Below are 112,259 nucleotides of genomic sequence, written 5' to 3'. Positions count from 1 at the left end.
GTCCGATTCTGGCTTCCTACAACGCCTCAAAACATGCTGTGAAGGGATTTACCGACTCGTTTCGGATCGAACTTCAGATGCATGATGAGCCGGTTTCCGTTACATTGATCCAGCCCAGCGCCATCGGCACACCGTTTCCCCAGCATGCCCGCAACACCACCGGCTACCAGGCCCGATTGCCGAAGCCTATCTACGCCCCTGAAACGGTGGCGCGGGCCATACTCGACGCGGCCCAGCATTCGCGCCGCAACGTGGTCGTGGGGGGTGCCGGCAAGTTGCAGATATTCGGCTCGGTCGCTCTTCCTCATTTGTTCGACAGGATTGCCGCCACAATGGCCGACAAACTGATCGACAAAGATAAGGCGATCGCCGAACAAGAGGGTAATCTTTATGCACCGCAAGGCAATGATGGCAATGTAGAGGGTCGCCAGCAGGGCAGGCAATTTAGCATCGCTACCGCTGCCGGTCGCCACGGCTGGGCAACTGTGGGGACGCTAGCGGCAATAGGTGTAGCAGGAATTTGGGCCCTAAGAGGGAGCAGTTCGAGAGCCTGAGTCTGTGAAGCAAGCCAGTGTAAAAACAAAGTAGTCGCCCGGATCTGCCAATCCAACGCGATCGCCGGAGGGTTCGCTTGGCAGATTCGCCGCCGCAGGGGTTGATCTGGGGAAAGCCTGCGTTTCTGGCAGCCCTGGCACGAGCTGCGGACCGAGTTCGTCGCGTTCGTTGACTACGCTCCAGAGCTGTTCGGTCCAGGGGTTGATAGCCAGTGCAGTGGGGTTGCGAATGCCCGAGGCATAGATGCGGCTGGCCCCGCTTTCGCGATCGACTTCGCAGATAACTGCCCGGTTTTCTTCGACGTCCATGCCGCGCTCGCCGACATTGCTGTTGGAACCGACACCCACATAGAGCTTGGATCCGTCGGCGCTGGCCGTCATCGCCTTGGTCCAGTGATGGTTGATTCTGGCCGGCAGCCTGGTCAGTTCGGTCCCGCTACCAGCTATGCTGGTAGCGCCTTGTGTGTATTCGAAACTGACCAGATAATCCTGGTTGGCCACGTATAACGTGCATCTACCAGCGCGAGCCCGTAAGGCGCATCTAGTCCATCAATGAAAGTGGTTTGCAAGTCTGTCTGACCGTCCCCGTCGCTGTCGCGCAGCAGGGTGATGCGATCACCGCCTTCGACCGGACTTTTGCCCTGCTTCTTGATCAATCCAGCAATAATGTCCTTCGGACGCAGCGCTGGTGCGTTACCGCCCGATCCTTCCGCCACCAGTATGTCACCATTGGGCAAGACCACAATTTGTCTCGGAATCTTCAGGTCGCTGGCTATTGCGGTAACCGTGAGCCTTCCGGCACGGTCGGCAGTTCATCGCCCCAATTTTCGGACGTTGGAATGTCCATCGCGGGGACCAGCGCATCGTTTTGCGCCGGCAGTTCGGGCCTCGCGCCCGTCTGTTCGAGTGAGGGATCGCTGCTGTCCTGGCAGGCAGACACCAGTATCGCGAGCGGAAGGGCGACAGCGGCAAAGCGGATCATGCGTGTCTCTCCACGGAATGCGCGTTACCATGTGCGAGAAAGGCGGCGACAAGAGCCAGCAATGTGCAAACCGCGGAAAGTACGAGGCCGAGTGTGCCAACCGAATGCCAGCCGTCCCGCGCGTGTGCTGGAAGGAGTTCACCAAACCGGCCGCGAACATCGCCGCGACTACCCCAAGGTACTATAAACGACGCACTTTCGATTGAGCGTGACCGAAAAACAGGCGAAATAGCGCCCATACCAGCACCAGGCCCGCGAAGAAATTGGCCCCGACCAGAACCCAGGATGAAAAGTTCGACCACTGGATTTCAGCGGTATTGTAATAGGCGATGTCGCTCAAAAGGGCCGAAGGATAAAGCGCTAGCGGAAATGCCAGCAGGATCGCGTGGAGAGGGTTCGCAAGTGGCCGCGAATAGGTGATGGTTCGATCCAACGATAAGTCTCCTGTTGCCTTCCGCGGCTCAATCAAGAAAATTAACCCACGAAGGCTGGGAAAGTGCCGAAGACAACTCCCGACATTGCCAGACCGAGCGCTCCCAACGCGAATGGGGATCGCGGCTTGCCGAGCCGCAGACCCCATCCGACCAAGGCTCCTGCGGCAGCGATCATGGCGACAATCGCGATCCAGCGCGCAATCTGTTGTTCGGGAAACACCAGCACCGCACCATAGCAAGTCGTGAAATGTACTGCCCAGATCGCGAAGGCAGCGATCAGCGTACGGTACTCGCCTCGCCGCTCGATCGGGTCGCCTGGCTCAACCACCGGGGAAGAACCTGGTGACTGCCGTAAAGACCAGGCCTTGCAGCGCGCAAAAGCCGATAAATCGTGCCACCACATCCATGGTTACATTGGTCGGCGTGGTCATGATTCCGCGCGCTTCACGGAAGGCGAGGTAGGCGGCCATAATGATTGCCACCGTCACCACCTGCGCCTGAAGCACCATGAGCATGAAGACGGTGGCACCCATACCGTTCATGGTAGGCGCGAGGCCCGTTTCCAGCCATCCAGTGATATCGAAGTAGAGAGCGCCAGCCAGCAATCCGACGGCCAGCGCCTCCATCATCCATGGTAAATCCTCGGCGAGACGGCCTTCCTTCGTGGCAAGCAACCGCCTGCCGCCCCATGCCGCCACAAATGCCAGGCCCTCCATGGTCAAAATCAGCACGGTTTGCCCTAGTGGCGGCGGGGCGCTCCACACTTCGGGATTGATACCGTAGAGATAAAGATACGCGAACACGCCCATGAAACCAATCATGCCGATGACCACCATCAGTGTGTTCAAGGCCCACCAGCCATGACTGCTGGATCCCGTGATCGCGATAGGCACTTCGATACCTCCGCCGATTTCAGCTGTTTCCTGCTTGATCGGGCGATCGGTCTCCCACAGCCAGCGCAAGGTGCTCAACACGGCAACGATCCCGCAGAAGATTGCAAAGGGATATGCCTGCACAGTGAGCGAGAGGAAGAACCCCGCCGTAAAAACCGCTGCCGACACTGGCCAGGCAGAAGGGCCGGGCATCAGCTGGACATACTGTGGTTCTGCCATCACCGGCGAGGTAATCAGCGTTTCACGTTGGCCTGTGGCCGAGTTGGGCAGGAAATACCGACCGTCCGCGACTTCCTGCGACAGTCCCGGCTGATCCCATAACGGGTCACGCGATCGCACAAGCGGGATCGAACGCGTTGAATAAAGCCCGGTCGGCAGCCATTCCAGTGTGCCGCCATTGTAAAGGTTGCCTGCATCATCATGCACGGTGAAACGAAACCTTCGCGCACAGTCGATCACGAATAGCAGGACGCCAGCGGCCATCACGAACGCACCGATGGTCGAAATCATGTTAAGCAGGTCGAGATCTCGGCCGGGCAGATAGGTATAGACCCGGCGCGGCATTCCCATGAGCCCGGTCAGGTGCATCGGCAGGAAAGTGATGTGCAACCCCGTGAACATCAGACCGAACACCCATTTGCCTACCCGTTCGGAAAGGGCCTTGCTGCTTGTCATGCCATGCCAGTGGTAGAAGGCGGCAAACATGGGAAAGACCATTCCGCCGATGAGGACGTAATGCAGGTGGGCGACGATGAAATAGGTATCGTGCGCCTGCCAGTCGAAGGGCACCATGCCCACCATCACACCGGTCAGCCCGCCCATGGTAAAAACCACTACGCTGCCGACAACAAACAACGCCGGTGTTGTCCATTTGATTGTTCCACTGGCGAGGGTCGCTATCCAGCAGAACACCTGAATGCCGGCGGGTAAACTCACCGCCATGCTGGCCGCCGAGAAATAGCCTGCGGAGACCCTGGGCATGTCTGTCGTGAACATGTGGTGCGCCCATACACCGAAACTGATGAAGCCGGTTGCCACCAGGGCCAGCACGTTCAGCCGGTAGCCGATCAACTTGGTTCGCGCGACAGTGGACACCATCATCGACATCAGGCCCGCCGCGGGGATGAAGATGATGTAAACCTCCGGATGGCCGAAAAACCAGAAAAGGTGCTGCCACAGCATGGGATCGCCACCACGCGTCGCGTCGAAAAACGGCCAATTGAACGCACGTTCGATCTCCAGCAGCATGGTGCACAGGATCACGCTGGGGAATGCCACCACGATCATGACCGCGAACACCAGCATGGCCCAGGCAAACATCGGCATCTTGTCCAACGTCATGCCCGGCGCGCGGGTGCGCAGCACGCCCACGATGATTTCTATCGCCCCGGCAATGGCGGAAATCTCGATGAACCCGATACCCAGAAGCCAGAAATCTGTATTGATGTCCGGACTGAAGGCAATGGATGTCAGCGGCGGATACATGAACCAGCCGCCATCGGGCGCAAGGCCGACGAACAGCGACATGAAGAACATCGTTCCGCCGACGAAATATGCCCAGAACGCGAAGGCGGAAAGTCGCGGAAAAGGCAGGTCTCTTGCCGCAAGCATCTGCGGCAAAAGCATGATGCCGATAGCTTCCACCATGGGCACGGCGAACAGGAACATCATCACGGTGCCATGCATCGTGAAGAACTGGTTATAGGTATCGACGCCAAGAAAATCCTGCATCGGCGCGGCGAGTTGCACCCGCATACCCAGCGCGAGGATGCCTGCTGCAAGGAAGAAACCGAATGCCGTGACGACGTACCAGAAGCCGACGTAGTTGTTGTTGACTGCGGTCAGCCGTCTCCAGCCCGTAGGAGCTTTCCAGATCTCGTTCAGTGCGTCGACTTCGCTATCGGGGCGCTTGTCGGTCGGGAAACGCTCGTAAAGCGCGTGATCGAATCCCGTCTCCGACTTCATTTCTGCAGTTCCAGGAATGCGGCGATATGGCCAAGGTCTTCGGCGGACAGTCTGTCGTAGCTTGGCATGCGATTGCCCGGCTTGATCGACTGGCTGTCACCTATCCAGCCGATCAGCGTGCCGCGATGGTTCGGAAGTATGCCCGCCCCCAGCGAACGGCGCGACGCAATATGGGTAAGGTCCGGGCCTGCCAGTCCGTTGGCTTCGGACCCGGCAATGCGGTGACAGGCTGCGCACCCTGTTTCCATGAACAGGTCGTAACCGCGGCGCGCGTCGTAGCGTTCCAGGTACTCGGCCTCTGTTGGATAGAGATCTGCGTCACCGGGATAGCGCTGCGATTCCTGCGCAACGGGCTCTGCGGCATTGGCCAGCGTATCCATCCGGTCCGCGAGCCATGACTGCCAGGCAGCAGGCTCGTGCACCACGGCGATGAAGCCCATCAACGCATGCTGCCCACCGCAGTATTCTGCACATACCCCGCCAAATTCGCCTGCGCGATCAGCCTCAATCCGCAGCAAGGTCCGGCGGCCGGGGATCATGTCCTTCTTGCCCGACAGGTGCGGAACCCAGAAGCTGTGGATCACATCGGCGGATTCCAGTTCGAGCACCACGGGCGTATCGACGGGGATGTGTATCTCGTTCGCATCTACCATCATCACCGCCCCGTCAGGATCGAGATATTCGACGCGAAACCACCACATTTCGCCCGTTACGCGGATCCGCATCTCGTCTCCTCGGATCGGTTCGGTTAGGCTGGCCGTCAGGGTCAGGCCCCAGATCAACAGCGCAGTCAGCACCACGCCTGGAAAGGCCACCCCGCCTATCCAAATAGCGCGTTCTCCGCCCAGGTTTGCCTTCCAATTGGGCGGCCCCTTGATCGCCACCCATAATGCTACGACCACCACGCCGGTTACGAACACGCCGAGAGCGAACAACGCCCAAGACAAGGTCGTCACCTGCGCCGAATACGGGCCTGCCGGATCGAGGACCGGCGGCGGCCATCCCCAGACCGCCTCAATCACTGTCTAAGCCATACAGGTAGGAGGCGACGTCCTGCGCTTCTGCATCGGTCACCGGCATCGGTGGCATGGTCGAACCGGGTTTTATCGCAGGGGCATTGCGTATGAAGGCGGCAAGCAATCCTGGCCGGTTCGGAAGTTTGCCTGCAATCAAGCCTACATCGTCGAAACCGGCCAATGACGGTCCCAGTCGTCCCCTGGGCCATTCCACGCCGGGGATTTCATGGCAGGAACCACAGCCGGTCTTTTCGATTGCGACAAGCCCGCGTGATTTCGCGGCATCGCTGGGTTCGTACCGTGTCTGCACCGGATCCTTGCAACCTGAAACGACGCTCGACGCGCCCAACGCCAATACCGTGGCAACAATGGCTTTGCCGCGATCCGATGAAACCATTCTCCCCATCCTGACGGGAACCTGACAAGCGCCTACTTCGTTCCCGTAATTCATGTCGCCCCGATCCTCCACTCACAGTTCGTCGGCATGGACGCCCCTTCTGGCGGCCTTGTTGCTTGCATCATGCAACTTGTCACCTGTGGATGACCGGTTCGACGATAGCGGAGAGCTGATCGCGCTATCCGGAAGCGATGCAGGACCACAAGCTGCGTGTCACACCTGCCATGGCCTGGATGGAGGCGGGAATGGTGACCTCGTCCCTCGCATCGCTGGAATGGATCCCGGGTATATCGTTCGCCAGCTTGGATTTTATGCAGACGGGCAACGCCAGCATCCGCAGATGAGCTGGCTGGCTGACAGGCTGTCCAGCGAGGAACGGCTGGCCGTCGCGCACTATTATGCTGACATGGACATACCCGTGGCAGATAGCGTGACCGCCGATGTTTCAGGCGACCCCGATGCAGGAGGGACCTGCCCTTCAGTGGAGGCGGGTCGGATCTATCAGCAAGGCGATCCATCGCGTGACCTTGCATCATGCGCATCCTGCCATGGGACAGACGGGACCGGAGTGGGCCAGGGCAATCCGTCTCTTGTCGGGCAGAGCGCCGCCTATCACGCTGAGCAATTGAGCCGCTGGCGTTCGGGCGAACGGTATGGCGATCCGCAAGGCGTGATGCACGATGCCGCCGCAGCCTTGCATGAGGACGAGATCACCCCGCTTTCGGAGTATATTGCGTATGGTCTGGGGCCGACTGGTCGTCCTGGATCTCGGGCAGAATGCCTCTAACCACGTCGTCCCTGTCCCAGAAGTGATGCTTCAGCGCAGCGCCCACGTGCAAGGGCACCAGCAACGCCAGGCCGATCACGCCCCACAGATGAAGGCTTTCTGCCCATGTAAGAACCTGAAATTGCCACACGGGCGCCAGGGTGTGGAATGGCATGGGAGGAACTGCAATCAAGCCCGCGATAGTAAGCGGTTCGACCGGTTGTATAGCTGACCACATCGCCCACCCGCTCAACGGCAGTAGCGCGAAAAGGGCATAGAACAGGTATGTCGTCAGATGTGCTGCGGTGCTTTGCCAGCCCGGACTATCGGCATCGTTAATCGGGTCGGGTATGAACAGGCGCCACGCGAACCGCAAAATCGCAAGCAGCAGGATCGTCAGTCCCAGTTCACTGTGCAGTTCGTAAATCGCCAGCTTGTTTCCGCCAACCTGGTAGCGGGACATGATCCAGCCCAGCCCCAATTGAAACAGCACCAGTCCCGCCATGATCCAGTGGAACCAGATACCGACAGGCGAATATTTGCCGCCCTCGGTATAACTTACTGCCCATTCGCGAACGTGGCGATGCAGCCTCATGCCGGCTGCCTTTGATCGAGGGATCGGTAAAGGATCGCCATCGCAGCAAGAAGATAGATCAGGCTTGCTGGGGCCCACATGATAATGCCGGCGATCTGCTGGTCTTCCAGTGGCGTCATGCCCCAGATCTGCGTTGTCATCCAGTGCGGGGCGTACAGCGCAGTCCCGGAAAAGGTCAGCAAGGCACCTAGAGCGCCCACGGCCACCATCGTGGCGAGCAAAGCAGTGGTGGCCCCGGGCGCTGGCGCACGAATGATCCTGGCCCACCAAATTGCGGCCGTTGCCGTGATCGAGACCTGCATGGCCCAGAATGCAAGATCGCTGCTCATGGCCAGCGCGTAGAGTGCAGGCGCATGCCACAGCCAGAATGTTATGGCGTGGACGATGGTCCAGATCGTCAGTGAGCCGGGAATGTTCATCTGATCGAGCCGCAAGGCGGCGACCAGTAGTGGCGCAAGCAGGACGGCCAGCAATATGTCGTGGACGATCCGCACTGTGAACAGGGCAGAGCCAAGAGCGCAAAAAGGACTGACGAAAATGAACGCTATGAGGGCAATTGCGCTTGTTGCCGGAATGATACGCAATCGCTGGCGGTATAGATAGGTCGCGACGGACAGGAGCAGCAAACCGATCAGCAGTTCGGGAGCGAAATTCCAGTGCGTCGCCCACTCGCCCGGCAGGGGTGCTTCACCGCAATATGGCGTCCAGTGGTGCAAGGATTGCCTCCCTTTCGCTTATACAAACCTGACGGACCCGACCGCGTTCCGGATACTTTTCCAATCAGGTTCCGCAGGCGGAAGCCTCTATTGGCAAATAATGGATCCCGATGAGTAAGTCAGGCGTTGGATCAGACTATGAAACAGACACGAACAGAAAGCGATAGCCTGGGCCAGATCGCGGTGCCCGCCGATGCCTACTGGGGCGCGCAGACACAGCGCAGCATCGCCAACTTTCCCTTCGCCGAGAAGGAACGGATGCCGTTGTTGATCGTGCGCGGTCTGGCCATCGTCAAGCTGGCGGCTGCGCGGGTCAATCGGCGGCATGGACTTGAACCTGCGACAGCCGACGCGATTGAAAGCGCGGCGCAGGAAGTCATCGACGGGAAGCATGACGACCAATTTCCCCTGGTCATCTGGCAAACCGGGAGCGGTACGCAATCGAACATGAACGCCAACGAGGTGATCGCGGGTAGAGCCAACGAAATCCTGACTGGCGAACGCGGTGGCACCCAGCCTGTTCACCCCAACGATCACGTCAACAAGAGCCAGTCCAGCAACGATACCTTCCCAACGGCGCTGCATATTGCTGCGACGGTGATGCTGGAATCGGATTTCTTCCCGGCACTCGACCGGCTGACCGGAGCACTTGACGCCAAGGCGCGAGCCTGGTGCGATATCGTGAAGATCGGGCGCACGCATTTGCAGGATGCAACACCGGTGACCCTGGGGCAGGAATTCTCTGCCTATGTCGCCCAGTTACGCGACAATGCCGAGGCTATTCGCTTCGCCAGCAAAGGTGTTCGCCCACTGGCGCAGGGGGCTACCGCAGTCGGCACCGGCCTTAACGCTCCCGATGGTTTCGGATCGGCCATGGCTGACGAGATTTCGGCGATATCGGGTCATGAATTCACCACGGCACCGAACAAGTTCGAGGCGCTGGCATCCAACGATCCACTGGTGCGGCTTTCATCCGGTCTCAGCAATCTGTCGGTCTCCCTCACCAAGATCGGCAACGATATTCGCTGGCTCGGTTCCGGACCGCGATCGGGTTTGGGTGAGCTGACGCTACCTGCGAATGAGCCGGGCAGTTCCATCATGCCCGGCAAGGTCAACCCGACCCAATGCGAAATGCTGACGATGGTGGCCGCGCAAGTCCTCGGCAATCACCACGCTGTGTCGATCGGGGGAATGCAGGGCGCGTTCGAGCTTAACGTGTTCAAGCCCATGATCGGCGCGAACGTCATCCGCTCGATCGAACTCCTTTCGACCGGAGTGGACAGCTTCGCCGAACGCTGTGTCGAAGGCATGGAGCCAAACCGCGAACGGATTGCCGAACTGGTGGACCAGTCGCTGATGCTGGTAACGGCTCTGGCACCGGAAATCGGTTACGACAATGCCGCGAAAATCGCGAAGCACGCGCATGACCTCAACACGACCCTGCGCGAGGCAGCGCTGGACCTCGAGCTGGTCGATGCAGAGACATTCGACCGCGTCGTGAAGCCGGAGGATATGACCTGAGGTCAGACGCCGAACGGGAAGGTTTCAGCAACGCCCTGGTGTGGCTCACCTTTGCCCAGCGGCTCCAGCGCGCGAGTTTCATCGAACCAGCAATAGGCGTCGAACTGGCGCGGCAGAGCCGCGTCGCTGTAGTGGCTCCAGCGTTCGGTTTGCGGTCGGTAGATCACACCTATGAAGCGCTCCAGTTGAGGGGCCAGCAATCGTCTGGAAAGCTCTCCTTCGCCTGTCAGGTCGAGTAAAAATCGCTCGACACCACTGTCGTGACACAGCCGTTCATAGCTGTCCCGGCGCGAGGGGTTGACGCGCATGGTCTCACGCTCTCCATCCCAGTCGTTGGCAGCACTGACCGTGCCACCATGCGTTCCGAAGCCAATCAGGGCGACATCGTCGCCCCAGCGTTCGCGCGCCAACTGGCCTATATTATGCTCTCCGCGGACCGCACCCATATCGGTGGCGCGGGCATCGCCGATATGGCTGTTGTGGGCCCATACAACGGCCTTCGCATTTTCTCCCCGATTTTCGAGCAGATGCCCGAGCGTGTCCGCCATGTGGCTATCGCGCAGGTTCCAGCTTTCGCTGCCACCGTAATACATGACGCGGTAGTATTTCTCGGCTGACGCGACCAGTCGCGCATTCATCGCCGCGGAGAATGCACCTGAATTGTCCGCCAGCGAACGGCGCAGCATCTCGTTGCACTGTTTCACCACGTCCTCTTCACATTCGGCATAACCTTTACTGAGCGAAACGCGGCCATAGGTAGCAGGATCCGCCTGCCAGGGTGTGAGGCAGCCATAACGTTCGCGAGCGACGACAGCGGAGTCAGGATCATGCTCGTCGAGATAAGCGAGAACCGCCTCTATCGAGCTTGCCATATTGTAGATGTCGAGCCCGTAGAAACCGACCATCGCGTCCTCGTCGCGACCTGCATTGATTTCCCGCAATGCCCTCAGGATTCCGGGCATAACGGTGTTGCGCCACATCCAGCCGGGAAATCGCTGGAAGGGACTTTCCTGATCTTGCCGCAGTTCTTCGCCACGAATGAACTTGTTATAGGCAGCGGCATCGGGCCAGTCGCCTTCAACCGCGACAATGTTGAAACCGTGATTGTCTACCAGATGCCGGGTTATGGCCGCACGCGCCGCATAGAAATCATGCGTGCCATGGCTGCATTCGCCCAGCATGACGATGCGCTTGTCGGCGAATTTATCGAACGCGGCGGCAAACTGCGGATCGTCGATATCCGGCAAGGGTGTGCAATTCGCCGCGATCAGTTCGGGGGTGGACATGTCACGCGCCGGGCGGTGATCCGACGATGCGCGCGCCCCGTCCTCCGGCACCACGCCTTCCAGCAAGGGGACGAAACGAACAGGCGTGATATCGTGACTTTCCCAACCGTCTTGCGCAATGCGGGTAATGCAACGCAATTGCTGGATATCATCGCCGCCAACGGGAACGATCAGCCTGCCGCCCACCTTCAACTGATGTTTCAGCGCGTCGGGTACTTGCCCGATGCGGGCAGCGACCAGGATCGCATCGAAGGGCGCTTCAGCCGGCAGCCCCGCCATCCCGTCGCCTGCGATGATCGTGCAGTTGTCGTAACCAAGGCGCCCAATACGAGACGCGGCCTCTCGCGCCAGTTTCTCGTGCCTTTCCACCGCGTGCACTTCGCCCGCGATGCATGACATGACCGCAGCGGCGTAGCCGGAGCCTGCCCCGACCTCCAGGACGCGGTGGCCCGAAGCAATCTCGGCAGCGTCGATCATGCAGGCAACGATGAAGGGCTGGCTGATCGTTTGCCCCTCTCCGATCGGCAGGGGGGCATCGTCGTAGGCGAATTCCCGCAGGTCTTCCGGGACGAATTCCTCTCTCGGCACCTTGCGGAAAGCGGATAGGATCGCATCATCATCGACACCGCGAGCGGCCAGTTGCCGCTCGACCATCGCGATAGCCGGGCTTTCGGAGAGGTTGTTCACGGGCTTGCTCCTTCAATTCCTGCAAAGAGAAAGCGAACGAGCCCCGCGTGGTGTTCCCGCGAACCTGCAACGTTCGACCACGCAATCAGCTTTGCGAGTTATCTCCGCCCTCGCCCCCGAAGAGTCCGCCTGCGGTAAGCAGATCAGCGTCAAGCGCGAGCGACAGGATGCTGAAGCCAAGCGCGACGAGCATCAGCAACCCGTCGCGCACCAGCAAGGCCAATCCGAAGGCGGCGATCGCCAGCATCGGGGCTGTGCTGGCGAAGGGCAGGAATTCGAGTGGTGGCACCGTGCAGCACAAGATTATGATCGCGATGGCAGCGATACGCGGCCATGGTTGTTTGACGAAGCGCGGCAGCCGGCCGTGAAACCATTTGTCGAGCTTGTGCGCTATGCCGTCCAGCTTATCCACAGACTTGTGTAGTTTCGCTCCGGACACCGATCGCTTCTGAATGAAACCGGGTAACCAGAGATGATCCCTGTCAAACAGCAACTGCGCGGCAGTCAGCGCGATGATCAGGGCAAGGAAGGTCGGTACGCCGGGAATTCCGCCAACAGGAGTTACTTCAATAAGCGCAGGGATAAGCAGGGCGGGGCCGTAAGACCGATCACCGATTGCATCGAGCACATGGCCAACGGTTACCCTGTCATGCTCGTCTGCGGTCTCGCGCAAGCGATTGAGGATATCGCAGACCGAATGCACTTCCTCGGAAGCACTCCCGAGTGCAGCATCGACTTTCTCCTCGTTCACATTATCCTCCTAGATAGGCCGACATCAGCAGTAGCAGGGCAAATCCCGCTGCGAAGGATGGGCTGGAAATACGCCGCGGAGCCCCCCGCTCGTCGGCTTCGGGCACGATGTCCTCGACAGTCGCTGTAAGCAGCAGACCGCCGAAAACCGCCAGGGTGACGCCTATCAGCATGTCACCTGCATCTTTCAACAGTAAGAACCCGATAAGGGCGCCAATAACGGGCAAGAAAGGGTACAGAGCCATGGCCCGCAACCGCTCGCCGCGATCAACGTTGGCTGAGCGAAAACCGGCTGCCACCGCGAAACCGCCCGGCAGGTTCCCCAGCACCTGCGACAGGGCCAGCAGCAGCCCCAGATTGGCCGATACGGCTCCGCCGCTACCTGTCATCAGACCATCACTCAGCAGATCGATGCCCACTGCGGCAAAAGCGCCCCACGTCGTCGCGCGCACGGGTTTGTTGGCGAGTTTGGCTTTCGCGTAGCGCGTCAGTCGGGCGAGGCCGATGGCGACGATCCCACCGGCGAGTATCGCTGCGGCAAGCATCCATATCTCGATCCGTTCCTGCCCACGCGGGATCAGTTCAACGGTTGCAACCGCGGTGCCTATCCCGGCGGCTGCATGCAATGCGCCGCCCGTTAACCAGTCTGGGGGCTTCTTCCATTCGGCAAGTGCTACGCCAATCAGATTTCCCGCCACCGGAAGCAGCGACAGTAGCAGGATGGTCCCAAGGCCGATCTCGCCGCCATTCATGGTAAGCGAAGAGCGCAGTCGATCGAGCCACTCCGCAGTTCAGTCTCGCGATAATGCGCTATGCGATAACTGAAATCTCTCATGGGTAATGCGAAGACGCGAGATAGGAAGGAGCTGTCGATGCCCTGCTTCATACCGGAAAGAATGCTCGCACCGACGCTATTCAGATCGCCCACGCCGTCAGCACCACCTTTAGGAGATGATCCTAGATAGTTCGTCTGATCGCGCCGCCAGACACCTTCGCGCTCAAGCACACTCATGGTGATTGAATTGCGCTTGACCGCCGGAGTTCCGCCAACATTGATCATTTCGGAGCTGACTCCGAGGCTGGAGCGAATTCGGATGTCTGCAAAGTGCCCTTTGGGACTTGGCTTGAATGGACCCAATTGACCAGCATTCGGGGGCGCCCGCGGCCTTCGATGCCTCGCTGAGTTAATGGCATTTTTCAAGGGCAGAACAACCGAAGGTCCGGAATTGGCGCGCCTAGCTACCATCAGCGCCGATCTCAACGAACGGCAGCTTTTGTCGAAACGTCGTAACTGTCCGAATGGCCAAAATGGGGCGCAAAGCCGACATCGTTCTTGTTTGATGGCCGCCCGAAAAGCGGCGACGAAATCACCTTGCCGAGCGTTAACGGTCGCCCGACTCATGTGATGAGAACCGCTTTGCGAGGCGCGCGCTGGCTCCGCTTTGCGCGGCGAGCCTAGCCCCATAGCGCATTACCGTTGCTGGATCGCGCCAGCGATAGGCTTGCATGATCGCGGGCAGCCCCTCCCCCGCCGCAAAATTGTCTTGAGCCACCCCGACCCTGATCGAATGGCTCGAGATGTCGCTCACCCAACGCTCTAGCCGTTGTTCGCTCATTTCGCCCAGCAGTCCTTTCGCATGCGCCGCGCGCACCATCCTACGGTATATCAGCGTGATGCTGTTGGGATGCAGCGGACGATTGCCGACCCGGCTGACCGACCCGTCGAAATGCAACTCCACCCTTCGCAGCAGCGGTCCCGAGCGGATATCTGTCGCCTTTTTCCAGGCGCGGATCGCTTGCATCGTCGCCAGGGACAGATAGGCATAAGCCCCCTCCCCTTCGGCATCGGTCTTGCTCGAGGGGATGAACAGCACCCCTGCCCCGCCCTCGCCCGCCTCGATATGATCGATCTCGATCGCCACCAGCTCGGAACGTCGACAGGCGGTGTCGTAAGCGACCCGCAGCAGCGCCGCATCGCGCAGGCCCAGCCAGTCGCGCCGACAGGATTTGAGAAGATGTGCCAAGCACACGCCCAATGCCGGACCGTCGAGATCGGCGATATCGCCCTTGTAGCGGATTCCCTTCGCCTGGCGCTGGCGGGTGCCACGCGCACGGCGCATGGCCTTCAATTCGAGCTTTACCAGCGGTGCTGCGGTCGGATCGGTCAGCCCCGCCATCCTATAGGCCATCCCGACATGGACGAGATAGCGCGCGATCGTCGCGGGCGCGCGTTTCTTGATCGGGGCGCGCAGCCGGCGCTCGGTTTCCAAGCCACCAAGCGCCCTCACCCAATCCGTAACCAGTCGCGCGTCCGCTTCCGGCGCCCGAACTCCATTTACCCGGCACCATGCGTTCCAGAACGCACGATCCGACAGGAACGCGCGTTTTGTATTGGCCGACCAAGCGCGCGCCGCCGCGTCGATCATGGCCGGATCGATTGCCGTACCAGCGTCGGCGAGCGCGGCGACCGTCGCGATCACGGGCTCGCTCTCGCGATCGGCAAGTCCGTTCGACACTAGCGCTGGAACCCTGTTCGGAGCGATTTCGGAAGCCATCTCTGGCGATTTGCGTGGATTAAGCTCCCTTGTCTAGTGTTGATAAGCAGGCCTTATCAACACTAGTCATTCTGCATTGTGGACTCGCGTGTGCGTTTCAGTCTACTTTCGTGCCATGAGCCGGCCGGCACTTCCCCTCTCCTCGATCGCCTGGACGGCCGGAGTGGCGGGCCTGTTCGGCGAAGCTATGGCAGCTATCGGCAGGCTGGATGCGCGGATTTCCGCCAGTCCTGTCGCTCAGCCATGGCGAAATCGGACGGTCTGGAAGGGCTATAGCACGGCGCTGCAACTGCAGCGATACGAGATCGATGAAATCGACGTATTTTCTCAAGCAACGGGAGTTCCGATAGCCGGGCGCCCCTCCGTTGCCACGGCGGGCCGACCGTTCGATGCATTTGGTGAGTGGAAGCATTCTTTTGATCGGGCGACTGTGCGTCACTGGCGCGAGGGCCTGCCCTTCAGCTTCGACCCGCCGGACACCTGGAGCAAGGCCCCTCCCCTCATCCGTGCGCTGACCTTGCTCGACATCTGGACGCGCCAGGACCCCTCGCCTCGTCCGTGGCTCTGCTTTCCCCAGCTGCTGGCCAGCATGAATGTGGTCGCAAGCGCTCTACCTTGCCTCGTCATAGGCGACCTCTCGCTACGGACCCTGCACGGCCCGCGAGAGCGCCAGCTCAAGCGGCTGCTGAAGGCGTTGCGCAGCACTGCCGCCGACGGCCTGAAGCGTCTCGATCGGCTTGAGGGCTGGCGCCTGAACTTTGCTGCTGTACTTGCAGAGGAAAGCCGCCCGGGACTCTTGCGTGATCTGGGCAAACTTGTCCTTTCGCAGCCGCTGGTGACGGCGCGGCTGATTGCGGACACATTCGAGATTACGCTCTCGGGTGCGGGAAAGCTGCTTGCGCGTGCTGCCGCACACCGCCTTCTCGTTGAGGTTTCGGGCCGGAACAGCTGGCGTCTTTACGTCACGCCAGATATGGGGATCGCTCTGGGTATGGTCTCCCCCCCGCGCGGCCGACCGCCCTCCCCTCCCCGACGAACCGAGGAGCTCGATACGGTGCTGGCGGACTTCGACAAGGAAATGGAAGAGATCGATACGCTTCTGCAGAACGTCCAGAGTTCCCGGCCTAGCTAAAGAACCTTCCCGATCGCCAAGATCAACTCGTCCTTGCCTGCTCCGGAACCTGGTAGCACTTTTATCGTCACACCCTCCCCCTTTGCAGGCCGGTTCACCGTTAGCATTGGCCGACCTTCTTTGGATTTGATCGTCTCCGCCTTCTCTTTCCTCGCAGGTTTGGCGGGAGCCACCGTGGCCTTGAGGAGGCGCTTGGCGATTTCGGGGCCGCTCAGTGGTTCCGCCCCCCCTTCCCTATCCGCGACTAAGGCGACCGCCTCGGCCTCCATTGCTTTTCGCGCGCGCTGATCATTTGCCAGTGGCTTGAGATCGCGCGCTATCCGGACAGTGATGTCGTGCCGGTCGGAGAAGGCCGAAACGATTTCGCTGGGGAGACGCGCGACATTGAGCATCCGGCTTAGCCAAGATTTTGAGATATTGAGGTGCTCGGCCATCTGGGTGAGCGAGCCCTCGTAGAACTCCTCCAGCGCAGCTTCATATTCGTGCGCCCGCTCCCAATCGGTGATGTCCTTGCGCGAGCGGTTCTCGACATCGGAGACCCGGAAAGCCTCTTCGTCAGTGAGCTGCTGGACCGTGACCAAATAGTCAAACTCAGGGTGGTTGTGCTCGCGCAACCATTGCACGGTCCACCAGCGGCGCACCCCGGCGATGATCTCGTAGTCGTGGTCCGGATCATCACGCAACCGGCGCACAATAGCTGGGATGCGCTGCTTCTTGGCAGAAAGAAAGGCGCCGATGAGGTCACGGCAGCTTTCTTCGGTAAGATGATCGAGATCGCGGTTGTGCAGCCGCCAGGGCCTGCAGCGGCCGGGATCGACGAATTCCGTTCGATCGGTCACAACCTTGCCCGAGGCCAGTCGGTTGAGCGCCTCACTCCGGCTCGCCATAATGCTCCGCGCAGGGGCCGCCTCCCCCTCTTCGATCTCTTCGTCGAGCGAGTCGGTTAGCAATGAGCTGAACCCTTTGTTGCCCTTTGCCATGGCTTAATCTCCTTACTTTATCGCCGCGCGGGGAGCTTGTTGCCACGTGGCAACGCTGGCCCGCAATTGATCGATTTCCGCGCGCAAGAGCACCGAAGACAATCCGTTTCGATTTGTGGGAGGGTAACAACAACCCCTTGTTATACAATCTATTCCTCGCAATTTGCCACGTGGCAACATCAGATCGCGCCCTCCCCGGACCGACTCGCCCAAGACGCGACAACATCATGCTCAATGTCGTCGCAAACCGCGGTGAGATATTTGAGGCAGCGCATGTGCACGTCACGCGAAGTCACCGGTCGATCGAGCTCGAAAACTGTTTTCAGACGAGAGCTCGCATTGTCGATTTCCGCGCTGGTCGGCATGATCGATGTGAGCATCGAGCCGCCAAAAACATCACGCATCATAGCCAGCAATTCGCGATGCATCGACTTGTTCTCGTCGACGCGGCTCGCAACGACGCGGATAAAATTATAGGCGGGGCGCGCCCTACCCCCAAGCTGCTCAAGTTGCTCCATCGTGGTTCGGGCCATGTCGACGAAGGAGACCGTCGACGAGAAGTCGATCACGCTCGGCGGCATTGGAATCACCATCGCGTTTGCGGCCTGCAAGACTGCCATGGAAACCATGCCCAAGGCTGGCGGTGGGTCCATGATCACAACGTCATAGTCGTGCACCACTTCACCGATAGCTTGCGAGATAAGATCGATTACGTCGAAGCTTCGGGTCTGCGCGAGATGCGCCGCGATTTCATATTCCAGATTGTACAGCTTCAAGTTTGACGGAAGCAGATCGAGGCCATGAAAATGCGTCTTGCGGATGATCGAACGCACACCGAGCAATTCCGGGTCATGGAAGTGTCCGTAAAGAGTATCATTCTCGCCGAGATCAATATCGGGCCGGTAACCGAACATCATGGTCGAACTTGCCTGGCTGTCACAATCCACCAGCAGCGTTCGATAACCCTTTATTGAAAAATGCTGGGCCAGATGCACGGCAATCGTGGATTTGCCGACACCGCCCTTGAAGTTCGATACCGAAATGATGGCCGGCATATCCTCAGGCTCTCGCCAAGGCCGGGTGTCGAAGACCTCCCGCATGTGATCGAGCTCGGCAAGATTATAGGGCAGGCGATGACCCGAAGGTGTTCGCTCGCGTTCAGGCAGCCGGCCATCGCGTTCGGCCTCGCGTATCGCCGAGGCGGTCCGATCGACCAGTTCGGCAGCCTTAGAGATGGAATAGGTGGGGCCAGCTTTTTCACCGGTCTCGGGATCCATAGCGTGCGTCTGCAGCCGTTTAAGGATCGCCAACGACTTACGGTGAAGGGAACGGAGATCATCGGTCGCCGTGTTCTCCGAGCTCGCTGTGTCAGAAATTTGGGTCGCCATCTGCTGTCCTCGTTGGAAGTCTCGGAAAGAAATAGACCCAGTTGAAGATTTCGGCAACGACTTGGCCAAAATACCTACAACCTTACCGATGATCTCCGAGCCATTTGGGCCGGAACTAGCATCGGGTTTGCGAATGACCGATGATCTGCGAGCTCTTTCGGCGGCACAAACCCGCGGGTAGGGCAGGGTGGGGTACTTGTGGACAAGTACCGATGATCTGCGAGCGCAACCGATGACCTAGGTGCCAAAATACAATGATCTCGGTGCTTTCGAACCGATGATCTCGGAGCACATACCTACTTAATAAGAATCTCCTTCTCCGAATCCGATTCGCAAATCGTTTTCATTTTGTGATTTCGTTTCGGAAAGATCGCTGCGAACGCCGAACGGACCCGAGATCATCGGTGGATTTGCAGGTTTGACCGCCAGAATTGCGCAAAAATCGCCAAAAGGGTTGATTTGCCGATCCAACCCTGTTGTTGATCGCAGCACCACAACCCGGCGAATCGGGGAAGGGGACGATGACGCAGGATGACAGGACACCGCTCGGGCACCAATACGCACTCGCCATGCTTTCCGGCGGGGCCGACGAGGTGCGTGAGCTCGCAGAGTATGCCGGTACGCAGCTGACGCTTGACGCATTTCTGCGAGTACAGGACGAGGAACCGGTTCCCGCGTTCTTGCATTCCGCGCTGTGCGCGATGTCTCTTCCGACCAAGCGCCCGAAAAACGAATTCGAGCCGATCATTCGTGAAGACGGACGCTATGCATTGGCGATCAATCCCCGGCCGGTTCTCCAGGACGTCGATGGCAAGCGTGTGATGAAGAGCCTTGGCGTACCCTTTGGCTCTTACCCGCGCGTCGCACTTATCTATATTCTTTCTCAGGCAGTGCAGCAGCGTTCGCGCGACGTGTTCCTTGGTCGAAATTTCACCGACTGGATGCGGCGGCTCGGCTATCAGACAATTTCGTATGGTCCCCGCGGTACGGCCAATCTCATGAAACAACAGGTCGATCGCCTACTCGCCTGCGAATGGCAAATTCGCTGGGACGGAGGAGAAACTGACCAGAACGCCTTCGCTGTGCGTGACGTAAAGATCTCCAACGAATATGCGGGCTCGCTCGACAAAGACGGTGCCTTCGCGCGCGAAATTCGTATGTCCGAAGTCTTCTACCAACATCTGGTAGAGCACGCGGTCCCGCTTAATGAGGTCGCAATCCGCGAGTTGAAGGGCACGCCTACGGCGCTCGACCTCTACACTTATCTTGCCTACCGCTTGCCGCGGGTTACCGCCGGTCGCGGACAGGCGATATCCTGGGATCAACTTGCGAAGCATCTGGGCAACGCAGCGGACAGCAAGCGATTCAGGCAGACCGTCCGCGAGACGATGCAACTGGTCTCTTCGGTCTACCCCAATGCCAACATCGATGTGTCTGGTCGCAAGGTTGTGCTTCATCCATCACCCGCCCCGCTCGAGAAAAAACTTGTCGGCACGCACTTGCGCCTTGTTGGCGTGGAGCCTCGCAAGAAGCGGGGAGGGGAGGGGGCCAAGACAAAAGGCCCGAATACGGCAAAGCAGACGGTCGAAGACTTGCTAGCTTTTCCGAGCGGCTCACTTCAGTATGGCAAACGCGAAGAGGCGTTCCTGAGAATCGGCCGGGACAAAGGGGCGCCTTGGGATGTCGACTTGATGGCCGGGGAGTTTCGACGCGGCTTCCCCGACGTCTCGCGCAAGCGCACAGAAAAGGAATGGTTGAGAGTTTGGGAAAGCTTCGTGACCTCCTACGCCAAGCGCCGAAAGCCCTGCTGACTCCCGTCTTCGTGGCCACACATATTGACAAAGCGTGGCCACGGCGCTATTTCCTCTCCCAAGGAGATAGCCGTGACAAATATAGATCTGATTGCCGCTATTCGCGATCTGCCTGTACGAGACAGCGCACGTCTCAAAGACGCATTGATGGGGACCTTAAGTCGACTTTCGGGTGGCGAGCCTCTTGCGGTCCGGGCATTCAGGGATCGGTTCAGCGCCATCAACCGCGAGGTTAGCGAGGGGGGCGTTCAACTGGTCGCAACCGCCGGATCACAAAACGTCTTGGTTTCACTCGATAGTCTCGCCGCTCTCATTGAATCGGTTCACCAGAGTATGAGCTTTGCCGACCAGCTTGAAATGTCGGGTTTCGAAGCGCTCGAGGTGGCAATGGTGGAAGATCAGGATCCCCTCGACGATGAGGGCCTTGTCTTTGGAACTGCAGTGATGGCTGAAGAGGCTTAGCGGCCAGCGTGCTGTATCTGCTCTCGACGCAAGTCCTGTTGGACATCCTCGGCAAACAATCTCCCGGCACGCAATGGATGACTACCGCACCGGCAGGATCGGTGGAAATTAGCGTCGTTTCGATCGGGCAGGCTCAGCGCTATATCGGAAAGCTCTCGTCGGCATCCGAGAGAGAGAAACTGATGCGCGCTTTGCGGCGCATTGAGGCCACCGTCACTGGCAAGAACCGCGAGCATGAGGGCGTGGTGCCGTTCGATGGCGAGGCCGCGCGCATCTGGGCCGAGCTAGCGGACGCCGACTTGCCATACATCGTTCGCAATTCAGGTCACCCCGAGCGCGAAGTGCCGCTAGGGGCGACCGGTCGCATGGTCGTGGCGACCGCGCTGGCGCGAAGCGGTACTCTTGTAGAGGCTCCGCAGCCCTATCACGAGAAGATCGCCCGGCTATTGGTCGAACATCCGTGACCAAAGGACAGGATCCAGAAGATCAATTGGTCATGCCCGAGGGCGGGCCATTCGAAGCTGGCGGGCGATATCAGGCGCTATGCCTGTCCGGAGGAGGATATCGCGGGCTATACACCGCAATCCTGCTCGAAGAGCTTGAACGACGGGCCGGAAAACAACTTCGCGAATGCTTTGATCTGATCGCCGGAACCTCGATCGGCGGTATCCTTGCAATCGGTTTGGCCGCGGGGATCCCAGCCCATTCATTGCGGCTGTCTTTCGAAAAACACGGCAGCGCAATCTTTCCCAAGACCAATCGGATATTGGGTCTAAAGATTCCGCGCCTGTCGCTACCGGCTTTTCGCCACCGATATTCGAATGACGGCCTGAGAGAGACAATCAAGACGATTCTCAATGACCCCGGCGAGAAACTCACAATGACCGACGCAGGCCCATCGCTCCTCATTCCCAGCGTTAATGCGACTACCGATGACGCGGCGGTGTTCCGCACATCGTCCAGCGATCAAAACCTGACGCTTGTTGATGCCGCTCTCGCCACTTCGGCCGCACCGACCTATTTCCCCGGACACGCTATCGGCGATGAGAATTTTGTAGATGGCGGGCTCATTGCCAATGCGCCCGATCTCCTGGCCATTTCGGATGGCCTTCAAGCGGGCTTTCGCAGAGAGGATATCCATGTCCTCAGTCTTGGCACGGTCGAAACCATTGCAGGCCGGCGCATCCGCCCGCCATCCGGAACGGGCTACGTGACAGGTGCCAAGCGGCTTTTCGAACTAACTCTCGATGCGCAACAACGGTTGGCTCTCAATGAAAGCCGCGCGCTGCTCGGTTCGAATTATCTGCGCATTGATGCGATTGCTTCTCCGGATCAAATGCGAGACCTAGGCCTCGACCGGATCGATAAGCAGAGCCGAAAGACACTCAGTGCCCTCGCGACAGCAAGCATCCGAGATCAACTCGGCTCCGATATCGGTCGCCTGAGAGGCATGCTCGGCCGCAGGGCGGAATGGGTCATGTAATCCAACATTATCCTGACTGGCCGGCCTGCCATATCGAACCCCTCAGTGCCGCCTAGACCGAGGAGGGGGAGGGGGGAGAGCGGATGGATTTAAGGTTGATGTCACATGCTTACCGCTCTCAAGCCTACCAAGGAAACCATTGATCTCGTCGCCGGCTTGAAGGGGCGGTGGCACGGTTCGTATGCCATGTGCCGCTGTCCCGCCCATGCCGACGAAAAGGCGTCGCTTTCCATCCGGCAGGGTAATCGCGGACTACTGGTCCATTGCTTCGCCGGGTGTCGCAGTGAAGACGTTCTTCGCGAACTCTCACGAACCAGACCGGTCTTCAATTCGCCAACGCCCGAGTACCGAACGGGTGCATCGACGCAGAATGCGCGGCGCATCTGGGACCAGGCTACCGAAATCAAAGGAACGCTTGCAGAAGCCTATCTGCGATCACGCAACCTTCCTCAGTCCCTCAGAGACTTGCGTTATCACGCACGATGTCCGTTCGGCCGCAAGCCAAATGCCGTCTTCAGGCCGGCCCTGCTTGTGGCCGCGCGGGAAGGGGTGAAGATCAAGGCTATCCAGCGTATCGCGCTCGGTCCGGGAGGACTGTCACATAAGGGTAAATACATGCTCGGACGACCGGGCATGGCGGCCTGGTCGCCAATCATGAAGGGCACCACACTCGCTCTGGCGGAAAGCATGGAGGATGCCGCTGCATATACAAAGCTGAAAGGCACGCCGTGCTGGAGCACGCTGGGGGCCGAGCGATTGCCTCTGGTCCGCATCCCGGACGGGGTGGCAACTCTCGTAATAGCCGAGGACAACAACCGGGCAGGAAGGCTGGCGGCCCTTGCAGCCGTCGCGGCGCACGAGACTCCGGAGCGCCGCGTTCTTCGCGATCCGCCCCCACGAGCCGCGGCCGACTGGGCGGAGGTCAACGAAAACACCGGCGCATAGGGGCTTCGAAGAACAGAGAAGGGGAGGGGGAGGATTGGTTGCGGATCAGCATCAGGAGCAGACCGTGACCGACCTCTTCGACATTTCCGAACAGCGCCTCAAAGGCGCTATCGAAACCGTGGCTGCTGATATCGGCAATGCCCGTCTTTCGAAAAAGAAGCTCTTCGAGACGATGGAAGGGCTGCACGGCTGCACATCGGCGAACGGGACATGGACCCAGCGCGATGCCTACGACCTACTGGAAGCAGGGCTTGCACTTCACCTGACCGAACTCGGGCCCGTTGAGCGCACCGACATTTCCTCGATCTCCGACCTGGTCGACTCCCTGCCGACCCAAACTGTCAGAAGCGAGGATCAGATCCGCTTCCAGCAGTTTTCGACCCCGGCAGACCTTGCAGGCCTCGCGATGATCGCCGCGCAGCCTCGCAGCGGGGATATCGTCCTCGAACCGAGTGCCGGCCACGGGTCTCTCGTCAGCATGTTGCCGAGCGTCGAGGAACTGCACCTCAACGAGCTCGATCCGCGCCGGCGCGAGAAGCTGAAACTCCTTTTCGCTGGTGCGACCATCACCGGCTTCGACGGCGCCATGCTGACCTCGCTGGCCGCGCCCGAACTTCGGCCGACGCTGATCCTCATGAACCCCCCGTTCTCCCGCTCGCAGGGCAGGGGCGTCGATGAATACGCCGCTGTCCGCCATCTGCGGGCCGCGCTCTCGAAGCTCAGTCCCGGCGGCCGGGTCGTGGCGATCATGCCCGACTGGTTCACCACCAGCGCCAAGATGATCCGGATCTACGAGGAGACCTTTACGAACTGCACCGTACAGACCTCCGCTAGGCTCGCGAAATGCTATCACAAGCAGGGCACCAGCGTGGCCGTGCGCTTGATGGTGATCGACAAGACACCAGGGAACTCGAAACCATCGATCATCGCGCGCGATACCGTCCGCGAACTTGCAGACTGTCTTCCCATCGTGAAACGAGCGACGGTTCTCCCCGAGCGCACGTCAGTGCCCCCGCAGCCCAAGCCGAAGGCGACCAGCCTCTTCAAGTCGATGCGCGCCAAGCCGCGGACGACGCCGCGGGTCGAACGCAAGATCTCGGTCCGCGAGATCGTCCCCGTCGAATATGCCAAGCTCGAGGCGCCGCGCGCGCTCGGTACGCAATCAGGGGTCTACGTTCCCTATCGGCCCAGTCGCATCGATATCGAAGGCTCGCGCGAACACCCGACGCCTCTGGTCGAGAGCGTCGCGATGGGTTCGATTCCGGCCCCGGTACCGGACTATGTCCCGCGTCTGCACGACCGCATCCTGACAGACGCACAGCTCTCCGAGGCACAGCTCGAGACGATCATCTATGCCGGCAATGCCTGGACGCAATTCCTCCCCGGCAAGTTCACCCCGTCCGATGAAGGCGTAGGGCTTTCGCTGTCCGAAGACGGCAGAGCCTATCGCAAGGGCTATTTCCTAGGCGATGGCACCGGGGCGGGGAAGGGGCGGCAGGTTGCCGCTTGCATCCTCGACAACTGGCTCGCGGGCCGTCGTCAGGCAATCTGGGTCTCCAAGAACGAAAGCCTTCTCGAAGACGCCCGACGCGACTGGTCCGCGATCGGCGGGCTTCCGGCGGACATCCAACCGCTTTCGAGCTGGAAGATCGATGACGAACTTCCTTTTCGCGACGGCATCGTTTTCGTGACCTACCCGACGCTGCGCAGCCAGCGCCAGGACGCAACCCGCCTGAAGCAACTCCTCGACTGGGCAGGCACCGACTTCGAAGGCGTCATCGCATTCGACGAGAGCCATGAAATGGGCGGCGTCGCCGGCGGGGAGGGCGCCCGCGGTGCCAAGGCAGGGTCGCTGCAGGGTATCGCAGGCGTTCTCCTTCAGAACCACCTCCCGGATGCCCGCGTCCTTTACGCCTCTGCCACCGGAGCATCGGACGTGAACAATCTGGCCTATGCCGTTCGTCTCGGCCTGTGGGGTCCCGGCACTGCCTTCTCCAACCGCGAGGACTTCATCAGCCAGATCCGTTCGGGCGGAATAGCCGCAATGGAACTCGTCTCGCGCGATCTGAAGGCTTTGGGTCTTTATCAGGCTCGCGCACTCAGCTTCGCCGGTGTCGAATACGAAGTGCTGAAACACGATCTGACAGACCAGCAAATCGGCATCTACGACACCTACGCTGACGCCTGCCCTAGCGATCTGGAAGACCAGATTCGAGCCCATATGGCGACCATTCAGGAGCGCAGGGGCGAGCCTTACCAGATCTCGACCTCCGGGCAGACGATCACGCTGGGTCATGCACTCGAAGGCGCAAGATAGACTTACCCGCTTCGACAGGAATTGATCCTGAAGAGACGACGCACGGCCCCTGCCGGGGCTTCGTGCGGATTGCGCGCGTTCGCGCGCTGCCGGGCTGCGCCCGGGTGAGGGGAGGGATGAAGGGAAGTGGTCCGGACAAGGGGTTCGGACAGAGCATCAGGAGACTTCCCATGAACATCGGTACCCTCAAGGCCAATGCCGACGGCGTTCACATCGGCCGCATCGTCACCATGGCATTCGCCGCCACCATCGCCCTGCGCGAGTTCGTCTCGACCAACGAGCGCGCCCCCGCCTTCGACGTGATGGCGCTCTCGGCCGACCGCCGCAGCTGGGTGAAGGTCGGCGCGCTGTGGGAATACTCGTCGAACGACACCGGCGAGGTGTTCCTCTCGGGCCGGATCGACGATCCCAGCCTCGACAAGCCGATCGACGTCGCCATGTTCCGCCAGGAAGACGGCTCCTACAACGTCGCCTGGCGCCGTCCGCAGCGCAAGCGCACGCTCCCCGGCATGGCCAGCGAAGGCGAAGACACCCTGCCGCCGCTGACCGCGACCGGCGGCGAGCCCGAGCAGGCCGGTTCGACCACCGGCGGCGACGGCCTGGGCGAGAGCACGGCTCCCTCGCCGAAGACCAAGGCCAAGGCGAAGGAGACCGCCGACGCCTGACGACAGCGTCCCCCCGGGCCGGTGCGACCCCTCCCGCATCGGCCCCTCACGAGGCCCGTCCGCGCGATCCCCCGCGGGCGGGCCTTTTTACTGCCGCCACCTCCTGCGCCGCCGACAAAGGAAAGAGGGTGGGTATGCGACAGGCAATCGAAGGAACCAGACCGTGCCCCAGCAGCCCAGGACACAGCGCCTGCCGAATTTCATCATTATCGGGCGCGTTCGCGAAGGCGAGCTCGATTGCGTCTCAGCGATCAACGGAAGTTCGATCGCCGAAGCGGAGATCTGGAATGCGCTCCTCGTCGAGACGCATCGCTGTCTTTCACTCGCCGTCGGGGAAGAACTCACCGTGTGGAGCGTTCACGATATCAACGCGGTACTGTTGCCGGACCCGAACGCCATCGGCTTTGCCGCGCGCATCGATCTCCCCGATCTCTCTTGATAATCCGGACTATCCGGATTATACGGATCGTTATCCGCATGACGGTAATGACGACGACGACGGGCCTGGCCCACTGGTAACTTGGCGATGATGAAGGCGGAGACGAACATGAAACAAGCCTACGGAGAAACCGTCACCACGACCGCTTTCTCGAAGAAGGTCGGCTACTATTACGACGAGGCGATCCGCAGACCCATCGGTCTCGAGCGCCACGGAGAGGTCCGCGTCGTCATGGTGCCGGTCGACGAGTACACCTCGCTTCGAAAGCTGTTCGCGCGTGCCCTGAAATCGGAGCAGCTGAAGGATGTCATCGGAGAAATCACCACCGCGCCGCCGGCGTTCCACCCTGAAGCCCCGGACAGCTACGAAGACGACGGCGACGCGGGCGCCGATCGTCCCAAGCAAAACCGCAAGCGGGCAGAACGCGAGACCGCGACCGCCTGAACCTGGCGCCATCATCGATTACGGGTACCTCTGGGCCCGCGAGGACGCCAAGGGCCAGGAAAACGCCACCAAGACGCGGCCTTGCTACATCTACGGCGTGAAACCGATCGACGGGCTCTACATCGTCTCGGTCATGGCGATCTCCAGCTCCTCGACCGGAGCGCGCGTTCCCGTTCATCCGCGCGAGCGCGCAGCGCTAGGACTTCCCGACGACTGCGACGTCGTGATCGAGGAGGTCAACGTCTTCCAATGGTCCGGGCCCGACATCGTCCCGCAGTCCGATGGGTCCCTCATGCGGGCCAACCCGGCATCCAAGAAGCTTACCGCGGCGATCGGCACCGCAATGGTCGGGAGGACCCCAACGATCGTCTTCCGCGCACCCTGAAAAAGCGGTCTTCAAGACACCAGCGGCGAAGTTCATCCGGTTCCGCAGGCACCCTCCTGTCCCAACGATATAGCCTTGGCGATGGTCGTGGACAGCGAAGCATCGTGGCGGCGCTGATCCCGGCGCTTCACAATCCTTGAGACGGGGCCGGGGCCAAGCAGCTAGCCGGGTCTGACTTCCGCAGGCTTTCGGAGCTGCGTCACCAACGAGAACTGTGTTCAAGGCTTCCCAGCACCTCCAAGCCGAGTGCGTGTCCGCCGTCCAGTGCCCCTGCCCCTCCGGTCGGGCTTAGGGCCAACCTGCGAAAATACGAGCCGTGTTGCTCGCTTCGCGAGCTGCCCGCACCACCTCGATTTTCGAGGTTTCCCGCGCACGAGTGCGCGGTGTCCCATCCCTCCTTCCGGGGCTCGATAAGGGCACCGGCGGACAAGCCGTCGGCTCAGAAGGAGGCTTTTGAAATGAACACCGTCAACCTCGTCGGCCGACTGGCCAAGGATCCGATCGCCCGCGACGGCAGCAAGACCAAGGTCACCGAGCTGCTCCTGGTCACCGAGCGCCCCGTCATCCGCGACGGCCGCGTCCAGAAGGATCCGGAGACCGGCTACACGAAGACCGACGCCGAATTCCACAAGATCACCGTCTTCAACGGCATGGGTCTCCCGCTCCGTGAGCACAAGGCGAAGGGCGACCAGCTCGCGATCACCGGCCGGCTCCACTACTCGCACTGGCAGGATGCCGACGGCAACGACCGCTACGGCTGCGAGATCATCGCCGAAAACGTCGAGTTCATCTGACCGACACCGATGGGGCGGCGCGCAAGCGCCGCCCTTTGCACCATCTCACCCAGGAGAAATGCCATGAAGGACTTCGGCCTTTTCGCCGAGCGCGACGCCGCGCGCGCGGAACGCAAACTCGGCGAGCTCACCCGCTTCGCCGCCCGGCGCGAGATCATGCTCGAGACCATCGATCTCGACGCACTCGACCGGAACACCGCTTTCGACATCCTCGAGACAGACGAGGATCTAGCCGAAACGATCGCCTTCGGGCCGATCTACGTCCATCACCTCGCGACGCTCGAGGCGCAACGAGCCGAAATCGCCGCTTCGCTTGCTCGTGCTGCCTAGATACAACATGCATGTTCCGCCTGTTTGATAAAACGGTAGTAAAAGAAATGCGCCGAGTTGAGCCTGACATCACGATCATCGCAAATGGCGAACATCGCTACATCGACACAACCTACAGGCGCGGCAGCGGTCCGAGCTTCGATGAGTATGCATACAGGTTCGACGGTCTTGGCGATTGCGAGAACGAGAATGCCCTATTGAGCCTATTTTCGCCGTGGCTCCTCGACATCGAACAGCTTCGCGCACGACGGCAATCACCATATCATCAGCCGCTACCAAGAATCACGTTATCTGCGAGCCTCACGAACAAGGGTAATTTCCGCCTTGAGTGGGAGCCGACCTATTACGAGAATGGAAAATGCGACTTCGTCCATCATCCGACATATGGAGGACCATCATTCTCCGACAGACCTGAAAACGAACTGCTTTTTCTCCGAGGTGTAGGTGAAGCGATGATGCACCTGCGCATAGACCGTCGAGAAAAGCCCAAGGGCCCCATACGCGGGAATATCGACGGGGCATTCCTCTACGCCCTCTATGAGCATGTCGCGGACCTCGTAAGACGTCTCTCCGTGCTCTTCGATATCACCTGGCTCCAACGCTTCAACATCACGGAAGAACTCGGCGAAGATGGAAAACGCCATCTCCTTATGGCCTATTTGGAATCGAGACAGGAACAGGAAGTCCGCGAGGCGCAACTTCGCATAGAAGCCATATCAAACGAACTCGACAGCATTTTCACCTCTCTCGGCCTAACTCCGGACGATTACGACATGCTCCATGCTTCGGTGTCGACCGACACAAAAGGAGGCGACGAAATCTCAAACATGGGGTTCAACAGGCGCTTGACGCAGGTACTGAAGACTAGGAGCCGGAAAGCAAATAGTCGGACGGTCATGACAATTGAAAGACTACTCAAAGAAAGCGAGGACCTTCGCGATCGCTACAATGTGGATATGTGAACTCCCACCCGGCAACAAAATTCCGCTTCAATTGCAGCTTCAAGAGAGATGTAACCATGGCCATCCTCAGTCTAAAGCCTCATACCCATCTAGTGGACTTTCGCCTCACGGAAGATAACGGGACAGACATTCTCGAGGAAGTTGTTATTCGCCACTCTTCCGTGAAAACTCTGGTTGCAAGACTGCGGGCCGGAAAGAGAGCGCAGAGCGAAACAAGCATCGAAATCGATGAGCTATCTCTCATTACAAAGGTCTACCTGAATGAGGGGAACAAGCCGGTCGATCGAACCATCATTCATCACATCGGCCGATCGGCAATAGATCTAGAGCTCGATGAGGCGGACGCACTTGCCGATATCCTCGATAACTCAGCGAACAAGAGCGGAAGCTCGTTCCGGATCCAAGTCGATCTGATTGAACTGGACGACTAATCACACACATAAGGTGAAAGGGATTCTAGCTACTAAGAAACGATCACCGCCTCCCTGCCTTCGGCCGGGATCGCGCTCTACTTCGCTAAGCTCCTGCCAGCTCCTCGCCTTCGCTCGATCGCTGTCAGCGTCGCCAAGCTACGCCGAGCCCTGCCATGCAGGTCTCGGCCCGTCCGGGTGACGATCACCTGGCGGGGTTTCCAGTCAAACCGCCAAGGCGGGATCGGGATACCTCTCAGGCCACAATTGCTCCGGGCGCATGTTGGTAGCTTGAGCAATAGCTTCTTCTACCCTTTTCGAGCGAGACTGCCCTTTGGAAACAATTGTCACGGCCGACGCGCAAATATCCAATTCTCTAGCTATGTCAGCCAGGGAGCTGCCGTTGATACGCAACAGCCACTTAATATGATCGTGCTGAGTGAGCTGCTTCAAAACGCAAATCCTCGTCCGCGGTGACCTCTCGATTGGTAGCCAAGCTAACCACTTCACGGAGAGCCGACCAGAATCGAGATCAATTCATCACCAGCTTAGTCACGATCGATAAATTTTAGCCGCGCACCGCGCTATCGCGCTGCGGCATCATGAGCGGGGCAGAATGCCTCGGCTCGCCCTCCGGCCGGAAAACACGCGCGTCACACCGGCGCCCCGCCGTCCTTCGCGAATAACAAATCAACTGCCTGCCTGCGGTCGGGCCTACGGATTGCTTTTGAAGCCCCGCGGGCTCTCGGTCCCGCCGCCGGCGACCGGCCGGCCGCGCGAGGGCGACGACCCCTGGCGTCGCCTCACCCGCGAGACGCTCCGGCCTGTCCGACGCGGCTCCTGCGGGAGCCCGATATTCTCGAAGGAAGGGGGAGGGGGAGGGTGTGTTTGATTGCATCCTCGTGTGATGGGGTCCGAAGGATACTTGCGGCAAGGATCCGGTCAAGGATCCGCGGTTCCCCCAATTTTTTCCCGGCATTTGTCTGCTTTCAGCAGACGGGAAAAAATCGGCTCCCCCACGGCCCGTAGGCGTTAACCGGGGTCCGGCCCTGACGTGCCGGCTTCCCGGTTAACGTCCCTGACCTCGCTTGTCCGCTGCGCACCATTGGACCCCGTCATCACGCGATGACGCGATCAAAACCAATGGAGGCTACCAATGCAGAAGTTCAACTCTTTCGCCGATCTCGCGAACGCCCGCATGGAACTGGCAGACACCCGTTCCGACGTCACCGCCGCCTACGACGGCGCTTTCCTTGAACGGAGCGACATGGCGAAGCTCAGCGTCGTCGACGAACCGATGGCGGCCGAAATGCCCGATCCCGACATGGCGCGGCGCGCTGTCGAGATGGCGATCGGAACGATCTTCGACGTCCTGAAGGACACCCGGATGGAAGAATTCGCCCAGCAGCTCGCCTGGGGGATGGTCAACTCCTTCCACATGACCGCTCGCATTGCCGAAGGACGCGAGGACGATGCGGCGAAGAAGCTCGGCGAACTCGCGCGTCACTTCGATCCTTCCGAGATCTACGCCGTCGAGCTCGAAGAAACGCAGATGCTCGTCCAGACGCTGCAGGGATGCCGCGAAGCCCTGGAGGCGATGCGCGACCATGCCGCCGACGTCTACCGGGTCGAGACCGGACGTCCGTTCACGGCAACCCGCGGTTCGCAGGTGAGCAAGAACGGCGTGACCGCCTCGCAGATCCAGGCTCGCGACTTCCTGGCAGCACGCGCGAAGGATCGCAGGGCACAGTTCCAGCCCGAAGGTCCGCTGGTCGTCACCTCGGGCGGCATGAAGGAATGGTACGACTTCGAAATGATCTGGGACATCCTCGACGACATCAAGTCCCGCATCCCGAACATGGTTCTCGGAACGACGGGTATGCGCAAGGGCGTCGATGCGATGGCGAACGCATGGGCCCAGAAGAACGGCGTGCAGACAATCCTCTTCATGCCCGACGGACGTCACGGCAACCGCGCTCCGTTCCTGCGCAACGAGAACATGGTCAAGCTCGGCCCGGTGGAAGCGATCGTCGGCGAAGGCTCCGGCATCCAGGCGAACCTCGCACAGCGGCTCCGTCAGGCTGGGGTGCCCGTTCACATCCGCCGTATCGCCGATCAGCGGCCGCAAACGCAGCGGGTCGGCGCTTCCACCTTCGGGTGAGCGCCTCTCGGGAGGCTCCGGCAGTCGCCGGAGCCTCCCTTCCTTTTCCGTCTCGGCAGAACGGGCTCGGGGGGCATCGAGCCCCCGTCGCCCGTGTGGGCGCGTCACCGGACCGGGGAGGGCTCGTCTCGTCGATGTCCCAGTCTGTCACGGGCGCACTGGCGCGCCTCAAGGATCCGCGGTTCCCCCAATTTTGCTGCGCAAAATCGGCTCCCCCACGGCCCGCTCCGCGGTCGCCTGCGGCGATCCTTGACCCGCTGGACGCCCGTGACCGGCGGGAACCACCATCAACACATGGAGGTTAAGATGGGCGTCCAAATCACATTGTTCAAAGCGCTGAAAGAGGCTAAAGTCTCGGGCGAGAACGCAGAGAAGGTCGTCTCCGAACTGGAGGAGTACATTGCGATGAAAATCACTGAAGCCAATGCCGAGCTGATTGCCGAAGTAAAGTCGCTTCGGACCGATGTCGCCACCAATCGCTGGGTCCTCGGGCTCATCGGCGTCATCATCGCGATAGGCTCGGCCACCGGCGGCTATATCGCAGCGGTCTGACCGCGGGGGGCTTCGGCCCCCTTTTTTACTTCGCCTTGCCCGAGTTCGAGCGCCCCCTTCTCGTATATCTCTTTGTCGGGTTCGTTGCCGGGATTGTGCTACGCTACGTCCCGCCGTGTCCTTTCCTCGATCGCATCCCGTTCGCATGGCTGACGATCCTCGCAGTCACCGCGGGCATCACCGCAGCCTACGGCCTGATGGCCTTGATGCACCGCAGGCTCGATTGACGGTAGCCGCAGTCCAAACATCCCAGCTCGCGATCGCGTAGCACCAAGACGAACCGCAGTGCCACGGCCGCGGCGGTCCCTTGCTCGCTGGCGACCTTTCGGTCGCGTGCGCCACGCTCGGTCCGCCTTGGCCCCGCCGGCATGGCTGGCTCGCCCGGACGCCTTCGCGTCCGTAGGCATCGCGGCCATGCCTGTCCTGCGCTGACGGATAGCTGGCGGCGGGCGACGACGCCCGCTTCCACATGGCCGACGTTTCGCCAGGCGCGGGCACTCCCTCGCGTGCTGGCGGCCATGCGTCCGCTCTCGCAACGCTCGGTGTGCCGCGCGCACTTGCAACCATCCCTCCGGCTCGCTGACGAACATCCGTTCGTCCGCGCATCGCCTACGCTTCCTGCTCGGAATACGGCCCCATGCCGGCGCAGGCTTTGCGCCGCGCCAATCCTCGACGGGATGCGCCAATGGACACCGTCGGCCTTCACCGAACAGACCGCGCATCAAAGGGGAGGGGGAAGGGGAGAGACGAGTTCATCACAGGAGGCAGAGATGCTCGTCACCTTCCGCATCAAGGACACGCAGACCCAGCTTCATTCACGGCCCGCCGAAATCTCCGCGCTGGAGCTCGCCGCGCTGACGCGGCGGCTTCACTCTGGGAACGCCGCGCTCGACGTCGATCCCGGAGAATTCGGGGCAGCGCCCCTCAATTTCGAGATCAACGCCAATGCCCTTTCGATGGCCGCATTCACCGCCTGCTTCGATCATCGGGCCGAGATCATCTCGATCGTCGAAGAGGCGCAGTTCCTCGGACGGACGCTGCGCGTCCGGCACCTCGGGCGCCTCGCTCCGATAACGATCGAGGTGTCCGAACACATCGCCCTGGCGCGCGATCTCATGATGGGCCCGGACCTTGCATCGAAGGTGCTCTTCGCGCTTGGGCGCGACGACGCGGGTGAAGGCGAACTGACCCTCGAAAGCCTGCGATTGCTCCTCCAAGATCATCGCACCTACGACGCGTTCTGCGGCGCCAAGATCACCCCGATTTACGACAGTCTGGCGTACCTCGCCTTCACCGACTGCGGCGAACAGACCCCCGTACTGGAGTGGGCCCAGTGATCGACAACGTGAACGCGATCGCGACGCCCCGCACGCGCCTGAAGATGCGATGCCCCAACTGCGGTTCCGAAGCGATCTGCAAGGATGCCTGGACCGCTTGGGACGAGACCAACCAGCGCTGGGAGCTCGGCGGGGTCTACGACCATGAAACCTGCATCGAATGCGAGCACGAAGGCGACGATCATTTCGACCGAATCGATCTCGACACAGGCGCGATCGTCGGTTCCGAAATAGACGAAGGATTGCCCGGCAACTGCGTCTCGGGCGATGGCCATGACATGCAGCCGCACCCGGTCACCGGGGTACCGCATTGCAGGTCGTGCTGCCCGCCTGAAGAACCATTCGCGAACCCCGCAATCTCATCGACCGGCGACTAGCCTCCCGCTGGATCGATGCATCGGAAAAGGGTGTCCGGCCATGCGCCGCGGCACCCTTTTCTCATGCCCGATACTCGAAGCACTGGCGCATCACGGCAACGCCTCGAACGAGCAGTGCAGCAAATGACTTCCGCCTCCCGCCGATGGCCCGTCCGCCACCATCGCCTGAGCACTCCGGCCATACGCGGATCAACCGAAAATGGACCGACCGTGAAGCCGCTACGCGGCTTCCGCACCACTCGATCAATTTTCGGTTCCCCTCCGCTTCGCTCCGGTGACCCGCGCACCGCCGGAGCGCTGATTCACGGCATGGCGGACGAGCCGCCAACGACAGGAGGCTACCATGTGCTACACCACCGAAACATTCGAGGCTGACACCGCCACGATCCGCCAGATCGACACCGACACGATCGCGCTCGACGAGAAGACACTCGAAGCGGAACGACGCTCCTACCACTCCTTCTTCGACGTCCATGTGGTCCGCACCGAAGACGGCTACATCCTCATCGAGGAAGGCGATTACGGCGAGCTTCCGATGCACCTCATCGACGACATCGTCTACACCGCCACCGGCAAAATGGACGACGAATACTGACCCGAACGGGCGGCGCCAAGGCGCCGCCCTCAGGACGACTGCTTCTGGCCCGCAGGCTCCATCTTTTCGAGCGCCTCGATCGCGCTCTTCGGCTTGACGCTGACGGCCAGTTCCAGCAGTCTCACCGCACACGCATGACCGACCTTGCGCACGAGCCTAGCCAGCTCCTTTTCGGCCTCTTCCTTTTCCATCTGGGCAAGCTTTCTCCGGCGCTCCGCAACGTCCTGTTCCGCAGCTTCGAGAGCCGCCCTTTCACGCTCCACTTTTGATACCATTTGCATGTCCTTTCGCGACGGATTTCGTGCCTCGCTTGATGCAGCAACCGCCATGAATTTTCGAGCCGTTTTTTTGCTCGATGCTTTTGCGTTTTGCCGTGATGGAAGGAGGTCTGTTATTTGGGCCATCCTTCGCGGCCTCGGCCGCTACGGACCGCGCTCTATTGCGCTAGGTTCCTCGCTGCCCTGGCTTCGCTAGGGCAGCTTCGTCACCAAGCTCCACCGAGCCTGGCTATGCCAGTCTCGGCCCTACGGGTGACGATCGACGTGGACCTGAAGGTCCACTCTTGTCCGCCCAGGAAGAAGCATTGCCACCGTCGCGTTGTACACGCTCGGAGCTCTTGGCGGCACGATGGCCGGCACTACCAGCTGGATAACCAGCTCCTCTCACGACTCCTCGAGACAAGCGAACGAGAAGAAGAACCGCCAAGTCCCTATTTTAGCACACCGAACACGGCTGCGCCGTTGGGGCCTGCACAGGATTACGGTTGTTTTATCAAGCACTTAGGTCGGGATTTCGGCCACTGAACCGAACTGCAGCCGCCTGCACCACCGGTCTGGCGTCATCTTTCGCGTGCGTTTTCAGCGGCTTGGCGGTGCAGCGGACTGCAGCGCAGGTTTCTCTTCCAATCGCGCTGCACCTCTATATAATGGCAACCGCGATAGAGAAACCATGCACAACTCGGAAAGAGTTTGCATGGAACGGAAATTTCAAAGCGTCGGCGTGACGCTTAGCCCCCAGATGGTCGGCAAACTCGACCATCTTGCGAACGTCAGGGGCGTCTCTCGCTCAGAAGCCATCCGCGTCTCGCTCGAATTGGGCGTACCACTGCTCAATCTTGGTATTGCCCTAAACGGGCAGCGCGCGCTTACGATCCTCGAGCACACTCAGCTCGCGCTCTCTCTCCTGGTCGAACGCCAGTACCCGGAAGACAGCGACGAGCTCATTCGTGCGGCCATGCGAAACGTGCGAGAGCACCATGCGTAGCGACATCCGGACCAACAAGCAGGCGATCACTCTGACGCACGCTTCGGCGCGCGGAAAGGTGAAGCGAAACGCGGGTAATTTCACGCGCGGATCGCAGCTGTTCCATCACGAGATTTTGATGACCTGGGCGGGCATCCGAATCCCCCTCTACACGTGGATCGGAACGACCGTTCTTCTGCTCTTCGTGCTGGGCTATTTCACCTTCAAGAATCACGAAGTCCATCTCGTCTTGATGAAGCTTCTATCGTCGGTTTGGGGTTGGATGTCGCTCGACCCCATGAAAGCGATAAACCTGACGCTTCCATCGGGCCAAATGGTGCAGGGAACGATGGCTATGGTGCCCTATCATCCCGCCGTCGAGGCGGCGTGGTCTCGCGCCATCCAGGTCACAGTTTCTTCGATGCTCGGCGCGGCCTTCATCTGCGTTCCGCTGACCATCTGGTTTGTCGACTTTTCGCGCAAACGCGGCTCGGAAATTCTTACCGAACGACACGAGCGCGGTGCGGTACTCGTCGAGCGACCGATGCTCAAGGATTCCATCATCTCGCACAACTGGCGCGAGCACGAGAAAGAATGCCTTTCGCGGACCCCACCGGAGGATCCGAACGCAGTCCTGAAAGAGCCGCTCAAGCAACGTATCAGGCGGGGTCTTCATCAGCCCTACAAGATCGCCGGGCTACCCTATCCCTGGCGGCTCGAGCAGAGCCACGCGATGTTCATCGGAACGACCGGCGCCGGTAAGACCACCGAGCTCAAAAAACTGGTCACGCAGGCACGCGAACGCGGGCATCGATGCGTGATCTTCGACCTCACCGGGACCTTCGTCGAAAGCTTCTACAATGAAGCCACCGATGTGATCCTCAACCCGATGGACAAGCGGTGCCAGGCATGGTCCATTTTCAACGACTGCCATAACTACGCGGAGTTCATGAGCGCCGCGACAGCGCTCGTTCCGAGCGGCCAATCTGTCGAGGACGATTTCTGGCAAAAATCAGCTCGCACGCTCATGGTCGAAATGTGCGTCAAGATGCTCAAGATGGGCGTGCGCTCGAACGGAGGTCTCGCCTACTTCCTGATGATGTCGGATCTCAAGACGATCCACGCACAACTGGAAGGAACGGTCGCCGGACCGATGATGTCACCATCTGCAGCGAAGATGGCGGAATCGATCCGCACGACCTTCATCGCCAATGCGAACGCCTTTCGTTTCCTGCCAGAACCTCCGCCGGGCGAAGAAGGCTTCTCGATCAAGAAATGGATGACCGAGGACGTGCAGGAGGGCTCGATCCTGTTCATCACTTCCACGCACCCCGATCTCGTCCTCAACCGGCCCTTGCTGACGCTCTGGATGGACCTTGCGGTAAACGCGCTCTTCCAGATGGGCCGAAGCCGCAATCTGCGCACATGGTTCCTGATCGACGAAGTCCATGCTTTGCACCGCCTTCCAGCGATCGATCACGGCCTCCAGACGGCGCGAGCGTTCGGCGGCGCCTTCGTGCTCGGAATGCACTCATTCGACAAACTAGAGGAAACATACGGAGAGCATGGAGCCACGAATCTGGCCTCGCTTGCCGGCACCAAGCTTATCCTGAAAACCGCCGACCCGGAAACGTCGCGCCGCTGCTCCGAATTCATCGGCAGCCGCGAAGTTCGCCAGATGGATGAAGCATATTCCTACGGCTACAATAACAGCCGCGACGCCTCGACGATCACGCCGCGAACCGATGTCAAAGAGCTCGTCATGCCGGACGATATCGGCAACCTGCCGAGCCTCAGCGGCTTCATCAAATTCCCCGATGGCTTTCCCGCCGCGCGCATCAAGCTGACGTGGAAGGATTACCCCGAGCGCGCCGAGGGCTTCATGCGCGTCACCGACATGCGCGCCGCCGAATACGTGCCGACCGACGAGGAAGCCGCGGAAATGGGTGTGGGCGGTCGTGAGGGGGAGGGACCGGACAACGTACCCAAGGACCGGCGCGATGGGGTGGATGTCGTGCTTAGCCAGGCGGAGCTCGAAGCCGAGAAGCTGCGCGAGGAGGTGGAGGGTTCGCTCGATCGGTCAGTGGAGCAGACGGCCGCGGAGTTGCAGCACAGAACCGATGCGAAGGATGTGGTCGACGGAACCAGCGACCAGCGCGACCAGGACGATCTGTCGAAGTTCAAGCACACCGGTAAGCGTGACGAGCGCGAGCGCCAGAAACTCGCCCTGCGTGACGTCGAGGAGCGCAATGCTTCCAATCGGAACGTCCTTGCTCAGACACGCCAGCTCCGGGGCCGAGACGACGGTCAGGAAAGCGTTCTCGAGCGCGAGAACCGACAGGGATTCGGCCGCGAGAAGGAGGATCGCCACGAGGTGGCGATCGACGAGGAGCAGGAGATGGGCCGGTGAACCTCTCCCCTTCCGTCATCGCGTATTCGGACCGTTTCCGACCGGCGATCGGAAAGCGCCTGCGCTGCGCCCGCGTCGCTCTCGACCGATCGCAGGATGGCATGGCGCGCGAGCTCGGAATCGCACGGCAAACGCTCGCGGGGTACGAGAACGGCCATAGCGAGCCGCTCAGCAGCCTCCTCGCGCGGCTGTGCGAGGACTTCGGTCTGGATCCGGCATGGCTTCTCGCAGGTGCCAGCAATGGCCCCATGTTCGCCACGGATACGATACACGACCGTGCGCCTTCCCGCAGGCGAACGCCCCACGCAGACGAGTGTCGAGAGGCACATCGAAGCCGCGCTCGGACCGGCTTTCCCGCATCCGGCGCAATCACCCTGGCAAGCCACCCAGACCTGAAGGAGGACCACGATGGCATTCGATTACGAAGACGTAGGCACATTCGGCAGCAAGCGCGCGGCCGAAGACTGGGCTCACCGAAACAGGGTGGACCTGCGGGACCTGCACATCCGCAACGCCGGAGGCGACCGCGTCGAAGTCGGCATCCGCAAGAGCGGTTACGACGACAAGGAAAAATACGACAACCGCCACGGAGAACGGCGGGACGGATTCTGGCGCTGACGCCGGACGGGCGCCCGCGCGCCCGAACCTTTCCGTAAGGAACAGCCCTTCGGAAAAACCACCCCGCGAGGGGCCTAACGCGCCGCCGGCGCACCAACCAGTCCGGGCAACCGGAAGAAGAAAAGGGAAGTGACAGATGTTGAAGAAGATGATGATCGCCGCCGCATTCGCAGGCGCATTCATGGCCGTACCCGCGGCCGCGCAGGACGCTGGCAATGATGCCCATGCGGAGCACCAGGCAGCCGTCGCGTCGGCCGTGGCCGACGGCACCAACAAGGCAGCGGGCAACGTCGCCCGGCAGATGCTCGACATGGTCGCAAAGGAAGCGAAGGTGCGGGCCGCGATCGACCAGAGCGGGGCGGCCAAGAAGCGTCTCATCTCGCTCAACGACGCGGTCCGCTGCGCCGACTGCGAGGAGGAAAAGCACCATAAGTGCGACGACGCCAAGTGCGACGACGCGGCGAAGTGCAAGAAAGCGAAATGCCAAGGCAAGGCATGAGGCTGAACGGAGGGGCCGTGATCGTCGACGAGCCGCAGGTGCAATGCCCCTTTTGCCGGGGTTTCATGCCGGGATGGCTATCGCGCTATCCCGGCAAAGCCTGCACGCTGTGTGAGCGGCCCCTCCTTCTCGTTCCTTCCGCATCCTCCGTTCGCCACCGCTCCATCCTAAGCGCCCTCGACGTCGCCAAAGTCATCATGTTGCCGGTCATGGCCGGTGCGACCATTTCATTCGGGTTCGGTCGCCTCGGCATCGACGGGTTCGCGCAAATCGTCGCCGCCAGCCTCCTCGCCTGGGGGATGATCGATGTCTGGGACGGAACCGCAGGGCTGAAGACGGGCATCGACAAAGTGAAGAAGCAGATTCGCCGCGGCGCAGTCGCGCGGAGGATGTCGGTCGCCAAGACGATATTTGGCTTATTCTCAATAAATGTTGGCGGACTTGGCTTGCTGGTTGCCTAGACAGCCGAAGCGGAATCCGATTTCGCGAAGTTAACGCTGCTCTTAGAATCTTCCGTTACTTTCCTGACCTTGCAATGTACGTCGCGAATTATTGCGGAGGTAATTTCCTGACTAGGGTCCGGACTCATTAGAGCCACCACGTGACGAAGGCTGCGATGGCGATGGTTGCCATGAAGGTCTTGATATTGCGGTCGAAGCGGGTGGCGACGCGGCGCCAGTCCTTGAAGCGGCAGAACATGCGTTCGACGACATTGCGCTGGCGGTATATCTGCCGGTCATGCTCGATCTGCACCTTGCGGTTGGACTTCGACGGGATGACCGGGGTGGTGCCGCGTTCGATCAGCCAGGAACGCAAAGCGTTGCTGTCGTAGCCTTTGTCGGCGACCAGATAGTCGGATGGCGGCACGGCATTGATCGCCAGCATCGCGACCTTGGCATCATGTGTATTGCCCGGTGTCAGCAGGAGGACGTGCGGGCGGCCCTTCTCGTCGCAGACGGCATGGAGCTTGGTGTTACGCCCGCCTTTGGTGATGCCGATACCATGAGCCAAGGCCCCCCTTTTGCGCCTCCGGCAGTGCGGTGGACCTTGATACAACTGCTGTCGATGAAGAGCCTTTCAGGGACGCCATCGACCCCGGCGAGCTGGGCGAAGATGCGCTCCCACACGCCGCGCTCGGCCCAGCGCCGGAACCGGTTGTAAAGCGTCTTCTTCGGCCCGTAGACGTGCTCGGGACAATCGCCCCAGCGACCGCCGCTCTTCAGAGCATGGACAATCCCGGAGAGCACCCGACGGTCATCGACCCTCGGCATACCACGCGTATCCTGCGGCAGAAGCGGTTCAATCCGCGCCCACTGCTCATCCGAAAACCAGAAGAAATCCGCCATCCACCACACCTCCTCGCTGGAGGCTGGTGAATCACATCTCGATGCTGCTGTGAATCCCGTTTATGGGTCCGGACCCTAGCCCGTTCGGCGAGGGACGCGCCGCATCCCATGCCTTCCATGCCATCGGCCATCGAGGACATGTCATGGCCCGCTTGGTCAGTCAGGGACGAAAACCACATCAGCGAGACGATGGGAAACTATTTCCGCGGCTCGAGCATTGTAAGATTCAGCGCAAGTCACTTTAACGGATACAGAAAGAGGAGGCCTCACTATGCCGAATGAAAATGTTCGAAGCAGCGCTCTGATCGGCAGCGATCGTGTCGAAGGAACGGCGGTCTACGGGGCGAATGGCGATAAAATTGGCACTGTCGAACGTGTGCTTATCGAAAAGCGTAGCGGTCAGGCGCGCGATGTTGAGATTTCGGTCGGCAGCTTTCTCGGCATGGGCGGTGAACTGCATAGCCTGCCTTGGGAAAAGTTTGAATACGATTCCGAACTAGGTGGCTATCATCTCGACGTTACTGAAGATCGATTGAAGGAAGCGCCGAGCTACAAGGACAGCGAACGCGACACCGTCTACGACCGCGATTACCAAACCCGCGCTTACGAATATTGGGCCGTCACCCCTTACTGGTGATAAAATTACATGCCCTGAATCTCGAAGTATATGACCCAGTTGCAAAATCATGAGTACAGATGCCGGGTAAATTGAAGGCTTAACAAAAGCCTCGACGTGCCTTTATCGGCCGGGCGCACTTGAGCCATCAAGGAGTTCGCCCTAGGCAAGCGGAAGATGCAATCCATGCCTGCTTATAAGGTTGGTTGACGCGACTTCCAGGGCCATAGGAGTTCACTGGTCGAGTGATCGGCGCGCCTACCTGTCCGGCACGAAAAACCGGCGTCGGTCGTATGATCCTTCCTATTGGCAAGCCAGAACCTGAAAGGTCTCGCGTATGTCTCGCGCAGGTTCCGATGGAACGTTCGAGATTTCACAACGCATGATCGTGGAGGCGATCCGGTGCTGGGAAGCTGCTAAGAAGAGTGGCTTGGCGCGCCAGCCTCGTCTATACCAAACTCTAGCCGATTACCGTCTTGAGATTCTTGCCCCGGCTTTCGATAGCCTCATGACCATCTTCGAGGCGGCCATGAAGCGGCCCATCATTGTCGGCACAGACTGCTATCCAAGCGCTGATGAGTCTGTCCTGATCGGCATGCTCGCCGAACCCGGGAACGCGGAGAATCATGTTTGTCGCTCCGAGGAGGAACTCGCTTTGCTGGTATGTGCCTTGCGCTCGATACGGCTGATGATAGACTGCACCGTCACTGTGGCACCGGATGACCACCGATACGAAAATTAGAGGCCGGCTGTCTCCGCCAGGCCTGCATCATTTCGAATTCAAGTCCATAAGCCTCACTTACGCGCGCACCGAATGCTTACCTCGCGCGCCCCGCAATTCTTCTTCGGCTTGGCCGATGTATCCGCGCGTCCATGGTAGAGTTCTCCGGTCGCGACAATATTGAATTTGAAAATTGCACATGCCGCCATGTTCGAAGGCCGCCGTGGCTCCTGCGAGATAGAAGGTCCACATGCGGTAGAATCGTGCGTCGAACATCGCCTCGATGTGATCGCGATTGGCTTCACAATTGGCATACCAGGCCCGCAGGGTCCTGGCATAATGTAACCGCAACATCTCGACGTCACTGGCGATAAGGCGGTATTTTTCGCTCGCCGCGACCGTTTCGGATAGTGCGGGGATGTATCCGCCGGGAAAAATGTATTTGCGGGTGAAGGCATCGGTTGTACCCGGCGTCCCGATCCGACCTATCGTGTGCAGCAGCATTACCCCGTCGTCCGCGAGCATATTGGCGCAGCAGCGGAAGAACGTTTCGAATTGCGGACGTCCGACATGCTCGAACATACCAACCGAGACAATCCGATCGTAGCGCTCGCCCCGGGCGGCGAGGTCGCGGTAATCGACCAGTTCGAACTTCACCCGGCCGGAGACGCCCGCGCTCTCGGCGCGGGTTCGAGCGAGATCGAGTTGCTCCTCGCTGAGCGTGATGCCCGTGACGCGCAAATCCATTCTTTGCGCCAGATAGATCGCCATCCCGCCCCAGCCGCAGCCAATGTCGAGAACCTCTTGCCCCGGCGCCAACACAAGCTTCGCCGCGATATGAGCAAGTTTGGCCTCCTGCGCGCCGGTCAATGTTTCGACGCCATCGTCCCAATAGGCGCAGCTATACTGCATGTGCTCGGCATCGAGCATCAATTGATAGAACCTGTTCCCGATACCGTAATGATGCGCCACGTTGCGCCGCGACCCGATCCGCGAATTCACCGACTCGAGCGCGAAGGCAGCTCGGTTGCGCCAACGCCGCAGGAGGCTTGGCGTACCGATCGATCCTCCGCGATCCCAGGGAGTATTGGCCCGCAACAGTTCTACTAGTTCCATGATCCCTCTGCGCTCGACAACCAGACGCCCCTCCATGAACGCCTCCGCTGCACCCAACCGCGGATCGAGCAGTATGTCCCGCGAAACCTTGCGGTCGAGAAAGCGGATGGTCACATCGGGGTAGGCTTCGCAAGGCGTACCGAATTCTTCGCTCGAACCGTCGGCGAAACGCACAGTGAGCGTGCCTCGTTTGACGATGCCGGCGAGGTAACGGATGATCAGTCGCTTGCTCATTCAGCCATTCCACTCCGCGCCGCGTCCGCTGCCCTACAGGCACCATTTTATCCCGTTTCGATAGTTCAGGAACGAGTACCCTTATCAAGGGATTGGAACAGGTGATGATAGTTCCCCGTTCCCGACCACAGTTGAGCGATGTCTCGGGTCACTACGACGAACTCGATCGCGTCTATCGCGAAATCTGGGGCGAACACGTGCATCACGGCTATTGGCGCTCTGGCGATGAAGCGACGCGCGAAGCATCGAACGCCCTGGTCGACCTGGTCGCAGAGCGATTGGCTCCGGAAGCCGGGCACCGTTTGTGCGACATCGGATGCGGCTACGGCGCGACAGCCCAGCGTCTCGCCTCGTCTTTTGGCGTGGACGTAACGGGCCTGACAATCTCGCGCCGACAATATGCCCGCGCGGCGCAGCGGACAGGAAGTGTCCGGTTCATCCTACGCGACTGGCTACGGAACAATCTCACCGAACGCTCTTTCGATGGCGCCTATGCTATCGAGAGCACAGAGCATATGCCGGACAAGCAGCGATGCTTCGACGAAGCCTTCCGCGTGATCAGACCCGGCGGCAGGCTGGTGGTCTGCGCCTGGTTGGCATCGGGCAGCGCCCACAAATGGGAAGTCCGGCACTTGCTCGAACCGATCTGTCGCGAAGGACACCTTCCCGGTATGGGGACGCAAGAGGAGTATGAACAATTCGGCCGGCGCGCCGGTTTCGGCTTAATTTCCTTTGAGGACCTAAGCGATCAGGTCCGCCGAACCTGGGACATCTGCCTGATGAGGCTCCTGAAGCGGCTCGCAACCGATCGTTCCTACCGGCACCTGGTCGCCAGTAGCGAGACCCGCAACAGAAGCTTCGCGCTCAGTCTACCCAGGTTGATGCTTGCCTATCGAACCGGTGCCATGCGCTACGGATTGTTCACTTTTGCGCGTCCGGGTTACGAACACGCCGTGCGCGGCCCATCCGAAGCCGTTGCCCATAAGGAACTTCCATGCGACTGACTGCTCTTGCAACTTTCCTCGGATCGATTGCTCTTGCGGGCTGCGGTCACGTGGCCGACTTACCAGTTGAGGCAGCAAGCGGTTCCACCCCGCAGATCGCCGAACCTGCGGAGAACCTCCTGCCGACTTTCGATGTCGCGCCTGCGACCGGTTGGCCACGCGGCCTTGCACCCGTTCCGGCGCAGGGGCTTTCGGTCACTGCGTTTGCCCGCGGTCTGGAGCACCCCCGCTGGCTCCACGTCCTGCCCAATGGCGATGTGCTCGTGGCGGAATCCGCCGCCCCGCCGCAACCGGAACTGGGACAGGGGATCAAAGGCTTCTTCATGAAACTGTTCATGAAAAAAGCGGGCTCGGCCGTACCAAGCGCAAACCGCATCACATTGCTGCGCGAGACGGACGCTGACGGAGTGGCCGACATGCAGGTGCCTTTCATCACCGGTCTCAACTCGCCATTCGGGATGGCGCTCGTCGGGTCCAATCTCTATGTCGCAAATACCGATGCAGTTTTGCGTTTCGACTATGAGACGGGGGCCGAAAGCATCAGCAAGCAGGGCGAACAAATCGCGGCGCTTCCCGCCGGGCGATACAACCAGCATTGGACACGCAGCCTCGCCGTGAGTCCCGACGACACGAAACTGTATGTCGCCATTGGTTCGGCGAGCAACATCGCTGAATACGGGCAAGAACACGAGATGGGGCGCGCCGAAATACGCGAGATCGATCTGCGGACCAAGGCCGAGCGGCTTTTCGCCAGTGGATTGCGCAATCCTGTCGGTATGGCGTTCGAACCAGTCGGCGGAAGGCTATGGGTTACCGTCAACGAGCGCGACGAGCTTGGTTCCGACGTCCCTCCCGACTACATGACTGCGGTCCAAGATGGCGGCTTTTATGGCTGGCCCTATTCCTATTGGGGCGATCATGTCGATGAACGGGTCGAACCACAGCGTCCCGATCTTGTCGCTCGGGCCTTGATTCCCGATTACGCGCTCGGCCCCCACACCGCTTCGTTGGGTCTGGCTTTCACAGAACCCTCCAGCGCGGCACCGCTCGACCTTAAAGGCGCTTTCGTTGGTCAGCACGGATCGTGGAACCGCAAGCCGCCGAGCGGTTACAAAGTCGTGTTCGTCCCCTTTTCCGAAGGACGTCCCAGCGGGCCAGTCTACGATATCCTTACCGGGTTTCTCAGTGCCGATGGCGAGGCTTACGGTCGACCTGTCGGGGTTGCGCTCGATGGACGCGGCGGGCTGCTGGTTGCAGACGATGTCGGCAATACCGTCTGGCGCGTTTCCGACAACGAGACGCAAAGTTCCGGGGTTCAATAGGACAGGTACTTGGGAGATCGACCTGAACGATCCGAAGAAAGCAGAGGGGTCCTTTGCCCAAGTCGGGTCGTCTCCCCGGCGGACCCATTATACCGGCAGGAAATTGGCGCGGGTCCGGTCGGTCGCGGATCTTCGCGCACGAACGCACAAACTCATGCCCCGGTTCGTCCTTGAATATCTCGAAGGCGGTGCGGGACAAGAAGCCACGCTGGCAAGGGAGCGCCAAGCTTTTGCCCAATGGCGGGCCATGCCATTCACGCTTGCCGACGAGACGTGCCGCGACGTCTCCGCGAACATTCTGGGCCGTACCGCACCGCTTCCTCTCGCAATTGCGCCAACCGGCCTGAACGGAATTTTCAAGCGCAATGCTGACATCGCGCTCGCACAAGCGGCTGCCGATGCCGGCATTCCTTTCATCCAGAGCACCATGTCGAACAGCAGGATGGAAAATGTCGCGGCAGTGCCGGGGCTGAGACACTGGTGGCAGCTCTATGTCTTCGGCGGCGACGAGATCTGGCAGGAACTGGTGGATCGCGCGGAACGGGCGGGTTGCGAAGCTCTGGTGCTCACCAGCAACGCGCAAATCTTCGGGCAGCGAGAATGGGACGAGCGAAACCGCACAGCCGGCGGGTTTCCCAATCTTTCGGCACTTGTCGACGCTGCATGCCATCCGCGCTGGCTGGCGACGACATTCTCCCGCGGGTTCCCGGTGTTCCAAAATGTGATCGACTTCGTGCCGAAGGACCAGCGCTCCTTCTTCGATAGCGCGAACTGGATACGCGATCGGATGCGGAAATCACTCAGCTGGGAGGATTTTGCCAAGATCCGCGAGCGCTGGCGAAAGCCTCTTTTTCTGAAAGGGGTGCTCAACCTTGAAGATGTAACGCGCGCGATCGATCATGGCGTGGACGGGGTGATCCTTGGCGGGCATGGCGGCAGGCAGGCCGATTGGGCCATTTCGCCGCTCGATCTCTTGCCGCGCGCGAAAGAGATCGCCAAAGATCGGATCGCGCTCTATATCTCCGGCGGCGTTCGCCGGGGAAGCGACATCCTCAAGGCGCGGGCGCTCGGAGCGGACGCGGTGCTGTCCGGACGCGCCATGCTTTACGGTCTTTGCGCCCACGGAGCAGCGGGCGTCAGCCGGGCAATCGAGCTGCTCCGCTCCGAGATGGTGAACGAACTCGGCCAGTACGGTGTGCCGAACCTCGAAGCGCTTTCACCCGACCTGTTCGTGCATGAAGATCGTCTCCCGATCAGGACCAGCGTCTAATCGACGGGGAAGGCCATTGTCGATAGAAGCGCGATTTCGGCCGCTCGACTGTCAAGTCGGGTATGCTGGACCACGATCGGCACGTCGCTTTCGATGACGCTGGCATAGCTCGTATCGCGCGGCACCGGTTCCGGGTCGGTCAGGTCATTGAAGCGCATGTGCCGTGTCCGGCGGGCGCCGACCTCGATCGGATATGGCCCTGCCGGATCGCGATCGGTGAAGAACAGGGTGATCTGTATCTTAGCGGCGGTGCCGCCCGTATTGAGAATGCAGGCGGTCTCGTGGCTGACAAGCGCCTGATCGGCACCCACCATGCTGGTTCCAGGAATATAACCCTCGGCGATGACCCAGCGTCTCCGACCGATCGCGTTCATAATGCTGCTCCTGTGTTATTGAAAACCTTCGGTATCTCGGAACTCTAATTGGACACGTTTCGTTTCCGAAAGGCGGCGGATGGCACTTGGCTCAGGAGAAACTATGGCACAGTCGGTATCGCATTTTGTCTGGGAACGCCTTCACGAGTGGGGCGTGCGCCGCATCTTCGGCTACCCGGGCGATGGAATCAACGGCCTTGTCGGCGCGCTCGACGAGATGAAGGACAAGTTCGAGTTCGTCCAGGTACGGCACGAGGAAATGGCGGCTTTCATGGCTTCGGCTCATGCGAAATTTACGGGCGAGCTCGGTGTTTGTCTCGCGACCTCGGGGCCTGGCGCCTCGCATCTTCTGACAGGCCTGTACGATGCGCGGCTCGACCATATGCCGGTGCTGGCCATCGTCGGGCAGCAGGCGCGCACGGCGGTGGGGGCGCATTATCAGCAGGAACTCGACATGACGTCGATGTTCAAGGACGTGGCGGGCGCGTTCACCGGCTATGCCATGGTTCCGGCGCAGGTGCGCCACCTGGTCGATCGCGCGGTTCGGATCGCCAAGGGAAACAACCGCGTCACCTCGCTCGTCTTTCCCAATGATCTGCAGGAAGAGGAGATGGTAGATCCGCCACGCAAGCATGGGGCGCTGTTCTCGGGTGTGGGTTACTCAAGGCCGAGGGTCGTGCCCGCGCAGGACGATTTGCATCGGGCAGCCGAAGTTCTCAATTCGGGCAAGAAAGTTGCCATGCTCGTGGGTGCCGGCTGCAAGGGCGCGACCGACGAGGTCATTTCCATCGCGGATCGTCTTGGCGCCGGCGCGGCGAAGGCGCTGCTCGGCAAGGATGTGCTGCCCGACGACCTGCCATGGGTGACCGGATCGATCGGATTGCTCGGCACGAAGCCGAGCTACGACCTGATGATGGGATGCGATACCCTGCTGACACTGGGTTCGGGTTTTCCCTATTCCGAGTTCTTGCCGAAGGAGGGTCAGGCCCGCGGCGTTCAGGTGGATATCGAGCCCGAGATGCTCTCGATCCGTTTCCCGCATGACGTGAACCTCCAGGGCGATGTTGCGCTCACGATCGAGGCGATGCTGCCGTTGCTCGAGCAAAAAACCGACACCGCATGGCGCGACGATATCGCCAGTTGGAAAAAGGACTGGGAAGAAACCCTGCACGATCGTGCGATGGTTGATGCCAACCCGGTCAACCCGCAACGCGTCTTCACCGAGTTGTCGCCGCGGCTTCCCGATCGCGCCATACTTACAAGCGATTCCGGCTCCTGCGCGAATTGGTATGCGCGCGATGTCTATATGCGTCGCGGCATGATGGGCTCGCTCTCGGGCGGTCTTGCCTCCATGGGCGCGGGCGTACCGTACGCGATCGCTGCCAAATTCGCCCATCCCGACCGGCCGGTGGTCGCCATGGTGGGCGACGGCGCGATGCAGATGAACAACATGGCCGAACTGATCACCGTCGCCAAATATCACCAGAGATGGGCCAACCAGACCTTCGTTGTCTGCGTGCTCAACAACGAGGATCTCAATCAGGTCACCTGGGAGCAGCGGGTGATGGAAGGCAATCCCAAGGCCGAGATGACGCAGCGCGTTCCGGACGTTCCCTATCACAAGTTTGCCGAACTGATCGGACTGAATGGAATTTTCGTCGACAAGCCCGAGCACCTCGGTGCCGCGTGGGACGAGACGCTGTCGAGTGGGTACCCGTGCGTGCTCGAGGTTAAAACCGATCCGGAGGTTCCGCCGCTTCCTCCGCACATCAAGTTTGAGCAGGCCAAAGCTTTCATGACCAGCGCGATGAAAGGCGATCCGAACGAGACCGGCATGCTCGCAGGCGCGGCCAAACAGGTGATGAGCAAGGTCTTCGCGGACGATTGATGTCCGGCGATATCACCCATCGCGCCGCGCAATGGATCGCCGGAGGCGCGACCCTGGTCGCAGGCTCGGTGTTGTCCGATTCCGCGATCGAACATTATCGTGGTTCCTTCGCCAACAAAGCGATGTTCTTGCCGCTCGGGGCTTCGGCGCTCTCCATCGTTCACGATGGCAATCTAGCAGCGCGCGGTGCCAGAACTGGCGCAGTCGGATCATGGACGAGCGGCACTCACGCGGCCAGCGTGGGTGTCGGGGCGGCCGGTCTCGGCTTTCACGTGTACAATATCGCCAAACAACCGGGCGGCTTCAGCCTCGGCAATTTCTTCTACCAGGCACCCATCGGAGCGCCAGCAGCTTTGGTTTTTGCAGGCGCACTGGGTGCGGCCGCGCACGCGCTGAGTTCCGGAGCGTCGGCCCTCGGCCCCGTGCCTTTGCAGTCGGGGCGTGCACTCGCCGGTTTCACGGCTCTGGGCCTTGCCGGAACCGCCGGAGAGGCCGCGCTGCTGCACTTTCGCGGTGCCTACCACAATCCCGCGATGTGGCTGCCGGTGACGATCCCTCCAATGGCCGCACTCGCTCTGGCCCGAACAGCGCTCACCGGACGCGTGCACTGGGTAACCACCGCTTCGCTCGCAGCAACGGCGGCGCTAGGTCTGCTGGGCACGGCGTTTCACGCCTATGGCGTGTCCAGAAATATGGGCGGCTGGAAGAACTGGAGGCAGAATCTCCTGGCCGGCCCCCCGGTTGCTGCGCCACCCGCCTTCGCCGGCGTCGCGATCGCCGGGTTGGGAGCCCTGTTGCTGATCCGCAGGTTCTCCCGTGGCTGATCCGTTTTCTGCCTACGACGTGCTTGCCAAGCGCGATACGCCGAGCTGGAACGAGCGAACCAGAGACGTCATCGACAAGCGGCTCGCGCTTGCAATTGCCGAGAATGTCCTCGGCGATACCCAGTTGGCGACGCTTCGCGTGATCGTGGCGCGCGTTTGTCCGGATCCTCCAGATCGACCTGCGACCAACACTTTGGCGATGATAGTGCGCAAGATCGCCGAAGACGAAGGCGATGGCTACCGCCCGCATACATTGCCTCGCACGGCGGAATGCTGGCGTCGCGGTCTCGACGCGATCGAGGACGAAGCAAGGCTGCGCTTCAATTGCGGTTTTGCGAGTATTGAGCCCGACCAGGCGGACGAGATTTTGTACGCCGTTGAAAGCGGCAAGATGTGTTCGGAGCTCTGGGGAAACCTTTCGCCCGAGCTGTTCTGGAAGTGGCGTCTGCTCCCTGATCTGGTCTCCTCCCACTGGGCCCAGCCTTCGCTGTGGAGCGCGATGGGATTTGGCGGACCGGCATCGCCGCGCGGGTACGTCCGGCTCACCGAAAACAGACACGATCCGTGGGAAGCCTCCGAGGATGCCGCGACAAATTCGTCTCACGCTCTTTCCCAAGACCATGAGGAATAATCCGCAAGAGCACCCCCGCGCGCTAAACGGTAGAGCACCCGACGTGTTCACGCACGACGGCTGGGTGCCCATGCGCGACTATGGCGAGGACGCGGTCGATTTCGTCATTGTCGGTACAGGCGCCGGCGGCGGGACGCTCGCTTGCAAGCTGGCGGAAGCAGGGTTCTCGGTCATAGCAATGGATGCCGGAGCCTATTGGCGACCGCTGGAGGATTTTGCTTCTGACGAACAGGAGCAGACCAAGCTCTACTGGACCGACGATCGGATCGTCGATGGTGACGATCCCATCCACCTTGGCGCGAACAATTCGGGAAAGGCCGTTGGCGGATCGACCGTTCATTACATGATGGTTTCGCTGCGCTTTCGTCCCGAATGGTTCAACAGCCGAACGAAACTGGGCTACGGTGCCGACTGGCCGCTCGAGTGGCGCGAGATGTGGCGCTACTATCGCGAGGCGGAAGAGGCGCTGTGCATCTCAGGTCCGGTTCGTTACCCATGGGGGCCGCAACGGCCCCGCTATCCTTATCGCGCACATCCGCTCAACGCGCCGGCCAGATACCTTGCGCGCGGGGCGGAGAAACTGGGTATCGCGTGGTCGGAGACGCCCATTGCGACTTTGTCGGCGCCGCGGGGAAAAGCACATCCGTGTGTCTATCGCGGCTTCTGCGCTTCGGGCTGCACGACGAATGCGAAGCAATCGGTGCTCAATACCTGGCTTCCAAGGGCACTCGCTGCAGGCGCTGAAATCCGCGATCTGGCAATGGCCGGACGGGTAGAAACCAAGAACGGTCGGGCGACCGGTGTTCATTACTTCCGCAACGGCCAGTGGCGTTTCCAGTGTGCCCGGAACGTGGTGGTTGCCGGTTATGCGATCGAGACGCCCCGTCTGCTGCTCAATTCCTCCAGTTCGGAATTTCCCGACGGCCTCGCCAACTCTTCCGGCATGGTCGGCAAGAACCTGATGGTGCACCTCAATCAATCGGTTTTCGGATACTCTGGGGATGAAATCCGCTCCTACAAGGCGCCCCCGAGCCTGGCCCTTACCGAGCACTGGAACTATGAGGATCGCGGGAAGGACTATCACGGCGGCTGGTGTTACATGGCGCCCGGACCCTTGCCTGCCGACTGGGCCCGAACCGTCTCGGCGAAAGGCAAGTGGGGGGCCGGCCTCCTTGAGGAAATGTCCCGATACAATCACGCGGTCGGTCTCAAGATGGTGGGCGAAGTGTTGCCCTATGAGCGGAACCGCGTGTCCCTGTCCGAGCAGACCGATCGCTATGGCCTGCCGATCGCGCGCGTCACCTTCGGCTTCGGGGACAACGAACGGGCGATGCGTACTCACGCCCTCGATTTCATGGACCGGGCGCTCGACGCCGTAGGCGTGACCGAGCGCTGGCGAAACGAAGAGGAGACGGCGCACCTCATGGGCACGGCGAGAATGGGTGAGGATCCCGCCACAAGCGTGGTCAACGCGGACTGTCGCAGTTGGGATATTCCCAACCTTTGGGTGTGCGACGGATCGGTTTTTCCCACTTCCGGCGGAGTAAACCCGTCCCTGACAATTCAGGCCCTTGCCTGCCGCACGGGTGACCGGATCGCGGAACTTGCCGCAAGGGGAGAGCTTTAGTCGAACATGAAGAAAATACCGAACAAACGAAAAGTTGTTGTCGTAACGGGCGCCTCGGCAGGCGTGGGGCGGGCCACCGTCCGACGGTTCGCGCAGGAAGGGACGAGCGTCGGCCTCATCGCACGAGGCATTGATGGACTTGAGGGTGCCCGGAAGGATGTCGAAGCCGCTGGCGGGCACGCGCTGGTATGCCCATGCGATGTTGCTGATGCACAGGCCCTGGAGCAAGCGGCGGAAAGGATCGAGCAAAGCCTGGGTCCGATCGACATCTGGATCAACGCCGCGTTCGCCGGCGTCTTGTCGCCTTTTGCCGAAATGTCCCTCGAAGACTTCGAAAGGGTTACACGGGTCACCTATCTCGGCCAAGTCCATGGAACCTTCGCCGCCCTTCGCCGCATGATGCCGCGCAACCGCGGTTCGATCGTACTGGTCGGAAGCGCGCTCGCCTATCGCGGGATTCCTCTCCAATCAGCCTATTGCGGCGCAAAGCACGCGATCCAGGGTTTTCACGACTCGGTCCGGTCCGAGCTTATTCATGCCGGGTCGAAGGTCCGGATGAGCATGGTACAGTTGCCGGGAATTAATACGCCGCAATTCGACTGGATCAGGACAAGCATGCCCATGCGGCCGAAACCGGCGAGCCCTCCTTACCAACCCGAGATAGCCGCAGAAGCGATACATTTCGCTTCGACGTCGGGTCGAAAGGAAGTCAGGCTGGGATGGCCGACACTTCAGGCAATCTGGGGCGACCGGCTAGCGTCGCCACTGATGGACCGGTATCTCGCCAGAACCGCAATCGACGGACAGCAAACCGATCAACCCGTCTCACCGGACCGCAAGGACAATCTTTACGAGCCCGTGAAGGGAGATCACGGTGCGCACGGCTCTTTCGGCGAGAAGGCCAGGAAGAGCAGCAGCCAGCTTTGGATCACCAAGAACCGCCTTCCTCTTGCCATCGGCGGTGGTATCATGGCGCTGGCGGCAGCCGTCGCGGGCTTATGGCGACCCAGATGAAGGGTTTGGACGAACCTTCGTTTTTCCCGCCCATAGGTGAGTATGCCCTTATCGGAGACATGCAGGCATGCGCTCTGGTTTCCAGATTGGGATGCGTTGACTGGCTTTGTCTGCCCAATATCGCCGACCCTCCCTTGTTTTCCGGCGTTCTCGGTCGCTGGGGCGGGCGGTTCCGGATTGGGGCAGAAGGAGATTGGACCGTCGAGCGAGAATACCTCGACGACACCCCCATTCTTCGGACTTGCTTTATTCAGGAAGCCGCCTCCTTTTCCGTGACAGACTTCCTAGCCCTGCGCACGGAAGGCTTAGGAGGTCCGATCGAACCCGAGCGCGAATTGCTGCGCATAGTGGAAGTGGAATCGGGTTGCCCCAAGGTTGCCTTCAGTTTCGAACCCAGACCGGGCTTTGGACGTGACCCCCGGCTCCAACGACGGGGCAGAAACGCCTGGGCATGCCAGCACAGGGCCGATCTGATCCTCTTCCGTAACGATTTTTCCGTCTCTGAGGCCGACGATCGTCAGGTATGCGGAAGCGAACAGCTCAATGCTGGTGAAAAGCGTTATTTCTCGCTCTCCTTTTGCAGACGCGATGTCGGCGCAATTCCAGGTCTCGGCCCAGAATGCGAAACCAAGAAGAACGCCGCGCACGATTGGTGGAGCGCCTGGCTTTCGCAAGCCGAGTTGGGCGGTCGGTTCAACGAGGAAGTCAAGCGTAGTCTCGTGGCGCTGAGGTTGCTGACGAGCCGCGAGACCGGGGCTGTCGCGGCCGCGCCGACGACGTCCCTGCCCGAATGGATAGGCGCAAAGCGAAATTGGGATTACCGCTATTGCTGGATGCGCGATGCCTATTTCGTGCTGTCGGCGTTCATTCAATATGGCTTCAAGAACGAAGCATCGGGCTATTTCAACTGGCTCATGCACGCGACCGAGCAGGACAAGCCCGATCTGCGCCCCGTCTACGATATTTTTGGTCGCAGCGACCTCAAAGAGCAGGAAGTATCCCAATTGGAAGGGTACCGGAACTCGGGCCCGGTGCGGATCGGAAATGGGGCCAGTGGGCAGGTTCAGCTCGATAGCTATGGCTCGGTAATTCTGGCCGCGCGCTCGCTGGTCGAACACGGCGGTACGTTCGGGGTCTCGGAAGCGCGACGGTTGCGTGGCTTCGTGGAAACAGTCTGTCGTCGTTGGAAAGAGCCTGACAACGGCATCTGGGAAATGCGGCAGGGTCGGCTGCATCACCTGTATTCGAAAGCGATGTGCTGGGCGGCCTTGGACAGCGCCCTGTGGCTTTCGGACCGCAGCCCCCTAGAGATCAATCGGGACGCTGTGCATGCTGAACGCGCCGTCCTCGAGAAAGTGGTTTGTGTCTCCGGTTGGAATGAGAAGGGGCAGGCTTTTACAGGTGCCTTGGGACGCGAGCATCTCGATGCCAGCGTTTTGCTCCTTCCGAAGATCGGAATTATTAAAGCGGATCATCCTCACATGGTGGCTACATTCGAGAGGATCGATGCCGAACTGGCAAAGGGTCCCTTCGTCTGGCGTTACGATCCGGCGATCGACGGTCACGGGTCCCCTGAAGGAGCCTTCGTGGCATGTTGCTTCTGGGCCGTCGAATATCTTGCCATGGCCGGCAGGATGGAAGAGGCAGTAACAAGGTTGCAAACGCTCATCGATGCCGCCGGGGATTTGGGCTTGTGGTCCGAGGAATACGATCCGGAAACCGGACACATGCTGGGCAATATGCCGCAGGGCTTGTCCCACGCAGCTCTTCTCCATGCTGTTAGGGCAATCCATGGTGCAGGGAAAAGCAACAGTTGAATGGAATTCTTCAAGAGGTAGCCGCCAATTGGGTGGTAGTAGCCGCGTGGGGCCTCGTCGCTACCGCAGTCACGACCAGTGTGCTTGAAGGGGCCCAGCTCTTCGGTTTTTCCCGGCTGAGCCTTCCTTTCCTGTTCGGAACCTTTGTCGTGAGCAATCGGCGGCGCGCCATGATCTTCGGATATCTCCTTTATCTTGTCGGTGGATGGCTGTTCGCCTTCTTCTATGCGCTGCTTTTTTCCGCCCTCGCGACATCCGAATGGTGGGTTGGCGCTTTGCTCGGCATAGCCCACGGACTGTTTCTGGTCGCCGTGTTTTTACCGACATTGCCGATGATCCATCCGCGAATGGCTACGGAATACGATGCTCCGGGACCCGGACAGCGGCTCGAGCCTCCCGGAGCTTTTGGTTTGCATTACGGGAAGCTGACCCCAATCGCGACCGTCGCTTCCCAGACAGTATATGGGTGCATCATGGCTCTGGCCTACCCTGCCTAGGCAATAGGCGCTTGCGGAACCATTGGACCAAATCGGAGCATCGCACATCGCTCGCGGTTCTTCTACTAGCTCCTATACAGACTTTCGAAGTGAACGATTGCGCTACGCCGCATGGTCGTCACCGTTGCTCTTCAAATCGCGACCTTTTATCCAGCGATAGAACCGACGCGATGGCCGCTTCGCCTCTTCAGACGATGCAGTTCCCTGATTCGCGGCAGCAACCCCTGCCCCGTGCGAGTAGACGATCTCGCCGCCAAGCCAGGCCTGAACAACCAAGCCAGCCACAATCGCCCAAGCAAAGAGGAGATAGAAAATCGATGGTGAGCTTAGCGACCAGCGCCACACCGCGGCGACGATAAGTGCTATCATCAGAATCAGGCCGGATTTGAGGTGGAGATGGACAAGTTCATGCGTCTCGCGCGCAAGTTCGTTGCGGTTCATGTCCCAATAGCCGGTCCCCGCCGCCAGGATCGCGCCCACGGCGGCAATTGCTATCGTCCAGTAGGCTAGGGGGGCGAGGGAAGGTACGCCAAACACCAATGCAGCCGTTTCGGCAAGCACCGAAACCACTCCTAGCGCGATGGGATAGTGAACGATCGCGGGATGAATGGGTGGCATCGAGATAGCCCTAGGTTGAAGAAGAAAGGGAAGGATCGCATGCGCAGTCCATTCCGGCGCGCCCCTTGGTCTCGCTAATGACCGCCGGCCGATCCGAGGGTGGCATACTGTTCTTCGCTCATTTGCGGCATGTTCTTGACGAAAGCTGTGATATTCCAGAGAGCGCGATCCTCGTGCGTGCCTCCAAAGGCAGGCATGCCCGACGCCTTCACGCCGTGTTTTACCAGCCAGAACACTTCTTCGTCCGACCAACTCTTCGCGGCGTTTGCCAGCGCGGGAGGATGGGGAAGCATACCGGAACTCCATTGCGCTCGTCCTTCGCCGACGCCCCCGTGACAGTGCGCGCACATGGCCTTGTAATCGCCCGCGCCGGCCTCGACCATCGCTTGCGTGAATTCTGGAGCGTTCAGGTTGCTCGCACGGCTTTCGACAGAATTCGTCATCGAGGTGTCAAGCGCCCACTCCGTAATCGGGGTATGACCATCATCGGCAGCGACATTATACGCGCCCGTAAGCACGACGATCAGCGCGACAGTGCCGATGAGCAACAAAGTGCCTAGGGTTCCGAGCCCAAGACCTTTTTGGAAGCTCTTCATCATCAATCTCCAACGTCTGGCTACCTCCGGCGGCTGACCGGCGCGGCTCCCCGGGAACGGGATCATTTACCCCCGGGGATGCCGCGACCTATCCGTCGATGTCATTCTTCCCCTCGGGGCGAGATCAGTCTTCCGGAGCACTCTGTACTACCACTCGGCGCCTTCGAAACGGTCGGGCGAACGCAAATGCTCAAGGTGCGGTCAGCAAGAAACTCAAACCCATCAATGGCGGTCGAACTTATTCAACACTGGTTGACGATGAGGGTTCCGAAAGTTGCCTGCCGGACCGAGTACGGGTGCCCGAAAGCGAATGCGGAGCGGCTTCGTTCTCCCAACGCATTAGAAAGCCAGGGCGAGACTTGACTATTATTCTTCGCGAAACCGTCGGGCGCGCTCGACAAAGTGCTCCATCTGGGTGGCGGCATGCAAGGTAAGCGGATGCGGCTTCGCATCGGCACGCGGGGATATGAATTCCGCGATTTCTTCGATTGCTGCAAGCTGATCGGCGCTGGCCTTCGACAGAAGGCCGAGCACCATGTTCTCGAGCGCGATCACCCTGATGCGCAATTGGATGATCTCGGCATCGGAAAGCGGCGGAGTATCCCATTTTTCGCAATCGGCAGCGAGCGCTTCCTGCGGCCCGCAGCGCAATGCCCCACCTTCGTCTTCCCAGCGCGACAGCGCACCGGCTTTTCCCGTTTCCGACATATGCGGTTCCTTTCATAACCATCGGGGCGATCGTCTGCGCGATGCTCATATAGCACGAAGCCATGCCGGGAAGCGCCTGGCAAGCGACAGCGAAGCCGGGCAAACGGAACCCCGCGCGGGTTGGTCTTCACGCGGGGTTCCTGAACGGCCCCTTGGGGGCACCTGCGACCCGCAGGGCTTCGGGGGGAGGCGGGGCCGTCCTTTCCTGATCTTGCGTTGTTCGTTGGGATTTCTTGCCGAGGGTTTCTTCTGAATAGCCCAGTCACCGGGAAACGCGCCCGATCACATGCCTTCCATGTCGTGATCGGCCATCGAGGACATGTCATGGCCCGCATGGGGATCGGCGGGCAGGGTCGCCTCCTCGCTCTCGGGCTGCGCGGCCGTTGCCGGCGCAGCGGAGGTGGCCGTTGCGCGCGGTACCGGAGGAGCGGCTCCCTGTGACGCGGGTGTGGCGGCATTCCTTGTCGAAAGGGCGTCCTGCCGCGCGACCCCTGTTTCACCCTCAGAGGGAGACGCTGCCCGACCGCCAAGATTTTCTTCGGGTGCCGTGCCAGGCATCGCCGCAGCTTCGCCCATCGGCGAAACCTCCGAGGTCGGCGTGCTCTCCGGCGCCTGATCGCAAGCCGCTAGAGCAGGTATCAATGACGCGAGCGCAAAAGAGGCGATCGCTGACGTTTCCTTTGGAATTCGCATCTCATTCAACTCCTTCAAAACAGGGAAATGCCCAAATGGTGCGGGCCATGCGCGAGCTCGCCGCCAAGGAAGCCCTGTATGAGAACGAGTGCCGCCATGGAGAAGATAGATGCGCGCAACCACGTACGGCTTTGGCTTGGCCTGTTTGCGAGATAGGCCATTGCAATACCGAGAACCGCGATCAGCATCCCGTTCCATCGATGCACCTGCATGACGGTATCGCCGCCAAACCACAGCCCGGTGTGGATCCATCCGAACAGAGCCGCAACGACCGCGCCGATGGCCCCGCCGTAGACAAGCACGCGCACCGCACTTTCCAGGCCCGCTCCTTTCCGGCGCATCACGAACAATTCGGTGGCCGCAGCCATTAGAAACAAGGCGATCGGGAAATGGATCGTTGCCGGATGCAGCTTCTTCAGTACGGCCATAATGCCGGTTTCGCCCTCATCCGCATGGCCACCGGCCTCGTCATGGCCTCCGCCCGCTTCGTCGTGCGCGCCGGAGGACTCGCCCGCGCCTGCGGGCTCGCCCATCTGCGCCATGGCCGCCTGGTCATGCGCATCGCCATTGGTGGCCGCAGGCGCGGCGCTCGCCTCTTCGCCGTGTTTTTCGTCGCCATGAGCCTGAACGGGTCCGACGAAGAGCAGGCTTGCGGCGAGCAGCGCCAAAAATGAGGGGGCTTTCATGTGTCGTATGTCTCCCGGCCCGGCAGTTGTAGTGCGACCTATGTGCCTGATACGCACGGCAGCCGCGTGCCCCTCACATTAATTTGATCGTATTGGCGCGACAGAAGTGCGCCAGTGGCATCACGTCTGCTGGCGCCACCATCGCGATCGTCGAACGCATTCGGCTCTTGGCACCGGACAGCTTGCAGAATGGGCTTAGGAAGCCCGCCCACGCGAGCAAGCCTTTGGGCTCAAGCGAGCGTTCTCTTTCTTGCGCGGCGGCCCGGCCTCGGCATCCTGTTCGCCAGCAGGATAAAGCCCGACAGGGCTATGATCGTGCCGCCAATGCCGAACAGGAGCAGCCACCAACTGTTGATGCGATCGCGCTGGGTCCAGTCCATGATATGAAGGCCCCAGATGAAATCGAACAGTCGCCAGGTGTCGTTACGCGCCGCTCCGAGCGTGCCGCTGGTGGCATCGATGTAGATGCGCGTCGAAGCCTCGTCAGCATAGGTGACCTGCCAGGCCGGGAAAGGCCCGCGAAACTCGGTCCCGACCGGTTCGTGAACAATCCGTGCGCCTTCGATCGTCATTCTGGGTCCGGTCCATGCGCGCAAGGCGATGGATCTTGCCGTTTCAGCCGAGATGGGGGAGAGTTTGCGCCCCGTCACCGGATCATGCAGGCTCACGCTACCGTCAACCTTGCGGACCTCGGTCACGGCATCGCCGTTGAGCGAGCGCACCGTTACCGCTGCAAGAGTACCGTCGTTTACGACCCAGGCCGGGAGCGGGGCATCGGCGGGCAGCGTCTCTTGTTCACGCGAAACAACATGTTCGGAGCGAACTTCTTCCAGGTCGAGAAATGACATGAGGGCACCGGTTCCCATCCACAAGAGGACCTGGACACCGACGAAAATCGCCAGCCATTTGTGGATCTTGCTGCCGAGCACATGCAGGCGCAGCTTCAGCGACGGCGTTGCCAACCGGTGCTACCTCTTCGAAAGCCGTAATCAGTTGCGCGGCGCGCGCGACGAGGAATGGTACTGGACGATTCTCCACTCTTCCGCGTCATGAGCAAGCACCGATGTCGCCACGCCGTCGCGCTCGATCATCCGGCCATCGCTAAGTTCGATGCGATAGCCATACGTCTCGTAACCATAGGCCATATGTCCCATCCGGGTGACGGTCAGCGTGGGGTCGGAGAAGGTAAAGCTCACGATCGCGTCGAGCTCGGGGCCCAGATGGTGCTCCATGTAGTTGGCGAAGCTTCCTTCGGCCTTGCCATTCTCGAAAATCGCCGAATTCTCGGCGAAGAGAGCCCGCATCGCCTGCGCGTCGCGTGCTTCAAGAGCGGTGCGATAGGCCTTGAGGGCCTTCTCCGCGCCCGCGACATCGTCCGCCGAAGCGTCCATAGCCTGCATCTCGTGGCCGGCATGGGATGAATGAACCATCTGCTGCGCGACTGCAGCCGTAGGTATCAGCGCAAGAGCGAGCGCGGTCGATGCGATCCGTGTTAGAGTATTGGTCATTTCATCAAAATCCTAAGATCGTGTTTCAGAACCAGAAACGTAAGCCGACGACATAGTTGGTGACGCTCGGATCTTCGCCCGCGGCGCGGGCAAAATCGGCGCTGTCGCCTATTTTCCATTCCTGTTCGACGCCGATATACGGAGCGAACTCACGGGCGAATTCATAGCGGAGACGTACTCCCGCCTCGATCGTGTCGATCCCTGCGCCGATGCCAAGTTCGGGCACATCCTGCGCCGCCAGCGATATCTCTCCGCGCGGTTGCAGGATTAGGCGCTGGGTGATGCGCTGATCGAGTTCGACCTCCGCCGTGGCGGTGACGTCGCCCTTATCCGACAGGAAGACATCCGCCTCGACCTCGAACAGATAGGGGGCGAGCCCCTGAATTCCGAGATCGAGATAGGTACGCGTCGGACCGGTCAGATCCTGCCGAACACCGGCCTGTAGATCGAACCAGGGACCGATCGCCCTGCCATAGAGCAGCGATATGTCGGCATCCTCGACACCCTCGCCGAATGCACCCTCGCCTTCGGATTCAACCCAGACGCGGTTGAGATCCCCGCCATACCAAGCCTTGAAATCCCACAGATATCCGTCCTCTCCTTCGCGCGCGCGGTATTCCAAGCGATCTCCGAAAATTCCGAGAAAGGTCTGACCGCCCTGTTCGCGGCGAAGCTGCTCTCGCGCCTCGCGCATCGCTTCGGCTCCCCAGATCGCGTCCGCCGCACGTGGGGGGCCGGAACCTGCAGCAGCAGGCGGCGGCGCTTCGGGTATCGGCATCGCCATAGATCCGTGATCCATGGCACCCATATCCATTTGCCCGTGGTCCATTCCGCCATGGTCCATGCCTTCCATCGACCCCTGATCCATCGGGGAACTGCCACCCTGACCATGGTCCATCTGGCTATGGTCCATGCCGTCCATTGAACCTTGGTCCATCGCCGAATTGCCGCTCTGACCATGATCCATCTGACCATGATCCATACCCTGCTGGTCCATGGAGCTGTGATCGACGGAAGTTGCGGGCTTGCCCGGTGGCTCGCACTGTCCTTCCGGCACCGCATGGCCCATGGCGCGGTGACGCTCGGCCTCTTTCTCGCATTCGGTTGCCGCGGATTCGCGATGCGAGGCATGATCGGAATGATCCTGTGCGAAGGCAGGGGTGCCGACGCCAGCGAGAACGCTTGTAGCGGTCAGGAGAACATGCATCTTCATGCGTTTTCTCCCGGCTTCGCGACTGTGACAACCTGAAACATGCCCATATGCATGTGATAGAGCAGGTGGCAATGAAATGCCCAGTCACCAACCTCGTCGGCGGTCAGATCGAAAGTGGCGCTTCCGCCTGGCTGGACGATTACAACGTGCTTTTGAGGCTGGAAGCCTTCCGGCGCCCCGTTCACCAGCTCGAAGAAGTGGCCATGCAGGTGAATGGGATGCGCCATCATCGTGTTGTTGACGAGCTTGACCCGCACGCGCTCGTTGTAAGCGAACCGGATGGGCTCATCGCTGACCGAACTGAACTTGGACCCATCGAAAGACCACATGTAGCGTTCCATGTTGCCTGTCAGGTGGATTTGCATCTGACGGGAGGGCGTACGCGGATCATCGTTGCGTTCGAGGGCAACCAGATCCTTGTAGGTCAGCACCTTGTGAGGAACCTTATCGAGGCCGATGCCCGGATCGCCCATGCGATCGACCGGGTTCATCGAGACCATGTCGACACCCGGACCCACCTTCACGTCGGGTGGCAGTAGGGAGGTATCGCGCATGCTCATGCCTTCCATGCTCATGCCACCCATCGGTTCGGGCGCCGTCGTCTTGGCGGGGTTTGTCCCGCCGCCCATTGTGCCATGTCCCATGGCAGAATGGTCCATACCCTCCATCGCCCCCTGGTTCATGCCGCCGGAAGGGGCATTGTTACCGTGATCCATCCCGCCATGATCCATGCCGCTCATGCCCATGTCCGCCATGGTGAGCAGCGGCGCCGTGCGCAGCGGCGGAACCTCGGCCCGAGCGCCCGGGCGGGTCGCCAGTGTCGCCACCGCCATGCCCGAGCGGTCCATGCTTTCCGCAACTATGGTCATCGCCTCGCCGCTAGGCTCGACCACGAAATCGTAGGTCTCGGCGGTGCCGATCTGAAACTCCTCGACCTCGACCGGGCGGACATTCTGTCCATCGGCACCGACGATAAACAGCTTCGCGCCGGGAATGCGGACGTTGAAAAAGCTCATCGCGCTCCCGTTGATGACACGGAAGCGGACCCGCTCACCAGGACTGAATAGAAATTCGAGGCCTTCCTCGGGGCCATGTCCATTGGCAAGGTAGGTGTAGGTCGCGCCGGTGACATCCAGGATGTCGGTCGGCATCATGCGCATCTCGGCCCACATGCGCCGCTGCTCGCCGGTCAGCGGATAGTCATCGGTCCAGGTTCGCTGTTGATAATTGAAGTATCCCTCCCCTTTCTTCAGCTTTTCCATGATCGTGTGCGGATGCATGGGGGTGAACTCGCTGAGCAGGATCACATAATCGCGATCCGCTTGCACCGGATCGGATCCCGCCGGGTCGACCACGATCGGTCCGTAATGGCCCGCCTGCTCCTGGAGATCCGAATGCGAATGCCACCAATACGTGCCAGACTGTCGGAGAGGGGGTAGATCGTAGGTGAAGGTCTCGCCGGGCTTGATGCCGGGAAAACTCACGCCGGGCACACCGTCGAACTGGAAGGGTACGAGCAACCCGTGCCAGTGGATAGAACTGTCTTCATCTAGGGTGTTCGTGACATTGAGGTGAACGGGCTGCCCTTCCTTCAGTCGCACGAGTGGTCCTGGAACGCTGCCGTTCACGGCGACGCCGTGGCCCCGGCGACCCTGAACGACCCGCGGACCCTGGCCGATGGTCAGATCGATGCTCGATCCGGACACTTCATCAAACCCCTGACGGATCACCCCGGAAGACAGGCTGCCGCCGCGTGCCCAAGCGGGCATCGCGAGGAGGCCGGCACCAGCGGCGCCCGCGCCAAGCAATTTTCGTCGACTGACAGCAATCATGAAGAAGCTCCTGAATTGACATTTACCGTTATTTACGCGCGCACGCGTCCAACCCCTCAAAGATTTTCGAAGCGTTCCCTCAACCTGTTGCGCGCACGGTACACGCGGGTTTCGATCGCCTTTTCGCTCGTGTCCAGAAGCTCGGCCGCCTCGGCCTGGCTGTACCCCTCGACAGTAACGAGCACGAGCGCTTCGCGCAGCCTTACGGGCATTCGTGCGATCTCGGCCTGAACGAGATTGAGCTCTTCCCTGGAAACGGCCAGCGTTTCAGGACCTGGGAAATCGTCGGCGATGGAATGGAGTTCGTCATCGCCCGACAGTCCGAAAAAGCCCGCGACCTTGCGCCTGCGCAAACGGTCCCGGCAGCGGTTGAGGACGACGGTTGTCAGATAGGGTCCGATCGGCTTGTCCGGATCGAGCCGATGACGCGTCAGCCACACCGACGCGAGGCTGTCCTGAACAACGTCCTCGGCCTGAGAAGGAGAGGAAAGCATGCGTGTCGCGAGTGCGAGAAGCCGACCGGTTTCACGCTCGACGAGCTTGCTGAAAGCCCGCTTGTTTCCGGCCTTCGCCTGCGAGACAAGGGCCTCATCCGGATTGTCGCCCGCCCCCGACATGGCGCTTCAGTCGCGCGGGTCGCGGGTCAGGGCGTCGGAGACCTTGCGGTCGAACTGGCGTTGCTGCTCGGGTTCGAGAATTTCGCGCATGTCGAAGACGTGGCGCACCGTTGCCTTCTGCAGATCGCCCATGCGCGCATGCACCTCGTCGATCGCGGCCGAGACCTCGGGACCGTACTCATGCTCGTTTTCCATCGCCTGGGCGAGCCGGGCATTGGCTGCGCGCGCCGATCCTTCGAGCCGTGCCCTTTCGACCGCGAAACGGGCCTCGAGCGCATCGAGACGCTGCTCCTGGTCGGCCGTCAACGTGAGCTCGTCGTGCACGAAATCGTGGAGGCCGGAGCCGGCCTCGTGATTGGCCCAGCGGTCCGCGGCAATCGCGCCGAGGCATCCTGCGAGCGCTGCGAGAAGCACCGCGATAACGATATGCGTCGTCTTCAAACCCTATTGCTCCACATGGAGGAGCGCCGATGGGGACAGCTGTTCGCCGAGGATAAGACTCTCGCCAAATGACGCGGAAGACGTGCCATAGCCGCCGGGCCAACCGCTCGTTCCGGCGCCAGCTCCAAGCCCGACGACGAACAGACCGACGAACAGAGCCGTCCGGCGGCGTCGGTCGGCGATTTCGCCCAGCTGTCCGGCGCGCTGCCAAACGCCATCCATGAAGTCGGCGGGGACCTCGTTGGGGGCGGTGGCGGAAAGGGTTCCGAGCACCGCATCAAGAGAGTGATTGTCACGCATCCGAAAAACTCCTGTGGGTTGCACGTGTCCTATACGCGCTCGCCTGCACAATCCCTTAAACTTCTTTTTTTGAGGGAATGCCCACCGCCATACGTAACCGAGACGGGTCTGTCAGAATCGGGTCGAACCCGGGATGAATGGGAGCCAACTCGTGAGCAATATTATCGCACCTGAAGATCACGGCGAATTTACACCTCTTCTTGGCAAGAGCTTTCTGACGCCGCTTTACGACCGGGCGATCGGTCTGTTCACCCGCGAACATCTCTGGCGCCAAAAGATTGTCGAAGAGCTGCACCTTGTCCCCGGCGACCGGGTGATCGATGTCGGCAGCGGAACCGGCACTCTTCTCAAGGCCTTGATGACGGATTGCCCGGAAGCGGGTCTGATCGGTGTCGAACCCGACCCGGAGGCGCTCGCGCTTGCGCGGCGCAAGTTTGGAGCGGGAGCCGATCTCGTGAAATGGCACAATGGCTTTCTCGAAAGCCTCGAACTGCCCGCAGGGTGGCGGCCGAACAAGATCGTCAGCAGCCTCGTCCTTCACCAGGTTCCGTTGCGCAAGAAGCAGGCAATCCTGGAAACCATCGAAAGCTTGCTCGTGCCAGGCGGAACCGTCTTGATCGCCGATTATATGAAGCAGGATAGCCCACTCATGCGGAGCCTCTTCCGGGCGACCGTCCAGTCGCTTGACGGCGTAAGCGACACGCAGCCCAGCGCCGATGGCGAGGTCGAAAAACTGTTCGCCGAAATCTTCACGGAGCCATGTCTGCTCCACCGGTTCCCGACGGTGACCGGGACGATCTCGCTATGGCGCGGATACAAGAAAGGAATTGCACAATGATCTGGAAAAAGCCTGCCCTGTTCCGGCGATCGATTAGCGGCGCGGCCTTGCTCGTGTTGGCAGCCTGTTCCAACGTGGCTCAGGCAGCGACCTATACGATGTTCAGGGATCCCGGATGTGGATGCTGCCTCAGCTGGGCAGGCCATGTCGAAGACGGGATGAATACGAAGGTGGCATCGGTCGACAGCAAGGACATGGCCGCGATCAAGACCGCGCGCGGCGTACCAGAAGAATTGTGGTCATGCCACACGATGGAGGTCGATGGTTACATCATCGAAGGTCACGTGCCCGCCGAAGCCGTCGACAAGCTTTTGCGCGAACGGCCTGCTGGCGTTGCCGGCCTCGCGGTTCCGGGAATGCCTCTGGGATCGCCGGGCATGGAGGCCGGAAACCGGATCCAGCCTTACGAGGTCATCGCCTTTGGCCCAACCGGACAGAGCGTCTTCGCGTCTTTTCCGTGAGGGTGTGGAACTACCCCATGCGTCAGCGTGAAAGGGATGCAGGCGATGAGGACTAAATGCGGGAAGCGACACAGAACCCGGTAAACCGGGACAGGCGGCAAGAAGCCTGTCGAACTTCTCGCAGGTTCCGGTGCTGGCTGCCCCCACAGTCCCGGACCCGGGGTTTGGCATGTATCACGTGCGGCTGGCGCGGGCTCAGTCCAACTTATTTTTTCTCGAACGCGAACTCGACGAGGAGTTGCCGCTTCTTATCGCAAGCGGCGAGGGCGAGCGATTGGAGTTCAAATCGTCCTTGCGATGGGACAGGCGTGAGAACCGGGTCAACCGGTCGCTCCAGCAGGTCGTACTCAAAACGGTTGCCGGCTTTCTCGACCATGAGGGCGGAACGCTGCTTACCGGAGTCGGAGACGATGGGAGCATAATTGGCATTGAAGCCGATATGCAGTCACTCAAGCACGCCAATCGGGATGGCTTCGAACGCCTCCTGATGGACCTGGTGAAGGATGGGTTCGGCGGTCACGAATGCGCTTTGGTCCATTGCCGCTTTTACGAAGTGACAGAGAAGACGGTATGCCGGGTAATTGCCGAAAGGAAAGCTGATCCCGTCCATTTCGTAGAAGGAGGTACCGCGCGCCTGATGTTACGTATCGGGAACGGCACGCGTGAGCTCGACGTGCGCGACGCGCAGGCACATCTGCGGAATCGAACCCCCGGTCGAGCTTAATCCGGCTGCTGGGCATGTCAGATTGATCGAACAGCGCCAGTTACCTCTCGTGAGACCCGCTAAAGGAAATTGCTCGTGAAATAGGCGTCGCTTCCTACCGACGCACTTGTGGCCGGAAAAACCTGCCGAAAACCGGGCTCCTTGTCTTGTCAAACAGCCCTTGGTGCGAGCGCGCAGCGTGTCGAAACTTTTTTGAGGGGTGAGCCGCTGCGCAACGTACTGTCTGGCGTGATGTTTCTCGGACGGGAGGACATCGACAGGGGAAAGACTTGCAGACAGGTGACGACGATCAACATAGCGAGAAGGCGGCTTCGATAACATTGCTGGGCGGTGTCGCGATGGGAACCGGCGTCATCATCGGCGCAGGTACCTTCGCACTGACCGGCCAGATTGCCGAACTCGCTGGACCGCTATTTCCGCTTTTCCTCACAGTCGGCGCACTGGTTACTTCGCTCGCCGCTTACAGCTACATCAAGATATCGACCCACGAGCCAATCTCCGGTGGCGTCGCAATGGTCCTGCACCGGGTCTACGGCTCGCTGGAGAGCAATGGTAAATCGCGGAAGGGAAAACCCGGTTGGGACAAGGTTCACGGAACTCTCCCCGCTGCGAATAATTATACCCCCGGACCGTATGGGTAGGGCGTGCAACCGATTGCCGCAAAGAGGCGAATTCAATGCAGCATGATGTCGGGAAAATCTTGAACCGATTGCGCCGCCTCGAAGGGCAGCTGCGCGGCGTTGCCCAGATGGTCGAGAATGATCGTTACTGTGTGGACATCCTGACCCAGATTCAGGCGGTCAAAGCCGCGCTGGGGCGAGCCGAAAGTGAGATTTTGAAGCGTCATGCCAACCTCTGCGTAGCCGAGGCGATCGCCAGCGGGGACGAGAACGAGCAACAGCGGAAGTTCAGCGAACTGATCGACCTGTTCGAGAAAGCGAAGAGATGAAGAGGCGAACACCAAAACCGAAGACCGCAACCGTCTATCGCATGGTCATGCCCGATCATGTTTGTCCCTACGGGCTCAAGACCGTCGATCTGCTGAAGCGCGAAGGCTTCGAAATCGACGACCATCATCTCGAGACACGCGAGGAAACCGACGCTTTCAAGGAGGAGCACGGGGTCGAGACCACGCCGCAGACCTTTATCGGCGGCGAGCGGATCGGCGGCTACGACGATCTTCGCGAGCATTTCGGCAAGTCGGTGCAGAAGGAAGGCGAGACCAGCTATCAGCCGGTAATCGCGATCTTCGGAGTCGCTTTCCTGCTCGGGCTGGCGATCAGCTGGTATGTGTTCGAGAGCGCCTTCACCATTCAAGCGATCGAATGGTTCGTCAGCCTGTCGATGGCGCTGCTCGCTATCCAGAAGCTGCAGGATGTGCGTAGCTTCTCGACCATGTTCTTGAATTACGATCTGCTTGTTAGGCGTTGGGTTCGCTACGGATTTGTCTATCCATTCGGGGAAGCCTTGGCTGGCATCCTGATGGTCGCACATGCTTTGCCCATCATCTCCGTCCCGGTCTCGCTCTTCATCGGCACGGTGGGTGCGGTGAGCGTGTTCAAGGCGGTCTATATCGACAAGCGTGAGCTCAAATGCGCCTGCGTCGGTGGAAACAGCAATGTGCCGCTTGGCTTCGTTTCGTTGACCGAGAACCTGTTCATGATCGGCATGGGCCTCTGGATGGGCGGCAAGGCGCTGGGCTGGATAGTCCTGTGATCGCGGCGCTCCTCCTCGGTTTCGCGCTGTTCGCGATCTCGCTCTACTTTCACATGTGGATGCTTCGAGGCGCGAAGGCGGTGTCTCCGCCGGGGCGGGATCCGCGGCACTTGCGCCTGCTTGCGGGCTCCAGCCTTGTTCTTCTTAGCCATTTGGTGATCGCCGGTATTTTCGCGGGCGGCATGTATCTCGCATCCGTCTGGGGCCTCGGCGGTCTGGAGAAGGACGTCATCGATAGCTGGATGGATTATTACTATTTCGCGCTGATCACGATCTCAACCGTGGGGCTCGGAGACATTCTTCCGGCCGGCCACATGCGGGCCATTTCCGGGATTGCCGCCCTCACCGGATTCCTCATGATCAGTTGTACCGCCCAATATGTCTATAAAACCATGAGCAAGCAGGAGGATTGAAGATGCAACAAGACAAACATTCCGATCATGCGAAAGGAGGGGGCGGCAACTACTGGCGGTTTATGGCCATGGTCTCGACCTCCACCGTTCTCATGTTCTTTCTCATGTATGCGAACGCATACGATGCCGATCATTTCTTCTGGAGCGAGACGCGCTTCTGGATGATGTTCGTCATGGGCGCTATGATGATGGTGGTCATGCTGCTCTTCATGTGGGGCATGTACAAGGACCGCGTGAAAAACTTCATAATTTTAGGTGTGGCCGCGGTAGTATTTGCGCTCGCCCTGTGGCTGGTACGCAGTCAGACGACGATCGACGACGAAGAATATATGGCCGCGATGATCCCGCACCACTCGATCGCGATCATGACCAGCGAACGGGCGCATATTCGTGATCCACGCGTTCGCAAGCTCGCGCATGACATCATCCTCGCCCAGCGCCGCGAGATCGCCCAGATGAAATATCTGATCGAGGACATTGAAGAAAACGGCGTGAGGACAACCGAACGGCTTCCTGATGGTCTGACGGCTCCTACTGCCGCGACGTCTCAGTCGTCGGACGTGGCCGAACAGCCAGCAAGCGAAGGAGAAGCGCAGTGAAAAATTGGTCCCTTTTGGTAGCCGGAGTGGCGATCGCGCTTTCCGGCTGCAATCAGAACACCGCAATTGGAAATGACCGTGAGGCGCAGCTCGATCCCGCTCCGACGCCGGTCCCAATCGAACCGGCATCGCAGGCCTTACAAAATGTAGCGACTGCTATTGTGAAACCGGAAACTATGTCCGATGCTGACATCCAGGCCATAGGCGGAACCGCCGGTCGTTGCGTGTATCGGCTTACCGAAGTGGGGTTTCCAACGTTCGTTTATCAGCCTGACAGTGAAGCTTTCATCAAACTGAATGGCAAAATAATTCCTCTAAGCGCTGATGGACCCGACCGCTTTACGAGCGGGGAACTTCTGGTCACGACGAGGCTGATCGATGAAGAGGGTAATGCCGGCCTTCAAGCACAGGAAATCATCGTGGTGCCGCCCGGAGCCAAGGATGAACTTGGCTATCGCGGTTATGTCCGCTGCGACGATGCTTGAAAACCTTAAGGGGACGGCGGCTTCGATCGCCGTCCCCCGATGACAGCGGACATCCCCGATTCAACAGAGAGTGAAGAGAGTTCCGGCAGCACAGTTTGCTGTTGGAGATGAAAGACTTCAGAATGAACGATACAGCACCCATTGCGGTCTTCGGTGCCGGAGGAAAGACCGGCACGGAAATACTGCGCCATGCGGTCCGCGAGGGCATCGCGGTGCGAGCGTTCGAAAATTCCTTGCCCGAACCATCAGACCGCGTCGACAATGTCGAGTACTTTCAGTGCGACGTATTCAATGACGACTTCAGCGGCGAGCTTGAAGATTGTCGTGCGGTCATTTCCGCACTTGGCATAAGGTTTAGTCCATCGACGGCGATCGATCCGCCTCCGCTTTACACGGAGGAAACCCGCAGGCTGGTGGAAGCGATGTCGGCGACCGGCATTTCCCGGATCGTCGTGATATCGGCGGCATTTGTAGAGCCGCAGCCCAGCGTTCCTGCATGGTTCGAGCTCACAGCAAGACCAGCCTTGCACAATTTTCTCGAGCAGATGCGCGCAATGGAAAATCTTCTGGAGCGCGCGAAAGGCCTGGAATGGACGGCGGCGCGACCGGGCTGGCTCCTGGACGAACCTTATACCGGTGAAGCCGTCATTACCGATGAGCGCCTTGCCCAAGATTGCTTTCGCTGCAGGCACGCCGACCTCGCGGCAGCGATGCTCGAATTCGTCTGCGAGAACACCTGGGTCAACGCCAAGCCCGCCATCGCGCGGCCAGAAGCAGACCGCTTCGAGAAGGTCTCGGCGCTCAAGGCCGAACTCGGGATCGACTAGATCGATGCGGACTTACGGAAACATTCCAACAACGAGGTAAGATATGCTGCTCGAGAAGATAAAGACCCCCGGCCTTTCGCACCTTTCCTATCTGATCGGTTCGCAGGGCAAGGCAGCGGTCATCGATCCGCGCCGCGACTGCGAGATATATGTCGAGCGAGCCCGCGCCGAAGGGCTGGAGATCACGCATATTTTCGAAACGCACAGGAATGAGGATCTCATCACGGGATCGCCGGTACTGGCCAAAATGACCGGCGCCCGGGTTCTGCACGGTCCAAACCCTGCGGATGAGGTTGTGTTCGCCGACACCGCGCGAGAGGGCGATGTTTTCGAGATCGGTAAGATCAGGGTCGAAGTGCTCGAAACCCCCGGTCACACCGACGATCATCTCGCCTTCGTCCTTCACGACGACGATCATCCCGAAGGACCGGTCGGCGTCTTCACCGGCGATGCGCTCTTCGTGGGCGACGTCGGCCGCACCGATTTCTATCCCGAGCGCGCGCGGGAGGTCGCGGGACTCCTGTACGATTCATTGCAAAAGATTTGCGCTCTGGGTGACCAGACGATCATCTACCCGGCGCACGGTGCCGGATCGGTTTGCGGATCCGGAATGGCAGACCGGGAATTCTCGACAATCGGCCATGAGCGGCGCAACAACCCGTGGCTGCGCATCGCCGACCGCGACGAGTTCATCGAGGCGAAAGTAGAAGAGCATCATTACCAGCCACCCTATTTTCGGCTAATGGAGCGGCTCAATCTCGAAGGGGCCAATGCCGCGCCGCGAGTCATGCGGCCAAGGCATTTGGGGCTGGAAGACCTTGGCGAGAGCGGCGCCGATCACCTGGTCGATGTACGCGAGCCGCTCGCCTATGCCGCCGGTCATATGCAGGGCGCCGTGTGCCTTCCAGTGGAAATGATACCCGCCTTTGCCGGATGGTTCATCAGCGAAGGCGACACGATAGCCCTAATTGCTTCCGAAGAAGACGAGCTCGCTCAAGCTATGGCGCATTTGGTGCGCATTGGTCTCGATAATATTGTCGGCGGCTATGTCGGCGTGGTCCCAGCCGCCGCACAGGGCAAAGCAATGCAAAGTATTGCCATGATCAACACCGAGGAAGTCGCACGCAGGCTCGCTGAGGACAGCAAAGATTGGACCTTGCTCGACGTGCGCGCCCTTGACGAACGCCAGCGAGGCAGCATCGATGGATCCGAACATGTCTATGTCGGCGAGCTCAACACCCGTTGGAGAGAGTTCGACCGCGACCGTCATTACACCTTGATGTGCGCCAGCGGCATGAGGGCGAGCGTAGCAGCGGGCTGGCTCGCAAGCCAAGGCTTCAAACACCTCGACGTCTATCTGGGCTCCATGGGCGCATGGGAAAACGCGCAGGGTTAAAAAGCCGGAAAACCTCGAAAATGGCCAATCCGCGATCCCTTCCAGTCTCGTCCGCGATAGCTGTTTGGCCTAACGGAAGACATGCGGGCCTATCCTGCACATGATCATGCAGGGCGGCGCGTCTCGACGATCATACAGGCAGGCACACGCAACCCTCGCTTGAATGACGATGTCTTACCTTTTCGAATTCCAGCAGATCAGGGCCGAGCTTGGCCTGCCCTACCTTGAGAAAATCGACGTGGCCGTGGCTACCAATCTGAAATGCGCAAATTGGGCTGAAGCGACTGCACGAGCTCGGCGGGAAATCGCCGCAGGAATGGTTGGCTTGCCTTGGCCACCGCGGAGCCACGTGCGGGCTATTACGCGCTATCCGCATTCCCAATCATTTGATCGAATCGGGAGGCTATCATCAGAACCATATCGGGATGACAATCGAATTGGAGTCCTTCGGGATTGATGAGCTTCTTTGAACCTGTCGCAATTAAGATCGCTTTGTTTTCGCTCGATTCCGAAAATGCTTCCCCTCGAACATTGCCAAGGCGCATTTGTCTGTAGGACGTTGCGCGCAGAAGATCGTCTGAACCCTCATTGTCCGGTGGCGCTTTATAGGCCCCCGCAAAGTTCCGCTATCGCAGTAAAAGGAGCCAATCCGAGTGTCGTTCTCTCAGAACCTCGGATTACATAAATGCTTTCATGAGAGTTGGCTCGAAATAGCCCCAGGCGGCCGCGATGAAGCTCAACACGGTTGCAACCAGGAGCATAATTATCTGACGGTTCTTGAACCATTTAACTGCGGCCTGGGAGTGGCAATGACTCTTGTGCCGATACTTGCGTAGAACAATGAGCCAACTAGCCGCCACCGCAATCATCGAAAATGCGGTCATTGACCAATGGAGCGAACCCAGAGGCGCCAAAACACTGCTCAGGCTCGCACTCAGCCCGGCGGCAACCAGCACCATCGGTAGAATGCAGCAAGAGCAAGCTGCCAAAACAGCACCCGAGCTGCTTATGATGCTCACAACGGTCGTCTTGCCATCGTGCAAAGGCAGTGGTTCGACAGCATGAGTCGATTTGGCCATCAAGCGACTAGCAACCACGGACGGCCCTTACCCATATGAAGTCTTCAAATAGGTCTGCCATAGTACTCTTTCGAACAGAGGCTTCCCACGCAAGGGTTCATTGTATTTCGCGGATGTGGCATAGCCCTCCACCAACTGAAGGTCGAGGTCAATTGCGTCACACTTTTCTGACAGCTCCTCAAACCCGTCACGCAGCTGAGGTGTCCAAGGTTGGCGGACGCCGCAGTCCTTTGGCCAACATAGCCGCGCTCAACAGCTATTGTACCAGAAAGACGGAACCCCGCGCCAGGGTTGGGTCAAGCGCGGGGTTCCTGAACGGCCCCGGGACACCTGCGGTCCGCAGGGTTCAGGGGGAGGTGGGGCCGCCATTCGATTAACGAAGAGAAAACCGATCGGGACCGGATTTGGTTTTACCGTACACCTAGTCGCTTACGCTTCTTGCCAATCTATATATCGAACAGATAGATCCACTCGCAGGTGTGGCGACGCGTTCAAATCCTAGCATGAGCATGCTACATTCACGCCGACATGCAATTGCTGGCAACCTGCTCGCGCAATTAGTCGATCGGTTCTTGGATCACACGCAAATACGGTTTCTTTTCGTCCCAGCCATCGGGATATTTGGCTTTCGCATCTTCGTCCGACAAGGAAGGCGGAATGATCACATCATCACCCTTCTGCCAATTAACCGGTGTCGCTACACCCTTGCGTTCGGTGAGTTGCACCGAATCCAGCAGCCGGAGCACTTCATCGAAATTCCGCCCGCTGCTCATCGGATAAAGCAGCATGGCGCGAATTTTCTTGTCTGGCCCGATGATATAGACAGCGCGGACGGTGGCGTTATCGGCTGCGGTTCGCCTCTCCGCATTACCCGCTTCGTCGGCCGGCAGCATATTATAAAGCTTGGCGACCTGAAGGTCGCTGTCGCCGACCACGGGATAGTCGACCTTATTTCCACTCACCTCCTCGATATCGGGAAGCCAATCGCGATTATCCTGGCTGCTGTCGACCGAAAGGCCAATAATCTTGGTGTCGCGTTTGGCAAATTCCTCGCCAAGCCCGGCCATATAACCAAGCTCGGTCGTGCAAACCGGTGTAAATGCCTTGGGATGGGAAAAGAGGATTGCCCAGCTGTCACCCATCCAATCATGGAAGTGAATGTTTCCTTGTGTGGTCTGGGCTGTGAAATCGGGGGCTGTCGAGCCAATTGAAAGGGTCATGTAAAATACTCCTGCTTATTTTGTGGGTACTCAGGGCACATTTCTAGCGATGCTCTGAGAAGAATGCGGGTCCGACCTCGTCTTCATCCTGTTCCTAAAGGAAGAGCGCCAGATCCGCTTTGCTCGGGTCAACCGGTCATACGACAAACCGATCCCAGCCAGCATAATGCTCACCGCTACGCTTGCCTTGAGGCAGGCTCAGTCCGATCAAAAGCAGACCGACCGCAACCGACGCCACCGTTCCGGCAGACGACGCTCCCGCTAGGAGGAATGGCGCTGCGACAAGCCAAGCTCCGAATGCAGCGTTTATGAAGCGCAGGGTGCGCGCGACTTCCGCAGTCGCGATGATTGCCACCGTAATCACCAAAGCACCCACCACGTGATCGCTGTTGGCCATCGCCCCCTCGCTGCCAAGCGTTATCCTTGTCAGCATCAACCAGGCTCCCAGAGCCGTGCTGGCCATCAGGGTCCACGGGAAGGTCACGCCGCGCACCGTGTTGTTCCAGATCGAGCGCGCATCGGTCATATAGTCGGTATCGTCGATTTCGCCGTGTGCCACCGCGCCGCCCTTGAAGAAGGTTCGGACGAGCGGTTTTCCTTCCTTTTTCGACCAGTAGAGATACTGCCCCATGGCGATGACTTCATCGAGAGAGAACGGGATCATGATAAGCATCGCAAGGGCAGCAATCAGCGCCGGCGTACTCCACGTTCCGATCACGATCGGCTGAATGATCACGAAATAGATACTGACCACACCCAGCGGAATGACCAGAATGCCGAAGAAGGTGACCATCCACGGCATGGTGCGCCAGCGTGCGCGGGTTCCCATGACCGCCATCAGGATTTCAAGCACATAGCTGACCGCTCCAAGCCCGGCATCCGGGATCGGCCAGGCCTTGGATACATCTGAAGTGATGATTTCCTCGGTCCCGTTCTTGGGATCTGCGAGCGATCCGGAGAAAAAAGGCTCCCATGCCACATCGATATGGCCAAGCTGGTAGGAGGTAAGCATGCGCGATATCAGAAGGCCGATGATGCCCATCGCCACGATCGGAAATCGCTGGGCATCGGTCGAGGGACTGTAGGTCCACCCGGGCGGGATGGACTTCTTGTCCATCATCCCTTCCATGCTCATTCCGGGCATCATCGGCACCAGCACGGAAAATGCGATTGCCAATGTACCGACAAGCATATTGGTCAGATATTGGGCCGCGCTCGGACTCCAGAAGAACAAGGGCGCGAAAAGCAGCCAGATACCGATAAAGGCTGTCGCCCACTGCCCTAGCCATGCGGTACGCTTCGAAAGCGACATCGCGCCGAAAATCATCAATGCGATCCCGCTCAGCATATCGCTCAGAGCAAGAGCGTTGGCCCGCCATTCGATCGACGGCAAACCCCGCTCGAGAGTGACCGCTACGACCGACGCACGGGCAGTATCGGCGGATACGACGTCATAAACACCCGGACTTGCAGCAAGCCAGAGGCCGAGTCCGATGACAGCAAACTGCGTCCAGCGGGTACCGCGCTGGGGTCCGTCCATATGCTGCATATCGCCGTCCATATTGTTCATGTCGCCGTCCATCTGGTGCCCATCATGCGCTATATCGGTGTCTTGCGATTGAGGTCGCGCCGGTTCGGTCTTCTCTGCGTCCGAACGCTTTGGATGCCAGGCCACGCGGGACGTGTTCAGCTTGTTCGTTTCGTACCAGTCCTGCGGGTCGGCTTTCAACGCGTCGATGATGATCGGAAGTGTGTCGCGGAGCGAGTGCTCTGGCTCCCACCCCAGCAGGTTCCGGGCACGTGAAATATCAAGAATGTAATGGGCGTTGGCGTCATCGACCATCCACTGCTTGACGAAGCCTTCATGGCCAAGGACTTCTTCCTCGACCCACGTGCCCAGTTTCGCCACGCTTTTTGGAATGCGCACTGTCGTCCATTCCTCGCCGTGGATCTGGCAATGAACGATGTCTTGAATCTCGGCGTATCCAAGCGTTTCGGGCTCTCCGACAAGTATCGGCATCTCGCCCTCGAGGTCAGTGCGATGAGCGATAGTCTGCTCGACCGCCTTGGTCAGATCGTCAAGATGCAGTGCCGACTGCGCAGCGCAAAGCATCCCCGGATACAGATGCGCCGACACGCGATGCTCATAGACACCGGCAATCTGTTCGGCGAGAAAGGCGGAGTGCCCCTCGTCGTCGTAAACCCCCGCAAATCGCAGGAATACAACCGGAATGTCGCCACGGTTCTCGCGCAGTACCTGTTCCGCATCGGCCTTCGATTGAGGGTAAGGCCAGGTCGGTCCAAGTGGACTGGATTCGTCGATACGCTCGTCGGGCAGCTGTTTGGGCTCGTGAACAAGCATGGAGCTTGCATAGATGAACTGTTCGATGTCGAAGGCCTGCAGCGCCGTGATCAGGCGGCGTGAACCCTCGACGTTGACCTTCTCGTAGAGAGGATTGGACTCACCAGTAATGTCGAAATACGCGGCGAGGTGAATGCAAGCGGCAATTTCAGATCCAAAGTCGCTCCTGACCTGTTCGAGAGCAGTCGCAACAGACGCATCATCGCCGAGATCCATGCGATAGGACGCGGCGAGATCGGGATCGTCCTTCGCCGGAGAGCGGTCGAGACCGATCACGCGATAGGTGCGGCCGAGCCGCTTCGTGAGCGCGCGACCGATAAATCCGCTCGCGCCCGTGATCAGAATGATTTGCTTGTCCATTCAGAAAGCCTCGATGCCGTTTTTGAGTTATCTCCACTTGGTTACGCAGCGGATGGCAGCCACCCCTCAAGGGACGGCTGCCAATTCCTGTCGCTTAGCAGCAACCCGAAGACTTTTCGTCCGCGCGCGCTCGTGAGATTTGCTGCACGAGGTCGGCAGTCTTCGCATCGCTTCCGGTTCGGGCTATGTCTGCCTGTGACACCATCCCGCAGCATTTCCCGTCATCGTCGATGACCGGTACGCGGCGGACCTGGCTGTTTTCCATGGACGCCAGGCAATCCTCCAGGGAAGTGTCGGGCGTGACACTCACGACCGACCGGGTCATCACGTCTCCCACTTGGGTCTCCGCCGGCATGCCTTCGGCCACCGCGCGGCAGCACACGTCGCGATCGGTAATGACGCCGACAAGACCGCCATCATCGTCGATAACCGGGATTTCACCACAGTCATTGTCGACCATAAGTTTGGCAGCTTCCTGCAGGCTTTGGTCTTCCTTGCAGCATGCCGGATCGCTGGTCATGATTTCGCTGATTTTCATCTTTCTCTCCAAAGGTTCCAGGTTACGTTCGATGGAAAGCCATTTCTGCGAAACAAACGCTGCAGAATGACTTCGGCCCGTCGATTCGGCGAGTTCTGCGAGTTCTGCGAACCTGGTGCCTGCCATCGTTGGAAGGTCAAGACCCGGCTGCAAGAACCTTATCTTGCAACACCTGACCGCGAGCTTGGTTTCCTGCCCGAGAAGCTGAAAAATGAGGCTAGCGCTTGTTGCTTTCGAGCCGATCGAGCCATTCACTCGGACCGATCCCCGATCACGCTTGACCTTCCAACGATGGCAAACGGCACCTTCGTGCCGAAACAAATCGAGCCCGGCTTCTCACATTGCTCGTTTGGGCGCAGGGGAGTTGGAGGCAGTTAAACGAAGGGAGAGATCGATGGCCTGGGGTATCGCCGCAGTGATGATCGTGATCGTGTCGTGGATCTTTTACCGGTATTTCGCGCCGAGCGGCTGGCGGGAATGGACCGGCGCAGGGCTCGTCCAAGCCTTCATAATCGCTCTTTATGCCGAGATGTTCGGTTTCCCCTTGACCGTGTACCTTCTCATACGGTCGTTCGGAATCGATCGGGAATATGTCAGCGCAAATCTGTGGTCGACGCTCGTCGGGCTGGGGGAAACAGGCATGCTGCTATCGATGCTGGTCGGCTACTCGCTGGCGATCATCGGGGTGGGTATGTTCATTCACGGGTGGCGAGCCGTCTACAAGGCACACCGCGAGAGCCGGCTTGTCACCGATGGGCTTTATCGGTTCGTCCGCCACCCGCAGTACACCGGACTGTTTCTCGCTCTTTTCGGGGAGGGCGTTGTCCATTGGCCCACGATCTTCTCCGTTGGCCTGTTCCCGGTGATCGTGCTTGCCTACTACTTTCTGGCGCGGAAGGAAGAAGGCGAAATGATCCGCAAGTTCGGTGAAGAGTACCGCAGGTATATGAGGAGGGTTCCAATGCTGGTCCCGCACCCCAGTCGTTGGAAGGAACTGGCCCAAAATTCGCAGCGGCCGAAGAACTGAGGGGACTCACGCCAACCAATCGACACCGGACGTGTGGACCGGAATGCCATCGCAGGGGTCTCCGAGCGAGTAAGTCGAGACCGCGCCCCGCTCCGTGATCGGACTGAGCCAGCATCGCCGTCCTCCAGCGGCCAACGCTAACGTGTCTTCCGTCTAGCATGCAGCGGAAATAAAGAGGCGACCTTGACCTTCCCATGATGGGAAGGACTATATTGTCGGTCGAACCTTAATCTGGCGCTGCGGAGATGCTCTCTATGCAATCAATAGAATCACGGGTGACGCGCCGCGCGGTCCTCGCCGGTTCCGGTGCTCTGGCCATTGGCGGCGGATTGGCCGCCGTTCTGGGAGCCGGAGGTAGAACGCCGGTGGGTGCCAGCACAACCGCCGGTCGCCGCGTCCTCAAGGCCGGAACGACCAGCGCGCCACTTATCGACGAAGCCTCTCAAATACCGGTGTGGGGTTACAATGGCTCGGTACCGGGTCCTGCTCTCAGGCTTGGGCAGGGAGAGGCCTTCGAGGTCCTGCTGGAAAACGCTCTGGAGGAAGAAACAACCATCCATTGGCACGGCGTTCGTGTTCCCAACACGATGGATGGCGTTCCCCACCTCACCCAACCCCCCGTGGAGCCCGGCGGAAGGTTCAGATATGCCTTTACGCCGGAGGATGCGGGCACTTTCTGGTACCATCCCCATCAGCGCAGCTTCGAGCAGGTCGGTCGCGGCCTCTACGGACCGCTCATTATCGAAGAGGCAGAGCCGCCGCAGGTCGATCGCGACCTCGTCTGGATGCTCGACGACTGGAGGCTCAATGACCAGGGGCAAATAAGTGGAGGGTTCGGCAGTCGGCACGACGCAATGATGGCAGGCCGGATCGGCAACACGATCACTATCAACGGAAAGCCGGCGGCACCACTGATCGCGAGGCCGAATGAGCGGATCAGGCTGCGGCTCGTGAACGCTGCCAATGCCCGCATCTTTGGGCTCGATTTCGGTGAACTCGATCCAATGGTCGTCGCGCTCGACGGCCAGCCCGTCGAGCCTCACCGCCTAAGCGCGCCCCTGCTTCTCGGGCCGGCAATGCGGGCGGATCTGATCGTCGATTTCGATTATCCCGCCGGGACCCGGCATTCACTGCGCGATGTGTTCTATGATGGACTGGAATACGAACTCACCACATTCGAGTGTCAGGGCAAAGAGGTCAGGGAAAGACGCCTGCCCGACCCCGCGCCGCTACCGCCCAACCCTGTCGCCGAACCCGAACTGGCAACGGCCGAGCGTCACCGGATCATATTCGGTGGCGGGATGATGGGCATGATGGGGCGAACAGCCAGCGGCTCTGACGCGAGGAACGAACAACGAACCGGCTCCGGCATGATGATGGAGCGGATGGGAGGTTCGGGAATGATGTCCGGAGGAATGATGGGCTGGACCGTCAACGGTGTTTCGGCGAGCGGCCATGTTCACGATCCGATTATTTCCGCCGCGCGAGGAACCACGCTTCTCCTCGACATGACCAATGAGACTGCGTGGTGGCACCCGATCCATCTGCATGGCCACAGTTTCCGCGTCTTGTCGCGCGATGGACAGCCGACACGATATCAAGAGTGGCAGGACACCGTCCTCATGGCGCCCGAAGAGCGCGTCGAGATCGCATTCGTAGCGGACAACCCGGGCGACTGGATGTTCCATTGCCATATTCTCGAACACCAGGCCGCAGGAATGATGGCCACCATTCGAGTTAACTGAAAGAAAGGAAAACTGATGCGTTTGTTACCCAAGGTCTTGATGTCGTTTTCGGCCCTCGCGCTGCTGCCCTCGGCAGCGGCGGCACAGGAAGCAAGACCATTTGCCACGATCTTCAAGAACCCTCAGTGTAGTTGCTGTGAAAGCTACGGCGACTATCTCGAAGCCAGCGGATATGAGGTGAAGATGGTCGCGACCCACGACCTCGCCCTAATCAAGGAACGCCAGGGTGTGCCCGCCGGGCTCGAGGGATGCCATACGATGCTCATCGGCGGCTACTTCGTCGATGGACATGTGCCGGCCGACAGCGTTGACCGCCTGCTGGAGGAACGTCCGCGGATTTCAGGCATCACGCTTCCCGGCATGCCTGCAGGTTCGCCGGGCATGGGCGGTGCCAAGACAGGCACGTGGACGATTACGGACGTAAGAGCGGATGGTGCCACGAGCGTCTTTGCGCGATACTGAGCACCGTCCGAAGCCTAGCAAACGCGCTCGAAGCCAAACTTGTGACCAACGTCCTTGGGACGAGCCGGATTGGCATCGTCAGCGAGGTCCTTGAGGATGGGACAGTCGGGACGTTCGTCATTCGTGCAATTCTCGAAAAGATGTTCGAGCGCGTCTATCATAGAATGGATTTCGGCAGCCTTCGACCGCAGGGCCGAAAGATGGCCATCCGCCACTCGCCGAACGTCCTTGCTCGCTCGGGTGTCGTTTTTCCATAAATCGAGCAGTTCGGAAATATCGTCGACCGAAAAACCCAGATTGCGAGCGCGCCGCACAAACCGGAGCGTATGGATATCTGCCGGAGTGTAGAGGCGGTAACCGGCATCGGTCCGGTCCGCCGCCTCGATCAAACCGATCTTTTCATAATGTCGGATCATCTTGGCAGAAACCCCGCTCGTTGCAGCCGCCTCGCCAATCGTGTGTGAATGTTTCATGCGGGCGCTTTAACCTTCCAATGATTGGAATGCAAGGTGGCTGGCTGAAAGCCGGGAAAATCCCCACAAAGTGTCTTGACCTTCCAATGATGGGAAGCCCTACTTAATGTGCATTGGTTGATTCGATGAAGGATAAGACATGACTATTCCGTCGTCCCGAGCCCTGGTGCCGGTCACCGCCACTTCCGCGCGCTTCAATACCGATGCGGAAGGCCTCTGTTCTGCCGGTAAAGGCCGACAGCGCAAGTGGATGCTCGCCCTTGGTGTCGTTCTGGCATTGGCCGCGCTGGCGCTTGGCTCGATGTGGTTGGGCTTCGCAGCGATTCTTCCGTTTCTTTATGTACTGCCCTGCCTGGCAATGGTCGCCGTGTGCATGCGCAAGAGCGGAACGTCGACCGGATCCTGAAAACCCGTGCCGAATTCGCTCGTGCGCCGAAGAATAAAGGACGGAGCGAAGCCCAAGGCATCAATAATTTGAAAGGAAAGATGAAATGAACACTCTTAAAATGACCGCGATCGGCGTACTCGCGACGGTTGGCCTCGCAACGACGGCCGTCGCGCAGCCCAAGGTCGATGCCCGTCCCGACAGAACCCAAACGGCGCAGGAACAGCAACGCGGTGAAATGCGGGGCGGAATGCAAGGCGATATGAGCGGGATGGAGATGTCCGGCATGATGGCCATGATGAACGATCCGGAGATGCGCGCCGAAATGATGGAAATGATGCGCAACTGCAATGAAATGATGAAGAAGAAGCGCGAGCAGATGGCTCAAAGCGAAGCAGGCTGAGACCCTAGCCTCTGGTATGTCCGGCGCTTTAACCAGTCCCCCCCACCTGCCCCGCATTAATCTGCGGGGCAGGTTTTGCGCCTGTCCGATCGCCTGACCCGAACGGCAAGTGAAAATGCTCATGGACAATGTACTCCTGGCTTTCGAGACCGGTGCCGGAATGCTTTGGAAGGCTCTCTGGGCGCTGGTGTTCGGGTATATCATTTCCGCCGGGATACAGGTGCTCGTCCGGCGCGAGCAGATGGCGAGGGCTCTCGGAGAGCGCACGCCGGCGAAGGCAGCACTCGCGGGTTTTTTCGGTTTTATTTCATCGTCGTGCTCATTTGCAGCGCTCGCGGCATCACGATCGGTCTTCGCAAAAGGAGCGCATCCGGCCAATGCCGTTGCCTTTCTCATCGCGTCTACCAACCTCGTCATAGAACTCGGGATCGTGCTCTGGGTGCTCGTCGGCTGGCGCTTTACGCTCGGCAACTTTCTTCTTGGCCTCTTCATGATGATCTACGCCTACTTGCTAACCTCGCTTTTGCTGCCGAGAAAGCTTGCCGAAGGGGCCCGCGATCATGCCGAAACACAGATGAGCGCGGAGAATGCTGACGAAGAAGAGGAGGGTGGTGAGAATCGCTCGTGGAAGGAACAGCTCCGGTCGAGCGCGGGTTGGAACGCGATTGCCAGCGCTTTCGTCAAAGAGTGGAAGATGGTCTGGAAGGAACTGCTTTTCGGGTTTACCATGGCCGGCTTCATCACGGTATTCGTGCCGCAGAGCTTCTGGAACGCGATCTTTTTAATCGGCGGAGCAACCGATAGCGCCGATCCCGGATTCCTGATCGTGCTCGAGAACGCTCTCGTCGCTCCGGTGGTCGCCTTTTTCACCTTCATCGGTTCGATGGGCAATATCCCGCTAGCGGCGATGCTGTGGTCCAAGAATGCGAGCTTCGGCGGCGTCATGTCCTTCCTGGGTGCGGACCTCGTCGCGGCGACCGTTATCTGGGTTCACGCCAAATATTATGGCTGGCGGTACGCGCTGACACTCTCGGCGCTGCTTTACATTTCGATGGTCGCCGCGGGTATCTCGGTGCACTATTTCTTCAAGTTCGCCGGGCTCATTCCGGACGCGCGTCCTCCGGTGGAAGAGATGGTGGCTTTTGCGATCGACTACACTTTCTTCCTCAATCTGGCGTTCCTTGTCGTAGCCGCCATGCTGTTCTTGCTCCATCGGCGAACAAACAAAGCCGCACTGCGCGAACGTTCGAGCAAAAATCATGGGGGCTTGCCCAGTTCCGCAGAGGATCGTAGGAAAAAATGATGGGGATATTGCGATCTCTCAGCGTTCTTTTGATTGCTTGCGGACTGTTCGTCCAAACGGCGGCTTACGCCTCAGTTCGCCCCGAAGTCCCGATCGCGATTGACAGCCCTTGCGATGAAATGCGCATGATGCCCGGATCGATAATGCCTGACGATACTGATCCGGCACCGTGCGAGAATATGCGCCTCGATTGTCTGGTTGCACTGGGATGTATTTCCCCGCTGATCATGCCTGCCAGGGATGTCGCACCGCTCGCGAGAATCTTGGCCGAGCCGCTGTTCCCTGAGTTCGCGGCGTTCTCGCTGGCCATAGCCGGGCGCGGACCCGAACCGCCACCTCCGCAAGCGCGCTCCTAACATTCGCATTGGGGTGTGGATCCCCATGCGACTGATGCATGCCAGCCAGCCCTTGCCGGGACCGATCCGCCAGATGTGCAGATCGCCGATCGCCGCGTCCCGGTCCTCGAGCGCCTTGCGCACCTCTATGTACCGATCAGAGGCCGCTTCGGCGTCGACAAGCACGGCAGCGGTATCGCGCAGCAGTGACCATGACCAGCGCCCGATCACGAACGCACCCACCAGACCCATTGCCGCGTCCATCCATGCCCAGCCGATATACATACCGGCGAGAAGGGCCACGATAGCCAGGACCGAAGTCAGGGCATCGGCAAGCACGTGGAAATAGGCGGAGCGCAGATTGTTGTCGGCATGCGCATGGTCGTGGTGATGATGATGGTCGTGATCATGCCCATGGTGATGATCGGCACCAAGCAGCCAGGCACTCGCGAGGTTCACCACGAGGCCGAGCACGGCGATCCAGATCGCCTCGGAATAGGCAATCGTGAGTGGACTGACGAACCTTTGGGCCGATTCAACCGCGATCCCGATTGCGAATATGGCGAGGACAAGCGCGCTCGCGAAGCCGGCGAGGTCGCCCACCTTGCCGGTACCGAATGTAAAACGCGGATTGTTCGCATGGCGCCTAGCAAACCAGTAGGCAAAGGCCGCGACGCCCAAGGCACCTGCGTGGGTCGCCATATGGATACCATCGGCGAGAAGCGCCATCGATCCGGTCCACAGGCCGGCGACGATCTCGACCACCATCATCGCGGCGGTCAAGGCAACGACATAACGCGTGCGCCGCTCATGCGCGTCGTGCGAGGCGCTCAGGAAGTTGTGATCATGGGCGAGCGGATTGGAGTCGGCGTGGTGCATGCGGGGCTGATAATCGGTATTGCGGGAGGGCGAAACCTGAATGGAGCAATCGGCTCAGAGACCGAGGTGAACTTCGGGCCTGATAAGTTCCTTCCCTTCGGTCAGATATGAGAACCTTGTATCGCGAAAAGGTGAATTTCGCTTTTACAATGTCCGCCGCGTTTACTCTCTACCCTACCTGTGCGATGCGCGTCAGCATTTGAAGATCAACAAGATACGACAGGTACCCTATCGGTCCAATTCTGTTCATCCCGAGAAAGTCACAAGCTGGCTATGAATGCAAAAGTCATTACGAATTTCCAGCTTGGCCGCCGCGAATCCTCATCGGCGCCGGATGTCTTGCCCTTGGCTACAGAGCACGCGCTGCAATCCGCCGGAGCTGCATTCCATGCGCTCGCCGACACCATGCCGCAGATGGTATGGTCGACCCTTCCCGACGGCTCCCACGATTATTACAATGCACGCTGGTATGAATTCACGGGTGTCCCTGTCGGATCAACCGACGGCGAAGGATGGGCCGGGATGTTCCATGAGGATGACCAGGCCGACGCATGGAAGAAATGGAACCACAGCCTCGCTACCGGCGAGCCGTACGAGGTTGAATATCGACTGCGGCATCACAGCGGTGATTATCGCTGGATGATCGGTCGTGCGCTGCCGATCCTCAACGAGCAGGGTGAGATCCAGCGCTGGATCGGTACTTGCACGGATATCGACGAGCAGAAGCGCACCGCCCTCCAAAACGAAATCCTGAGCCAGGAGCTCAGCCATCGCATCAAGAACATCTTCGCGATTGTTTCCGGTTTGATCAGCCTGACAGCGCGCGCAAATGAGGCGTTCGGCGAAGCGTCGCGCGACTTGCTAGGCCGGATTTCCGCGCTGGGGCGCGCGCACGAATTCGTCCGACCGCACAGTGAGAAGTCCCAACCCGAGGGCAAGGAAGTGACCCTCGCCACGCTGCTTGCGACGATCTTCGAGACCTATCCTGCCTTTTCCGAAGGAAGGATTGCGATTTACGGCCCCGATATCGCGGTCGAAAGCCGCGCCGCCACGCCGGTCGCATTGGTGTTCCACGAGCTGGCCACCAACGCGATGAAGTACGGAGCTCTGTCCAATCCCGAGGGAAAAATTTCGCTGGACCTGTCGACCGAGGACGAGATGGTCCGCTTCCGCTGGAGGGAACACGGAGCGCACATCGACAAAGCGAGTAAGCCTCAAACGGGTTTCGGAAGTCGCCTCATCGAGTTGGCGGTGAAGCAGCAGCTAGGAGGCGATTACGAAAGAACTTGGCATGACGATGGCGTTGAACTCGTCATGGATGTCCGAAAAAGCAGGTTGCAGGAGCCTAGTTGAAGAAGAGCTTAAGACGGGCTGGCGGATCGATTTTTTCGCCCTTCCGGACTGCGATGACATAGTCGAGAACCTGCTTGAGAATGCCAAGATCGACCGGTTTTTCGAGTGCACCCAGCGTTCCGTTCACCCTTCGCCGAGCTGCGCCGGATTGGCGGTCACGAAGATAACCTCGATCCCGAAATTCGCGGCAAGCTTCTCGCCGATCCTGGGACCCGTGGCTCCATCGGCGAGATTGACATCGACAAGCGCCACATCGATCGCGTCTGAAGCCTTTGCCAATGCCGATTCCATGTCGTCAGCTATGCCTGCGGACTCATAACCGAGATCGTGAACCACCGCCTCTATTTCGACAGCTATAAGGAATTCGTCTTCGACAATCAAAATGGTGGTCGGCATGGAAGCCTATCAAAAGTCAAATGACAAAGCTCGGTTCTGAGGGGACGGACAGGCCGCATGTTCGTTCCCTCGCCTCGTCGCATCCGGCTTCCATTAAAAGAGCTTCAGACCGCGGCAGCGCTTCCCGTTCGAGGTCCTTGGCGGTAAGGCGCGCGCGCCTGTCCCGCCCAGAAGCTCCATGACGCGAACAGACCGAGCATCGCCAAAGACAAGCCTGCAAAACTCATGACTAAACGCCAAGCGATGCCGCCGACCTTCGCGGCATGTACGGGATAGTATTTTTCCGTTAGAGATGAAGCCATGTCGCTGGTGGCCGGATCCTGCTCGGCAACGACATGAGCGGACCGGGTATCGATCCAGACATAGGTCCGGCCATTAGGCGTCCATTCGAAATCCTGCCTCAAGCGCAGCGCAAGCGGCGCGCCTTCTGCTGCGGGCATCATCAGGCGCCTGGGAACTGCTGTTGGAAAAGCGGCCTGTGCTCGTGCCATAACGAGCGGCCAATTCGTCTGCTCGTCCGGGCGTCCGAGGTTTTCGGGGAGCGGAGGCGCAATCTGTTCCTCCGTCATGGGATACAATAGCCACGCCGAAATCGTAGGGAACACCATCATCGCACCGGTGAAGGCGACCAGAATGAGCAAGGGGGAGGCAACCGCGCCCAAGTCGCGGTGATGGCGAACGATGGCTGATCGCGTGAAGCGGGCAGGCCATATGCGGAAGCGATAGGTCTTGCGGGTACGCCACCAAAGAAGGAGGCCGGTGATGCAGAAACCAAGGAGCAAGAAGCCGAGAATCCCGGTGATGCTTTTACCCGCTTCTCCCATGAGCAGATAGTGATGCAGGTCGAACAGCCAAAGTTCGGGGCGATCCCACCTACTCGCCCACCGTTCGACAAGCACTCCATCCTGGTTCAGATAAGCGCCGCTACCATCGGCATAGATCGCCTGGTGCAGTCCGATTTCCTCGCTGGCGAAGGTAATTCGCGACAATTCCGGTCCGGCCTTGCGGGCTGCGGCAACTGCCTCGCCGAGTGCGACAGGATCGGCGACCACCGGTTGATCGGCACCGGGCAGCATGATCCAGCTCTCCTCCCACAGCAGCACGGTGCCCGACAGGCCGATGACCGCGAGGAGGATGCCCACGATGCCGCCAGTCCAGCGATGCAGCCATGAGAGAAGCTGCATCAGAAGGCGCCGCGCCAGCTTAGCGTGAAGGTCCGCCCGCGGCCCGAATAGAAGCGGCTGTTGTCAGTGACCCGAACGGTATCGCTGTCGTAGGTTACGTAGAATTCGTCGGTCAGGTTCGATGCGGCGAGCGCGAACTCGCCGATATCGGTACGATAGGCGATGAAGGCGTCGAGCAACGTGTAGCCCTCAAAGTCCGTAGCGCTGGTGAGGTCATTGAACTGTCGCGAAAGATAGAAGCGAGCCTGTGCGCGCAGGCTCAGCGGACCCGAGGAATAATCGGCAGCAAGATTGACCCGGTCCGGAGAGATGTTCGCCCCATCGAGATCCTCGTCCACAATGCCATCGCTATCACCATCGGTGCGGCCCGAAAGATTGGCATAGCCACCGCTGAAAGAGAGACCCGGAAGCGGTGCGCGCCAAGCGAGGCTGGCTTCGAACCCTTCGATCTCGATGGGCTGGCGTTCGACCTCGAAGACGTCGTTGCGAAGCACGAGTAGCGACCCGAAGTCACTCGACGACCAGAAATAGCTCGCTGAAGCCTGCAGCGCTCCTCGATCCCATTCGAGTCCCAGCTCGCGATTATTCGAGACAACGGGTTCGAGCGACAGAAAGTCGTCGACATCGATGCCGGGCTGCGTGATGCCGCGCAGGATGCGTCCGACATCGGCGATGGTGAACCCTTCGGCATAGCTGGCATAGGCGCGCAAGCCGTCAATTGGTTCGACAATCACGCCCGCGTTCCAGAGGAGATCCTGGAACGATGGGGAGCCCCCGTCGACCTGCACCGATCCGTAGCTCGCCAACGTCTGGAAATCGCCAACCGATAGCTCAACATTTTCGTACCGGAGCCCTCCCGCCAAGCGAACGACGCCATCGGCCAGCGCCAGGTTCCCCTGCAGGAACGGCGCCAGGCTACGGAAGTCGCTGGGTGGAACCCAGACCCGGTCGGTCTGGACGAGCGATTGTTCGGTCCGGTCGAACAGCGCATCGAATCCTGCCGTAAGCGTGAGATCCTCGAAGCCCGGAACGGCGCGCTCGTAGCTGACCTTGCCGCCGAGCTTGCGCGAGCGGTTCGCCGACTGGTCGAACAGCATGCCGGACGGATCGATCGCCGGATCCTGGAATGTCCCAAAGACGCCGCCCCCGAAAACGTCGCTCGTCTTGCTGTAAAAGCCCTGTAGCACTAGGGTGCCGCCGCCAAGGTCGGTATCGGTCAGCGAGGCGGACAGCAGTTCCGCCGTGTTGGACGGTGGATCGCCGGGCGTCGTGCCGCGCACGCTGGTCGAGGGTATACCGGTCGACCGATCCCCCGGGACGAGCACGTAATTCGCATTGCCTTCGAGTTCGAAGCGGTTCGCGACCAGTTCGAGCCGCGCGCCGGTCGGCAGATCGTATCCCAGGCGGGCGAAGAGCGACCAGCTGTCGCTGTCCTGGATCTCGCCCTGCGTGCCGTCGACGCCGATGCGATTGCCTGCTCCGTCGAAGAAGGCCCCGCGCCGCTCGACCGTAGCACCGAAGCTCGCATCGAACGCACCGGTACGGTAGCCGACAAGCGCGCCCGATTTGGCGCCGATCCCTTCGCCGTCGAAGCCGTCGGGCAGGGTGATCTGGGCAAGCGCGTCGATCGCGACCCCGTCCTCGCGCGGCGCTCCGACCGTAACCTGGTTCACGACGCCGCCGGTCGCGCCGATACCCTGAAGTGCGTTGGAGCCGTAGATGACCTCCACCCGGTCGATGAAGAACGGGTCGATCGTGTAGCCGTCGCGCGACCCGTCGCGTACCGGTGTCGATTGGGGGATGCCGTTGATTGCATAGAGGGGCGATCGACCGCGCAGGCTCTCGCCGGCCCCGCTCAGTTTCTCGCGCGTCGGCGAGAACGAGGGTAGGAGTGCGGAGACGGCATCGACGGTAGAGCCAGACACCAGGATCTGCCGTTCGAGGGCCTCGCTGTCGATCACGTCAATCGTAAGAGGCAGAGCGCTCGCGGGAAGCTGCGAGCGCGCGGCGGTGACGACGATTGCAGGGGATGAGTCGTCCCGCTCGGTATCGGGGGAATCTGCAGACTGAACACTCTGGGCGTAACCCGGCGAGGCGAGGACGAGCGCGAACGCGCCAGTGAGGTAGCGATGCATGAAGACTCCTTCGAATGTCGAACGCGCCCCTAGGATGTTTGCGAATAGTTCGCAATAGCAGTTTGCGGAGGTGGAAGACCTTTTGGGTCTCGATGTGGTTCAGGGCTCGCGCTTGGCGCTGGCCAACAGCGTCGAAAATGGTCTTCCGGTCAGTGCCCTTGACCGGTTGGCGGCGGAAGTATCGCCGGGAGATGCGGGTTTCAAATTTCGCCTTATCCCCAAGGCCACCCTCGAGCGCCGCCGCAAGGCAGCTAAGAAATTGCTCAGCCGCGAGGAAAGCGACCGTTTGGCGCGTGTCGCCAAGGTGTTTGCAATGGCCGAGAATGTTTTCGGCAGCGCCGAGAATGCGCGTGATTTTCTTACGCGGCCGCATATGATGCTCGACAATAAACTGCCCTTGGACGTTGCGCTTGCTACCGGGCCAGGAGCCGACGCTGTTTCCAATATCCTTGGCCGCGCTGCGTATGGCGGCGCGGTCTAATGGGACAAAAGCTCGATCGGGTTCTGAGTTGTTTTCGAATTGGAGATCCGGTCGGCGAGCATGAGATTTTCAGTGCCGAGGGGTCGAGCTTGTACCCAGGCCGCTGGAACACTCGAAAAAGTCCGATGATCTACACGTCCGAGCATTATTCCACGGCGATGCTCGAAAAGTTGGTGCACGGGAGCGGTCTTCTCCCGCCCAATCAGCATTACATACGAATTACGATTCCCCCGACTGTGAGCTACGAAGTTTTCCAACCAGAGGCACATTCCGGTTGGGACGGACCCCGAGAGAACATTTGCAAGAAGTTCGGGGAAGCTTGGCATCAAGAGGGTCGCAGCGCGATCTTGCTGGTGCCCTCGATACAAGCAAGACTTGAAAATAATAATTTGCTCAACCCCAGTCACCCGAAGTTTGGTCAGATCACATGGGAACTTGCTCAACCGGTTTGGTGGGACAGTCGTCTCTACAAGTAAGTTCAGGGCTATCGAAAACCGTATTCCTTATTGATCTGAATTCTTGTTGATTTCGTCCTCAGCAACCGTGACCGCATTCAGAGCATTCTTCGCGCGCCTAAAACGCTCTTTGCTTCTTCCGCGCCATACCTGCCGAGAAGATCGCGTGCATTTGCGAGCCAACATCTGCCAGTCTAGTTATTGCGGGAATATTTGCGCGCTCAAAACGCAACGGCAGTCCAATCCGGTCAATAATTGCTCGCGATACACATATAGCGAACAGAAGGGCATGTCACTATCGATAGTGTCCGATTATCGATAGTGAATAAGATTGACCGTACGAGTGGCTGTCAAGCGAAGTCGAGTTCGCTATACATGCTGAAGGTCCAAACTCTCTCTACCGGCTTCCAATGCTCGATCTCGACCTCCCAAACACCGCCACCACCGCCGAACTGCGCGGCGCGCGCCACGCCGCCTTCGCCGCGCTCGGACGGCTTGAGGGTGCCATGAACGGGCTCGCGCCGGAGGCGCGTGGCATCTTCGCCGCGCGGCTTGTGACCGAATGTGTCATCGACGCGTTGCGGGTCGAGCGACACGCGTTCACGGACAACAGGTTTGCCGCTTGGCGCGCAGGGGTCGTCACGCTTTCGGACGAGGCGACCAACCGGCAGCGCTCTCCGGTCCGGATCGCGAACGCCGTCGTCGGCGAACTCGTCGCGCACGAATGGCAACCTCTCGCCGAAGCCGCGGAAGCGTTCGGGTTGCTCGCGAGGCCGCTGCGCCGCGGGCCGGGTTTCGCCGACGAAACCGATCCGGTTGAGGATCTGTGGCAGGCATCCCAACTCGCAAGCGAGGTTACGGCATCCGCCGACGGATCGGATCTCGCGCTCGGCTATGCCGATCTGGCACGTAGGCATACGGTATTCGCGCCTCGCGAAACCCAAATACGAACCTTTGACGATGGCGTGTTCCGCCGAGCCTACGAGATGGCCCCGACGGTGCCGCCGACTTGGTCGCTCGGCTTCTATGCCGGCACGGTTCTAAAAGCCGAGGGCCTTCTGCGACACGCAATCCCGCTACCCGGAGCGATCGTCGCTCACGCTCTTCGGCCCGATGTCGATGAGGCCGAACGACATTTTGCGCATTACGAGGCGGTCGAGCGCGCGGCCCGGCGGCTAGCGAATAGCGCGGAGGAAGTGAGGGTGGCAGACGCGGTCATCCGGGAGCGGAGCTCGTCGCTGCGCAGTAATTCGCGCGCGCCGTTACTGGCACGGCATCTCGCGGGTTTCGGCGCGCTGCGGTCGGATCAGATCGATCGGGTCCTAGGGGTATCGCGCGTCGGCGTTCACGGCATGATCGTGAGTTTGCGACAATTGGGTCTGGTCGCCACTACAACGGTAAGCGGGATTAAGCTGCATTCCTTTCGGACGAACAAGTCAGCAGGTGAACACGTTCGATCAGCCCAAGCGACGCCGTGGGCAGGCTTGTCGAAAGCCGCTCTGGACGAGTTCGACGATGCGATGTTGGCGCTTGAGAAGTTGATGCCAAAGGACGGCAGCTGATTGGGTTAGGGCGCTACGACCCGGTGATGCTTGATATTCACTAAAAACACGCTATTCGCCGCGCGATGAACGCGCACGATTTAGTGAACGAAGACCAAGCAGAGCAGACGCTTCGAAAGTTGCTCCGCCGCATGGAAAGCGTGTCCGACATCGATGTGGCACGTCAGGTCATGTCTTCCGACACTGTCATCGATCTCATCGTGTCGTTTCGGCGGGGCAAGGCCACCCACACGCTTTTGGTAGAAGTAAAAGCCAACGCCGAACCTGCCCGTGTGCGAACCGCAATCTGGCAGCTACGGTCGGCAGCCCAGGCTTACGGTGACGATGCATATACCGTCCTAGCCGCGCCTTATGTCTCCCCGGCGTCGCGGGAAATTTGTCATGAAAACGGTGTTGGGTTCGTCGATTTTTCCGGCAATGCCTACCTGTCGGTCGGAGGGCTCGAGATCGACCACAAAACCGACGCCAAGCCCAAGGTTGAGCAGCGCGTTCTGCGTTCGCTTTTCAAGCCCAAGGCTGCGGCGGTTCTGCATACATTGCTGAAAGATCCCAAGTATTCATGGCGCATAGGCGATCTGGCGGAACAGGCAGGTGTGAGTGCCGGCCATGCCAGCCAGGTCGGCAAGCAACTCCGCCAACGCGAATGGGCCGAGCAGTCCGAGGAAGGAATGTGGGTGTCGGACCCAAACGGTTTGCTCGACGTATGGCGCCAGGAATACGAGCCCCCCCCGGGGGAACGCGTCCAACTTTACTCCCATCTTCACGGGTCGGAACTCCAGGACGCCGTTCGCGCCGTCATGACCGACGGGATCGACGCGGTGTTGCTGTACGCGTCCTTTTCGGCAGCGGATTGGATAGCCCCATTTGCACGGACCGGTCGCACGTATTTCTACGCCGATGAGCGCGGGCTAGCCCGCTTGCAGTCTGGACTGAATCTCCAGAGCGCTGCGAAAGGGGCAAATATCGACATTCTGGTTCCGAACGATCCAGATGTCTTTCGCACCGCACTGCGTCTTCAGAATGGACTGGTCGTAACAGGTCCAGTGCAGACGTACCTCGATCTCTCCATAGCGGGCGAGCGGGGAAGGGAAGCGGCCGAGCATCTGCGTGCCGAGGCGCTCCAATGGTGAAGCCGCGCGAACCCAGATCCGCTGCCGACTACGACAGCCGCTCCACTGCGGCAGTGCGATCGGCGATAGTCGAGATTGGTCAGGTCCTCGGCAGCTATCGCGGCAAATACACCATCGTGGGAGGCTCGGTGCCCTGGCTCCTGCTCGATCAAGAGTCGATGGCACATGTCGGCACGCAGGATCTCGATCTGGATCTCGATCCCGAGGCTTTGAGCGACGGTGAATACAGCCTGCTCGTCGATGCCCTGCTCGAGAACGGCTATCAGCAATCGGAAGCGCTGGCGCGCTTTCAGCTGCAACGCGAGATTGATCTCCAGGATGGTGAAAAACCTGTAAGGGTAATCATCGACTTCCTGATGCCTCGTGATGCCATGGTCTCAAACAAGGGACCTAAGCTCATTGAGGGCTTCGCGGTCCAAAAAGCAGATGGCGCGGATCTTGGAGTGGCCTACCAAGAAATCATCGAGGTCGCCGGGCCCATGCCCACCGGCGGGACGAACCGCGTGCGGATCGCAGTTTGCACCATCCCTGCCTTCCTGGCGATGAAGGGCCATGCCCTCGATGGTCGAAAAAAGGAGAAAGACGCCTACGACGTATACTACGCGATCAGGAACTACTCTGGCGGCACTATGGCCATCGCGGAAGCCTGTCGTCCCCTGCTGGACGAGGCGAGCGGCATCGCTGGTTTTAAATTGATCGATGCGAAATTCGACACGCTGGAAAGCTATGGTCCGACATCAGTTCGTAATTTCGTTGCCGAAACGGACGTGCTCGATGGTCGCAGCGCGGATGAATGGCAGCAGGATGCCTTTGGTCAGGTCGATGCCTGGTTGCGCGCCTTGGGACTGCGCGACTGATGACGACGCAAAGCGTTATTTCGATACCGGCAGACGATGCGACGTTCGAGCAGAACATCGCCATTCTCTTTCGCGGTATCCTCGGCGATCCCAATACGAAGAGGGTAGCCAAGAGCGGCAAAAACCAGAAGGGCATCGACGTCTTTGGCAGGCGCGATCGCGATGCAAGGCAGCCAGTCGGCATCCAATGCAAACTGCGCACCACCAATCGTAAGCTGACCGAAACCGAAGCTCGGGCGGAACTTACGAAGGCTCTCGCTTTCACTCCTGCGCTCACTGAATTTTTCATCGTCACAACGGCGGACGATGACGTCACTTACGACGAAATCGCCGCGAAGCTTTCGCAAGAGCAGGCGGCAGCCGGGCGCATAATCGATATCCAAATCTGGGGCTGGAACACGCTCCAGGATCGTATTGCCGAAGACCAGAAAGCACTCGATGCATTCGATCCGGGCCATAGTCCGATGGCACAGAAACTTGCCGATATCGGCGAAGAGCAACTTGCACGGTCAGCGCGGACCCACGCCAAGCTCGATCAAAGCCTGTCTGTCCAGCATCAGAGCCACGTCCTTCTGCAAGGTATCGCTACCGATGGAGCGAAGGGGCAGCAACTGCTGACGCATTGGGATGCACAGATCGACATCTATCGCGACATGCTGAACGAAGGCCGGGTCGAGATAGCCTTCGAACTCCTGACGAAATTGGAGAACTCGCTGACGTCGGCTGATGAGCCGCGGGTTCGTGCGCGCATACGCGCGAATATCGGACTGGCCCATCACAGATTGGGTGACGAGAAGCGCGCCGGTGACTGCCTGCTCGAAGCGTATGCGATTTATCCTGACGACGATCGCATCGCAACAAACCGGATATTGGGGTTGCAGCTGATCGAACGTTTCGATGAATCGCTCGAGGTTGCAAGTACGCGGCTCGAGAAGGATCTGGAAGACGAGCATGCAGCAGGGTTCGTCTTCCAGGCTGCCATGTTTCTCGGCGATGAGGTCGATCCGTACGCGATCGTACCGGCTTCCTTGCTCAAGCGTACGCTGGTGCGAACCTATGAATGTCACTTTCTGCGGCATCGAGACCGCCGGGACGAATTCATCGAACGCGCGCTGCAAACCTGGCAGGATGATCCGGAGGACGCTGACGCGCGGCGTCTCGCTGCGGACGCGTTGCTTGAGAAGCGGATTGGTAACGGACAGTTTCGCCAATCGCCCTTGCGCGACCCCGACAGCCGAGAAGATCTGGAGACAGCCGAGCGCCTGCTTGCCGAATACTGGGAAAAAGTCCGGCTGTACGACAACGCCCAGCAGGACCCCTATCTGACGAGCGGATGCAATCTTGTGACGCTGCACCGGGCGCTGCACCGTCCTGATGACGCTCGGAAGATCGCGATCCAGCTTCTGCAGATCGCTCCGAACGATCGTCGCGTCCTGACCGTGGCGGCCCATGCCGCGCTCGACGAGGAGAACTTGCAGGAGGCCGAGGCCCACGCGCTGGGACTGCAGGACAGTGCGGAGAAGACCTCTCTTCTGCTCCACATCTGGTCGGCCGAAAGCGAGTGGCAAAAGATCCTGGATTATGGAACCGGCCGGCGTCGCGAAGATCTCGAAGGCGAATTGCTCGAGCAGTTCGACACGATGGTATTTCGGGCAAAGTTCCTGTCCGAACATCCGGTGGCGACACGTGAAGACGCCGAGGAGCTCCTCACCGCTTGGCCGAGATCGCTTCCCGTACATATCATGGTGGCAGACTTCCTGAGCGCGCATTCACCGGAGCGTTTCGAAGAGGTTTTCGAAACCGCTCATTCGCTCGCGCAGAAAGATATTCTCTACGCTCACCGTCTCATGTTCGCCAATCTATGCCTTCTTAACGACAAGTGGGCAGAGCTTATCGATGCACTGGCGGGTTATGTGGCGAATGAAGTCCATACACCTGCTCTCACATGGTTGGCGATGGCATACGCCAATGCCGATCGCGCGCAGGGTGCCGGCGCGTTCTTCCGCTCGCTCCCCGATAGCATCATCGAAAAGAACGGGTACGCGCGTCTCGCGGCTGCCGCTCAATATAATCGCGGAGACCTTCGCGAAGCCGAGCGATATGCCCGCAAGGCAATAGCAGCACGCCCTTCCGATCTGCGAGCGCACCTTCTGCTTCACGGAGCACTGCATCGACGAAACGACATGCGCGCCGCGCGTAATCATATCAAGAAACTCGATCCGTCGCAGCTGGAAGGTCACGTTCTTGAGCGTCTGCGCCTCGCTCAGATTTTGCGGCAGGATATCGACGCAGAACAGGGCCTCGAATTCGGCTTTCAATTGGCTGCTCACAATCGCGATGTGCGCGAAGTCGCGGTTAGCTGGCCCGGGTTCATCTTCTTCGATCGGAACCTGCCGGACACTATCGCGAAGATTCCGGTCGCCCGGGAAAATCTCTGGTTCCATTTGCGCGGCATCGATGGCGACGACGATGTCGAGGGCATCCTGACTGACGAAGACATACCTGAGGTCCGCTGCTTCTCCCTAGATCATCCGCTGGCCAAGCTGGTCATCGGCAAGAAGGTCGGTGAACGGTTCAGCTATCCGCAGGCGGTCGGACCGGATCGGGAATATGAACTGGTCGAACTCAAGCATCAGGCCATCTGGCTTTTGCACGACATCATGGCGACCCACGCCGATCGGTTTCCGGAAGAGACCTCGATGTTCACAATCAAGATGAAGGGCGACGACGTCTCGCCGGTTCTGGAGATCGCGAAAAGCTCTTCGGATCATGCACAAGGCATGCTCGACATCTACGAGCAACACCCCATCCCGGTTTGCGTACTTGCCCCAATGTATCGACGCAGCGTTGTCGGAATGGCCGAACACATCGCTGGAAGCGGCAAGGAAATCAGAACCTGCCACGGCCTTGGCGCAGAGCGTGTTCACGCCGAGAGAATCGTTCGGACAAGTAAGAAAAAAGGCGCGGTCCTCGATACGCTCTCGGCATGGCGAGCGATGCAATTCGGCATGCTCCCGGCGTTACAGGAGTGGTTCGGCACGCTCCATCTCGCGCAGTCGAGCTTCGATGAGTTCCTTCAGATGCGTAGTGAGAGCGAGCTTTCCTCAAAGCACGATCATGGCACAATCGGATACATCGACGGCCAGTATGTCCGAACCGAGCAAAGCGCGGAAGAGGCCAGGAAGATCGCTGATAAGATCGATGTGGGCATTTCGCTGATCCAGGAACATTGCGAAGTCTGTCCCGTCGACGATGACGAATTCTCCGGCGCGAGCCTTGGCGTCATCGCGCGCGACGCCGACCTAATGATCGACCCCATCCTGCTGGCCCGCGCCAAGGTTTGCACGCTGTTGTCTGACGAACTCAACCTTCGTCAGATGGCGCAGGAGATGGGAGTGGCCCGCAGCGTCTGGCTGCAACCGACGGTCACCATATTGGCCGAGAACGAACTACTCGACGATATCGAGCAGTGTTCGATCGTTGCCAACCTGGCCGTCTGGCGACACGGCCATGTGTCGTTAAGCGGCAAGAACCTGGCCGCGATCGCGGAGAAAGGCCCGCAGCCGACGTTCGGCTATTTTCAGGCTGCCGCCGCCTACCTCGGGGGAGTGGACGCGGATATGCGCTCACATATTCTAGCGGCTTTGAGTGCCATGGAATTGCTGTGGAACTCGTCCCTGTCATTTCACGAGCAAGATCGTTGTGCAGGTCACATGTTCGGACGTCTGATCTCTGGGAGGGTAGATTGGCAGGCAATCCTGTCAGCGATCGAGCAGCGGCTGATCATCGACGCAAGACAGGGCGGCTCGAGCAAGCGATCTCTCGATTATTTTAGGGCGTGGTGCCGCGGGCATTTTTATATGGTAGCGTAGTTGTACCATGAGCAAGTTGGTTCAATCTCCGGATCGAGCGAGTTTGGTCCGGTCATTAAGGGAAAATCGGGCTGGTGAAAACGCGGAGCCAGTCCAGTCCGGTCATTAAGCAAACGCGACAAGGACCCCCCCTCAGCTCGAAAGAGCTATTTTCTATAATTGCGGTTTATAGCAAGTGCGCCCTTGCGGAGTGGAGCGTGTTTTTGCGATAGCGGTCCGGCAATCACGAGAAATTCGCACCGATGCCCAAGCGTCCCGCTTCCGAAATCATCGTCCACGACCAGTCGCGCAAGGTGCCGCAGCCGCGTCGCAAGGACCAGAAGATCGACCGCGAGCTGCAGGCGGAGCTGCGGATCGCGCAGGCGCTGGCGGCCGGCGCCGACGGAGCGTTGGAGAATATCAGTCAGGATCGCTTCGAAGCCGAGTTCAAGGCGATGGCATTGAACAGCAAGATCGCGGCCGCGGCCGACCTCGACTGCTACGTCGACTGGTGCCTAATTGAGCGCCGCGCGGCATTCCCGGCCGACCCGGTGACGCTGGTCCGTTACATCGAGGCGAAGGTAAAGGCCAAGGCGAAGCCGGCGACGATCGTGCGACGCATCTCCAGCATCGCCAAGGCGCATCATATGCTCGGCCTCGCACCGGAAGGCCCGCGCGACCGCATGGTCCGCCAGACGCTCGTGGCGATCGGCAAGAAGAAGAAACAGCGGCAGGCAGCTGCAATCCGCGTCGGAGAAAGCCGCACCGGCACCAGCTCACCGATCACCATCGAGGCGCTGCTCCAGTGCTGCGACAGCACGCTTCCGGGCCTCCGCGATGCAGCCCTTCTCTCGGTCGGGTATTACGGCGGCCTGCGCGTCAGCGAGCTGACAGCGGCCGAAGTCGCGGACCTTGAGGTCGACGTTGATGGAACCGGCACGCTGACCGTGCCCTTCTCCAAGACCGATCAGGAAGCGGAAGGCGCGGAAGTGTGGATGCCGGCCGATGCGGTTCGGCGTCTGCGGGCTTGGTTGGAGGCGGCAGAGATCGAGGAAGGGGCGATGTTCAGGCGGATCCATGTCACGCGCAAGAAGGCCAAGGACGCGATCGCCCCTCAGGCATGGGACAGCATCCCCGGACACACGCGGCACTATCAAGAGCGACTTGTCGGCCAAGCCGCGACGCCGGCGATAACCGTCTACACGGTCGGCCCCAATCCGCTGACGACGCAGGGGGTCAATGCGATCTACAAGCGCCTGGTCGAGCGCGCATGGGCCGACGGCCTGATCGAGGTGGATAAAGACGACATCGTAAAGGCGCTGAAGACCATATCCTCACACTCGCTCAGGGTCGGCCTGACCCACGATCTCATTGCGCTCGGCGCCGACGGGGTGGCGATCACCAATGCCATGCGCTGGACATCTCCAGGAACCATCTTACGCTACGGGAAGAAGCTGCGCGCGAAATCGAGCGCGACGGCCCGCTTTCTGAGCGGCGAGCCAAAATAGAACAGGGCTAGGAATCGAACAAGAAGTCTCGACACTGACATCTTTTTAAGCAAGGTTCTTCGATAGAAAGTTCCAAGGGGGCGCATTCCGTGGAGCATTATGCCGATCTGCAGAGGCTGCTCCATGCGGTCCACAAGTATCGCCAGGAAGGCAAACTTCCTGACGATCCTGCAGAGCTGGACGAGGTCTGCGCCCGCGTTCTGAACTACGATCGTTTCGATGAAACCGCGATTGAGTGGAAGCGGATCGCGGACTACGAAAAGGAATTGGCTGGCGGCGAATGGCCCGATCGAGATTGATGGATCGCAAGATCCTGATAGAGTCCGGCAATGGAACAGGGAGTCGACCAGCTTTACAGGTCCGCTGTCGAGAAGATGGCGAAAAGCGCGGATTCCGACATTGAGAAACTCCGCGGATCGGTGATTAAGGACCCGGGTTCGCTTGGCGCACCTAATCCAGACGGTATTGCCGAAGCAAGCGGCCGGGATGCCTCTTGGGGAAGCTATGCCTTCGACAGCCTGCGGTCGCACGGCTTCATTCAAAGCGACCTGATGCGGTTCAAATGGTTCCAGCCTACGTCACCGTATATCGACGATGAAATGGCCGCCCTTGCTGGCATCGAAGCCACGGCGATCATCCGCCTCGCGTCGCTGGATTGCGCAGCCGCGCGTGCAGAGCTCCGTAAGAGAGAGAAGACCTTCGAACAGACTGCTCGCGCCGGTAAACCCCTTGCATCGTCATTGGCGCATCAAAAGCTGATGCTGTCCGTGGTCGCTGCAACGGGCGAGGTGCATCTCCTCGAAGAATACGCAAAACGAGCGACCGTTGCCCTCGCCTATGCTCAAGCGCGTCGCCTTGATGGCGACGCCTTGAAAGGTATGGTAAGATCGGCCGGAAGCATGATCCGCACGATTTGCTCCATGCCTCCTCGCGATTGCGCAGCTGCTGCGACGGCAATGCGCCTCCATCCCAGGACGCCGGTCGAAGCCTGAGCTAACGAGACTCATAGGGTGAACGCCAGTTTCCCTGCATCGGAGATCGGCCGAAGGATCGGCGTCGAAGAGCGACTGCTTCCGGCATAGGTTGGCACGCCGCTGATTTGCAGCTCGATCGTCTGGAAACCGTCGGTTTTCTCGTTCGCCGGAAACGAACCCCCCGCCATATTGTCGATCAATGTGTAGAGCGACGGCGCGGTCCCATCGAAGAAAAATCGGACCGACTGTCTGATCCCCTCCAGATCGCCTGACCTTGCGGCGCTGAGAAACCGATCTCCGGCCTCGACCAGGAATCCGGTTCTGTCGGCATAGGAGTCAGCAATCCAAAGGAGTCGGAAGAACGCCTGCGGAATGAACTGTTCGACGAGCTGAGAGAGGGTGCTGCGCGGGCCGCCGAGTACGAAGGTAGTCAACGCCATCGCACCTATGAAGAAGCGCTCGTTCCGGACGTCGACGTCGCGCACATGCGCATCGAGAAACGCCGCTGTTTCATCAATTCTTTCCGCGCCCGTCAGCGCGAGCCTGAGTGCCCCAATTTCAACGATGGCGCACAGCGCCAAGCGCCATTCCTCGACCTGCTCTTTCGTAAACGTCGCCACGACGTAGGACCGTCCAGACTTCTTCAGATATCCGCCAGTCCCTAACGAGAGCAACAACTGGCGAGCCATGGAAAGCGACACGCCGGTGTGCCGCATGATATCCTCAGCGTACATTGGCGCACCCGCTGCCAGCTCGCCGAAGAGAATGCGCTCCCGAAGCTCGATATAAGTCGCATCGATCTTGGAAAGACTTTCGTTCACAAGGTTTGCCTCACCCTTCTCTCCGGTTGGCTTTGTCAGAAACTATCATTTGGCACCGTCTGTCAGCAAGGAATCCGTAGCGGCTTACCCCATCTGATTTTGAACGAAGCATTCGGTCAGCCGTTGAAAGTTATGACCGAAAATGCTACGCTCAAATCAGGAGAATATCGTGGATACCTTCGACCCTTATGCGAATGACGGCCCGATAGAATATGCCGTAAAGACGGGTGACCCCTCACGTGGAGCATCAATGCGAGATGACAGCATCGTTCTCGACGAATTTGAAGATCCTCGTTCTTACGGTAATCATAAGACCAACTCGCTGGTTACTCTGGCACTCGCGCTTACGTTTCTAGTCGTAGCGCTCCTGAGTCTGTAGCTGTTCGGGATCGAAATAGCGTCACCTTTGATCTCGGTCATAGAACCGCCGATCAAAGCGTTCTTCCGACCCGCCAGGCGCTCCTCGATGCTTTTCGAACTCCTGTCGACGTTGGCCATAGCGTTGGCCATTCGCCTCATACCGATCGCCAAGAGAGCTTGCCCCTTCATCGATCCTGTCCCCGACCGAACTGTCGGATGAACCGCTAACGAGGTTGCGAGAACCGCCGTGCGAAGGCCGTGGCGCAGATCCGCGCAGATCGGCCTCTGTGAAGTTTCCGGGACCAGAGACATTTCCGACAATGCTGCCGCTTTCTGGGATGAGATCACGATAGGGTGCCACTCGCTGATCGTAGTAATCCGAGATAATTTCTCGAGCGACGAGATCGTAGGCGGCCTGCTCCTGGGGTGAATAATCCGTCCGCGCGAGACTGGGAGCGGTTATGCCCATCTCCGACGCCTTTTCCTGGTACCGGCTTGCGACGATCTGGCTCATATCGAAGTTCACGTTCGCGCCAACACCGTCGCGTGTCGAGGTGTTGTTGCTGAGAGACGTTGCAGTCTCATCGATCGCTGCGATGCGCTCGTCGATCCTGCGGATCTGTTCGAGTGCCCGCTCGCGGGAATAGGAATTATCGGTATAGGCCTCACTCCTGTTGAAGCTTCCGCTCTGAGAATACGTCCCACTGTCTTGTGTGACGTTGGATCCATTAGAACGATTATCCGACGTGGAGGAATCGAAGCCATTCGCTTGATCTCGACGGCCACCCCTATCAACGCTGTCGACGTAAACACCTTGTCCCGAAATGCCCGCTTGGACGCCGCCACTGATGCCAGGACGGCCACCACCGCCCCGCTGACCACTGCCTCCTCGACCGCCGCCAGCTCCAACGCCGATGCTTCCACCGCGCGTTGTTTCGAGTCTATCGGTTTGTGTCTGCTGATTGCCAGACGTGGTGGTGATGCGAGAGAACATTTCCTCTTCGCTGGCAGCGAGATCTCGTCCGATCGCCACGCTGATGGCAAGATCGAGCACTTCGGCCGCGGGGAATGGATCCCCTTTTTGAAAAGCGATGACTTCGGCACCCGCCACGTCATGTCCCCCCGTTCGTGTTGTAGTAGTTCTCGATCCTGGTCTGGATCTGGATCGACATCTCGATCTCGTCCGGCAGCTTTGCCGCGTCCACGAATTCGGCGTAGACTTCGCGGAAATCCATCCGGCTGAGATCGAGCTGCTGAAACTGAGCGATGAGGAAGCCTTCGCAGTCGGGTTCCTTCGGCTTGCCCCACTGCATTCCGAGCTGCGCCTTGCCCTGCTCGTTGAGGATGCGGACCAGCTTGCTTCCGTAGCAGCAGTATGACTGCTTGCGGGTGACGCAGACCCCGAGGATCTTGTCCGAGCAATAGGTGCCGACGTAGTGGCACAGGCCCGCGTCATCCTTCTTGTCGACGTCCCGATCCTGGCTGTTGCAGAGCCACGGCGTCAGGAGAGGAACACCCTTCCCGCTGCAGCAGTTCGACAGGCCGAACACCTTCTTCGTGCACTTGAGGTTCTCACCGCTGAAGATCTTCAACTGGTTCGGATCGAACCCATCCTTGAGCTCGCCCATGACGTTCATGGCGACCATTGCGTCCTTGAACTCCGTCGATGCCTCGCGCGTGACGGTCGTGCATTCCCCATCGATGCAGTAGAGATCGCCAGCGCATACATAGGCCGGCGGGGGCGGTGTGCCGGTATCCGGCGTCGTGCACTGGAACCAGCGATCGTAGACATTGCAGGTCGTGCCGTCGGTATCGTAGCTCAGGCATTCGTCGTGACTGAACGAACATTCCGGGCGGGCTTCGAGCGCAGCGCAATCGTTGGCGGGCAGCAATCCCTGGCACTGATAGGTGCGGCTCCACTCCCAGCACGGGCGCGTCACCGACAATCCGTTGATGACTCGCGTCTCGTTCGGTGCGGTGCAGGTTTCGCTCTGGAGAGAGCATGACGCCGTGCCGATCGTGGCCTGACACTGCGCTTCGTCGACCGCCTCGCTGACGATCCGTACTGAATTGCGTTCGACGCCGCCCGGAATACTGAGCTGGGAAGGACAGCTATAGGTTTCACGATAGACTGGATCGCCTGGCTCGGTGCACCACCGCCCATCCCTGCCGCCCCACTGAAGGCAGGTTTCGCCGATGCGCTCCCGATCGATGACACGGCAGCTTCCCGCATCGAGATCAGGCTGGATAATGTCGCAGTACGGACCGCTAGTCTGGTATTTGATGAAGCCGGTCGAGCATTGATACTCCCAATACCGCGTGCCTTGGGTCTGGACTACGAGAGGCGCCTTGCAGGTCCTCGCTTCGTCGAACGGCTGCGAACCCTGGTTGCAGCTTTCAAGATAGGTCGTGGAGCCCCCTCCTCCAGACGGTAACGGGTTACACGAACCGGTGGACCCGCCAGGAGCACCGCTGGGTCCGAGGTAGGCGTCCGGATCAGCCTCGATCGCCGATGCCGCCGAAAGGTCGATCGTCGCCGGGTCAACCACCTTGCGGTAGGGATCGACCACGACCTGGTAGTCCTGCTGATAGCGCTGAGCCTCCCCCGCCGTCGTCAGCCCAACCGCATCGTCGGCATAATCCAGCGATGGAAAGCTCGTCCCGCCAAATGTCGGCACATCAGCTTCGGCGCCGTTGGCAAGGATCGAACCGTTGGTCGCATCGCGCACACCTTCACCGAGCGCCTCACCCTCTGCCCGCGCATCGGACGAGGTCATCTGCGCGTGCGCAAGCTGATGCTCGGGCTGCTTGGCGGCCGCGCATAGCCATCGCGTCCATCGCATCGCCGCGACCGGGCAGGACGGCTTCGGTGCGGACCGTGCGCCGCGCGTGGCTCATGCCCGTGGCATCGGTGTAGCCCGGGAATACGACCGCGAGCTCGTAGCTTGGAACACTTCTGGCCGTCATCGGTGCGGCTGCGAGGACGGTGTTGTGAACCGGCGCATCGATCCCGTCATCCATTTGGTACGGGCCGGCCGGATTGAGCAGGTCAGAGGAACTCGTCTCCTCGATCCGGGAGATCGCGCTGTCGTCGATCACCGTGGAAGGCGCGCACACCCCGTCGGGGGCGTCGCAGCGAAAGCTGCCGCTCACATTTGTGCCGAGGGTGGTGCAGCCGGAGACTAGACCTCCGAAGACCGCGATGGCGAGGATGGCTTTGCTGTTCACGACGCACTCCCTTGAATCCAGCTTTCGAGGAACTCGCGCGGACGGAAGCCGTGGACGACGGCGCCATCCTCGCGGACGATTACGGGGGTTCCATTGAAGCCGTGCTTGCGAGCGAAGACCTCGTTCGCGTCGAGACCGGAGGTGTCGCAATCCGATCCGGTCGTGATCGAACCGCCGTCATACGCCTGGTTGACGGCCCGGCGCTTGTCCGGCGAACAGATGACCGCTTCGGAGATGGGGCGGGTGCCGAGCACCGAGATTGGGCGCTCCACGACCTTCACGTTCAACGTCTCGAGGGTTTCGTGGAGACGCTTGCAGTAGCCGCAGCGGAAATCGCTGAAGACGGTGATAGTCCTCGCGCCGCGGCCCATGACGACCGCACCGTTTTGCGGCAGTGCCGCGAGGGCTCGCGGATCGACCTGATCGTCGATCGAGGCGGTGTCTGCGCCTTGCTGCCCCGGCGCTTGGGCGGGATCGGACGATGACGTGTCCCCCCCTCCCCCGATGAGCATATCGGGGTTCATCTCCAGCAGCCGCGCCGCCGTCAGATCCTGCTTCGTCTCCATGTCGTACACGCGGCCGATGATGAGATAGCGGGCGCCGTGATCGATGTAGAACAGGTTCTGGCGGGCCTGGACCTCGCACACCCCCTCGATCTTCTCGCAGTCGATCGCCGTGATCTCGGTCTTCGGAAGGCGTTCTGCGAGGGCCTTCTCGACCGAAGGGCCCGAACTCTGGGCCAGCGCGGAAGCGCCCATTGCGATCCCGCCGCCAGTGGCCAGGATGAGCAGTCCCTGAAGGACCCGTTTGGCACCGCTCCTGTAGCTGTCGCCATCGGAGGCCGGAAGAATGCGTTGGTTGTTCATGAGGCTCAGTTCCTGATGAAAGTGCCGTCGAGGAACACGACCTCGACGCTGGCGCCGGTGGGCATCTCGACGACCGGCTGATATTGCTCGGCACGCTCGATGAGATATTCGGAGAGCATCTTTCCGGAGTTTTCAGCGCCAGCGCCTAAGCCTCTAAGGCCAATGTCGCCGGCCGAAGGGCTCGGAAGGTTCGCTCGGCTATCTTGGCCGACCGGAACAATTGGGACAGAAAATGCGGAATCGACGGCCTTGCCCGCACCACTGACCAAACCGGCAAGGAACGCCTGCGTCGTGAGTGAACCTTCGCGGCTGATCACGCGGCCGCGAATGCCAACCTTGCCGCCGAACGCGATGAAGCCCTGAACCTCCGACACCGCAAAGCGGCCGCCGGGCTGCGCGCACGTCATGCGCTGGAGCTTTACGTAGACCTTCTCGGACGAGAGATCGCCATACGCCGCGCCGTTGACCATGCACCCTTGCACCCGAGTGGCGAGAAGCCGCCCCTCGCTGTAGACCGAGCGGGCGGGGCCGGTGATGCGCAGAAGCACGGGCAGCGGATCGCTCTGGCTGCGCGTGTTCGTGGTCGCATCGACCCCCACCACCACGGTCGCTTTCGCGATCGAGTTGGGCGGGAGATAGTTCGGCGAATCCGTGTAGACCGCGGGCGACTTGGAAGCGTCGATGCGCGACCCGGTCCCGCCATTCCCGCTGAACGACACCATCTGCACGTCGTTGCTACGACGAGGAGGCTGCGGTGCCGCCGCGGCAGGCGATGAGGAGGGGGCAACCCCCAGCGCCTGTGCGGCGGCAACCGGCCCGGGAGCAGTCGGGCGTGCATTGCCACGGCTCGCCTGCTGACGGAGCTGCTCGTTCTCGCGCTCGTATGCTTCAAGAACCCGCTGGCCATCGCGGGCCATTGCGGCGTTCTCGTTGCGCAGGCTGTCGACCTGCGACTGGAGCTCCATCATCTGCCCGGCTTGCGCCTCGACGCCCTTCAGACGCTGGCCCTGGGAATTGATCTCGCCCTCGTACATGGCGACCCATTCCTGGTCGACGCGCTGACGGTTCATAAGGGCGTCGGTCGAGACCGTGGTCTCGGTTCCGTCGTCCATCGCCTGCTCGATCGTGTCGTCGGTATCGAGGACATACATCGACCCGGCGATCGCGATTACGCCGACCAGCCCATACATGAGCATCTTCTGGCGCTTCTGCGTCTGATCGTTTTCCGCGATCGAGCCGCTCTCGTCGAGCTCGTCGTGCTCGTCCTGTTCCGCGGCGTCGAGATCCTTGGGTTTGCGCTTCAGGAAATCCATCTCAGTTACCTTCCTGTGGGGACGACGACATAGGCGGCAGTCGCCTGCCCGCTCGCGAGGTCGCGGTTTGAAATGCTGACGGCGATCGCACCGTCGCCGGCGATGAGCTCTTCCTGCAGCGTCATGGGCGCCGCGCCGGTGTTCTCGATCCGGAGGACCTTGCCGGTCATGGTGGGGCTGCGATATTCGCTGACCAGCTGCACCTTGATGTCGCCGACATTGACCGGGGCTCGTGCTGCGTCGCTGATCTCGAAGCCGGTTACGGGACGCTGTTCGAACATCGCACGGACGAGACCTACCGCGCGGTCGTCGAGCGAAGCGGCCTGCAGCGTCTCTGCCTGCGGTTGCGGGTTCTCGATATCCGCATTGGCCACGAACACCTGCAGCGCACCGTCACCGGAGACCTGGCAATCGAACTTGTAGACGTAGCCCTTCTGCGTCGTGCCGAAGAACGAGATGTTCGGCTTCGTGTACCCTTCGGGAACCGAGAGATAGATGTCGCCGCGTGTCGGCTCGTGGACGATCGCGAAGTCTTCCGCCTCGATCCCGGTCTGCACACGCGATACTGCGACGAACTGGTCATCCTTGAGCGCGATCCGGGTGAGGTCGGACTTGGATGCCTGGCAGCGCACCTCCCCGTTATCGACGGCGAGGATGTGTTCCTGAGCCAAGGCGGGGACGGCGGACATCACGAATGCACCGGCGATGAGAGCGGCGCCGCTCAGGCGCGTCAGGTAGCAATCGAGCCGCGAGGCGAGAAGGCCGCCCGACACGATCATGAGCGAGGAAATGGCCGGGTTCATTCTTCCTCTCCTTCTTTCACGACGACGCCGAAGCCCTTCAGGCGGAGCGAGACGCCGGTGTATTTCCAGTGGAACTCGAAGACCTTGTGTTCGCGGCGCACATCGCGCGAACCGACGATCGTATGGAGGACGCCGCCGACTTGGCTGGTGAGCTCGTCGGGGTTCGTCCTGATCCAGTCGATGGTGACAAACTGAGTGACCTGCGAGCCTTCCTGCTCCGCCATGATCTCCATCAGCTTCGCCTTAAGCGCGCCGCGCGATTCCGGCGCGGCGATGGCGACGATGCCATCAAGCCAGTACTGGAGCGTTTCGGGCGAGCGGTTGAGCGCGAGCTGCGCGGTGTCACGGGTCACCGCCTCCAGATATTCGGGCGTGACCGATGATGAGCTCAGCGTCATTTCGTTGGAAAGGATCGGCTGCAGCACCACTTCCCGATCGCGGGTCGATGCGGCCGTGAACATCACCACGACGAGGATGCCGAGAACGATGCAGATGAGCGCAAGAAGGTTGCGCTGTTTCAGCGTCCGTTGTGACGCCTCGTGAGCAAGAGATAGTTCCATGTCAGCCCGCCATCACACGAAGATGAGAAGGCGGAGCGACCTTCAGACCAAAGAACCCGCCCGGCAGATGCCAATAGGCAAAGTGCAGGACCCAATACATCGAACGCCCGGCTTTAAGTTTGCGATAGAAAAACCATGCAGCGACACTGAGGAGAAGTCCGATAACGATGTGCTGCGCGAGAATTCCCCAACCGAACGGAATCAGCATTATGAGGAATTCATCCAGCGTCCAGAACCCGATGAGCTCGGGGTCGTCGAGATGTCTTGGGATGGAATATTGGTCCAAAGGTCGTCTCCGCCAGTCAGGGGGCGGCTGCGTCTCGCTGGCGATCAGCAGCCCGCGCCCCCGTGGAGAGGGTCCGATCGAGCGATCAGACCGTGCCGGTGATCGTTGAGGTGACGATCGGCACGCCGGTGCCGGCACCGACGCCCACCCCGACCGGGATTGCCACTTGGCCGAGCGAGAAGCGTCCGGAGGCAAGCGCCACGATGCCGCCGGCGAGCGACAGCACGGTGATGATCTTACCGCCTGAGCCTTCGAGGAAGTCGGTGAACTGCGTTAGCGCGGTGTCGAACGTGGTGTCGGTACCGGCCATCGCGGCGTCGATCCCGAACACGCTCATCCCGGCCACTGCAGCCAGGGCGACGGCGAGGTTCGCGCCACCCTTTTTGAGATCGAGTGCTTTCATTGTCTTTCCCTTCTGGTTTGACGAACAGCGCGATGCGCCAAGACCAGAAGGGAAGAACGGGAACCTTTTCTCAACCAATTCGTCGCAAGGACTGACCTTTCAAGGTGCGAATCGCGCTTTGTCGATCCGACTGGTCAAAAAGACTGCACCACTAGGGATTAAATAATAAACCGGGTGGCATTCCGTTTGGGATCTATTGGCACGGAATCAGGACCACCCCGGAATGAACGCGGGTATGGCTGGCCTGTATGCAGCGCCGACTCTCAAGGCTAGACACAAAGCTGATTCAACGACGGTTCGACTCGCAGACTGATCGCACCCGAAAGAGAATCCAGGGGGCGAGGAAGCGTCATGTCGAGCGACAGCGAGGTTGTGCACGAGTTGCTGCTGGGCGAGCAGCCATTTGCAATTATTGCGGAAGCGATCCGCGTGCTAACCGTCGAACGGTTGAAATTTCAGCGGCTTAGAGACGTGATTCTTGAGGCGATCAAAGATCCCCCGAAGCCAACGGATGAACAGGTTACGTTGTTCAAGAACCAGTTCCCACTCGATGGCCACGTAAGAATTTATCTTCGCTTGTCCCGATCGCTCAATTCCAAACTGGAAGCGCTCAAAATGGACCTATGCCAAAAACTGGATGAGAACTGCGGTGTACGTGAGACGGTTATCTTCTGTGCATTGTCGATCGCCCAGAGGAAAGATTCCACTTGCCACGGTTAAGGGCTTTTGCGCAGTATGCATTTGCATAGGTCGCGTTTAGGGAGGGATCATGCGCGAGGGATCGAACACCGTGGTTGTCGGACGCTGTGATCAGCTCCAGCGGGAATACGCTGTTCTCATCCGACGACAAATGGAGAAGCGCGGATTGAGCGTGCGGAAACTCGCAGAACGAGGTGTCATTCGTCAAAGCCATCGCAATCGCTTTTTTGACCGCATTGCCCAGGGCACATTGCCGCTTGCGGAATTCCATGCGGTGACCTCGCATTTGGAGATCGATCCTATCCGTGCGGCAATCACCGTACAGTGTTTTACCGATGCAACATCCTACGAGGACCCATGCTGCGAAACCTCAGCCATGGTGGCAGTTGCCATGGCGACGCACCTTCCTGAGGAACTGGCTGCCTGCGAAGGTAATTTCGAAACCATCCGGAGCGAACTTTGCGACGGTATAGCGAAGAACACTTCCTCGGCCATTGCCAAGTATCATCGCAAGCTGGACACCCGCAATAACCTCTCGCTTTGACGGTCTGACTGTGATTCAGTTGGCGCATTGGAGGGAGAGTTTCGATGCAGCCACGCAGCCTGTTTTCGCTGGCGGAGCACCTGGACCGATTGAGCAAGGACGGCGATCCGCTCGAGGTTCTGGCGCAAACGGTGGAGTTCGAACGCTTCCGGCCGCTTTTGACCCGCGGGCTTGGCTACAGCGACGGAGCAAAGGGCGGACGGCCAGCCTTTGATCCGGTCGCGATGTTCAAGGTCCTGGTGGTCCAGGCGCAGCATAATCTGTCAGATGCGCGCATGGAGTTCATGATCCGTGACCGGCTATCGTGGATGCGCTTCTTCGGCTTTGATCTGGGCGGCTCGATGCCCGATGAGAACACCATCCGTCATTATCGCAATCGGCTCACCGAGAGCGGCGCGCTCGACGCGTTGATGCATGCATTCGAGCAGCAACTGCGCGAGGCCGGGTATCTGGCCATGGGTGGGCAGATCGTCGATGCAAGCCTGGTTCCTGCGCCCAAGCAGCGCAATACGCAGGAAGAAAAGGCCGCCATCAAAGCGGGTAAGTCGGCAAAGCAGATCTGGCGCGGCAAGCCGGGCAAGGCGCACCAGAAGGATGTCGATGCGCGCTGGACGATCAAGATCGGGGGCAAGATCCGCTATCGCCCTGATGGCACGCCGCTGCCGCAGATCGCGACCCCAGTGTTCGGCTACAAGTCGCATATCAGCATCGATCGGCGCTTTGGGTTCATCCGAAAGGCGGCGGTGACCTCGGCTGCAGACAGCGACGGGCGCCAGCTGCGCCGGGTGATCGACACAAGCAACACCGCTGGTGATGTCTGGGCCGATAGCGCCTACCGCAGTCAGAAGAACGAGGCCTGGCTGACGCGCAACATGCTCAAAAGCCGCATCCATCGCAGAAAGCCCAAGGGCAAGCCCATGCCCGAGCGCACGGCGCGCGCCAATGCTGCAAAGTCAGCCGTGCGGGCCAGGGTCGAGCATGTCTTTGCGCACCAGAAAAACCGCTACGGGCTCTTCATCCGCACGATCGGCCTCGCCAGGGCGCAAGCCAAACTGACGCTGGCCAACCTGGTCTACAACTTCGACCGCTTAA

121 protein-coding genes and 3 pseudogenes (1 of these 124 running past the window's edge) are annotated in these 112,259 nt (G+C 60.0%); 72 read left to right on the top strand and 52 right to left on the bottom strand.

The window, feature by feature from the left end; genetic code table 11:
- Positions 1-554: the 3' portion of an SDR family oxidoreductase gene (locus tag D2V07_RS14770; protein ID WP_119587716.1), read on the top strand. 466 nt of this gene lie to the left of the window's left edge; only the last 554 of its 1,020 coding nucleotides appear in the window; its start codon lies beyond the left edge, outside the window; the stop codon is at positions 552-554.
- Positions 555-689: 135 nt separating this feature from the next.
- Here D2V07_RS14770 and D2V07_RS19235 read toward each other — a convergent pair.
- The 6 genes and pseudogenes from D2V07_RS19235 to D2V07_RS14740 all read right to left on the bottom strand — a co-directional run.
- Positions 690-1,536: pseudogene (locus D2V07_RS19235) on the bottom strand (PQQ-dependent sugar dehydrogenase); the annotation flags it as partial.
- Positions 1,537-1,717: 181 nt separating this feature from the next.
- On the bottom strand, positions 1,718-1,969 hold the full coding sequence (locus tag D2V07_RS18910; RefSeq protein WP_233548438.1) for a DUF2231 domain-containing protein: 252 nt from the start codon (positions 1,967-1,969) through the stop codon (positions 1,718-1,720).
- Positions 1,970-2,010: 41 nt separating this feature from the next.
- Entirely contained in the window at positions 2,011-2,298 is a 288-nt protein-coding gene (locus D2V07_RS14755) for a hypothetical protein (RefSeq protein WP_119587715.1), read from the bottom strand.
- Positions 2,291-4,828 carry a cbb3-type cytochrome c oxidase subunit I gene (locus D2V07_RS14750; RefSeq protein WP_119587714.1) on the bottom strand — a complete coding sequence of 846 codons (2,538 nt, stop codon included), beginning with the start codon at positions 4,826-4,828 and terminating at the stop codon, positions 2,291-2,293. The genes D2V07_RS14755 and D2V07_RS14750 overlap by 8 nt, the downstream gene beginning before the upstream one ends.
- Positions 4,825-5,850, bottom strand: coding sequence for a cytochrome c oxidase subunit II (locus D2V07_RS14745; protein WP_119587713.1), 1,026 nt, complete (start codon positions 5,848-5,850; stop codon positions 4,825-4,827). The genes D2V07_RS14750 and D2V07_RS14745 overlap by 4 nt, the downstream gene beginning before the upstream one ends.
- A complete protein-coding gene (locus tag D2V07_RS14740; protein ID WP_147367017.1) occupies positions 5,843-6,295 on the bottom strand; it encodes a c-type cytochrome in 453 nt (150 codons plus the stop codon). The genes D2V07_RS14745 and D2V07_RS14740 overlap by 8 nt, the downstream gene beginning before the upstream one ends.
- Before the next feature lie 85 nt (positions 6,296-6,380).
- Here D2V07_RS14740 and D2V07_RS14735 point away from each other — a divergent pair, with 85 nt between their 5' ends.
- The gene (locus D2V07_RS14735) at positions 6,381-7,028 is read left to right on the top strand and encodes a c-type cytochrome (RefSeq protein WP_158586852.1); all 648 of its coding nucleotides are present in this window, start codon (positions 6,381-6,383) and stop codon (positions 7,026-7,028) included.
- Here the strand turns inward: D2V07_RS14735 and D2V07_RS14730 are convergent.
- Positions 6,952-7,602, bottom strand: coding sequence for a cytochrome b (locus tag D2V07_RS14730; protein WP_119587710.1), 651 nt, complete (start codon positions 7,600-7,602; stop codon positions 6,952-6,954). The genes D2V07_RS14735 and D2V07_RS14730 overlap by 77 nt on opposite strands.
- Positions 7,599-8,318, bottom strand: a complete 720-nt coding sequence (locus D2V07_RS14725; protein ID WP_119587709.1) for a cytochrome c oxidase assembly protein — start codon at positions 8,316-8,318, stop codon at positions 7,599-7,601. Before D2V07_RS14725 ends, D2V07_RS14730 begins: the two co-directional genes overlap by 4 nt.
- Before the next feature lie 138 nt (positions 8,319-8,456).
- On the opposite strand from D2V07_RS14725, the gene fumC reads away from it, so the two are divergent.
- Positions 8,457-9,839 carry a class II fumarate hydratase gene (fumC, locus tag D2V07_RS14720; protein ID WP_119587708.1) on the top strand — a complete coding sequence of 461 codons (1,383 nt, stop codon included), beginning with the start codon at positions 8,457-8,459 and terminating at the stop codon, positions 9,837-9,839.
- 2 nt (positions 9,840-9,841) lie between these two features.
- Here the strand turns inward: fumC and D2V07_RS14715 are convergent, their stop codons facing one another.
- From D2V07_RS14715 to D2V07_RS14700, 5 genes are all read right to left on the bottom strand, one after another.
- Positions 9,842-11,812 carry a protein-L-isoaspartate(D-aspartate) O-methyltransferase gene (locus D2V07_RS14715; RefSeq protein ID WP_233548437.1) on the bottom strand — a complete coding sequence of 657 codons (1,971 nt, stop codon included), beginning with the start codon at positions 11,810-11,812 and terminating at the stop codon, positions 9,842-9,844.
- A gap of 85 nt (positions 11,813-11,897) precedes the next feature.
- Positions 11,898-12,563, bottom strand: coding sequence for an exopolysaccharide biosynthesis protein (locus D2V07_RS14710; protein ID WP_233548436.1), 666 nt, complete (start codon positions 12,561-12,563; stop codon positions 11,898-11,900).
- 1 nt (position 12,564) lies between these two features.
- On the bottom strand, positions 12,565-13,314 hold the full coding sequence (locus D2V07_RS14705) for a ZIP family metal transporter (RefSeq protein WP_119587707.1): 750 nt from the start codon (positions 13,312-13,314) through the stop codon (positions 12,565-12,567).
- A complete protein-coding gene (locus D2V07_RS18415) occupies positions 13,311-13,622 on the bottom strand; it encodes a hypothetical protein (RefSeq protein WP_147367015.1) in 312 nt (103 codons plus the stop codon). The genes D2V07_RS14705 and D2V07_RS18415 overlap by 4 nt, the downstream gene beginning before the upstream one ends.
- Positions 13,623-13,944: 322 nt before the next feature.
- The gene (locus D2V07_RS14700; protein WP_233548435.1) at positions 13,945-14,988 is read right to left on the bottom strand and encodes a tyrosine-type recombinase/integrase; all 1,044 of its coding nucleotides are present in this window, start codon (positions 14,986-14,988) and stop codon (positions 13,945-13,947) included.
- A gap of 292 nt (positions 14,989-15,280) precedes the next feature.
- On the opposite strand from D2V07_RS14700, the gene D2V07_RS14695 reads away from it, so the two are divergent.
- Positions 15,281-16,249 (top strand): hypothetical protein, encoded by a 969-nt coding sequence (locus tag D2V07_RS14695; RefSeq protein ID WP_233548434.1) that lies wholly within the window; start codon positions 15,281-15,283, stop codon positions 16,247-16,249.
- On the opposite strand, the gene D2V07_RS14690 is transcribed toward D2V07_RS14695, so the two are convergent.
- Together D2V07_RS14690 and D2V07_RS14685 are read right to left on the bottom strand one after the other, a co-directional pair.
- Entirely contained in the window at positions 16,246-17,229 is a 984-nt protein-coding gene (locus D2V07_RS14690; protein WP_119587704.1) for a ParB/RepB/Spo0J family partition protein, read from the bottom strand. The two genes, D2V07_RS14695 and D2V07_RS14690, sit on opposite strands and share 4 nt — an antisense overlap.
- A 179-nt stretch (positions 17,230-17,408) precedes the next feature.
- Entirely contained in the window at positions 17,409-18,617 is a 1,209-nt protein-coding gene (locus D2V07_RS14685; RefSeq protein ID WP_119587703.1) for an AAA family ATPase, read from the bottom strand.
- Between the two features lie 521 nt (positions 18,618-19,138).
- On the opposite strand from D2V07_RS14685, the gene D2V07_RS14680 reads away from it, so the two are divergent.
- The 14 genes from D2V07_RS14680 (at position 19,139) to D2V07_RS14615 (ending at position 30,085) form a co-directional block, all read left to right on the top strand.
- A complete protein-coding gene (locus D2V07_RS14680; protein WP_119587702.1) occupies positions 19,139-20,428 on the top strand; it encodes a replication protein RepA in 1,290 nt (429 codons plus the stop codon).
- A 72-nt stretch (positions 20,429-20,500) separates the two neighbouring features.
- A complete protein-coding gene (locus tag D2V07_RS14675; RefSeq protein ID WP_119587701.1) occupies positions 20,501-20,890 on the top strand; it encodes a hypothetical protein in 390 nt (129 codons plus the stop codon).
- A 77-nt stretch (positions 20,891-20,967) separates the two neighbouring features.
- Complete coding sequence (locus tag D2V07_RS14670) at positions 20,968-21,354, top strand: type II toxin-antitoxin system VapC family toxin (protein ID WP_147367014.1); 387 nt, start codon at positions 20,968-20,970, stop codon at positions 21,352-21,354.
- On the top strand, positions 21,351-22,373 hold the full coding sequence (locus tag D2V07_RS14665; protein WP_119587699.1) for a CBASS cGAMP-activated phospholipase: 1,023 nt from the start codon (positions 21,351-21,353) through the stop codon (positions 22,371-22,373). Before D2V07_RS14670 ends, D2V07_RS14665 begins: the two co-directional genes overlap by 4 nt.
- A gap of 105 nt (positions 22,374-22,478) precedes the next feature.
- Positions 22,479-23,318 carry a DUF7146 domain-containing protein gene (locus tag D2V07_RS19230; protein WP_119587698.1) on the top strand — a complete coding sequence of 280 codons (840 nt, stop codon included), beginning with the start codon at positions 22,479-22,481 and terminating at the stop codon, positions 23,316-23,318.
- A 64-nt stretch (positions 23,319-23,382) separates the two neighbouring features.
- Positions 23,383-25,635, top strand: coding sequence for a strawberry notch-like NTP hydrolase domain-containing protein (locus D2V07_RS14655; RefSeq protein ID WP_407641603.1), 2,253 nt, complete (start codon positions 23,383-23,385; stop codon positions 25,633-25,635).
- A 170-nt stretch (positions 25,636-25,805) separates the two neighbouring features.
- On the top strand, positions 25,806-26,300 hold the full coding sequence (locus D2V07_RS14650) for a DUF736 domain-containing protein (protein ID WP_119587697.1): 495 nt from the start codon (positions 25,806-25,808) through the stop codon (positions 26,298-26,300).
- Positions 26,301-26,463: 163 nt separating this feature from the next.
- The gene (locus tag D2V07_RS14645) at positions 26,464-26,739 is read left to right on the top strand and encodes a hypothetical protein (protein WP_119587696.1); all 276 of its coding nucleotides are present in this window, start codon (positions 26,464-26,466) and stop codon (positions 26,737-26,739) included.
- Positions 26,740-26,847: 108 nt separating this feature from the next.
- Positions 26,848-27,183 carry a type II toxin-antitoxin system Phd/YefM family antitoxin gene (locus D2V07_RS14640; protein ID WP_233548432.1) on the top strand — a complete coding sequence of 112 codons (336 nt, stop codon included), beginning with the start codon at positions 26,848-26,850 and terminating at the stop codon, positions 27,181-27,183.
- A gap of 97 nt (positions 27,184-27,280) precedes the next feature.
- Entirely contained in the window at positions 27,281-27,568 is a 288-nt protein-coding gene (locus D2V07_RS14635) for a hypothetical protein (protein WP_119587694.1), read from the top strand.
- A gap of 458 nt (positions 27,569-28,026) precedes the next feature.
- Positions 28,027-28,362: a single-stranded DNA-binding protein gene (locus D2V07_RS14630; RefSeq protein ID WP_119587693.1), complete on the top strand. Its 336-nt coding sequence runs from the start codon at positions 28,027-28,029 to the stop codon at positions 28,360-28,362.
- A gap of 63 nt (positions 28,363-28,425) precedes the next feature.
- A complete protein-coding gene (locus D2V07_RS14625; protein WP_119587692.1) occupies positions 28,426-28,692 on the top strand; it encodes a hypothetical protein in 267 nt (88 codons plus the stop codon).
- 11 nt (positions 28,693-28,703) lie between these two features.
- Complete coding sequence (locus D2V07_RS14620; protein WP_119587691.1) at positions 28,704-29,654, top strand: hypothetical protein; 951 nt, start codon at positions 28,704-28,706, stop codon at positions 29,652-29,654.
- A gap of 56 nt (positions 29,655-29,710) precedes the next feature.
- Entirely contained in the window at positions 29,711-30,085 is a 375-nt protein-coding gene (locus D2V07_RS14615; RefSeq protein WP_119587690.1) for a hypothetical protein, read from the top strand.
- A 204-nt stretch (positions 30,086-30,289) separates the two neighbouring features.
- Here the strand turns inward: D2V07_RS14615 and D2V07_RS14610 are convergent, their stop codons facing one another.
- The gene (locus D2V07_RS14610) at positions 30,290-30,517 is read right to left on the bottom strand and encodes a helix-turn-helix domain-containing protein (RefSeq protein WP_158586851.1); all 228 of its coding nucleotides are present in this window, start codon (positions 30,515-30,517) and stop codon (positions 30,290-30,292) included.
- Between the two features lie 703 nt (positions 30,518-31,220).
- Here D2V07_RS14610 and D2V07_RS14605 point away from each other — a divergent pair.
- The 6 genes from D2V07_RS14605 to D2V07_RS14580 all read left to right on the top strand — a co-directional run bounded on the left by D2V07_RS14605 (position 31,221) and on the right by D2V07_RS14580 (position 35,086).
- Positions 31,221-32,225: a DUF2493 domain-containing protein gene (locus D2V07_RS14605; protein WP_119587688.1), complete on the top strand. Its 1,005-nt coding sequence runs from the start codon at positions 31,221-31,223 to the stop codon at positions 32,223-32,225.
- Positions 32,226-32,531: 306 nt separating this feature from the next.
- Entirely contained in the window at positions 32,532-32,777 is a 246-nt protein-coding gene (locus tag D2V07_RS14600) for a hypothetical protein (protein ID WP_119587687.1), read from the top strand.
- Between the two features lie 95 nt (positions 32,778-32,872).
- Positions 32,873-33,004 (top strand): hypothetical protein, encoded by a 132-nt coding sequence (locus D2V07_RS19020; protein ID WP_267899763.1) that lies wholly within the window; start codon positions 32,873-32,875, stop codon positions 33,002-33,004.
- A 543-nt stretch (positions 33,005-33,547) separates the two neighbouring features.
- A complete protein-coding gene (locus D2V07_RS14590) occupies positions 33,548-34,114 on the top strand; it encodes a hypothetical protein (RefSeq protein ID WP_119587685.1) in 567 nt (188 codons plus the stop codon).
- The gene (locus D2V07_RS14585) at positions 34,111-34,491 is read left to right on the top strand and encodes a hypothetical protein (RefSeq protein ID WP_147367010.1); all 381 of its coding nucleotides are present in this window, start codon (positions 34,111-34,113) and stop codon (positions 34,489-34,491) included. Before D2V07_RS14590 ends, D2V07_RS14585 begins: the two co-directional genes overlap by 4 nt.
- Before the next feature lie 343 nt (positions 34,492-34,834).
- Positions 34,835-35,086 (top strand): hypothetical protein, encoded by a 252-nt coding sequence (locus tag D2V07_RS14580; protein WP_233548431.1) that lies wholly within the window; start codon positions 34,835-34,837, stop codon positions 35,084-35,086.
- A gap of 29 nt (positions 35,087-35,115) precedes the next feature.
- Here D2V07_RS14580 and D2V07_RS14575 read toward each other — a convergent pair whose 3' ends face one another.
- A complete protein-coding gene (locus D2V07_RS14575; protein WP_147367008.1) occupies positions 35,116-35,490 on the bottom strand; it encodes a hypothetical protein in 375 nt (124 codons plus the stop codon).
- A 568-nt stretch (positions 35,491-36,058) separates the two neighbouring features.
- Between D2V07_RS14575 and D2V07_RS14570 the strand changes: the two genes are divergently transcribed.
- From D2V07_RS14570 to D2V07_RS14545, 6 genes and pseudogenes are all read left to right on the top strand, one after another.
- Positions 36,059-36,349, top strand: a complete 291-nt coding sequence (locus D2V07_RS14570; RefSeq protein WP_158586850.1) for a ribbon-helix-helix domain-containing protein — start codon at positions 36,059-36,061, stop codon at positions 36,347-36,349.
- Between the two features lie 118 nt (positions 36,350-36,467).
- Positions 36,468-38,738 carry a type IV secretion system DNA-binding domain-containing protein gene (locus tag D2V07_RS14565; protein ID WP_233548430.1) on the top strand — a complete coding sequence of 757 codons (2,271 nt, stop codon included), beginning with the start codon at positions 36,468-36,470 and terminating at the stop codon, positions 38,736-38,738.
- Positions 38,735-38,962 (top strand): annotated as a pseudogene (locus tag D2V07_RS19155) (helix-turn-helix domain-containing protein); the annotation flags it as partial. The gene D2V07_RS14565 and the pseudogene D2V07_RS19155, both read left to right, overlap by 4 nt.
- Positions 38,963-39,146: 184 nt before the next feature.
- Entirely contained in the window at positions 39,147-39,356 is a 210-nt protein-coding gene (locus D2V07_RS14555) for a hypothetical protein (RefSeq protein WP_119587680.1), read from the top strand.
- A gap of 148 nt (positions 39,357-39,504) precedes the next feature.
- Positions 39,505-39,855 carry a hypothetical protein gene (locus D2V07_RS14550; protein WP_147367006.1) on the top strand — a complete coding sequence of 117 codons (351 nt, stop codon included), beginning with the start codon at positions 39,505-39,507 and terminating at the stop codon, positions 39,853-39,855.
- A gap of 17 nt (positions 39,856-39,872) precedes the next feature.
- Positions 39,873-40,316 (top strand): hypothetical protein, encoded by a 444-nt coding sequence (locus tag D2V07_RS14545; protein WP_147367004.1) that lies wholly within the window; start codon positions 39,873-39,875, stop codon positions 40,314-40,316.
- A 127-nt stretch (positions 40,317-40,443) separates the two neighbouring features.
- Here the strand turns inward: D2V07_RS14545 and D2V07_RS14540 are convergent.
- A protein-coding gene (locus D2V07_RS14540) for an IS5 family transposase (RefSeq protein ID WP_119587677.1) occupies positions 40,444-41,201 on the bottom strand; the annotation gives its coding sequence in 2 pieces (ribosomal slippage) (positions 40,444-40,865 and positions 40,865-41,201; 759 coding nt in all).
- Between the two features lie 271 nt (positions 41,202-41,472).
- On the opposite strand from D2V07_RS14540, the gene D2V07_RS14535 reads away from it, so the two are divergent.
- Together D2V07_RS14535 and D2V07_RS14530 are read left to right on the top strand one after the other, a co-directional pair.
- A complete protein-coding gene (locus D2V07_RS14535; RefSeq protein WP_119587676.1) occupies positions 41,473-41,838 on the top strand; it encodes a PRC-barrel domain-containing protein in 366 nt (121 codons plus the stop codon).
- A 361-nt stretch (positions 41,839-42,199) separates the two neighbouring features.
- On the top strand, positions 42,200-42,559 hold the full coding sequence (locus D2V07_RS14530; RefSeq protein WP_119587675.1) for a hypothetical protein: 360 nt from the start codon (positions 42,200-42,202) through the stop codon (positions 42,557-42,559).
- A 57-nt stretch (positions 42,560-42,616) separates the two neighbouring features.
- Here D2V07_RS14530 and D2V07_RS14525 read toward each other — a convergent pair whose 3' ends face one another.
- Complete coding sequence (locus D2V07_RS14525) at positions 42,617-43,888, bottom strand: SAM-dependent methyltransferase (protein ID WP_119587674.1); 1,272 nt, start codon at positions 43,886-43,888, stop codon at positions 42,617-42,619.
- Between the two features lie 101 nt (positions 43,889-43,989).
- Between D2V07_RS14525 and D2V07_RS14520 the strand changes: the two genes are divergently transcribed.
- From D2V07_RS14520 to D2V07_RS14510, 3 genes are all read left to right on the top strand, one after another.
- A complete protein-coding gene (locus D2V07_RS14520) occupies positions 43,990-44,892 on the top strand; it encodes a class I SAM-dependent methyltransferase (protein ID WP_233548452.1) in 903 nt (300 codons plus the stop codon).
- Positions 44,883-46,214 (top strand): PQQ-dependent sugar dehydrogenase, encoded by a 1,332-nt coding sequence (locus D2V07_RS14515; protein ID WP_119587673.1) that lies wholly within the window; start codon positions 44,883-44,885, stop codon positions 46,212-46,214. Before D2V07_RS14520 ends, D2V07_RS14515 begins: the two co-directional genes overlap by 10 nt.
- 154 nt (positions 46,215-46,368) lie before the next feature.
- Positions 46,369-47,484, top strand: coding sequence for an alpha-hydroxy acid oxidase (locus D2V07_RS14510; protein ID WP_233548427.1), 1,116 nt, complete (start codon positions 46,369-46,371; stop codon positions 47,482-47,484).
- On the opposite strand, the gene D2V07_RS14505 is transcribed toward D2V07_RS14510, so the two are convergent.
- Entirely contained in the window at positions 47,481-47,858 is a 378-nt protein-coding gene (locus tag D2V07_RS14505; protein WP_119587671.1) for a sensory rhodopsin transducer, read from the bottom strand. The two genes, D2V07_RS14510 and D2V07_RS14505, sit on opposite strands and share 4 nt — an antisense overlap.
- A 79-nt stretch (positions 47,859-47,937) precedes the next feature.
- Between D2V07_RS14505 and D2V07_RS14500 the strand changes: the two genes are divergently transcribed.
- From D2V07_RS14500 to D2V07_RS14470, 7 genes are read left to right on the top strand one after another with little or no spacing between them, the layout of a single operon-like run.
- The gene (locus tag D2V07_RS14500; RefSeq protein ID WP_325049027.1) at positions 47,938-49,746 is read left to right on the top strand and encodes a thiamine pyrophosphate-requiring protein; all 1,809 of its coding nucleotides are present in this window, start codon (positions 47,938-47,940) and stop codon (positions 49,744-49,746) included.
- Entirely contained in the window at positions 49,746-50,570 is an 825-nt protein-coding gene (locus tag D2V07_RS14495; RefSeq protein ID WP_119587669.1) for a hypothetical protein, read from the top strand. Before D2V07_RS14500 ends, D2V07_RS14495 begins: the two co-directional genes overlap by 1 nt.
- Positions 50,563-51,201 (top strand): gluconate 2-dehydrogenase subunit 3 family protein, encoded by a 639-nt coding sequence (locus D2V07_RS14490; RefSeq protein WP_119587668.1) that lies wholly within the window; start codon positions 50,563-50,565, stop codon positions 51,199-51,201. Before D2V07_RS14495 ends, D2V07_RS14490 begins: the two co-directional genes overlap by 8 nt.
- 43 nt (positions 51,202-51,244) lie before the next feature.
- Positions 51,245-52,828, top strand: coding sequence for a GMC family oxidoreductase (locus D2V07_RS14485; protein WP_233548425.1), 1,584 nt, complete (start codon positions 51,245-51,247; stop codon positions 52,826-52,828).
- A 6-nt stretch (positions 52,829-52,834) separates the two neighbouring features.
- The gene (locus tag D2V07_RS14480; protein WP_119587666.1) at positions 52,835-53,842 is read left to right on the top strand and encodes an SDR family oxidoreductase; all 1,008 of its coding nucleotides are present in this window, start codon (positions 52,835-52,837) and stop codon (positions 53,840-53,842) included.
- Positions 53,839-55,659, top strand: a complete 1,821-nt coding sequence (locus D2V07_RS14475; RefSeq protein ID WP_158586849.1) for a glycoside hydrolase family 15 protein — start codon at positions 53,839-53,841, stop codon at positions 55,657-55,659. The genes D2V07_RS14480 and D2V07_RS14475 overlap by 4 nt, the downstream gene beginning before the upstream one ends.
- Positions 55,656-56,156, top strand: a complete 501-nt coding sequence (locus D2V07_RS14470) for a hypothetical protein (protein WP_199698805.1) — start codon at positions 55,656-55,658, stop codon at positions 56,154-56,156. The genes D2V07_RS14475 and D2V07_RS14470 overlap by 4 nt, the downstream gene beginning before the upstream one ends.
- A 102-nt stretch (positions 56,157-56,258) precedes the next feature.
- Here the strand turns inward: D2V07_RS14470 and D2V07_RS14465 are convergent, their stop codons facing one another.
- From D2V07_RS14465 to D2V07_RS14410, 12 genes are all read right to left on the bottom strand, one after another.
- Positions 56,259-56,774 (bottom strand): DUF2231 domain-containing protein, encoded by a 516-nt coding sequence (locus tag D2V07_RS14465; RefSeq protein WP_119587664.1) that lies wholly within the window; start codon positions 56,772-56,774, stop codon positions 56,259-56,261.
- 74 nt (positions 56,775-56,848) lie between these two features.
- Positions 56,849-57,373, bottom strand: a complete 525-nt coding sequence (locus tag D2V07_RS14460; protein WP_199698804.1) for a c-type cytochrome — start codon at positions 57,371-57,373, stop codon at positions 56,849-56,851.
- A gap of 363 nt (positions 57,374-57,736) precedes the next feature.
- On the bottom strand, positions 57,737-58,078 hold the full coding sequence (locus D2V07_RS14455) for a hypothetical protein (protein ID WP_119587662.1): 342 nt from the start codon (positions 58,076-58,078) through the stop codon (positions 57,737-57,739).
- A gap of 282 nt (positions 58,079-58,360) precedes the next feature.
- Positions 58,361-58,654, bottom strand: coding sequence for a hypothetical protein (locus tag D2V07_RS14450; RefSeq protein WP_147367002.1), 294 nt, complete (start codon positions 58,652-58,654; stop codon positions 58,361-58,363).
- A 131-nt stretch (positions 58,655-58,785) separates the two neighbouring features.
- On the bottom strand, positions 58,786-59,457 hold the full coding sequence (locus D2V07_RS14445) for a DUF2231 domain-containing protein (RefSeq protein WP_119587660.1): 672 nt from the start codon (positions 59,455-59,457) through the stop codon (positions 58,786-58,788).
- Between the two features lie 230 nt (positions 59,458-59,687).
- Entirely contained in the window at positions 59,688-60,419 is a 732-nt protein-coding gene (locus tag D2V07_RS14440; RefSeq protein WP_119587659.1) for a PepSY domain-containing protein, read from the bottom strand.
- Positions 60,420-60,446: 27 nt separating this feature from the next.
- Positions 60,447-60,965 carry a YybH family protein gene (locus tag D2V07_RS14435; RefSeq protein WP_119587658.1) on the bottom strand — a complete coding sequence of 173 codons (519 nt, stop codon included), beginning with the start codon at positions 60,963-60,965 and terminating at the stop codon, positions 60,447-60,449.
- 25 nt (positions 60,966-60,990) lie between these two features.
- Complete coding sequence (locus tag D2V07_RS14430; RefSeq protein ID WP_119587657.1) at positions 60,991-62,178, bottom strand: copper resistance protein B; 1,188 nt, start codon at positions 62,176-62,178, stop codon at positions 60,991-60,993.
- Positions 62,175-64,010: a copper resistance system multicopper oxidase gene (locus D2V07_RS14425; RefSeq protein WP_119587656.1), complete on the bottom strand. Its 1,836-nt coding sequence runs from the start codon at positions 64,008-64,010 to the stop codon at positions 62,175-62,177. Before D2V07_RS14425 ends, D2V07_RS14430 begins: the two co-directional genes overlap by 4 nt.
- Positions 64,011-64,066: 56 nt before the next feature.
- The gene (locus D2V07_RS14420) at positions 64,067-64,627 is read right to left on the bottom strand and encodes an RNA polymerase sigma factor (RefSeq protein WP_119587655.1); all 561 of its coding nucleotides are present in this window, start codon (positions 64,625-64,627) and stop codon (positions 64,067-64,069) included.
- Positions 64,628-64,633: 6 nt separating this feature from the next.
- Complete coding sequence (locus tag D2V07_RS14415; RefSeq protein WP_119587654.1) at positions 64,634-65,068, bottom strand: Spy/CpxP family protein refolding chaperone; 435 nt, start codon at positions 65,066-65,068, stop codon at positions 64,634-64,636.
- Between the two features lie 3 nt (positions 65,069-65,071).
- Positions 65,072-65,368 carry a hypothetical protein gene (locus D2V07_RS14410; protein ID WP_119587653.1) on the bottom strand — a complete coding sequence of 99 codons (297 nt, stop codon included), beginning with the start codon at positions 65,366-65,368 and terminating at the stop codon, positions 65,072-65,074.
- A gap of 133 nt (positions 65,369-65,501) precedes the next feature.
- Here D2V07_RS14410 and D2V07_RS14405 point away from each other — a divergent pair, with 133 nt between their 5' ends.
- The 11 genes from D2V07_RS14405 (at position 65,502) to D2V07_RS14355 (ending at position 72,827) form a co-directional block, all read left to right on the top strand.
- Positions 65,502-66,206 (top strand): class I SAM-dependent methyltransferase, encoded by a 705-nt coding sequence (locus D2V07_RS14405; protein ID WP_119587652.1) that lies wholly within the window; start codon positions 65,502-65,504, stop codon positions 66,204-66,206.
- The gene (locus D2V07_RS14400; protein ID WP_119587651.1) at positions 66,203-66,667 is read left to right on the top strand and encodes a DUF411 domain-containing protein; all 465 of its coding nucleotides are present in this window, start codon (positions 66,203-66,205) and stop codon (positions 66,665-66,667) included. Before D2V07_RS14405 ends, D2V07_RS14400 begins: the two co-directional genes overlap by 4 nt.
- A 169-nt stretch (positions 66,668-66,836) precedes the next feature.
- Positions 66,837-67,391 carry an AlbA family DNA-binding domain-containing protein gene (locus D2V07_RS14395; protein ID WP_119587650.1) on the top strand — a complete coding sequence of 185 codons (555 nt, stop codon included), beginning with the start codon at positions 66,837-66,839 and terminating at the stop codon, positions 67,389-67,391.
- A gap of 269 nt (positions 67,392-67,660) precedes the next feature.
- Positions 67,661-68,032, top strand: coding sequence for an amino acid permease (locus tag D2V07_RS19225; protein WP_325049026.1), 372 nt, complete (start codon positions 67,661-67,663; stop codon positions 68,030-68,032).
- Between the two features lie 35 nt (positions 68,033-68,067).
- The gene (locus D2V07_RS14385; protein ID WP_119587649.1) at positions 68,068-68,340 is read left to right on the top strand and encodes a metal-sensitive transcriptional regulator; all 273 of its coding nucleotides are present in this window, start codon (positions 68,068-68,070) and stop codon (positions 68,338-68,340) included.
- Entirely contained in the window at positions 68,337-69,107 is a 771-nt protein-coding gene (locus D2V07_RS14380) for a glutaredoxin (protein WP_233548423.1), read from the top strand. Before D2V07_RS14385 ends, D2V07_RS14380 begins: the two co-directional genes overlap by 4 nt.
- Positions 69,104-69,520 (top strand): potassium channel family protein, encoded by a 417-nt coding sequence (locus tag D2V07_RS14375; protein WP_119587647.1) that lies wholly within the window; start codon positions 69,104-69,106, stop codon positions 69,518-69,520. The genes D2V07_RS14380 and D2V07_RS14375 overlap by 4 nt, the downstream gene beginning before the upstream one ends.
- A gap of 2 nt (positions 69,521-69,522) precedes the next feature.
- Entirely contained in the window at positions 69,523-70,119 is a 597-nt protein-coding gene (locus tag D2V07_RS14370; protein WP_119587646.1) for a DUF305 domain-containing protein, read from the top strand.
- Positions 70,116-70,604 (top strand): DUF6692 family protein, encoded by a 489-nt coding sequence (locus D2V07_RS14365; RefSeq protein ID WP_199698803.1) that lies wholly within the window; start codon positions 70,116-70,118, stop codon positions 70,602-70,604. The genes D2V07_RS14370 and D2V07_RS14365 overlap by 4 nt, the downstream gene beginning before the upstream one ends.
- Before the next feature lie 122 nt (positions 70,605-70,726).
- Positions 70,727-71,431 carry an NAD(P)-dependent oxidoreductase gene (locus D2V07_RS14360; protein ID WP_119587644.1) on the top strand — a complete coding sequence of 235 codons (705 nt, stop codon included), beginning with the start codon at positions 70,727-70,729 and terminating at the stop codon, positions 71,429-71,431.
- A gap of 43 nt (positions 71,432-71,474) precedes the next feature.
- Entirely contained in the window at positions 71,475-72,827 is a 1,353-nt protein-coding gene (locus tag D2V07_RS14355; RefSeq protein WP_119587643.1) for an MBL fold metallo-hydrolase, read from the top strand.
- A gap of 677 nt (positions 72,828-73,504) precedes the next feature.
- Here D2V07_RS14355 and D2V07_RS14350 read toward each other — a convergent pair.
- The 4 genes from D2V07_RS14350 to D2V07_RS18900 form a co-directional block, all read right to left on the bottom strand.
- Positions 73,505-73,906, bottom strand: a complete 402-nt coding sequence (locus D2V07_RS14350) for a hypothetical protein (RefSeq protein WP_147367001.1) — start codon at positions 73,904-73,906, stop codon at positions 73,505-73,507.
- Between the two features lie 557 nt (positions 73,907-74,463).
- Positions 74,464-75,126: a peroxiredoxin gene (locus tag D2V07_RS14345; RefSeq protein ID WP_008603843.1), complete on the bottom strand. Its 663-nt coding sequence runs from the start codon at positions 75,124-75,126 to the stop codon at positions 74,464-74,466.
- 136 nt (positions 75,127-75,262) lie between these two features.
- On the bottom strand, positions 75,263-77,848 hold the full coding sequence (locus tag D2V07_RS14340; RefSeq protein WP_119587641.1) for an NAD-dependent epimerase/dehydratase family protein: 2,586 nt from the start codon (positions 77,846-77,848) through the stop codon (positions 75,263-75,265).
- Positions 77,849-77,942: 94 nt separating this feature from the next.
- Positions 77,943-78,641: a CBS domain-containing protein gene (locus D2V07_RS18900; protein WP_233548422.1), complete on the bottom strand. Its 699-nt coding sequence runs from the start codon at positions 78,639-78,641 to the stop codon at positions 77,943-77,945.
- Positions 78,642-78,780: 139 nt separating this feature from the next.
- Here D2V07_RS18900 and D2V07_RS14330 point away from each other — a divergent pair, with 139 nt between their 5' ends.
- The 3 genes from D2V07_RS14330 to D2V07_RS14320 all read left to right on the top strand — a co-directional run bounded on the left by D2V07_RS14330 (position 78,781) and on the right by D2V07_RS14320 (position 81,620).
- Complete coding sequence (locus D2V07_RS14330) at positions 78,781-79,413, top strand: methyltransferase family protein (protein WP_147366999.1); 633 nt, start codon at positions 78,781-78,783, stop codon at positions 79,411-79,413.
- Positions 79,414-79,667: 254 nt separating this feature from the next.
- The gene (locus tag D2V07_RS14325; protein WP_233548421.1) at positions 79,668-81,158 is read left to right on the top strand and encodes a multicopper oxidase family protein; all 1,491 of its coding nucleotides are present in this window, start codon (positions 79,668-79,670) and stop codon (positions 81,156-81,158) included.
- A gap of 15 nt (positions 81,159-81,173) precedes the next feature.
- On the top strand, positions 81,174-81,620 hold the full coding sequence (locus tag D2V07_RS14320) for a DUF411 domain-containing protein (protein WP_119587639.1): 447 nt from the start codon (positions 81,174-81,176) through the stop codon (positions 81,618-81,620).
- 14 nt (positions 81,621-81,634) lie between these two features.
- Here the strand turns inward: D2V07_RS14320 and D2V07_RS14315 are convergent, their stop codons facing one another.
- A complete protein-coding gene (locus D2V07_RS14315) occupies positions 81,635-82,093 on the bottom strand; it encodes a Cu(I)-responsive transcriptional regulator (protein WP_054527532.1) in 459 nt (152 codons plus the stop codon).
- Positions 82,094-82,232: 139 nt separating this feature from the next.
- Here D2V07_RS14315 and D2V07_RS14310 point away from each other — a divergent pair, with 139 nt between their 5' ends.
- From D2V07_RS14310 to D2V07_RS14300, 3 genes are all read left to right on the top strand, one after another.
- On the top strand, positions 82,233-82,499 hold the full coding sequence (locus D2V07_RS14310; protein WP_147366997.1) for a hypothetical protein: 267 nt from the start codon (positions 82,233-82,235) through the stop codon (positions 82,497-82,499).
- 100 nt (positions 82,500-82,599) lie between these two features.
- Positions 82,600-82,881 (top strand): hypothetical protein, encoded by a 282-nt coding sequence (locus tag D2V07_RS14305; RefSeq protein ID WP_119587637.1) that lies wholly within the window; start codon positions 82,600-82,602, stop codon positions 82,879-82,881.
- 121 nt (positions 82,882-83,002) lie between these two features.
- Positions 83,003-84,184 carry a permease gene (locus tag D2V07_RS14300; protein ID WP_119587754.1) on the top strand — a complete coding sequence of 394 codons (1,182 nt, stop codon included), beginning with the start codon at positions 83,003-83,005 and terminating at the stop codon, positions 84,182-84,184.
- 413 nt (positions 84,185-84,597) lie between these two features.
- Here D2V07_RS14300 and dmeF read toward each other — a convergent pair.
- Positions 84,598-85,398: pseudogene (gene dmeF, locus D2V07_RS14295) on the bottom strand (CDF family Co(II)/Ni(II) efflux transporter DmeF); the annotation flags it as partial.
- A 273-nt stretch (positions 85,399-85,671) separates the two neighbouring features.
- Here dmeF and D2V07_RS14290 point away from each other — a divergent pair.
- Positions 85,672-86,751: a sensor histidine kinase gene (locus D2V07_RS14290; protein WP_119587636.1), complete on the top strand. Its 1,080-nt coding sequence runs from the start codon at positions 85,672-85,674 to the stop codon at positions 86,749-86,751.
- Here the strand turns inward: D2V07_RS14290 and D2V07_RS19015 are convergent.
- The 4 genes from D2V07_RS19015 to D2V07_RS14275 all read right to left on the bottom strand — a co-directional run bounded on the left by D2V07_RS19015 (position 86,744) and on the right by D2V07_RS14275 (position 90,466).
- Positions 86,744-86,878: a hypothetical protein gene (locus D2V07_RS19015; protein WP_267899762.1), complete on the bottom strand. Its 135-nt coding sequence runs from the start codon at positions 86,876-86,878 to the stop codon at positions 86,744-86,746. The genes D2V07_RS14290 and D2V07_RS19015 overlap by 8 nt on opposite strands.
- Positions 86,875-87,147: a response regulator gene (locus tag D2V07_RS14285; RefSeq protein ID WP_119587635.1), complete on the bottom strand. Its 273-nt coding sequence runs from the start codon at positions 87,145-87,147 to the stop codon at positions 86,875-86,877. The genes D2V07_RS19015 and D2V07_RS14285 overlap by 4 nt, the downstream gene beginning before the upstream one ends.
- A gap of 104 nt (positions 87,148-87,251) precedes the next feature.
- Positions 87,252-88,331: a PepSY-associated TM helix domain-containing protein gene (locus D2V07_RS14280; protein WP_119587634.1), complete on the bottom strand. Its 1,080-nt coding sequence runs from the start codon at positions 88,329-88,331 to the stop codon at positions 87,252-87,254.
- Positions 88,331-90,466: a TonB-dependent receptor gene (locus D2V07_RS14275; protein WP_119587633.1), complete on the bottom strand. Its 2,136-nt coding sequence runs from the start codon at positions 90,464-90,466 to the stop codon at positions 88,331-88,333. Before D2V07_RS14275 ends, D2V07_RS14280 begins: the two co-directional genes overlap by 1 nt.
- A gap of 70 nt (positions 90,467-90,536) precedes the next feature.
- Here D2V07_RS14275 and D2V07_RS14270 point away from each other — a divergent pair, with 70 nt between their 5' ends.
- From D2V07_RS14270 to D2V07_RS14230, 9 genes are all read left to right on the top strand, one after another.
- A complete protein-coding gene (locus D2V07_RS14270) occupies positions 90,537-90,947 on the top strand; it encodes an antitoxin Xre/MbcA/ParS toxin-binding domain-containing protein (protein WP_119587632.1) in 411 nt (136 codons plus the stop codon).
- Positions 90,947-91,423, top strand: a complete 477-nt coding sequence (locus D2V07_RS14265; protein WP_119587631.1) for an RES family NAD+ phosphorylase — start codon at positions 90,947-90,949, stop codon at positions 91,421-91,423. The genes D2V07_RS14270 and D2V07_RS14265 overlap by 1 nt, the downstream gene beginning before the upstream one ends.
- 389 nt (positions 91,424-91,812) lie before the next feature.
- A complete protein-coding gene (locus D2V07_RS14260) occupies positions 91,813-92,964 on the top strand; it encodes a hypothetical protein (protein ID WP_119587630.1) in 1,152 nt (383 codons plus the stop codon).
- 65 nt (positions 92,965-93,029) lie between these two features.
- A complete protein-coding gene (locus D2V07_RS14255; protein WP_119587629.1) occupies positions 93,030-94,094 on the top strand; it encodes a restriction endonuclease in 1,065 nt (354 codons plus the stop codon).
- Positions 94,088-94,951, top strand: a complete 864-nt coding sequence (locus tag D2V07_RS14250; protein ID WP_119587628.1) for a hypothetical protein — start codon at positions 94,088-94,090, stop codon at positions 94,949-94,951. Before D2V07_RS14255 ends, D2V07_RS14250 begins: the two co-directional genes overlap by 7 nt.
- Positions 94,951-98,823, top strand: coding sequence for a PIN domain-containing protein (locus tag D2V07_RS14245; RefSeq protein ID WP_119587627.1), 3,873 nt, complete (start codon positions 94,951-94,953; stop codon positions 98,821-98,823). The genes D2V07_RS14250 and D2V07_RS14245 overlap by 1 nt, the downstream gene beginning before the upstream one ends.
- A gap of 242 nt (positions 98,824-99,065) precedes the next feature.
- Entirely contained in the window at positions 99,066-100,310 is a 1,245-nt protein-coding gene (locus D2V07_RS14240) for a tyrosine-type recombinase/integrase (protein WP_119587626.1), read from the top strand.
- An 89-nt stretch (positions 100,311-100,399) separates the two neighbouring features.
- On the top strand, positions 100,400-100,609 hold the full coding sequence (locus tag D2V07_RS14235) for a hypothetical protein (protein ID WP_119587625.1): 210 nt from the start codon (positions 100,400-100,402) through the stop codon (positions 100,607-100,609).
- Positions 100,610-100,639: 30 nt separating this feature from the next.
- A complete protein-coding gene (locus tag D2V07_RS14230; RefSeq protein WP_119587624.1) occupies positions 100,640-101,302 on the top strand; it encodes a hypothetical protein in 663 nt (220 codons plus the stop codon).
- A gap of 11 nt (positions 101,303-101,313) precedes the next feature.
- On the opposite strand, the gene D2V07_RS14225 is transcribed toward D2V07_RS14230, so the two are convergent.
- From D2V07_RS14225 to D2V07_RS14180, 10 genes are all read right to left on the bottom strand, one after another.
- Complete coding sequence (locus tag D2V07_RS14225) at positions 101,314-102,105, bottom strand: GntR family transcriptional regulator (RefSeq protein WP_119587623.1); 792 nt, start codon at positions 102,103-102,105, stop codon at positions 101,314-101,316.
- A 400-nt stretch (positions 102,106-102,505) separates the two neighbouring features.
- Entirely contained in the window at positions 102,506-103,576 is a 1,071-nt protein-coding gene (locus tag D2V07_RS14220; RefSeq protein ID WP_119587622.1) for a hypothetical protein, read from the bottom strand.
- Between the two features lies 1 nt (position 103,577).
- Entirely contained in the window at positions 103,578-105,242 is a 1,665-nt protein-coding gene (locus D2V07_RS14215) for a conjugal transfer protein TraN (RefSeq protein WP_158586846.1), read from the bottom strand.
- Complete coding sequence (locus D2V07_RS14210) at positions 105,211-105,693, bottom strand: hypothetical protein (RefSeq protein ID WP_119587620.1); 483 nt, start codon at positions 105,691-105,693, stop codon at positions 105,211-105,213. The genes D2V07_RS14215 and D2V07_RS14210 overlap by 32 nt, the downstream gene beginning before the upstream one ends.
- Positions 105,690-106,559: a DsbC family protein gene (locus D2V07_RS14205; protein ID WP_233548420.1), complete on the bottom strand. Its 870-nt coding sequence runs from the start codon at positions 106,557-106,559 to the stop codon at positions 105,690-105,692. Before D2V07_RS14205 ends, D2V07_RS14210 begins: the two co-directional genes overlap by 4 nt.
- Before the next feature lie 5 nt (positions 106,560-106,564).
- On the bottom strand, positions 106,565-107,872 hold the full coding sequence (locus D2V07_RS14200; protein WP_119587619.1) for a TraB/VirB10 family protein: 1,308 nt from the start codon (positions 107,870-107,872) through the stop codon (positions 106,565-106,567).
- A 5-nt stretch (positions 107,873-107,877) separates the two neighbouring features.
- Positions 107,878-108,675: a type-F conjugative transfer system secretin TraK gene (locus D2V07_RS14195; protein WP_119587618.1), complete on the bottom strand. Its 798-nt coding sequence runs from the start codon at positions 108,673-108,675 to the stop codon at positions 107,878-107,880.
- On the bottom strand, positions 108,672-109,235 hold the full coding sequence (locus tag D2V07_RS14190; protein ID WP_119587617.1) for a type IV conjugative transfer system protein TraE: 564 nt from the start codon (positions 109,233-109,235) through the stop codon (positions 108,672-108,674). The genes D2V07_RS14195 and D2V07_RS14190 overlap by 4 nt, the downstream gene beginning before the upstream one ends.
- Position 109,236: 1 nt before the next feature.
- Positions 109,237-109,521, bottom strand: a complete 285-nt coding sequence (gene traL, locus D2V07_RS14185; protein WP_119587616.1) for a type IV conjugative transfer system protein TraL — start codon at positions 109,519-109,521, stop codon at positions 109,237-109,239.
- Positions 109,522-109,606: 85 nt separating this feature from the next.
- The gene (locus D2V07_RS14180; RefSeq protein ID WP_119587615.1) at positions 109,607-109,924 is read right to left on the bottom strand and encodes a hypothetical protein; all 318 of its coding nucleotides are present in this window, start codon (positions 109,922-109,924) and stop codon (positions 109,607-109,609) included.
- 351 nt (positions 109,925-110,275) lie between these two features.
- On the opposite strand from D2V07_RS14180, the gene D2V07_RS14175 reads away from it, so the two are divergent.
- From D2V07_RS14175 to D2V07_RS14165, 3 genes are all read left to right on the top strand, one after another.
- A complete protein-coding gene (locus D2V07_RS14175) occupies positions 110,276-110,644 on the top strand; it encodes a hypothetical protein (RefSeq protein WP_119587614.1) in 369 nt (122 codons plus the stop codon).
- 49 nt (positions 110,645-110,693) lie between these two features.
- The gene (locus tag D2V07_RS14170) at positions 110,694-111,167 is read left to right on the top strand and encodes a hypothetical protein (protein WP_119587613.1); all 474 of its coding nucleotides are present in this window, start codon (positions 110,694-110,696) and stop codon (positions 111,165-111,167) included.
- A 44-nt stretch (positions 111,168-111,211) separates the two neighbouring features.
- On the top strand, positions 111,212-112,259 hold a 1,048-nt coding region (locus tag D2V07_RS14165; protein ID WP_147366993.1), incomplete at its 3' end, for a transposase.

Source organism: Aurantiacibacter zhengii, from assembly GCF_003584125.1.
GTDB lineage: Bacteria > Pseudomonadota > Alphaproteobacteria > Sphingomonadales > Sphingomonadaceae > Alteraurantiacibacter > Alteraurantiacibacter zhengii.
Note: the sequence above shows the minus strand (reverse complement) of the source record. Positions and strands in the feature narration are given on the sequence as shown.

What these genes read in the sequence shown, in the direction of transcription:
- D2V07_RS14305 (WP_119587637.1), top strand. Translation starts at nt 82,600, where the DNA reads ATGACCGCGATCGGCGTACTCGCGACGGTTGGCCTCGCAACGACGGCC.
- D2V07_RS14475 (WP_158586849.1), top strand. Translation starts at nt 53,839, where the DNA reads ATGAAGGGTTTGGACGAACCTTCGTTTTTCCCGCCCATAGGTGAGTAT.
- D2V07_RS14750 (WP_119587714.1), bottom strand. Translation starts at nt 4,828, where the DNA reads ATGAAGTCGGAGACGGGATTCGATCACGCGCTTTACGAGCGTTTCCCG.
- D2V07_RS14285 (WP_119587635.1), bottom strand. Translation starts at nt 87,147, where the DNA reads ATGCCGACCACCATTTTGATTGTCGAAGACGAATTCCTTATAGCTGTC.
- D2V07_RS14505 (WP_119587671.1), bottom strand. Translation starts at nt 47,858, where the DNA reads ATGAACGCGATCGGTCGGAGACGCTGGGTCATCGCCGAGGGTTATATT.
- D2V07_RS14465 (WP_119587664.1), bottom strand. Translation starts at nt 56,774, where the DNA reads ATGCCACCCATTCATCCCGCGATCGTTCACTATCCCATCGCGCTAGGA.
- D2V07_RS19230 (WP_119587698.1), top strand. Translation starts at nt 22,479, where the DNA reads ATGCTTACCGCTCTCAAGCCTACCAAGGAAACCATTGATCTCGTCGCC.
- D2V07_RS14310 (WP_147366997.1), top strand. Translation starts at nt 82,233, where the DNA reads ATGACTATTCCGTCGTCCCGAGCCCTGGTGCCGGTCACCGCCACTTCC.
- D2V07_RS14240 (WP_119587626.1), top strand. Translation starts at nt 99,066, where the DNA reads ATGCCCAAGCGTCCCGCTTCCGAAATCATCGTCCACGACCAGTCGCGC.
- D2V07_RS14615 (WP_119587690.1), top strand. Translation starts at nt 29,711, where the DNA reads ATGGCCATCCTCAGTCTAAAGCCTCATACCCATCTAGTGGACTTTCGC.
- D2V07_RS14420 (WP_119587655.1), bottom strand. Translation starts at nt 64,627, where the DNA reads ATGTCGGGGGCGGGCGACAATCCGGATGAGGCCCTTGTCTCGCAGGCG.
- D2V07_RS14575 (WP_147367008.1), bottom strand. Translation starts at nt 35,490, where the DNA reads ATGGCCCAAATAACAGACCTCCTTCCATCACGGCAAAACGCAAAAGCA.
- D2V07_RS14195 (WP_119587618.1), bottom strand. Translation starts at nt 108,675, where the DNA reads ATGAACCCGGCCATTTCCTCGCTCATGATCGTGTCGGGCGGCCTTCTC.
- D2V07_RS14280 (WP_119587634.1), bottom strand. Translation starts at nt 88,331, where the DNA reads ATGCAGCTTCTCTCATGGCTGCATCGCTGGACTGGCGGCATCGTGGGC.
- D2V07_RS14730 (WP_119587710.1), bottom strand. Translation starts at nt 7,602, where the DNA reads ATGAGGCTGCATCGCCACGTTCGCGAATGGGCAGTAAGTTATACCGAG.
- D2V07_RS14565 (WP_233548430.1), top strand. Translation starts at nt 36,468, where the DNA reads ATGACCTGGGCGGGCATCCGAATCCCCCTCTACACGTGGATCGGAACG.
- D2V07_RS14570 (WP_158586850.1), top strand. Translation starts at nt 36,059, where the DNA reads ATGGAACGGAAATTTCAAAGCGTCGGCGTGACGCTTAGCCCCCAGATG.
- D2V07_RS14555 (WP_119587680.1), top strand. Translation starts at nt 39,147, where the DNA reads ATGGCATTCGATTACGAAGACGTAGGCACATTCGGCAGCAAGCGCGCG.
- D2V07_RS14625 (WP_119587692.1), top strand. Translation starts at nt 28,426, where the DNA reads ATGAAGGACTTCGGCCTTTTCGCCGAGCGCGACGCCGCGCGCGCGGAA.
- D2V07_RS14450 (WP_147367002.1), bottom strand. Translation starts at nt 58,654, where the DNA reads ATGGGCGAAGCTGCGGCGATGCCTGGCACGGCACCCGAAGAAAATCTT.
- D2V07_RS14670 (WP_147367014.1), top strand. Translation starts at nt 20,968, where the DNA reads ATGACTACCGCACCGGCAGGATCGGTGGAAATTAGCGTCGTTTCGATC.
- D2V07_RS14395 (WP_119587650.1), top strand. Translation starts at nt 66,837, where the DNA reads ATGTATCACGTGCGGCTGGCGCGGGCTCAGTCCAACTTATTTTTTCTC.
- D2V07_RS14170 (WP_119587613.1), top strand. Translation starts at nt 110,694, where the DNA reads ATGCGCGAGGGATCGAACACCGTGGTTGTCGGACGCTGTGATCAGCTC.
- D2V07_RS14345 (WP_008603843.1), bottom strand. Translation starts at nt 75,126, where the DNA reads ATGACCCTTTCAATTGGCTCGACAGCCCCCGATTTCACAGCCCAGACC.
- D2V07_RS14435 (WP_119587658.1), bottom strand. Translation starts at nt 60,965, where the DNA reads ATGACCAATACTCTAACACGGATCGCATCGACCGCGCTCGCTCTTGCG.
- D2V07_RS14180 (WP_119587615.1), bottom strand. Translation starts at nt 109,924, where the DNA reads ATGAAAGCACTCGATCTCAAAAAGGGTGGCGCGAACCTCGCCGTCGCC.
- D2V07_RS14690 (WP_119587704.1), bottom strand. Translation starts at nt 17,229, where the DNA reads ATGGCAAAGGGCAACAAAGGGTTCAGCTCATTGCTAACCGACTCGCTC.
- D2V07_RS14630 (WP_119587693.1), top strand. Translation starts at nt 28,027, where the DNA reads ATGAACACCGTCAACCTCGTCGGCCGACTGGCCAAGGATCCGATCGCC.
- D2V07_RS14360 (WP_119587644.1), top strand. Translation starts at nt 70,727, where the DNA reads ATGAACGATACAGCACCCATTGCGGTCTTCGGTGCCGGAGGAAAGACC.
- D2V07_RS14445 (WP_119587660.1), bottom strand. Translation starts at nt 59,457, where the DNA reads ATGAAAGCCCCCTCATTTTTGGCGCTGCTCGCCGCAAGCCTGCTCTTC.
- D2V07_RS14340 (WP_119587641.1), bottom strand. Translation starts at nt 77,848, where the DNA reads ATGGACAAGCAAATCATTCTGATCACGGGCGCGAGCGGATTTATCGGT.
- D2V07_RS14535 (WP_119587676.1), top strand. Translation starts at nt 41,473, where the DNA reads ATGCCGAATGAAAATGTTCGAAGCAGCGCTCTGATCGGCAGCGATCGT.
- D2V07_RS14605 (WP_119587688.1), top strand. Translation starts at nt 31,221, where the DNA reads ATGCAGAAGTTCAACTCTTTCGCCGATCTCGCGAACGCCCGCATGGAA.
- D2V07_RS14325 (WP_233548421.1), top strand. Translation starts at nt 79,668, where the DNA reads ATGCAATCAATAGAATCACGGGTGACGCGCCGCGCGGTCCTCGCCGGT.
- D2V07_RS14495 (WP_119587669.1), top strand. Translation starts at nt 49,746, where the DNA reads ATGTCCGGCGATATCACCCATCGCGCCGCGCAATGGATCGCCGGAGGC.
- D2V07_RS14685 (WP_119587703.1), bottom strand. Translation starts at nt 18,617, where the DNA reads ATGGCGACCCAAATTTCTGACACAGCGAGCTCGGAGAACACGGCGACC.
- D2V07_RS14650 (WP_119587697.1), top strand. Translation starts at nt 25,806, where the DNA reads ATGAACATCGGTACCCTCAAGGCCAATGCCGACGGCGTTCACATCGGC.
- fumC (WP_119587708.1), top strand. Translation starts at nt 8,457, where the DNA reads ATGAAACAGACACGAACAGAAAGCGATAGCCTGGGCCAGATCGCGGTG.
- D2V07_RS14510 (WP_233548427.1), top strand. Translation starts at nt 46,369, where the DNA reads ATGCCCCGGTTCGTCCTTGAATATCTCGAAGGCGGTGCGGGACAAGAA.
- D2V07_RS14215 (WP_158586846.1), bottom strand. Translation starts at nt 105,242, where the DNA reads ATGACCTCGTCCGATGCGCGGGCAGAGGGTGAGGCGCTCGGTGAAGGT.
- D2V07_RS14265 (WP_119587631.1), top strand. Translation starts at nt 90,947, where the DNA reads ATGGGACAAAAGCTCGATCGGGTTCTGAGTTGTTTTCGAATTGGAGAT.
- D2V07_RS14175 (WP_119587614.1), top strand. Translation starts at nt 110,276, where the DNA reads ATGTCGAGCGACAGCGAGGTTGTGCACGAGTTGCTGCTGGGCGAGCAG.
- D2V07_RS14290 (WP_119587636.1), top strand. Translation starts at nt 85,672, where the DNA reads ATGAATGCAAAAGTCATTACGAATTTCCAGCTTGGCCGCCGCGAATCC.
- D2V07_RS14740 (WP_147367017.1), bottom strand. Translation starts at nt 6,295, where the DNA reads ATGAATTACGGGAACGAAGTAGGCGCTTGTCAGGTTCCCGTCAGGATG.
- D2V07_RS14315 (WP_054527532.1), bottom strand. Translation starts at nt 82,093, where the DNA reads ATGAAACATTCACACACGATTGGCGAGGCGGCTGCAACGAGCGGGGTT.
- D2V07_RS14380 (WP_233548423.1), top strand. Translation starts at nt 68,337, where the DNA reads ATGAAGAGGCGAACACCAAAACCGAAGACCGCAACCGTCTATCGCATG.
- D2V07_RS14640 (WP_233548432.1), top strand. Translation starts at nt 26,848, where the DNA reads ATGAAACAAGCCTACGGAGAAACCGTCACCACGACCGCTTTCTCGAAG.
- D2V07_RS14230 (WP_119587624.1), top strand. Translation starts at nt 100,640, where the DNA reads ATGGAACAGGGAGTCGACCAGCTTTACAGGTCCGCTGTCGAGAAGATG.
- D2V07_RS14245 (WP_119587627.1), top strand. Translation starts at nt 94,951, where the DNA reads ATGACGACGCAAAGCGTTATTTCGATACCGGCAGACGATGCGACGTTC.
- D2V07_RS14405 (WP_119587652.1), top strand. Translation starts at nt 65,502, where the DNA reads ATGAATGGGAGCCAACTCGTGAGCAATATTATCGCACCTGAAGATCAC.
- D2V07_RS14500 (WP_325049027.1), top strand. Translation starts at nt 47,938, where the DNA reads ATGGCACTTGGCTCAGGAGAAACTATGGCACAGTCGGTATCGCATTTT.
- D2V07_RS14680 (WP_119587702.1), top strand. Translation starts at nt 19,139, where the DNA reads ATGACGCAGGATGACAGGACACCGCTCGGGCACCAATACGCACTCGCC.
- D2V07_RS14350 (WP_147367001.1), bottom strand. Translation starts at nt 73,906, where the DNA reads ATGGCCAAATCGACTCATGCTGTCGAACCACTGCCTTTGCACGATGGC.
- D2V07_RS14370 (WP_119587646.1), top strand. Translation starts at nt 69,523, where the DNA reads ATGCAACAAGACAAACATTCCGATCATGCGAAAGGAGGGGGCGGCAAC.
- D2V07_RS14355 (WP_119587643.1), top strand. Translation starts at nt 71,475, where the DNA reads ATGCTGCTCGAGAAGATAAAGACCCCCGGCCTTTCGCACCTTTCCTAT.
- D2V07_RS14550 (WP_147367006.1), top strand. Translation starts at nt 39,505, where the DNA reads ATGATGATCGCCGCCGCATTCGCAGGCGCATTCATGGCCGTACCCGCG.
- D2V07_RS14255 (WP_119587629.1), top strand. Translation starts at nt 93,030, where the DNA reads ATGAACGCGCACGATTTAGTGAACGAAGACCAAGCAGAGCAGACGCTT.
- D2V07_RS14190 (WP_119587617.1), bottom strand. Translation starts at nt 109,235, where the DNA reads ATGGAACTATCTCTTGCTCACGAGGCGTCACAACGGACGCTGAAACAG.
- D2V07_RS14205 (WP_233548420.1), bottom strand. Translation starts at nt 106,559, where the DNA reads ATGAACAACCAACGCATTCTTCCGGCCTCCGATGGCGACAGCTACAGG.
- D2V07_RS14410 (WP_119587653.1), bottom strand. Translation starts at nt 65,368, where the DNA reads ATGCGTGACAATCACTCTCTTGATGCGGTGCTCGGAACCCTTTCCGCC.
- D2V07_RS14250 (WP_119587628.1), top strand. Translation starts at nt 94,088, where the DNA reads ATGGTGAAGCCGCGCGAACCCAGATCCGCTGCCGACTACGACAGCCGC.
- D2V07_RS14460 (WP_199698804.1), bottom strand. Translation starts at nt 57,373, where the DNA reads ATGATGAAGAGCTTCCAAAAAGGTCTTGGGCTCGGAACCCTAGGCACT.
- D2V07_RS14580 (WP_233548431.1), top strand. Translation starts at nt 34,835, where the DNA reads ATGTGCTACACCACCGAAACATTCGAGGCTGACACCGCCACGATCCGC.
- D2V07_RS14455 (WP_119587662.1), bottom strand. Translation starts at nt 58,078, where the DNA reads ATGTCGGAAACGGGAAAAGCCGGTGCGCTGTCGCGCTGGGAAGACGAA.
- D2V07_RS14480 (WP_119587666.1), top strand. Translation starts at nt 52,835, where the DNA reads ATGAAGAAAATACCGAACAAACGAAAAGTTGTTGTCGTAACGGGCGCC.
- D2V07_RS14425 (WP_119587656.1), bottom strand. Translation starts at nt 64,010, where the DNA reads ATGATTGCTGTCAGTCGACGAAAATTGCTTGGCGCGGGCGCCGCTGGT.
- D2V07_RS14275 (WP_119587633.1), bottom strand. Translation starts at nt 90,466, where the DNA reads ATGCATCGCTACCTCACTGGCGCGTTCGCGCTCGTCCTCGCCTCGCCG.
- D2V07_RS14385 (WP_119587649.1), top strand. Translation starts at nt 68,068, where the DNA reads ATGCAGCATGATGTCGGGAAAATCTTGAACCGATTGCGCCGCCTCGAA.
- D2V07_RS18415 (WP_147367015.1), bottom strand. Translation starts at nt 13,622, where the DNA reads ATGATCAATGTTGGCGGAACTCCGGCGGTCAAGCGCAATTCAATCACC.
- D2V07_RS14300 (WP_119587754.1), top strand. Translation starts at nt 83,003, where the DNA reads ATGGACAATGTACTCCTGGCTTTCGAGACCGGTGCCGGAATGCTTTGG.
- D2V07_RS14620 (WP_119587691.1), top strand. Translation starts at nt 28,704, where the DNA reads ATGTTCCGCCTGTTTGATAAAACGGTAGTAAAAGAAATGCGCCGAGTT.
- D2V07_RS14260 (WP_119587630.1), top strand. Translation starts at nt 91,813, where the DNA reads ATGCTCGATCTCGACCTCCCAAACACCGCCACCACCGCCGAACTGCGC.
- D2V07_RS14430 (WP_119587657.1), bottom strand. Translation starts at nt 62,178, where the DNA reads ATGAAGATGCATGTTCTCCTGACCGCTACAAGCGTTCTCGCTGGCGTC.
- D2V07_RS14600 (WP_119587687.1), top strand. Translation starts at nt 32,532, where the DNA reads ATGGGCGTCCAAATCACATTGTTCAAAGCGCTGAAAGAGGCTAAAGTC.
- D2V07_RS14590 (WP_119587685.1), top strand. Translation starts at nt 33,548, where the DNA reads ATGCTCGTCACCTTCCGCATCAAGGACACGCAGACCCAGCTTCATTCA.
- D2V07_RS14400 (WP_119587651.1), top strand. Translation starts at nt 66,203, where the DNA reads ATGATCTGGAAAAAGCCTGCCCTGTTCCGGCGATCGATTAGCGGCGCG.
- D2V07_RS14330 (WP_147366999.1), top strand. Translation starts at nt 78,781, where the DNA reads ATGGCCTGGGGTATCGCCGCAGTGATGATCGTGATCGTGTCGTGGATC.
- D2V07_RS14530 (WP_119587675.1), top strand. Translation starts at nt 42,200, where the DNA reads ATGATCGTGGAGGCGATCCGGTGCTGGGAAGCTGCTAAGAAGAGTGGC.
- D2V07_RS14700 (WP_233548435.1), bottom strand. Translation starts at nt 14,988, where the DNA reads ATGATCGACGCGGCGGCGCGCGCTTGGTCGGCCAATACAAAACGCGCG.
- D2V07_RS14515 (WP_119587673.1), top strand. Translation starts at nt 44,883, where the DNA reads ATGCGACTGACTGCTCTTGCAACTTTCCTCGGATCGATTGCTCTTGCG.
- D2V07_RS14200 (WP_119587619.1), bottom strand. Translation starts at nt 107,872, where the DNA reads ATGGATTTCCTGAAGCGCAAACCCAAGGATCTCGACGCCGCGGAACAG.
- D2V07_RS14525 (WP_119587674.1), bottom strand. Translation starts at nt 43,888, where the DNA reads ATGAGCAAGCGACTGATCATCCGTTACCTCGCCGGCATCGTCAAACGA.
- D2V07_RS14320 (WP_119587639.1), top strand. Translation starts at nt 81,174, where the DNA reads ATGCGTTTGTTACCCAAGGTCTTGATGTCGTTTTCGGCCCTCGCGCTG.
- D2V07_RS14705 (WP_119587707.1), bottom strand. Translation starts at nt 13,314, where the DNA reads ATGAATGGCGGCGAGATCGGCCTTGGGACCATCCTGCTACTGTCGCTG.